The organism is Xanthomonas sp. NCPPB 3200, from assembly GCF_056393585.1.
In genome coordinates, this window is the sequence record NZ_CM150785.1 from 2,233,319 (window position 1) to 2,348,661 (window position 115,343).

The 115,343-nt window shown below is 65.5% G+C and carries 91 protein-coding genes and 3 pseudogenes (2 of these 94 running past the window's edge); 14 read left to right on the forward strand and 80 right to left on the reverse strand.

Going from position 1 to position 115,343, the window contains the following annotated elements:
- The 4 genes from AC06DU_RS09795 to AC06DU_RS09810 all read right to left on the reverse strand — a co-directional run.
- On the reverse strand, positions 1-1,258 hold the 5' portion of the coding sequence (locus tag AC06DU_RS09795; protein WP_104608483.1) for a methyl-accepting chemotaxis protein. Its footprint begins 1,007 nt before the window's first position; the window shows 1,258 of its 2,265 coding nt (coding positions 1-1,258); it begins with the start codon at positions 1,256-1,258; the stop codon falls past the left edge of the window.
- 518 nt (positions 1,259-1,776) lie between these two features.
- Entirely contained in the window at positions 1,777-4,035 is a 2,259-nt protein-coding gene (locus AC06DU_RS09800; protein ID WP_104576823.1) for a methyl-accepting chemotaxis protein, read from the reverse strand.
- A 674-nt stretch (positions 4,036-4,709) separates the two neighbouring features.
- The gene (locus AC06DU_RS09805) at positions 4,710-7,184 is read right to left on the reverse strand and encodes a methyl-accepting chemotaxis protein (protein ID WP_478204259.1); all 2,475 of its coding nucleotides are present in this window, start codon (positions 7,182-7,184) and stop codon (positions 4,710-4,712) included.
- Between the two features lie 108 nt (positions 7,185-7,292).
- Positions 7,293-9,542, reverse strand: coding sequence for a methyl-accepting chemotaxis protein (locus tag AC06DU_RS09810; RefSeq protein ID WP_184578263.1), 2,250 nt, complete (start codon positions 9,540-9,542; stop codon positions 7,293-7,295).
- Between AC06DU_RS09810 and AC06DU_RS09815 the strand changes: the two genes are divergently transcribed.
- Positions 9,541-9,936, forward strand: a complete 396-nt coding sequence (locus AC06DU_RS09815) for a hypothetical protein (protein WP_126966331.1) — start codon at positions 9,541-9,543, stop codon at positions 9,934-9,936. The two genes, AC06DU_RS09810 and AC06DU_RS09815, sit on opposite strands and share 2 nt — an antisense overlap.
- Here the strand turns inward: AC06DU_RS09815 and AC06DU_RS09820 are convergent.
- The 14 genes and pseudogenes from AC06DU_RS09820 to AC06DU_RS09885 all read right to left on the reverse strand — a co-directional run bounded on the left by AC06DU_RS09820 (position 9,933) and on the right by AC06DU_RS09885 (position 31,080).
- Positions 9,933-12,236: a methyl-accepting chemotaxis protein gene (locus AC06DU_RS09820; protein WP_478204261.1), complete on the reverse strand. Its 2,304-nt coding sequence runs from the start codon at positions 12,234-12,236 to the stop codon at positions 9,933-9,935. The two genes, AC06DU_RS09815 and AC06DU_RS09820, sit on opposite strands and share 4 nt — an antisense overlap.
- Positions 12,237-12,451: 215 nt before the next feature.
- On the reverse strand, positions 12,452-14,806 hold the full coding sequence (locus tag AC06DU_RS09825; protein ID WP_478204263.1) for a methyl-accepting chemotaxis protein: 2,355 nt from the start codon (positions 14,804-14,806) through the stop codon (positions 12,452-12,454).
- Positions 14,807-14,819: 13 nt separating this feature from the next.
- The gene (locus AC06DU_RS09830; RefSeq protein ID WP_102257021.1) at positions 14,820-15,581 is read right to left on the reverse strand and encodes a transporter; all 762 of its coding nucleotides are present in this window, start codon (positions 15,579-15,581) and stop codon (positions 14,820-14,822) included.
- A gap of 266 nt (positions 15,582-15,847) precedes the next feature.
- Positions 15,848-18,640 carry a methyl-accepting chemotaxis protein gene (locus tag AC06DU_RS09835; RefSeq protein WP_478204265.1) on the reverse strand — a complete coding sequence of 931 codons (2,793 nt, stop codon included), beginning with the start codon at positions 18,638-18,640 and terminating at the stop codon, positions 15,848-15,850.
- 50 nt (positions 18,641-18,690) lie between these two features.
- Positions 18,691-20,868: a methyl-accepting chemotaxis protein gene (locus AC06DU_RS09840; protein WP_065032229.1), complete on the reverse strand. Its 2,178-nt coding sequence runs from the start codon at positions 20,866-20,868 to the stop codon at positions 18,691-18,693.
- 327 nt (positions 20,869-21,195) lie between these two features.
- A complete protein-coding gene (locus AC06DU_RS09845) occupies positions 21,196-21,729 on the reverse strand; it encodes a hypothetical protein (protein WP_046342506.1) in 534 nt (177 codons plus the stop codon).
- 296 nt (positions 21,730-22,025) lie between these two features.
- Positions 22,026-24,170, reverse strand: a pseudogene (locus AC06DU_RS09850) (methyl-accepting chemotaxis protein); the annotation flags it as partial.
- A 249-nt stretch (positions 24,171-24,419) separates the two neighbouring features.
- Entirely contained in the window at positions 24,420-26,429 is a 2,010-nt protein-coding gene (locus AC06DU_RS09855; protein ID WP_102257017.1) for a chemotaxis protein CheA, read from the reverse strand.
- A gap of 33 nt (positions 26,430-26,462) precedes the next feature.
- Positions 26,463-26,828 carry a response regulator gene (locus tag AC06DU_RS09860; protein ID WP_002806565.1) on the reverse strand — a complete coding sequence of 122 codons (366 nt, stop codon included), beginning with the start codon at positions 26,826-26,828 and terminating at the stop codon, positions 26,463-26,465.
- Positions 26,825-27,133: an STAS domain-containing protein gene (locus AC06DU_RS09865; RefSeq protein WP_024937684.1), complete on the reverse strand. Its 309-nt coding sequence runs from the start codon at positions 27,131-27,133 to the stop codon at positions 26,825-26,827. Before AC06DU_RS09865 ends, AC06DU_RS09860 begins: the two co-directional genes overlap by 4 nt.
- Before the next feature lie 103 nt (positions 27,134-27,236).
- The gene (locus AC06DU_RS09870; protein WP_478204267.1) at positions 27,237-28,577 is read right to left on the reverse strand and encodes a chemotaxis protein CheW; all 1,341 of its coding nucleotides are present in this window, start codon (positions 28,575-28,577) and stop codon (positions 27,237-27,239) included.
- On the reverse strand, positions 28,574-29,356 hold the full coding sequence (locus tag AC06DU_RS09875; RefSeq protein WP_024937682.1) for a ParA family protein: 783 nt from the start codon (positions 29,354-29,356) through the stop codon (positions 28,574-28,576). The genes AC06DU_RS09870 and AC06DU_RS09875 overlap by 4 nt, the downstream gene beginning before the upstream one ends.
- A gap of 1 nt (position 29,357) precedes the next feature.
- Positions 29,358-30,332, reverse strand: coding sequence for a flagellar motor protein MotD (gene motD, locus AC06DU_RS09880; protein ID WP_039515497.1), 975 nt, complete (start codon positions 30,330-30,332; stop codon positions 29,358-29,360).
- 7 nt (positions 30,333-30,339) lie between these two features.
- Positions 30,340-31,080, reverse strand: coding sequence for a flagellar motor protein (locus AC06DU_RS09885; protein ID WP_026064871.1), 741 nt, complete (start codon positions 31,078-31,080; stop codon positions 30,340-30,342).
- A 588-nt stretch (positions 31,081-31,668) separates the two neighbouring features.
- On the opposite strand from AC06DU_RS09885, the gene AC06DU_RS09890 reads away from it, so the two are divergent.
- From AC06DU_RS09890 to AC06DU_RS09900, 3 genes and pseudogenes are all read left to right on the forward strand, one after another.
- Complete coding sequence (locus AC06DU_RS09890; protein ID WP_478204269.1) at positions 31,669-34,824, forward strand: TonB-dependent receptor; 3,156 nt, start codon at positions 31,669-31,671, stop codon at positions 34,822-34,824.
- A gap of 446 nt (positions 34,825-35,270) precedes the next feature.
- Positions 35,271-36,182 carry a CPBP family intramembrane glutamic endopeptidase gene (locus AC06DU_RS09895; RefSeq protein WP_478204271.1) on the forward strand — a complete coding sequence of 304 codons (912 nt, stop codon included), beginning with the start codon at positions 35,271-35,273 and terminating at the stop codon, positions 36,180-36,182.
- 274 nt (positions 36,183-36,456) lie between these two features.
- Positions 36,457-36,948, forward strand: a pseudogene (locus tag AC06DU_RS09900) (TonB-dependent receptor domain-containing protein); the annotation flags it as partial.
- A gap of 249 nt (positions 36,949-37,197) precedes the next feature.
- Here the strand turns inward: AC06DU_RS09900 and AC06DU_RS09905 are convergent.
- Together AC06DU_RS09905 and AC06DU_RS09910 are read right to left on the reverse strand one after the other, a co-directional pair.
- On the reverse strand, positions 37,198-38,997 hold the full coding sequence (locus tag AC06DU_RS09905) for a hypothetical protein (RefSeq protein WP_478204273.1): 1,800 nt from the start codon (positions 38,995-38,997) through the stop codon (positions 37,198-37,200).
- On the reverse strand, positions 38,945-40,993 hold the full coding sequence (locus AC06DU_RS09910) for an SIR2 family protein (protein WP_478204275.1): 2,049 nt from the start codon (positions 40,991-40,993) through the stop codon (positions 38,945-38,947). Before AC06DU_RS09910 ends, AC06DU_RS09905 begins: the two co-directional genes overlap by 53 nt.
- 137 nt (positions 40,994-41,130) lie before the next feature.
- On the opposite strand from AC06DU_RS09910, the gene AC06DU_RS09915 reads away from it, so the two are divergent.
- The 6 genes from AC06DU_RS09915 to AC06DU_RS09940 all read left to right on the forward strand — a co-directional run bounded on the left by AC06DU_RS09915 (position 41,131) and on the right by AC06DU_RS09940 (position 46,018).
- A complete protein-coding gene (locus AC06DU_RS09915; protein WP_478204276.1) occupies positions 41,131-42,051 on the forward strand; it encodes a hypothetical protein in 921 nt (306 codons plus the stop codon).
- A 770-nt stretch (positions 42,052-42,821) separates the two neighbouring features.
- Positions 42,822-43,091 carry a hypothetical protein gene (locus AC06DU_RS09920; protein WP_478204277.1) on the forward strand — a complete coding sequence of 90 codons (270 nt, stop codon included), beginning with the start codon at positions 42,822-42,824 and terminating at the stop codon, positions 43,089-43,091.
- A complete protein-coding gene (locus tag AC06DU_RS09925; RefSeq protein WP_076038903.1) occupies positions 43,088-43,504 on the forward strand; it encodes a SymE family type I addiction module toxin in 417 nt (138 codons plus the stop codon). The genes AC06DU_RS09920 and AC06DU_RS09925 overlap by 4 nt, the downstream gene beginning before the upstream one ends.
- An 85-nt stretch (positions 43,505-43,589) precedes the next feature.
- Complete coding sequence (locus AC06DU_RS09930; RefSeq protein WP_386344338.1) at positions 43,590-44,207, forward strand: hypothetical protein; 618 nt, start codon at positions 43,590-43,592, stop codon at positions 44,205-44,207.
- A gap of 255 nt (positions 44,208-44,462) precedes the next feature.
- The gene (locus AC06DU_RS09935; protein ID WP_211915314.1) at positions 44,463-45,011 is read left to right on the forward strand and encodes a hypothetical protein; all 549 of its coding nucleotides are present in this window, start codon (positions 44,463-44,465) and stop codon (positions 45,009-45,011) included.
- A 104-nt stretch (positions 45,012-45,115) separates the two neighbouring features.
- Positions 45,116-46,018 carry an XVIPCD domain-containing protein gene (locus AC06DU_RS09940; protein ID WP_478204404.1) on the forward strand — a complete coding sequence of 301 codons (903 nt, stop codon included), beginning with the start codon at positions 45,116-45,118 and terminating at the stop codon, positions 46,016-46,018.
- Between the two features lie 198 nt (positions 46,019-46,216).
- Here the strand turns inward: AC06DU_RS09940 and AC06DU_RS09945 are convergent, their stop codons facing one another.
- From AC06DU_RS09945 to AC06DU_RS10235, 59 genes and pseudogenes are all read right to left on the reverse strand, one after another.
- Entirely contained in the window at positions 46,217-47,875 is a 1,659-nt protein-coding gene (locus tag AC06DU_RS09945; RefSeq protein WP_478204278.1) for a chemotaxis protein CheA, read from the reverse strand.
- A gap of 2 nt (positions 47,876-47,877) precedes the next feature.
- Complete coding sequence (locus AC06DU_RS09950) at positions 47,878-48,504, reverse strand: protein phosphatase CheZ (RefSeq protein ID WP_016904946.1); 627 nt, start codon at positions 48,502-48,504, stop codon at positions 47,878-47,880.
- Positions 48,504-48,896: a chemotaxis response regulator CheY gene (gene cheY / locus AC06DU_RS09955; protein ID WP_002813536.1), complete on the reverse strand. Its 393-nt coding sequence runs from the start codon at positions 48,894-48,896 to the stop codon at positions 48,504-48,506. The genes AC06DU_RS09950 and cheY overlap by 1 nt, the downstream gene beginning before the upstream one ends.
- A 35-nt stretch (positions 48,897-48,931) precedes the next feature.
- The gene (locus AC06DU_RS09960; RefSeq protein WP_024937674.1) at positions 48,932-49,699 is read right to left on the reverse strand and encodes an RNA polymerase sigma factor FliA; all 768 of its coding nucleotides are present in this window, start codon (positions 49,697-49,699) and stop codon (positions 48,932-48,934) included.
- Positions 49,696-50,580, reverse strand: coding sequence for a MinD/ParA family protein (locus AC06DU_RS09965; RefSeq protein ID WP_010374294.1), 885 nt, complete (start codon positions 50,578-50,580; stop codon positions 49,696-49,698). The genes AC06DU_RS09960 and AC06DU_RS09965 overlap by 4 nt, the downstream gene beginning before the upstream one ends.
- Positions 50,567-52,249, reverse strand: coding sequence for a flagellar biosynthesis protein FlhF (flhF, locus tag AC06DU_RS09970; RefSeq protein WP_478204279.1), 1,683 nt, complete (start codon positions 52,247-52,249; stop codon positions 50,567-50,569). The genes AC06DU_RS09965 and flhF overlap by 14 nt, the downstream gene beginning before the upstream one ends.
- Positions 52,250-53,356: 1,107 nt before the next feature.
- Complete coding sequence (gene flhA / locus AC06DU_RS09975) at positions 53,357-55,429, reverse strand: flagellar biosynthesis protein FlhA (protein ID WP_478204406.1); 2,073 nt, start codon at positions 55,427-55,429, stop codon at positions 53,357-53,359.
- Between the two features lie 17 nt (positions 55,430-55,446).
- Positions 55,447-56,577: a flagellar biosynthesis protein FlhB gene (flhB, locus tag AC06DU_RS09980; protein WP_046342540.1), complete on the reverse strand. Its 1,131-nt coding sequence runs from the start codon at positions 56,575-56,577 to the stop codon at positions 55,447-55,449.
- A 193-nt stretch (positions 56,578-56,770) separates the two neighbouring features.
- The gene (locus AC06DU_RS09985) at positions 56,771-59,692 is read right to left on the reverse strand and encodes a ligand-binding sensor domain-containing diguanylate cyclase (RefSeq protein ID WP_478204281.1); all 2,922 of its coding nucleotides are present in this window, start codon (positions 59,690-59,692) and stop codon (positions 56,771-56,773) included.
- Positions 59,693-60,090: 398 nt separating this feature from the next.
- The gene (locus tag AC06DU_RS09990) at positions 60,091-63,042 is read right to left on the reverse strand and encodes a diguanylate cyclase (protein ID WP_478204282.1); all 2,952 of its coding nucleotides are present in this window, start codon (positions 63,040-63,042) and stop codon (positions 60,091-60,093) included.
- A 118-nt stretch (positions 63,043-63,160) separates the two neighbouring features.
- Complete coding sequence (gene fliR / locus AC06DU_RS09995; protein WP_024937668.1) at positions 63,161-63,952, reverse strand: flagellar biosynthetic protein FliR; 792 nt, start codon at positions 63,950-63,952, stop codon at positions 63,161-63,163.
- A 13-nt stretch (positions 63,953-63,965) separates the two neighbouring features.
- Positions 63,966-64,235 carry a flagellar biosynthetic protein FliQ gene (locus AC06DU_RS10000; RefSeq protein ID WP_005917968.1) on the reverse strand — a complete coding sequence of 90 codons (270 nt, stop codon included), beginning with the start codon at positions 64,233-64,235 and terminating at the stop codon, positions 63,966-63,968.
- 528 nt (positions 64,236-64,763) lie between these two features.
- Entirely contained in the window at positions 64,764-65,609 is an 846-nt protein-coding gene (fliP, locus tag AC06DU_RS10005; RefSeq protein WP_104533352.1) for a flagellar type III secretion system pore protein FliP, read from the reverse strand.
- Between the two features lies 1 nt (position 65,610).
- Positions 65,611-66,018, reverse strand: a complete 408-nt coding sequence (fliO, locus tag AC06DU_RS10010; protein WP_104555046.1) for a flagellar biosynthetic protein FliO — start codon at positions 66,016-66,018, stop codon at positions 65,611-65,613.
- Positions 66,015-66,353 (reverse strand): flagellar motor switch protein FliN, encoded by a 339-nt coding sequence (gene fliN / locus AC06DU_RS10015; protein WP_016904992.1) that lies wholly within the window; start codon positions 66,351-66,353, stop codon positions 66,015-66,017. Before fliN ends, fliO begins: the two co-directional genes overlap by 4 nt.
- On the reverse strand, positions 66,350-67,363 hold the full coding sequence (gene fliM, locus AC06DU_RS10020; RefSeq protein ID WP_016904991.1) for a flagellar motor switch protein FliM: 1,014 nt from the start codon (positions 67,361-67,363) through the stop codon (positions 66,350-66,352). Before fliM ends, fliN begins: the two co-directional genes overlap by 4 nt.
- A 10-nt stretch (positions 67,364-67,373) precedes the next feature.
- Positions 67,374-67,898 (reverse strand): flagellar basal body-associated FliL family protein, encoded by a 525-nt coding sequence (locus tag AC06DU_RS10025; protein WP_016904990.1) that lies wholly within the window; start codon positions 67,896-67,898, stop codon positions 67,374-67,376.
- A gap of 190 nt (positions 67,899-68,088) precedes the next feature.
- Positions 68,089-69,381 (reverse strand): flagellar hook-length control protein FliK, encoded by a 1,293-nt coding sequence (locus tag AC06DU_RS10030; protein WP_478204283.1) that lies wholly within the window; start codon positions 69,379-69,381, stop codon positions 68,089-68,091.
- Positions 69,378-69,833, reverse strand: coding sequence for a flagellar export protein FliJ (gene fliJ, locus AC06DU_RS10035; protein ID WP_104622651.1), 456 nt, complete (start codon positions 69,831-69,833; stop codon positions 69,378-69,380). Before fliJ ends, AC06DU_RS10030 begins: the two co-directional genes overlap by 4 nt.
- 3 nt (positions 69,834-69,836) lie before the next feature.
- A complete protein-coding gene (gene fliI, locus AC06DU_RS10040; protein WP_046342558.1) occupies positions 69,837-71,213 on the reverse strand; it encodes a flagellar protein export ATPase FliI in 1,377 nt (458 codons plus the stop codon).
- Positions 71,210-71,830, reverse strand: a complete 621-nt coding sequence (locus tag AC06DU_RS10045; RefSeq protein WP_478204285.1) for a FliH/SctL family protein — start codon at positions 71,828-71,830, stop codon at positions 71,210-71,212. The genes fliI and AC06DU_RS10045 overlap by 4 nt, the downstream gene beginning before the upstream one ends.
- Positions 71,827-72,816 (reverse strand): flagellar motor switch protein FliG, encoded by a 990-nt coding sequence (gene fliG, locus AC06DU_RS10050; protein ID WP_024939590.1) that lies wholly within the window; start codon positions 72,814-72,816, stop codon positions 71,827-71,829. Before fliG ends, AC06DU_RS10045 begins: the two co-directional genes overlap by 4 nt.
- Positions 72,817-72,826: 10 nt before the next feature.
- Complete coding sequence (gene fliF / locus AC06DU_RS10055; protein ID WP_478204286.1) at positions 72,827-74,557, reverse strand: flagellar basal-body MS-ring/collar protein FliF; 1,731 nt, start codon at positions 74,555-74,557, stop codon at positions 72,827-72,829.
- Positions 74,558-74,570: 13 nt separating this feature from the next.
- Complete coding sequence (gene fliE, locus AC06DU_RS10060) at positions 74,571-74,942, reverse strand: flagellar hook-basal body complex protein FliE (RefSeq protein WP_006449786.1); 372 nt, start codon at positions 74,940-74,942, stop codon at positions 74,571-74,573.
- 316 nt (positions 74,943-75,258) lie between these two features.
- On the reverse strand, positions 75,259-78,768 hold the full coding sequence (locus AC06DU_RS10065) for a glycosyltransferase (RefSeq protein ID WP_478204408.1): 3,510 nt from the start codon (positions 78,766-78,768) through the stop codon (positions 75,259-75,261).
- A 235-nt stretch (positions 78,769-79,003) separates the two neighbouring features.
- A complete protein-coding gene (locus AC06DU_RS10070) occupies positions 79,004-79,747 on the reverse strand; it encodes an FkbM family methyltransferase (protein WP_478204288.1) in 744 nt (247 codons plus the stop codon).
- Positions 79,744-80,493, reverse strand: coding sequence for a 3-deoxy-manno-octulosonate cytidylyltransferase (locus AC06DU_RS10075; protein WP_478204290.1), 750 nt, complete (start codon positions 80,491-80,493; stop codon positions 79,744-79,746). Before AC06DU_RS10075 ends, AC06DU_RS10070 begins: the two co-directional genes overlap by 4 nt.
- A 43-nt stretch (positions 80,494-80,536) precedes the next feature.
- Positions 80,537-81,811 carry a hypothetical protein gene (locus AC06DU_RS10080; protein ID WP_478204291.1) on the reverse strand — a complete coding sequence of 425 codons (1,275 nt, stop codon included), beginning with the start codon at positions 81,809-81,811 and terminating at the stop codon, positions 80,537-80,539.
- Positions 81,812-82,038: 227 nt separating this feature from the next.
- Positions 82,039-82,239: pseudogene (locus AC06DU_RS10085) on the reverse strand (transposase); the annotation flags it as partial.
- 58 nt (positions 82,240-82,297) lie between these two features.
- Positions 82,298-83,821, reverse strand: coding sequence for an FkbM family methyltransferase (locus tag AC06DU_RS10090; protein WP_478204293.1), 1,524 nt, complete (start codon positions 83,819-83,821; stop codon positions 82,298-82,300).
- Positions 83,818-84,441 (reverse strand): LbetaH domain-containing protein, encoded by a 624-nt coding sequence (locus AC06DU_RS10095; protein ID WP_047128666.1) that lies wholly within the window; start codon positions 84,439-84,441, stop codon positions 83,818-83,820. Before AC06DU_RS10095 ends, AC06DU_RS10090 begins: the two co-directional genes overlap by 4 nt.
- A complete protein-coding gene (locus tag AC06DU_RS10100) occupies positions 84,431-85,576 on the reverse strand; it encodes an aromatic ring-hydroxylating oxygenase subunit alpha (protein WP_478204295.1) in 1,146 nt (381 codons plus the stop codon). Before AC06DU_RS10100 ends, AC06DU_RS10095 begins: the two co-directional genes overlap by 11 nt.
- 13 nt (positions 85,577-85,589) lie before the next feature.
- The gene (locus tag AC06DU_RS10105) at positions 85,590-86,255 is read right to left on the reverse strand and encodes a PglD-related sugar-binding protein (protein ID WP_167708919.1); all 666 of its coding nucleotides are present in this window, start codon (positions 86,253-86,255) and stop codon (positions 85,590-85,592) included.
- Positions 86,252-87,031: an SDR family NAD(P)-dependent oxidoreductase gene (locus AC06DU_RS10110; RefSeq protein ID WP_167708920.1), complete on the reverse strand. Its 780-nt coding sequence runs from the start codon at positions 87,029-87,031 to the stop codon at positions 86,252-86,254. The genes AC06DU_RS10105 and AC06DU_RS10110 overlap by 4 nt, the downstream gene beginning before the upstream one ends.
- Entirely contained in the window at positions 87,028-87,795 is a 768-nt protein-coding gene (locus tag AC06DU_RS10115; protein ID WP_014090117.1) for an SDR family NAD(P)-dependent oxidoreductase, read from the reverse strand. The genes AC06DU_RS10110 and AC06DU_RS10115 overlap by 4 nt, the downstream gene beginning before the upstream one ends.
- Positions 87,792-88,832, reverse strand: coding sequence for a ketoacyl-ACP synthase III (locus AC06DU_RS10120; RefSeq protein ID WP_102252094.1), 1,041 nt, complete (start codon positions 88,830-88,832; stop codon positions 87,792-87,794). Before AC06DU_RS10120 ends, AC06DU_RS10115 begins: the two co-directional genes overlap by 4 nt.
- A 1-nt stretch (position 88,833) precedes the next feature.
- Complete coding sequence (locus AC06DU_RS10125; RefSeq protein WP_024939600.1) at positions 88,834-89,058, reverse strand: acyl carrier protein; 225 nt, start codon at positions 89,056-89,058, stop codon at positions 88,834-88,836.
- Positions 89,059-89,122: 64 nt separating this feature from the next.
- On the reverse strand, positions 89,123-90,232 hold the full coding sequence (locus AC06DU_RS10130) for a DegT/DnrJ/EryC1/StrS family aminotransferase (protein ID WP_024939601.1): 1,110 nt from the start codon (positions 90,230-90,232) through the stop codon (positions 89,123-89,125).
- 118 nt (positions 90,233-90,350) lie between these two features.
- Positions 90,351-91,835 (reverse strand): sigma-54 dependent transcriptional regulator, encoded by a 1,485-nt coding sequence (locus tag AC06DU_RS10135; protein ID WP_024939602.1) that lies wholly within the window; start codon positions 91,833-91,835, stop codon positions 90,351-90,353.
- A complete protein-coding gene (locus tag AC06DU_RS10140; RefSeq protein ID WP_016904817.1) occupies positions 91,828-92,211 on the reverse strand; it encodes a response regulator in 384 nt (127 codons plus the stop codon). Before AC06DU_RS10140 ends, AC06DU_RS10135 begins: the two co-directional genes overlap by 8 nt.
- An 8-nt stretch (positions 92,212-92,219) precedes the next feature.
- The gene (gene rpoN / locus AC06DU_RS10145) at positions 92,220-93,620 is read right to left on the reverse strand and encodes an RNA polymerase factor sigma-54 (RefSeq protein WP_478204297.1); all 1,401 of its coding nucleotides are present in this window, start codon (positions 93,618-93,620) and stop codon (positions 92,220-92,222) included.
- 220 nt (positions 93,621-93,840) lie between these two features.
- Positions 93,841-94,473 carry a response regulator transcription factor gene (locus tag AC06DU_RS10150; RefSeq protein ID WP_003482986.1) on the reverse strand — a complete coding sequence of 211 codons (633 nt, stop codon included), beginning with the start codon at positions 94,471-94,473 and terminating at the stop codon, positions 93,841-93,843.
- Positions 94,474-94,543: 70 nt separating this feature from the next.
- On the reverse strand, positions 94,544-95,110 hold the full coding sequence (locus tag AC06DU_RS10155) for a PilZ domain-containing protein (RefSeq protein WP_478204299.1): 567 nt from the start codon (positions 95,108-95,110) through the stop codon (positions 94,544-94,546).
- Positions 95,110-95,403 (reverse strand): hypothetical protein, encoded by a 294-nt coding sequence (locus AC06DU_RS10160; protein WP_039407718.1) that lies wholly within the window; start codon positions 95,401-95,403, stop codon positions 95,110-95,112. Before AC06DU_RS10160 ends, AC06DU_RS10155 begins: the two co-directional genes overlap by 1 nt.
- Before the next feature lie 8 nt (positions 95,404-95,411).
- The gene (gene fliS, locus AC06DU_RS10165) at positions 95,412-95,825 is read right to left on the reverse strand and encodes a flagellar export chaperone FliS (RefSeq protein WP_024939606.1); all 414 of its coding nucleotides are present in this window, start codon (positions 95,823-95,825) and stop codon (positions 95,412-95,414) included.
- Between the two features lie 150 nt (positions 95,826-95,975).
- Positions 95,976-97,301: a flagellar filament capping protein FliD gene (gene fliD / locus AC06DU_RS10170; protein ID WP_126966706.1), complete on the reverse strand. Its 1,326-nt coding sequence runs from the start codon at positions 97,299-97,301 to the stop codon at positions 95,976-95,978.
- Between the two features lie 270 nt (positions 97,302-97,571).
- Positions 97,572-98,771: a flagellin gene (locus tag AC06DU_RS10175; RefSeq protein WP_478204300.1), complete on the reverse strand. Its 1,200-nt coding sequence runs from the start codon at positions 98,769-98,771 to the stop codon at positions 97,572-97,574.
- Between the two features lie 317 nt (positions 98,772-99,088).
- A complete protein-coding gene (flgL, locus tag AC06DU_RS10180) occupies positions 99,089-100,294 on the reverse strand; it encodes a flagellar hook-associated protein FlgL (protein WP_024939609.1) in 1,206 nt (401 codons plus the stop codon).
- A complete protein-coding gene (gene flgK / locus AC06DU_RS10185; protein ID WP_047128676.1) occupies positions 100,294-102,168 on the reverse strand; it encodes a flagellar hook-associated protein FlgK in 1,875 nt (624 codons plus the stop codon). The genes flgL and flgK overlap by 1 nt, the downstream gene beginning before the upstream one ends.
- 11 nt (positions 102,169-102,179) lie before the next feature.
- Entirely contained in the window at positions 102,180-103,358 is a 1,179-nt protein-coding gene (gene flgJ / locus AC06DU_RS10190) for a flagellar assembly peptidoglycan hydrolase FlgJ (RefSeq protein ID WP_102252098.1), read from the reverse strand.
- A 1-nt stretch (position 103,359) separates the two neighbouring features.
- Positions 103,360-104,478: a flagellar basal body P-ring protein FlgI gene (locus AC06DU_RS10195; RefSeq protein ID WP_039521506.1), complete on the reverse strand. Its 1,119-nt coding sequence runs from the start codon at positions 104,476-104,478 to the stop codon at positions 103,360-103,362.
- A 10-nt stretch (positions 104,479-104,488) separates the two neighbouring features.
- Positions 104,489-105,181: a flagellar basal body L-ring protein FlgH gene (gene flgH / locus AC06DU_RS10200; RefSeq protein WP_016901722.1), complete on the reverse strand. Its 693-nt coding sequence runs from the start codon at positions 105,179-105,181 to the stop codon at positions 104,489-104,491.
- A 38-nt stretch (positions 105,182-105,219) separates the two neighbouring features.
- A complete protein-coding gene (gene flgG / locus AC06DU_RS10205; RefSeq protein WP_016901723.1) occupies positions 105,220-106,005 on the reverse strand; it encodes a flagellar basal-body rod protein FlgG in 786 nt (261 codons plus the stop codon).
- Between the two features lie 787 nt (positions 106,006-106,792).
- The gene (gene flgF / locus AC06DU_RS10210) at positions 106,793-107,548 is read right to left on the reverse strand and encodes a flagellar basal-body rod protein FlgF (RefSeq protein ID WP_005921307.1); all 756 of its coding nucleotides are present in this window, start codon (positions 107,546-107,548) and stop codon (positions 106,793-106,795) included.
- 150 nt (positions 107,549-107,698) lie between these two features.
- Complete coding sequence (flgE, locus tag AC06DU_RS10215; RefSeq protein WP_016901724.1) at positions 107,699-108,922, reverse strand: flagellar hook protein FlgE; 1,224 nt, start codon at positions 108,920-108,922, stop codon at positions 107,699-107,701.
- Between the two features lie 31 nt (positions 108,923-108,953).
- Complete coding sequence (locus tag AC06DU_RS10220; protein WP_016901725.1) at positions 108,954-109,625, reverse strand: flagellar hook assembly protein FlgD; 672 nt, start codon at positions 109,623-109,625, stop codon at positions 108,954-108,956.
- Between the two features lie 37 nt (positions 109,626-109,662).
- Complete coding sequence (flgC, locus tag AC06DU_RS10225; RefSeq protein WP_005914451.1) at positions 109,663-110,070, reverse strand: flagellar basal body rod protein FlgC; 408 nt, start codon at positions 110,068-110,070, stop codon at positions 109,663-109,665.
- A gap of 3 nt (positions 110,071-110,073) precedes the next feature.
- Positions 110,074-110,475, reverse strand: a complete 402-nt coding sequence (gene flgB, locus AC06DU_RS10230) for a flagellar basal body rod protein FlgB (RefSeq protein WP_024939612.1) — start codon at positions 110,473-110,475, stop codon at positions 110,074-110,076.
- A gap of 349 nt (positions 110,476-110,824) precedes the next feature.
- On the reverse strand, positions 110,825-111,769 hold the full coding sequence (locus tag AC06DU_RS10235) for a chemotaxis protein CheV (RefSeq protein WP_016901727.1): 945 nt from the start codon (positions 111,767-111,769) through the stop codon (positions 110,825-110,827).
- 332 nt (positions 111,770-112,101) lie between these two features.
- Between AC06DU_RS10235 and flgA the strand changes: the two genes are divergently transcribed.
- The 4 genes from flgA (at position 112,102) to AC06DU_RS10255 (ending at position 114,847) form a co-directional block, all read left to right on the forward strand.
- Positions 112,102-112,746, forward strand: a complete 645-nt coding sequence (flgA, locus tag AC06DU_RS10240) for a flagellar basal body P-ring formation chaperone FlgA (protein ID WP_024939613.1) — start codon at positions 112,102-112,104, stop codon at positions 112,744-112,746.
- 66 nt (positions 112,747-112,812) lie between these two features.
- The gene (gene flgM, locus AC06DU_RS10245; protein WP_016901729.1) at positions 112,813-113,124 is read left to right on the forward strand and encodes a flagellar biosynthesis anti-sigma factor FlgM; all 312 of its coding nucleotides are present in this window, start codon (positions 112,813-112,815) and stop codon (positions 113,122-113,124) included.
- A 15-nt stretch (positions 113,125-113,139) separates the two neighbouring features.
- The gene (locus tag AC06DU_RS10250) at positions 113,140-113,472 is read left to right on the forward strand and encodes a hypothetical protein (protein ID WP_024939614.1); all 333 of its coding nucleotides are present in this window, start codon (positions 113,140-113,142) and stop codon (positions 113,470-113,472) included.
- A gap of 148 nt (positions 113,473-113,620) precedes the next feature.
- Positions 113,621-114,847, forward strand: coding sequence for an ATP-binding protein (locus AC06DU_RS10255; protein WP_102581687.1), 1,227 nt, complete (start codon positions 113,621-113,623; stop codon positions 114,845-114,847).
- A 156-nt stretch (positions 114,848-115,003) separates the two neighbouring features.
- Here AC06DU_RS10255 and AC06DU_RS10260 read toward each other — a convergent pair whose 3' ends face one another.
- Positions 115,004-115,343: the end of an EAL domain-containing protein gene (locus AC06DU_RS10260; RefSeq protein WP_016901733.1), read on the reverse strand. It continues 1,382 nt past the right edge of the window; the window shows 340 of its 1,722 coding nt (coding positions 1,383-1,722); its start codon lies off the right edge, out of view; its stop codon occupies positions 115,004-115,006.

The window sequence follows — 115,343 nt, forward strand, 5'->3', positions numbered from 1 at the left end:
TGCGTGCGGTCAGGTCGCCCGCCGCAATCGCGCGCAGGATGCCCGACAGCGACTGCAGGCTGCCGTCGGCGGTAGCCATCAACTGGTTGAGGCTCTCGACCATGACGCGGAAATCGAACTGGAACTGCGCTGCATCGCCGCGTGCACCGAAGTTGCCGTCGGCAGCGGACTGGGCCAGCTGCTTGATCTGCTGATTCATCGAGGCCAGGTTGGTTTTCACCTGCGCCATGGTGTCGGTCAGCCTGGCCTTTTCGCCGGGCAGCGCGTCCATGTCCTCGCTGAGGTCGCCGATGGCGTAGCGGCCCATGATCTGCGCCAGACGCAGCGTCACCTGCACGTGGCTGTCGACCAGTGCGTTGGTATCGCCGGCCATGCGGCCATAGTCGCCCGGGAACGCGTCGGCATCCATGCGGAAGCTGATCTGGCCGTTGTCGTGGCGCTTGGCCATGTCCAGCTGCGCGGTGATCAGGTTGCGCACCTGCGACTGCATCTTGTCCATTGCCTGCAGCAGGCGGCCGGTTTCGTCGCTGGCCTCGCTGTGCACTTGGTTGTCGAGCCGGCCGTCGGCGATCGCTTCGGCGGCGCGGGTGGCGCGGTTCAACGGGCCGGTGAGGCTGCGGGTGATGGTCCAGGCCAGCAGGGCGCTCAGCAGCACCACGGCCAGGCCGCCGCCGATCAGCATGCTGCGACCACGTGCCATGGCGTCATTGGCCTGCGTGTAGGCGACCTGGCTGCTCTTGCGTTGCGCTTCGGAGTAGGTGCGGATCGCATCCTGCCAGCGCTGGGTAGCTGGGGCGGCACGCTGGATCAGGATCGGCATGGCCTGGTCGACCTTGCCGGCCGTGCCCAGTTCGCGTACCTGCTGGTTGTGTGATAGCGCCTGTTCGCGCGCCAGATCCAGCGCATCGCGCATGCGCTGCCCTTGGGCATCGGTGGGGAAGGCATACAGCTTGTCACGCACTTCCTTGTAGCGAATCCGCTGCGCATCGATCGCATCACCGAACTGGCGATTCTGCTCGGCAGTGGTCGGCAGCACGATGTTGCGCAGGTTCAACGAGATGGTGGCATTGGCGTCCAGCATGTCGGTGGCGTACTGGATCATCGCCATGTTGCGGTTGACGATGGTGTCCAGGCGCTCACGCGCCTGGCTGAGCGTGTACAGGCCGGCGGCCACCAGCGCGCAGGACAGAAGGATCAGCACGCCGAAGGCCAGGGAGAGGCGCTTGCCGACGTTGAAGCGGTGCAGAAAGGAATTCATGAAGTGATCCGAGCGAATGTGCAGTTAGGTGGACTGGCATGCGATGCAGTGCTGGAGCAGTGCGTCGCACGTCATGCCTTGTGTGATGCGTCGGTCAGATAACGGCGTTAGAACTGCTGTATTGAGGCAAGCCGGGCTGGCCGGTAAAGCCGGGTCTCAGGCACGTGACTGCCATGTGTACAAGGGGTAGGGAATTGGTGGGGGTGTGTCAGGAATTCCCCTAGAAAACACCCGTTGAACGTGGTTTTGGAGGCAACGCGATAGAGCCCGGCTTGCACGATGTGAAGTGCGTTTTCACGCCGGACGCGGTGTATGCGGGCCTGCGGACAGTTGGCATGGCGCGCACAACGCAAAACGGCACCGCGTGTGCGGTGCCGTTGTGAACCTGCTGCAGATGCGGATTGCAGGGCCGGGTGCTCGAGCGTGGTGTCGAGCGTGTGTATCCCGCGCACCATGCACGCCGGTTGCAACAACTGGCGTGCACTGCTGTCGATGTGCTGACAGCACCTGTTGGCGGTTTAGAACTCCTGCCAGTCGCCCACGTCGTTTGCCGTTGCCGATGCACCCGCGGTGCTGCGGCGCACGGGCGCGGCCGTGCTGGCGCGGGCGATCGGGCGCGGTGTGCTGCGGGCATTGGCGGGCGCATTGGCAATGGCCGACAACTGGCGCGCCACCGGTGCGTGTTCGGCAACCTTGAACACGGCGACCGCTTCGGTGAGTTGCTGGGCCTGTTCTTCCATCGCCCGCGCGGCGGCGGTGGCTTCTTCCACCAGCGCGGCATTCTGCTGGGTGGTTTCGTCCATCTGGGTCACGGTCTGGTTGACCTGCTCGATGCCGGAGTACTGCTCCTGCGATGCAGAGGAAATCTCGCCCATGATGTTGGTGACGCGTTGCACGCTGGCAACGATTTCGGCCATGGTGGTGCCGGCCTGGTCGACCAGGGTGGCCCCCTGGGTGACCTTGTCGACCGAGTCGTCGATCAGGTGCTTGATCTCCTTGGCGGCACCGGCCGAGCGCTGTGCCAGTGTGCGTACTTCGCTGGCGACCACTGCAAAGCCGCGCCCCTGTTCGCCGGCACGCGCCGCTTCCACTGCGGCATTCAAGGCCAGGATATTGGTCTGGAAGGCGATGCCGTCGATGACGCTGATGATCTCGGCGATCTTCTTCGACGAGCTCTGGATGTCGGACATGGTGGTGACCACCTTGGCCACCACATCGCCGCCCTGCGACGCCACTGCTGCCGCGCCGATGGCGAGCTGGTTGGCCTGGCTGGCGTGTTCGGCATTCTGCTTGACGGTGGAGGTGAGCTCTTCCATCGAGGCGGCGGTTTCTTCCAGGTTCGCCGCCTGCTGCTCGGTGCGCTGCGACAGATCCTGGTTGCCGGAGGCGATTTCGCCCGAGGCCAGGCCGATCGCATCGGCAGCGGTCTGGATGCGGCCCACGATGCCGGCCAGCTGTTCGGCGGTGGCGTTGGCGTCGTCGCGCATCTGCGCAAACACACCCTGGTACTGGCCACTCATGCGTGCGGTGAGATCGCCGGCGGCGATCGACTGCAGCAGGCCGGACAGCGACTGCAGGTTGCCGTCGGCGGTGGCCATCAAGGTGTTGAGGCTTTCCACCATGATGCGGAAGTCGAACTGGAACTGCTCGGCATTGCCACGCGCGGTGAAGTCGCCGTTGGCGGCGGCCTGTGCCAGCTGCTTGATCTCGGCGTTCATCGTCGACAGGTTCAATTTGACCTGATTCATTGCCGTGGTGATGGCGGCTTTTTCGCCCGGCAGCTGCGGCATGTCTTCGCTCAGGTCACCGATCGCATAGCGCTCCACCAGGTGGATGGTCTGCATCTTGACCTTGATGTGCGCGGCGACCAGCTCGTTGGTGTCCTTGGCCATGCGGCCGAAGTCGCCCGGGAAGGCGCCGGCATCCATGCGGAAGCTGATCTGGCCGTCATCGTGGCGCTTGGCCATGTCCAGCTGTGCGGTGATGAGGTTGCGCACCTGGCCCTGCATGCGATCCATGGCCTGCAACAGGCGGCCGGTTTCGTCGTTGGACTGCGTGCGCACGTCGTTGTCGAGATTGCCGTTGGCGATCGCTTCGGCGGCGCGGGTGGCCTGGGTCAACGGGCGCACCAGGCTGCGGGTGATCAGGAAGCCGAGCAGGGTACTGAACAGCACCACCGCCAGGCCGCCGCTGATCAACATCGCGCGGCCGCGGGCCATTTCTGCCGTCGTGGCCACATAGGCTTCCTGGGTGCGCTGACGCTGCAGATCCGAATACTCCGTCAACGCGTCCTGCCAGTTCTGCGTGTTCGGTGCGGCCTTTTCCAGCAATAGCTTGAGTGCCTCATCAGCCTTGCCGGTCAGGCCCAGCTGCACGACGGTGTCCCTGGTCTCGCGGGCCTGCTCGCTGGCAAGGTCGATCCGCTCGCGGATCTGGGTGGCCTGGGGCGAGGCCGAAAACGCATACAGCTTGCGGCGCGTGTCTTCGTAGCTCTTCAGCTGGTTCTTGATGATGGCGTAGAAGCGCAGATTGTCTTCTTGCGAGGTCGGCAACACGATGTTGCGCAGCTGCACGGCGATGACCGAGGTGGCGTTGGTCATGTCCTGTGCGTACTGCATGATCGTGATGTTGCGGTTGACCACCGTGTCCATGCGATCGCGGGCCTGCGCCAATGTATGCAGGCCGGCGGCGACAAGTGCGCACGACAACAGGATCAGCGTGCCAAAGGCGAAGCTCAGGCGCTTGCCGACGTTGTACCGTTGAAGAAGAGCGATCATTTGGGGGATCTCAAGGCAGTGGGACAAGAAGGAACAAGACGCGTCGGGTTGACGCGTGGGCGATGCGCAGTGACGGCGCAGCAGGCAGGCATCCAGCCGATCCATCACCCGGGCCACCGCGTGGTGACCCCGGCAATTGCAAGGCAGGTATGCGTGCGTGGTAGGTAACGGCCGGTACCTGGACGACTGAACGCGTGCCCACCGCTACGTATGGGTGGCCGTCACTGAAGTGACGCGCATGTGCACAAATGGACCGGAAACGTCGATGGGAGCGCTATCAACACCGGTGCATCCATCGGCGGATTCACATCTGTCTCACCATTTTGGGCGCGGTGCGACGTTGCCGTTGCGAGATGGCCGGGTGAAAATCCCTGGCCGATGCAGCGATGGGGCCGGCTATGTGACGTTATCGTAGCGGCGTGCGAGAGCAGGTCATTGCCTGCGCCAGGCATCAAACGGGTGCCGGGCAAGTTGAAGTGGGATCCGCAGCTGCGATGTCATACCGCTTGCATTGGTTTCGGTCGGGATGCAGCGCTCGATTGCGCGGCTCAGGCGGTGTTGCTCGGCCGCGATCGGTCAGCACACCGGCGCCGGCGACCCTGTTGCATGAGGGCCCTGTGCGCTGGCCCACATGTGTGCGGCTTGGCGCGCATGCAGCTGCGCGCGCAACCGCCTTACGCGGCGCGCACCAGCCTGGCCGGCCTGGCAGCGGCTTGCAGCTGGAACACCGACACCGCATCGCGCAACTGCTGCGCCTGTGCTTCCATCGCACGCGCGGCGGCAGTGGCTTCTTCCACCAGCGCGGCGTTCTGCTGGGTGGACTGGTCCATCTGCGCGATGGTCTGGCCGACCAGTTCGATACCTTGCGACTGCTGCTGCGAGGCTTCGCTGATCTCGTGCATGATCTCGGTAACGCCGCGCACCGAATCGACGATGTCCTGCATGGTGCGGCCGGCCTGGCTGACCAGCACGTTGCCTTGCTCGACCCGGTTCACCGAATCGTCGATCAGCTGCTTGATCTCCTTGGCCGCGCCGGCCGAGCGCTGCGCCAGGGTACGTACCTCGGAGGCGACCACCGCAAAGCCGCGCCCCTGTTCGCCGGCGCGTGCAGCTTCCACCGCCGCATTCAAGGCCAGGATATTGGTCTGGAACGCGATGCCGTCGATGACCGAGATGATGTCGGCGATCTTGCGCGAAGCGGCCTGGATGCCGGCCATGGTGCCGACGACTTCGCCGACCACCGTGCCACCTTGCGCGGCCACCGCGGCGGCACCGACCACCAGCTGGTTGGCGCGCCGCGCATGCTCGGCGTTGTTGCGCACGGTGGAGGTGAGTTCCTCCATCGAGGCGGCGGTTTCTTCCAGGTTGGCGGCCTGCTGCTCGGTGCGCTGCGACAGGTCCTGGTTGCCGGCGGCAATCTCGCTGGCGGCATCGTTGATCGCGTCGGTGGACTGCTGGATGCGTCCGACGATATCGGCCAGTTGCACCACGGTGGCATTGGCATCGTCGCGCATCTGCGCGAATACGCCGTGGAAGTCGCCATGCATGCGGGTGGTGAGGTCGCCGGCGGCGATGGCCCGCAGCACGCTGGATAGCGCGCCCAGATTGCCATCGGCGGTGGCCATCAGCTGGTTGAGACTCTCCACCATGGCCAGGAAGTCGTGCTGGAAGCGCTGGGTATCGCCACGCACGCTGAAATCGCCGTTGGCCGCAGCCTGCGCCAGCAGCTTGATCTCGCTGTTCATCGCAGACAGGTTGCGCTTGACCGCGTCCATGGTGTCGCTGAACACGGCTTTTTCGCCGGGAAGGCGGTCCATGTCCTGGCTCAGGTCGCCGATGGCATAACGCGACATGATCTGGGCGAGTTTCATCTTCACCGCGATATGCGAGCCGACCAGCGCGTTGGTGTCGCGCACCATGGTGGCGTACGCGCCCGGGAAGGTCTCGGCGTCCATGCGATAACTGATCTGGCCGGCGTCGTGGCGCTGGGCCATCTCGCTCTGCGCGGCCAGCACCCGCTGCAGCTGCTCCTGCATCCGGCGCATGTTGTCGAGCAGCTGGCCGGTTTCATCGCGGCTGGGCGCGGCGATGCGCTCGCCGAGCTGGCCTTGCGCGATATTGGCGGCCACCACAGCGGCGCGGCGCACATTGCGGGTCAGCCGCGACAAGGTGTACCAGCCCAGCGCTGCGATCAGCACCGCCAGCAGCGTCAACCCGGCGATGGCCTGCCACATCGCGTTGCGGGCATCGGCCAGGTGGCGTTCGGACTGGCGCTGCAGGGCCTGCAGCGAGACGCTGCTGAGCGCCTGCATGGCTTGGCCGAGATTATCGAGCGCAGCGTTCCATTGGGTGTCGGCGTTGGCGTCGCTGCCGTCCAGCGCGGTGCCGAGCGCGGCCAGCGCCGCGGTTGCACGCGTGGTTTCGGTCCTGGCGGCATCGGCCAGGGCGGGGTCGGGTTGTTCCAGCAGGCCCATCGCCTTGTCCAGCTCATGCCGGAAGCGCGCATGGCTGCGCGCCAACTGGCCGAGCTGTTCGCGCAGCATGGCGCGGCTGTCGGCCGCCTGCGACGGATCGCTGGCCGCATCCAGGCGGGTCAGCGATTCGGTGGCATCGGGACTGTAGATCAGGGTGGCCACCACCAGGTGGTAGCTCTCGATATAGGGGGTATAGACCAGCTGGCTGTCGTCGCGCAAGGCGTCGAGCGCAGCAAACGCCTGCTCGCTGACCGCGGCGTAGCCGTCTGCCGCGGCGCTGGCGACGTGGCGCTGCTGCAGGCCCAGCAAGGCCTTCTGGCTGCGTTCGAAGCCCGGCATCGTGGCGGTGGTGGCCAGCAGGTGTTGCAGATCGCGATCGGCGCGCGCGGCCGCGGCTGCAGCGGCGTCACCGCTGTCGACGTGGGCGGCGTGCAGGTCGGTGATCAGGCCCAGCATCTGCCCAAGCGGCGCATAGCTGCGCAACTCGTTGCTGCTGATGGCCACACTTTCGTTGAGCTTGCCGCTGTACAGCAGTACCGGAATGACCAGGCCGGCCAAGGCCAGGATGCCGATGATGCCGAGTTTCTTGGCGATCGCCAGATCATCCCAGCGGCTGCTCCAGCGCTGGTGAGGGGGTGGGGCGGTCTGCGGCGACAGCGCGGGCGAAGTGGTCATGGAAGATTCTCGTAGGCGTACGCAGCCTATCGGCCGATAACAGTTATGCCTTGAGCCGGTCGGCATCGATGCCGACCGGCTCCATTCAGACTGTTGTGCTCGCTTGGCTCAGAACTCCTGCCAGCTGGCGTCGTTGCTCGGCGCGGTGACCACGGGGCGCGGCTTGGACGCGGCGGTGCGTCCGGCCGCGACCACCTTGGCCTTCAGCGCGGGAGTCACCACCGGCCGCGGCGCAGCGGTGCGCACCGGCGCCAGGGCATGGCCGGCATCGGTCTTGAACACCGCCACCGCGTCGGTGAGCTGGGTGGCCTGGTCTTCCAGCGCACGTGCGGCGGCGGTGGCTTCTTCCACCAGCGCGGCGTTCTGCTGGGTGGTCTCGTCCATCTGGGTGACGGTCTGGTTGACCTGCTCGATGCCGGAGGATTGCTCCTGCGAGGCCGCGGAGATCTCGCCCATGATGTCGGTGACCCGCTGCACGCTGGACACGATCTCGCCCATGGTCTTGCCGGCGCTGTGCACCAGCACCGATCCTTCGGAAACACGCTGCACCGAGTCGTCGATCAGCCCCTTGATCTCCCTGGCCGCCGCGGACGAGCGCTGCGCCAGCGTGCGCACTTCCGAGGCGACCACGGCAAAGCCGCGTCCCTGCTCGCCGGCGCGGGCGGCTTCCACCGCCGCGTTCAAGGCCAGGATGTTGGTCTGGAACGAGATGCCGTCGATGACCGAGATGATGTCGGCGATCTTCTTGGACGAGGCTTCGATGCCGCTCATCGTCTCGACCACCTTGCTGACGATCTCGCCGCCCTGCGAGGCCACGCCGGCCGCGCCGATGGCGAGCTGGTTGGCCTGGCGCGCGCTCTCGGCGTTCTGCTTGACGGTGGAGGTGAGCTCTTCCATCGAGGCGGCGGTTTCTTCCAGGTTGGCGGCCTGCTGCTCGGTGCGCTGCGACAGATCCTGGTTACCGGCCGCGATCTCGCTGGCAGCGCCCTTGATCGACACCGCCGAGGCCTTGATGCCGCTGACGATTTCGGCCAGCTGCGTGGCGGTGGCATTGGCGTCGTCACGCATCTGCGCGAACACGCCGCGGAAGTCGCCGCTCATGCGTGCGGTGAGGTCGCCGGCGGCGATGGACTGCAGCAGGGTGGAGAGCGACTGCAGGTTGCCGTCGGCGGTGGACATCAGGTTGTTGAGGCTTTCCACCATCAGGCGGAAGTCGTACTGGAAGCGCTCGGCATCGCCGCGGGCGCTGAAGTCGCCGTTGGCCGCCGACAGTGCCAGATGCTTGATCTCGGTATTCATTGCACCGAGATTGACCTTGACCTGCGCCATGGTCTCGCTGAGCACGGCCTTTTCGCCGGGCAGTTTTTCCATATCCTCGGACAGGTCGCCGATCGCGTAGCGGCCCATGATCTGCGCCAGGCGCATCTTCACCGCGATGTGCGAGCCCACCAACATGTTGGTGTCGTGCGCCATGCGGCCGTACTCGCCGGGGAAGGCAGCGGCATCGATGCGGAAGCTGATCTGGCCATCGTCGTGGCGCTTGGCCATGTCGGTCTGCGCGCTGAGCAGGTTGCGCAGCTGCAGCTGCATCTTGCTCATGGCCTTGAGCAGGCGGCCGGCTTCGTCATTGGCCTGCGTATTGACGTCGTTGTCCAGGTTGCCGCCGGCAATCGCTTCTGCGGCGCGGGTGGCGCGGCTCAACGGCTGGGTGAGGCTGCGGGTGATCAGCAGGCCCAGCGTAGCGCTCAGCAACACCACCAGCAGCGAACCACCGACCAGCAGCTTGCGCGAGCCGTCCATGGATTGCAGCGCTGCTGCCGAGGCTTCGCTGGCCAGCTTGTCTTGCAGTGTGATGTTTTCGCCAATCTTGTCCTGCCATTGCTGCATTGCAGGTGCCGCCTTGGTCAGCAGCAAGGGCAGTGCCTCGTCTCTGCGACCGGTCATCACCATATCCATGACTTTGTCGTTCAAGACTTTAACTTCGGCGCGGCGGGCATCGATCTCCGCGCGCAGGATCTTGCCTTTTTCGGACGGCGGCAATGCATACAATTCGTCGCGTGCCTTGGTGTAGTCGGCACGTGCAGACTGGATCTTCGCAATGAAGTCGCGATTTTCCGCATCGGTAGTGGGCAGCACCACATTGCGCAACTGCAGGCCGATAATGAAATTGGCATTGATCATGTCGTTGGACAGACGGATCTTTGTCATGTTCTCGTGCACCAGCTGGTCCACCAGCGAGCGGGCCGAACTCAGGCCGCGGTAGCCGATAAAGGCGATGACGCCAGACAACAGGATCAGCACGGCAAAGGCCGCCGCCAAGCGAGGGCCGACGTTGTAGCGTTGGAGAAGTGCAGTCATGACAGATCCTGGAAGGCGTTATGCGATTGAAGGGAAGCGACCGAGTAGCGCCGACCACATGCTGTATGCCGCGTCGCTATGCGCAGTAACGGCGCGCAATGCCTATTACTTAATACCTCCATATCAAAAATATATAAGTCGAGTCATGCTTGTGAAATCGACGTTGCGGAGTAAATCGCGGCGCGCTCCGAATTTAAGTCTTCCAGAGATACATAATGCCGGGCTCAAGTGCTGGTTTATTGATACACAAGTAAAATATTATTATCTATATGCGTTTATTCTTGCCTCATGGCTGAGACTGCTTCCGGAACATTGCGGCAATAAAAAAGCCGCGCTCCCGAAAGAGCGCGGCCTGGACTGCAGCGACTTGTATGTCGACGATCTGCGCGTTTAGAACTCCGCCCAATCCGACTCGTTGGACGGCGCTGCTGCAGCGGCAGTACGTGCGGTCGACCGTGCGGCAGCCGGCTTGGAGGCAGCCAGCGTGGACACCGATGACCTGGCAGCGGGCGTCTTGGCAGCAGGCGCAGTGCTGGCGGCCGGGCGCTTGGCGGTGATGTGGCGCACCACCGGGGTGGCGCGTGTCACTGCTTCCAGCTCGGCCGACAGCCGGAACAGCGCGACCGCTTCGGTGAGCTGCTGCGCCTGTTCTTCCATCGAACGCGCGGCGGCGGTGGCTTCTTCCACCAGCGCGGCGTTTTGCTGGGTGGCTTCGTCCATGTGGGTGACGGTCTGGTTGACCTGCTCGATGCCGGCCGACTGCTCCTGGGAGGCGGCGGAAATCTCGCTCATGATGTCGGTGACGCGCTGCACCGAAGAGACGATCTCGCTCATGGTGCTGCCGGCCTGATTCACCAGCGCCGAGCCTTCGGCCACCTTGCTCACCGAGTCGTCGATCAGGCTCTTGATCTCCTTCGCTGCGGCGGCCGAACGCTGTGCCAGCGTGCGCACTTCCGAGGCGACCACGGCAAATCCACGGCCCTGCTCACCGGCACGCGCCGCTTCCACCGCCGCGTTCAACGCCAGGATGTTGGTCTGGAAGGCGATGCCGTCGATCACCGAGATGATCTCGGCGATCTTCTTGGACGAGGTCTGGATACCGGACATGGTGGTGACCACCTGGCCGACCACGCTGCCGCCGTGCGAGGCGACATCGGCGGCACCGATCGCCAGCTGGTTGGCCTGGCGCGCGTGTTCGGCATTCTGCTTGACGGTGGAGGTGAGCTCTTCCATCGAGGCGGCGGTTTCTTCCAGGTTGGCGGCCTGTTGTTCGGTGCGCTGCGACAGGTCCTGGTTGCCGGCGGCGATTTCGCCTGCGGCGGTGTTGATGGCCAGGGTGGAGTGCTTGATGCGGCCGACGATGTCGGTCAGGCGCTGGGTGGTGGCATTGGCATCGTCGCGCAGACGCGCGAACACGCCGTGGAACTCGCCATCCATACGCGCGGTGAGATCGCCCTCGGCAACGGCGCCGAGCAACTGCGAGAGCTTGCCCAGATTGCGGTCGCTGACTTCCATCATCGAGTTCAGATCCGACACCATCACCGCGAAGTCGTACTTGAAACGTGCTGCGTCGCCACGTGCGCTGAAGTCGCCGGCCGCTGCGGCTTGCGCCAGCTGCTTGATCTCGGTGTTGATCGACAATAGGCTGGCCTTGGCCGCATCCATCGCCTCATGCAGGATGGCGCGGCTTGCCGGCAGACGGCGTGCGTCCTGGGTCAAATCGCCCTGTGCGTACTGGTTGAGAATGCGCACCGCGTCGGTGATGGCATCCAGATGCTCGAAGATCATCGTGTTGATGCCAGTGGCCAGGGTGCCGTACACGCCGGGGAAATCCTCCGGCATGCGGTGGGTGATGTCTTCGGCCGCATGCAGGTGCGACATGCGCGCGGTTTCGTCGCTGAAGCGGCGCAGCATCTGCGTCATGCCGCCGGTGGCTTCGAGCATCTGGCCAATTTCATCGTTGCTGGTCTTGTTGACCTGCACACTCAGATCGCCGCGCGAGACCGCCTTGATGGCGCCCAGCGCCTTGGACAGCGGATTGGTGATGCTGCGTGCGATCAGCCAGCCAAAGGTCACCGACAGCGCGGCCATCAGCAGTGTGCCGATCAGCAGCACCGCGCTGGTCAGCTTGAACGAGGCGTCGCTGGCCGCGACCATGTCGCTCAGGGCCTTGGACTGCTGTGCATACAGCTTGTCGACCGAGGCGAACAGTTCCTTGCGGATCTCGCCGGACTGCTTGCGCGAAAATTCCATCGCCGCAGCGCGGTCGGGTTCTGCATAGAGCTTGCGCAGCTGCTGGTTGGCGGCAAAGTAACGCGTGCTGGCATCGCTCAGCTTCGCGTATTCGGCCTGCAGCGGCGAGCCGGCGCCGATCTTGGCGTCCAGCAGCTTTTGCGTTTCGACGTACTTGGCCTGGATCTCGTCCATGCGTTTGAAGAACATCGCATAGCGTTCCGGATCGTCCAGATTGACGAACTGGCCCACTTCATAGACGCGGAATTCGCCGGCAAAGCCACGCAGCTCGGATAGACGGCTCAGCACCGGCACCACGTCCTGGTTGATCAGGGTGGTCTGCCGCTGCATCTGCTGCATGCGCGAAAAACCGAGCCCACCAAGCAGGGCGGTCAACACGGCACTCAGGCAAAAGGCAAACATCAATTTGCGGCGGATCGGCCAATCGTTGAACTTGTTCATCAGTAACTCCGGGGCATTGCGCAGGAACGCTCTCCAGCACGCTAGCGGCTGCCCGGCATGATTCTTTATCTTTGAAGGATGAACGGTGCCGTGGCCAGCCCGCGGATGCCGCAATCAGGCCGCCGGCAACGCAGCCGCGGCGGGCAAGGCGGGCACGCCGGTGGCGCGGCCGCTACGCGGGTGCGGCCCAGGCTTGGGCCGCCTGCACGCGTGGCTCAGAAGTCCTGCCACTGCCCGTCGTTGCCGCTGGCAAGCACCGGCGTGGTTGCCGGTTTGCGTGCAGCCGCTGCGCCGGGGCTGCGCTTGGGCGCAGCCACTGCCGCTGTGGCGGCTGGCGCTGCCGCCATCGGTGCCGGCGCATCGGCAAGGGTGAAGCGCGACACCGCCTGGGCCAGCTGGCCGGCCTGGTCTTCCATGGTGCGCGCGGCGGCGGTGGCTTCTTCCACCAGCGCAGCGTTCTGCTGGGTGGCCTCGTCCATCTGGGTGATGGTGAGGTTGACCTGCTCGATGCCGGCCGACTGCTCCTGCGAGGCGGCGGCGATCTCGCCCATGATGTCGGTGACACGCTGCACGCTGGCCACGATGTCGGCCATGGTGGTGCCGGCCTGCTGCACCAGCACCGAGCCTTCGGCGACCTTGCTCACCGAGTCGTCGATCAGGTGCTTGATCTCCTTGGCGGCGCCGGCCGAGCGCTGCGCCAGCGTGCGTACTTCCGAGGCGACCACCGCAAAGCCGCGCCCCTGTTCGCCGGCACGCGCCGCCTCCACTGCTGCATTCAGGGCCAGGATATTGGTCTGGAAGGCGATGCCGTCGATGACGCTGATGATCTCGGCGATCTTCTTCGACGAGACCTCGATGCCGGACATGGTGGTGACCACCTTGGCCACCACCGCACCGCCTTGGGAGGCGACGCCGGCCGCGCCGATCACCAGCTGGTTGGCCTGGCGCGCGCTTTCGGCATTCTGCTTGACGGTGGAGGTCAGCTCCTCCATCGAGGCGGCGGTTTCTTCCAGATTGGCGGCCTGTTGTTCGGTGCGCTGCGACAGGTCGTTGTTGCCGGCGGCGATCTCGCTGGAAGCGGTGTGGATGCTGCCGGCGGCTTGCTGGATGCGTCCGATCACCAGTGCCAGCTGCTCGGCGGTGGTGTTGGCGTCGTCGCGCATGCGGGCAAACACGCCGTGGAAATCACCCTGCATGCGCGCGCTCAGGTCGCCATCGGCCAGTGCGCTGAGCAGGCGCGAGACCTCGGCGATGCTGACCGCGTTGGCATCGAGCAGCGCATTGAGCTGCTGCGCCAACTGCAGGAAGAAGCCTTGCTTGCCGGTGCTGTCGATACGCCTGGACAGGTCGCCGGCCGCGGCGCTGCGCACCACATCGGCCACGTCGATTTCCACGCGCGCCTCGGCGGTGCGGTCGCGCCATTCGCAGACAAAGCCCAGATGCGCACCGGCCGAGTCGCGGATCGCCGAGACATCCTGGGTGATGCATGCCGCGCGGTACTGCACCTGGCGTTGCGCCGAATCCTGGCGATCCAGACGTTGATAGATCTCCGCATCCTGCGCATTGCCCACTTCCAGCATGGACACCGATTGACCGATCAGGTTGCTGGAGCGGTCGAATGCCGGCGCGCAGGCGTGGATGTCGTCGGCATAGGTCTGCAGCAAGGTCCGCAGCGCGGTGTTGGCGTAGATGATGGTCAGGTCCGGGTCGGCGATGTACATGCCGGTGGAGGCGTTGTCGAGCGCGGTGCGGATGCGCAGGTTTTCCGCAGCGATGCTGCGCTCGCGCTCCAGGCGTTCGCGCAGGTCGCGCTGCATGCGCGCCAATGCGGCCATCAGGCTGCGTGCGTGATGTGCGGCCACCGGAATGGGTTGGTCCAGGCGACCTTCGGCGATGTGCTGCGCGGCGCTCATGGCCAGCTGCGGCTCGCCGCCGAGCAGGCCGAACACCGAGCGCAGGATCCAGCCGGCGGCCAGTGCCAGGCAGACGAAGGCGAGCACCACCGCGCCGCCTTGCTGCCACATCACCCGGTGGCTGTCCTGTTCGGCCTTGAGCCGATTGGCCTTGTTCAAGGCCAGGATGCGCTCGCTGATCGCGCCCATGCGGGTCTCCAGCTCGGCGAACTTGGCGGTGAAGTCGGCGTAGGCCGCGCCGCTGTCGGCCTGCGTCTCGGCCAGGGTCATGACCTGGTCGGCCGCGCCGATATAGGCCTGCAATGCCGGTGCCGCCGCGTCCAGATCGCTGCGCAGTACCGGGTCCAGTGGCAGTTTGCGGTTGGCCTGCAGCGCCTGACGAAATTCCGTGGCGTGTCCGCCGAGCGCGCTGCGTGCTTCCGCGATCGCGGCGGCGTCCTGGCGCGAGGCGGCCAGCAGGGCGGCAGTGACGTCGCCACGCAGGGCGTCGTGCATCATGTCGGCCTGCATGTGGTTGCGCAGCGCATCGGAGGAGATGACCTGTGCGGCGATCGCGTCGAGCAGGCCGCGCTGGCCGTTGTAGCCGACGCCGCCCAGCGCGAGCAGCGCCAACGCTGCCACCAGCACCAGGATCCCCAGCATATGCATGATTTTCATTGTGCGGCCTGTTTCAGAAGCGGAAAGACAGACCCACGCCGAGCGCGTGATCCGGTGAGCGATCGTTGAGGCCGCGGCTGTACACCGCATCCAGTTGCACATCGTTGCTCAGCAGCCAGGCCGAGCCGACGTCGAGCAGTGCCACGGTGCCGCCGTCCTCGCTGTTGGCGACCTGCGGCAATGCCACTTCCACGAAGGAGCGCACGCGCTCGTTCCAGGCCTTGCCCAGCACCGCACCGAAGATGCCGGCGGTGTAGCGGTTGCCTTGCCCATCGTCGTCCCACACCACGCCGGGCATCACCCCGGCCGAGAGGCTGTCGCTGAGCTCCCATTCGGCCACCAGCCGCAACGATGGCCGTGCACCGTGCCCACGCAGGGCGCGGGCGCCGCTGGGCAGGTCCACATGCAGCAGCCAGGCCAGCGAGGCCTTGCCGTCGTCGGACCCGGCAAGATGGTGCTTGACCCCGAGCGCCACATCGGACATGCCGCTCACCTTGGCCTCGCCGGGTGCGTCGATGCGCTGCCAACCGTCGGTTTCCAGCCGCAGTTCCCAGCTCTGGCCGAGGCCGTAGCGAAACAGCGTGGGCGTGGAATATCCGTCGACCGAGGCATCGCGCTCCCAGGCGACGCTGGTTTCCACCTGCAGCCGGCGGTCGCCGACGGTGAGGCTGGACTCGACGAAATCAGGACGGTCGGTGGCGATCGGATCTTCGGCGCGGGCATGGCCGACGACGCAACACAGCACAATACAGCTGGCAACAAGGCATGGCTTCATGGCAACCCCTGGAACGCGCGAATCTCCGGGCGCATGCGCGGGTCTGGCGACCGGGCACATGCGCTGCTGGACCGGCTGCTACGGTGGGGGCGCAGGCAGTCGATGTCTTCCTCGCTAACGGCAACGGCGGCTGAATCTTTAAGCGTGGCCGATGGCAGGAGCCGGGCAGGGGAACGCGGTCGAGTGTCAGGTCCGCGATAGGACGATGTGGGTGTGCTTCATCCTGTGTCGGCAGCTGCGCGCGTGCGCAGCTGCCGACACCGCACTCAAAAATCCTGCCACTGGCTGTCGTTGCCGGCGACACTGCCGGGCGACTTGCGGGTGGGGTGACGCGGCGGTACTGCCGCACGCTTTTTGTCGGTCGGCGCCCGTGTGGATGGCGCAACCGCGCTGACCACCGGTCTGGCGGCAGGGGCAATCGCCGCCGGCCTGCCGGCATGGCTGAGCTTGAACACCGCCACCGCCTCGGTCAGCTGGCCGGCCTGTTCTTCCATCGCGCGTGCAGCGGCAGTGGCTTCTTCCACCAATGCCGCGTTTTGCTGGGTGGCCTCGTCCATCTGGGTCACGGTCAGGTTGACCTGCTCGATGCCGCTGGACTGCTCCTGCGAGGCGGCGGAGATCTCGCCCATGATGTCGGTGACGCGCTGCACGCTGGCGACGATCTCGGCCATGGTGGTGCCGGCCTGCTGCACCAGCGACGAGCCCTGCGCCACCTTGCCGACCGAATCGTCGATCAGGTGCTTGATCTCTTTCGCCGCACCGGCCGAGCGCTGCGCCAAGGTGCGCACTTCGCTGGCGACCACGGCGAAGCCGCGGCCCTGTTCGCCGGCACGCGCCGCTTCCACTGCCGCGTTCAGGGCCAGGATATTGGTCTGGAAGGCGATGCCGTCGATGACCGAGATGATCTCGGCGATCTTTTTCGACGAGACCTCGATGCCCGACATGGTGGTGACCACCTGCGCCACCACCGCGCCGCCATGCGAGGCGACATCGGCCGCGCCGATCGCCAGCTGGTTGGCCTGGCGTGCGTGCTCGGCGTTCTGCTTGACGGTGGAGGTCAGCTCTTCCATCGAGGCGGCGGTTTCTTCCAGGTTGGCGGCCTGTTGTTCGGTGCGTTGCGACAGGTCGCTGTTGCCGGCGGCGATCTCGCTGGCGGCCGCGTTGATCTGCGTGGCCGAGGTCTGGATGCCCGAGACGATGCCGGTGAGTTGCGCCACGGTGGCATTGGCATCGTCGCGCATGCGTGCGAACACGCCCTGGAACTGCCCGTCCATGCGCACGGTGAGGTCGCCCTCGGCCAGCGCGCTGAGCAGGCGGGAAATACGCTCGAGGCCTTGCGAGGTGGTTTCCAGCAAGCCGTTGAGCTGACGGCCGAACTCCAGATAGAAGCCGCGCTTGTCGTCCAGCGCCAGACGCTGGCCGAAGTCGCCCATCAGGGCCGACTGCACCAGCGCGGCGACCTCTGCCTGCGTGCTGACTTCGGCACTGACATTGCGCCACAGCAGCATGCTGCCGCTGCGATGGCCGTCGGCGGCGTAGAGCGGGGTCATGGTCAGATCCAGCGTCACCGGGCCGAAGGTGTAGCGCTCCAGCGTGGTGGACTGCAGTTGCTGCAGGCGCTGCAACCGCGCCTTGCCTTCGGCATCGGTGCCGAACACGTAGTCCAGCGGTTTGCCGACCACCGCATCGGCGCTGAAGCCCTGCTGGCCCTTGGCATGAAATGCCGCTTCGCCACCCTTGAACGAGGTGTGCAGTGCCTCGGTGATGAACACGGCAGTGTGCTGCTCGTCGGCCAGCAGCACTTCCATTTCCGAATGTTCCAGCGCGGTGCGGATGCGCAGGTTTTCGTTGGCGATCTGTGCGTCGCGTTCGATGCGCTGGCGCAGGTCGGTCTGCATGCGCTGCATGGCGCCCATCAGGCGGCCCACTTCGTCCTGGCGCTGCGCGGCAATCTGGTTGTCCAGCTTGCCGGAGGCAATCGCACCGGCCACCTTGGCCGCGGCATCCAGCGGACCCACCACCTGCCGCCGCAACAGTACGAACAGCGCCAGGCTGAGCACCAGTGCCGAGCCCAGGCCGACCGCCAGAATGGTCCACAACAGGCGATGTGCCTGCTGCATGATCGCCGCATACGGCACCACCACGCCCAGCGCAAAACGCTCCTGCGCCTGGCCGATCTGCAACGGCACATAGGCGCTGACCGTGCCGGCGGCATCCGGCGTGAAGTCCAGATAGTCCTTGCCGGCCCTGGTGGCCGCCAGCATCGCGCGATAGTCGGCGCCGTCGGCCGGCTTGCCGATCCGCGCGGCGTCGCGCGAGGCCAGAATCACCCCGGCGGGCGAGATCAGCTCGACATAGCCATCGTCCATCGGACGCAAGGCGCTCAGGCGCTTCTGCAACGCGGCCAGGGCGAAATCCACCGATACCACGCCCACATACTTGCCCTGATCCAGGATGGGCGTGGACAAGGTGGTCATCAGCACCGGCTTGCCGCCGATCTGGTAATCGTAGGGGCCGGCCACGATCTGCCGGCCCAGCTCGCGCGGTTTGAGGTTCCAGTCGCCGTCGCCGGGTTTTTCGTAACCGACCAGGGGTTCGCGGATCAGCGATTGCCCGTTGTAGGCCCAGTAGGTCATGAAACGGCCGGTGTTGTCGTGACCCTCGGCATCGACATAGTCGCTGTCCTTGCCGTCGAAGGCCTGCGGCTCCCACAACGTGCCCATGCCCACCCATTCGGGATGGTTCTGCAACTGGTCGTGCACGATCGCCGACGCCGCCTCGCGGCTCACCCCGCCATGCGCACGCTGCGCCAGCAGGGCGCTGGCGACCGACTGGCCGGTGGTGAACGCCTGTCCCAGCTCGCTGCCGATCTGTTCGGCCTGATAGCGCGCCGCGTTCTGCATCGTGGTCTGGGCCGAGGCGATCAGTGCGCGACTGCTTTGCCAGTAGCTGATCGCTGCGGTCAGGCCGAAGCACAGCAACGCAGCAACGGCGGTGCCGAGCATCAGGCGATACGCAAGACTGCCGCCGGAGCGGGGTTGCGTGGGGGACGAGGGCATGGGCGTGGCTTCGAAGTGAGGGAGGGAGTGCGGGAACGATCTGGCAGTCATCAGCTGGCGACGCGCAAGGCCTCCGCGCGCGCGGCACCGCGGCCGCTGCCGCGCTGCGCCGACGAGGCAGCGCTCACGCGGAAGCTGGACACCGCCTCGTCAAGCTGCTGCGCCTGCTGCTGCATGGCGTTGGCGGCGGCGGTGGCTTCTTCCACCAGCGCGGCGTTCTGCTGGGTGCTCTCGTCCATCTGGGTGACGGTGAGGTTGACCTGCTCGATGCCGGCCGATTGTTCCTGTGAGGCGGCGGAGATCTCGCTCATGATGTCGGTCACGCGCTGCACCGAGGACACGATGTCGGCCATGGTCTTGCCGGCCTGATCCACCAGCGCCGAGCCCTGCGCCACCTTGCCGACCGAGTCGTCGATCAGGTGCTTGATCTCCTTGGCCGCGCCGGCCGAACGCTGTGCCAGCGTGCGCACTTCGCTGGCGACCACCGCAAAGCCGCGGCCCTGTTCGCCGGCACGCGCCGCTTCCACCGCTGCGTTCAAGGCCAGGATGTTGGTCTGGAAGGCGATGCCGTCGATGACCGAGATGATCTCGGCGATCTTCCTGGACGAGGTCTGGATGCCGGACATGGTGTCCACCACCTGGCTGACCACCTGGCCGCCCTGCGAGGCCACCGAGGCGGCACCGATCGCCAGCTGGTTGGCCTGGCGCGCGTGCTCGGCGTTCTGCTTGACGGTGGCGGTGAGCTCCTCCATCGAGGCGGCGGTTTCTTCCAGGTTGGCGGCCTGCTGCTCGGTACGCTGCGACAAGTCGTTGTTGCCGGCGGCGATCTCGCCGGCCGACCCGGTGATGGCACCGGCGGCCTGCTGGATGCGCCCGACGATGCCGGCCAGCTGCGTGGCCGTGGTGTTGGCGTCATCGCGCATGCGTGCGAACACGCCGTGGAACTGACCATCCATGCGCGCGGTGAGGTCGCCTTCGGCCAGCGCGGCCAGCAGCTCGGACAGCTTGCCCAGGTTGCGGTCGCTGACTTCCATCATCGCGTTGAGGTCGTTGATCATGCGCGCCGAGTCGTGCCTGAAGCGCGTGGCATCGCCGCGCTGGCTGAAGTCGCCATTGGCCGCGGCCTGGGCCAGGCGCTTGATCTCGGTGTTGATCGCCAGCAGGCTGGCCTTGGCCGCATCCATCGCTTCGTGCAGCACCGCGCGCGTGCCCGGCAGGCGCGCGGCGTCGCGCGACAGGTCGCCTTGCGCGTACTCGTTGAGGATGCCGATCGCATCGATGATGGCGTCCAGGTGTTCGAAGATCATCGTATTGATGCCGCCGGCCAGTTCGCCGTAGACACCGGGGAAATCGGTGGGCATGCGGTGGCCGACGTCTTCGCCGGCGTGCATGTGCACCATCACCTTGGTCTGCGCGGAGAAGCGCTCCAGCGTGTGCACCATGTCGTCGGTGGCCTTGAGCATCTGTCCGATTTCATCGCTGCCGTGCTGTGCGGTGCGCACGCTCAGGTCGCCACGCGCCACGCCCTTGATGGCGGCGAGCGCACGCGAGACCGGCTCCAGGATCGAATTGCCGATCAGCCAGCCCACCAGCAGGTTGAGCAGCACCAGCACGCCGCCGGCCAGGGTGACGACGCCGGTGAAGGCCAGCGCCTGCGACTGGGTGTCGTCCAGATACACGCCGGTGCCGATCACCCAGCCCCACGGCTTGTACAGCGCGGCGTACGAGGTCTTCTGCACCGGCTCTTTTTCACCCGGCTTGGCCCAGGCGTAATCGACGTAGCCGCCGCCGGCCTGCGCCGCAGCGACGAAGGCCGGGAAAATCCGTTTGCCGTCCGGGCTCAGCACATCGTTGAGCGGCTTGCCGTTGAGATCCGGGCGGATGGGGTGCATCAGCATCACCGGCGTCTGGTCGGTGACGTAGATGTAATCCACGCCGCCACGTGCGCGCATGGTGGACAAGGTATGCAGCGCGGCTTTCTTGGCACTGTCCACATCCATCTCGCCCTTCTCGGCGCGCTCGGCGTAGCCATTGACCACCGCAATCGCCATCTCGATCTGGCTCTTGAGCCCGTCGCGGCGCGTATCGGTGAGATCCACGTATTGCATGCGGGCGGCGATCACTGCCAGCGCGATGATGCCCAGCGCCACCAGTGCGGTCTGCGCCAGAAACTTGCGCTTCAGCGGAACGTTGGCCAGCGTGTTTGCAATCGTGGTCTTGAAGGTCATGGCAGGTATCCAGCAAAGGAATGTGACCGGGATAAGTCGAATAGCGACCTGATCCCCAAAAGGTTGAGTGCCGCGCGATAGCCGGTCTGATGGCGGTTTTTCAGCGTGTTTGCGGCTGTAGCCGCACGCCGAGCGCGCCTGAGCCGGTTGCCGGCGCTGCGCGGCGGCAGCGCGCAACCGTGCGGGCAGGGCAGGCGGCATTGGGATCAGTCGGGGCAGGGCGCACGCTTACCTGCACGGCAGGCCGCGTGGTTTGGCGCAGCGGGCTGGCTAACCGGGAATGCTGCAACGCCGCTGCGACCGCTGAGGTCGCAGTGCGGACAATGCTCAGTTGCGTTGCGTGGTGCGCACGCTGGCGACCGATTGTTGCAGGGCCTGCAGTTCGGTCCACAGCACATGGCGCGTGTCGCCGGCATGGCCCAGCGACAGGGCCTGCGCGTATTGCAGGTCGCCCTCGTGCAGGGCGCGGTTGGCCTGCCGATGCTGCGCCAGGTAGTGGCCCAACTGCTGCTGCACCAGCGCAAACTGGCGCGCCTGCTCGCCCTGCGGCGCGCTGGCCTGGAAGTAGCCCGCATGTCGTGCAATGCGTTGACGCAGCTGACCCAGGCGCTCGTCGTAGGCCTCGATGCGGGCGGGATCGTGCGCGGCGGCAAGCTGCGCACGCTGGTCGTCGCGCAACTGCACCAGGTCGATGGCGAGCGACTGCAACGCGCTCATCGGGATGTTGTCCAGCAGGACCGAAACCGGCGCGGCCGGCGCTGCGAAGGAGGGCGGTAACCAGACGCTGGCAGCCAGCAGCGCGACGGCGAACACCGAGCCCAGCATGTGGCGGGCAGAGCGGGGTGAGTTGACGGTAGGCATGCGGACTTCCTTGGACGTAGCGCGGGCCAGACAGCCCCCATTGCTCCTGGTATCGGCCGCCGAAGCTTGTGCTTGATCACCTTTCGACCAACGGCAGCATTGCCAGGCGATCGCAGGGATGGTGTGGTGCGTCTGTGAGTCGCTGCCGGATGGCAAGACGCCCCGACAGGATCGGGGCGTTGCGGGTGCCGATGTAGAGGTGCCAGACCCGACAGCGCGGTTGCCTGTTCCCGCGCAAGACAGTGGCGTGCAGCCCTGGGGAGGGGACGAGGGCAGCCTCGTTTGGCTTAAACCACGGCCAGATGCCGCGGGGCGGATTGGCGGCTTGCCGGCGACAGCGCAGCATGCGGCTGGATCTTGAAGATCGCCACCGCATCGGACAGCTGGCCAGCCTGTGCTTCCATCGTACGCGCAGCGGCGGTGGCTTCCTCCACCAATGCCGCGTTCTGCTGGGTGGCCTCGTCCATCTGGGTCACGGTCAGGTTGACCTGTTCGATGCCGGCCGACTGCTCCTGCGAGGCGGCGGAGATTTCGCCCATGATGTCGGTCACGCGCTGCACCGAAGACACGATGTCGGCCATGGTTTTGCCGGCCTGATCCACCAAGGCCGAGCCCTGCGCCACCTTGCCGACCGAATCGTCGATCAGCTGCTTGATTTCCTTGGCCGCACCGGCCGAGCGCTGCGCCAGCGTGCGTACTTCCGAGGCGACCACGGCGAACCCGCGCCCCTGTTCGCCGGCACGCGCCGCCTCCACTGCGGCGTTCAAGGCCAGGATATTGGTCTGGAACGCGATACCGTCGATGACGCTGATGATGTCGGCGATCTTCTTGGAAGACACCTCGATCCCGGACATGGTGGTGACCACCTGTGCGACCACGCTGCCGCCTTGCGAGGCCACTGCGGCGGCGCCGATCGCCAGCTGGTTGGCCTGGCGCGCATGCTCGGCGTTCTGCCGCACGGTGGAGGTGAGCTCTTCCATCGAGGCGGCGGTTTCTTCCAGGTTGGCTGCCTGCTGCTCGGTGCGCTGCGACAGGTCCTGGTTGCCGGCGGCGATGTCGCTGGCGGCCGAATTGATCGAGCCGGCGGCCTGCTGGATGCGCCCGACGATGCTGGCCAGTTGCTCGGTGGTGGCGTTGGCATCGTCGCGCATCTGCGCGAAGACGCCGTTGAACTGGCCGTGCATGCGTGCGGTCAGGTCGCCGGCGGCAATCGCCTGCAACAGCGTCGACAGGGAGCGCAGGTTGGCATCGGCGGTGGCCATCAGCTGATTGAGGCTGTCCACCATCGCGTGGAAATCGTACTGGAAACGCTGCGCATCGCCGCGCACGCTGAAGTCGCCGTTGGCAGCGGCCTGTGCGAGCAGCCTGATCTCGCTGTTCATCGCCGACAGGTTGTGCTTGACCGTATCCATGGTCTGACTGAGCACGGCTTTTTCGCCGGGCAGGCGGTCCATGTCCTGGCTCAGATCGCCGACTGCATAGCGCGACATGATCTGCGCCAGCTTCATCTTCACCGCGATATGCGAGCCGACCAGAGTATTGGTGTCGTGCACCATGGTGCCGTAATCGCCCGGAAATGCGCTTTGATCCATGCGGTAGCTGATCTCGCCGGCCTCGTGGCGTTGCGCCATTTCCGATTGCGCCGCCAACACTGCCTGCAGTTGTCGCTGCATGTCCTGCATGCTGCGCAGCAGCTGGCCCGCTTCGTCGCGGCTGTCGACATGGATGGCGTTATCCAGCTTGCCTTGGGCGATGGCGCCGGCCACCCGCGTGGCGCGACCGAGCGGCCCGGCGATGCTGCGGGCGATGAACCAGCCTGCGGACGCGGCCAGCAGCACCGCCAGCGTCATCGCTGCGAGCATGATGCGCACCGAGGTTTGATACGCCGCTTCGGCCATGGCGATTTCGGCATTCATCTGCGCGGTATTGAACTTGGTCAGCTCCACCAGCTTGGCGAACAGATCCCGACGTGCGGGGCGCGACTGCTCGTCGGACACGGTGTTGGCGGTGACCAGGTCGCCGGCACGCACGGCTGCGCCAAGCGCCGCGTTGGCCTTGTAGTAGTCGGCGAGCTTCTGCTTGACCGCCTCGTACAGCTCGGCCTCCTTGCCCGGCTGCGTGGTCCTGGCATACGCAGTCTGCGCGATCTCGACCTCGCTGCGGGCCTTGTCCATGCGCTCGAAGTAGTTCTGCACCGCCTTCGGATCGTCTGCGTGCGCAAGTTGCGCGAGCTCGTAGGTGCGGAATTCGCCAAGCAGCGCGCGCATTTCGCTGAGCTGTTGCACCGCCGGTGCCCAGGTATAGCCGATCTCGCGCAGCAGATGCGCACTGGATTGCATGCGTGTCAGCGCGAATACGCCAAGGCTGAGCGTGATCAGGACGGTAATGGAAAAGGCAACGGCGAGCTTGCGGGCAACGGCGAGATTGCGGAACCAGTTCATCGAAGTCATCTCGTGCGTACAGAGATCAATGGGCAGCGTTGGCGTCTGCAAGCGGGCAGACGCGCCAGGACGGTCGCTGAGTTGGACATGGCCGCGGGCCAGGACACCCCGCGGGTCGTGCCATGCCGCGCGGGTTCGGCGCTGCCGGCGGGCCCCAGACCGCCGGAAACATCACACCATGGTGTTGGATGTGTTGCAGGTGTTACAGGTGTTGCGATGCGGCGTCCGTGCCGCGGTTGTTGTACTGACTCAGGCGGCCTGCGGCACGCGCAGCGAGCGCACCAGCCCACCGATGTCCACGATCAGCGAGACCCGTCCATCGCCCAGGATGGTGGCGCCGGACACGCCCGGGATGCGGCGGTAGTTGTTCTCGATGTTCTTGACCACCACCTGTTGCTGGCCGAGCAGTTCGTCCACTTCCAGCGCGATCTTCTGGCCATCGCCTTCGACCACCACCACCAGCGGTTCCTGCGAGGACTGCTGCCCGCCGAAGCCGTAGTAATCGGTGAGCGACAGGATCGGCAGGTACTCGCCGCGCACCCGCAGCACCCGGCCGTCGCCGGCCATCGAGCGGATGTCTTCCGGTGCCGGCTGCAGGGCCTCGAGCACATAGGCCAGCGGCAGGATCAGGGTTTCGCCGGCCACCGACACGGTCATGCCGTCGAGGATGGCCAGGGTCAGCGGCAGGCGTATCAGCACGCGGGTACCGCTGCCGGCGTTGCTTTCCAGCTGCACTTCGCCACCCAGGCCCTGGATGTTGCGGCGGACCACGTCCATGCCCACGCCACGGCCGGACAGGTCGGTGACGGCATCGGCGGTGGAGAAGCCCGGTGCGAAGATCAGGTCCCACACCTGCGCATCGGTCGGGTTGTCCGGCACGGCGATACCGCGTTCGGCCGCCTTTTCCAGGATCTTGGCGCGATTGAGGCCACGGCCGTCGTCGCTGACTTCGATCACGATATGACCACCCTGGTGCGAGGCCGCCAAGGTGATCGTGCCGGTCTCGTCCTTGCCGGAGGCGCGACGCGCATCGGGCATTTCCAGACCGTGGTCGATCGAGTTGCGCACCAGGTGCACCAACGGATCGGCAATCTTTTCGATCAGGCCCTTGTCCAGCTCGGTGCCTTCGCCGATGGTGCGCAGGCGCACCTGCTTGCCGAGGCGGCTGGAGAGGTCGCGGACCAGGCGCGGGAAGCGGCGGAACACCGCATCCACCGGCAGCATGCGCACGCCGATGACCGCTTCCTGCAGGTCGCGGGTATTGCGTTCGAGCAGATCCAGGCCGGCGAACAACTGTTCGGCGTGCGCCGGGTCCAGGCCGGTGGAGACCTGCTTGAGCATGGCCTGGGTGATGACCAGCTCGCCAACCAGATTGATCAACGCATCGACCTTGTCGACGCTGACGCGGATCGAGGTTTCCGCTTCGGCCGCGGCGGCCTTGGCCGGCGTGGCAGCAGCAGCGGCGGCAGGTTCGGCAGCAGCAGCGGGCGCCGCAGCGACGGCGACCGGCGCCGCGACAGCGGCTTCGACGGCCAGGCTCGGCGGCGGGCCGGGCACCGCCATCGGGCGGATGTCCAGCTCGCAATCGTCCACCACCCAGGCGAAGGTGTCTTCGATCTTGCTGCGCGGAATCTTGCCGATCAGGCCCAGATCCCAGGCCAGGTAGGCTTCCAGCGGGTCGATGTTCTCAAAGCCGGGCATGCGCTCCAGGCGTGCGGCAATCTGCAGCGGGCCCAGGTGCTCGAGCTCGCGGATGATGCGCAGCGGGTCGTTGCCGCTCATGAACAGCGACGGCGCCGGGGTGAACCCGATATGCCAGGCTTCGGGTTCTTCTTCCTTCGGCTTGGCGACCGCCGCAGCGGCCGGCGCTTCGCCGGCCAGCACGGCGTTCAAACGGGTATGCACGGCCTTGACCGCGGCCGGGTCGGCCGGGGTGCCGTGTTCGGCTTCGCGCAGCAGGGCGCGCAGCACGTCGACCGAGCCGAGCATGGCATCGACCGCATTGGGTTCGAGCTGGCGCTTGTTGGAGCGCAGCTCGTCCAGCAGCGTCTCCAGCACGTGGGTCAGGCCGGCGACGGCTTCGAAACCGAAGGTGGCCGCGCCGCCCTTGATCGAGTGCGCGGCGCGGAACACCGAGTTGATGATTTCCGGGTCGCGGTTGCCCTCTTCAAGGGACAACAGCCCGGCCTCCATCGCGTCCAGCCCTTCGCGGCTTTCCTCGAAAAAGGTGGCGTGGAAACGTTGCAGGTCCATGCTCATGGGCGTGAGATCCGATGGTGAAGCGAGTAAGGATTAACCCAGAACTTTCTGGACGGTGGCGATCAGCTGTTCCGGATTGAACGGCTTGACCAGCCAGCCGGTGGCACCGGCGGCCTTGCCTTCGGACTTCTTGTCGGCCGCCGACTCGGTGGTGAGCATCAGCATCGGGGTGAACTTGTAGTCCGGCAGCTGGCGCAGCTCGCGGATCAGCGAGATGCCGTCCATGTTGGGCATGTTCACGTCGGTCACCACCGCATTGAAGCGTTGGCCCTTCGCGCGGCCCAGCGCAACGGCGCCGTCCTCGGCTTCTTCGACGGCAAAGCCGGCAGAGGTGAGGGCGAAAGAGACCATCTGGCGCATTGACGCCGAATCGTCCACCACCAAGATACGTGCGCTCATGCGGCGTTCTCCACAGATTTCAGGTTGTCATTGGATGCGGAAAGTCCGAGCGCGTCGGTGACGCCGAGCAGACGGGCCGCATCTCTAAAAGTGTCGTTGCAGCCATCGAATTCGGTATGCAAGCCCGCCTGGCGGCGGCTCTGCACAAAGGCGCAGAGCAACTGCACGCTGGCGGTATGGATGCGCCGGACGTCGCCGGCATTGAGCACCAGGTCGCCGTCCTGGGTCAGGAACGCGGCAAGCTTCTGCTTGAGGTCGGCGCTGGTCTCGATGCCGAGATCCTCACCCAATGTCACTGTGCTCATTGTTGCTCCGAACGGATGGTTCTATGCGTACTAACGGCGGGGGGCGGGAAAGCTTTAACGCTGAATCGTTGCGTGTGCAGGTGCGCGTCAGCTGCGCGCTGGATCAATGCAGCAGATGGCTGGCATCGAGCAGGATCATCGGTTGATGGCCCAGCCGCGCGACGCCGCGGAACAGGTTGTTGGAAATGCGGCACAGGCGGGCGTTGTCCGGCGGCTCGATCTGCTGATCGGTCAGGCTGGTCACATCCTCCACCGCCGACACGCGCAGGCCCATGGTTTCGCCATTTTCTTCCAGCACCACCACACGCGTCTGCAGATCCATGTCGATCGGTGCCGAGCCCAGATGCATGCCCAGGTCGATCACCGGCACCACCTGGCCACGCAGGTTCATGATGCCGAGCATTGCGCTGGCGGTGCCGCGCAACGGCAGCAGCGGCACCGGCAGCACCACTTCCTGCACCTTGAGCAATTCCAGCGCGTAGGTCTGCTCGCCGCAGCGCAGGCGCAGCCAGCGCGTACTGCGTTCGCTGGCGCGCCGCTCGGCCTGGATGTGCTCGGCCTGGCCGGGCGCCAGCAGCGCCTGCAGGCCTTGCGGATAGATCGGCGACGGCGGTGCGCGGTGCGGTGCCGGTGCAGGGCGCGGCGGTGCCGGAGCGGGTGCCGGCGGGGCGGGTGCGGCATCGGCGAAGGCCGGGTCGGCATCCATCTCCGACAACAGATCGGCCGCCAGCAGGTCCGCGCCGGCGGCAGCGGTGGCAAACGCCGGGTCGGCGTCCATTTCGGCCATCAGGTCGGCGGTGCTCATGAACGGGCTGGGTGCAGCGGTGGCAAAGGCCGGGTCGGCATCCATTTCGGCCAGGAAATCGGCAGCGATATCCGCGGCGCTGGGCGCGGCAACCACCGGCGGCCCGAAAGCCGGGTCGGCATCCATTTCGGCGAGGAAATCGGCAGCGATGTCCGCGGCGCTGGGCGCGGCGACCACCGGCGGCCCGAAGGCCGGGTCGGCATCCATTTCGGCCAAGAAGTCGGCAGCGATGTCCGCGGCGCTGGGTGCGGCAACCACCGGCGGCCCGAAGGCCGGGTCGGCATCCATTTCGGCCAGGAAGTCTGCAGCGATATCCGCGGCGCTGGGTGCGGCAACCACCGCCGGCGGCCCGAAGGCCGGGTCGGCATCCATTTCGGCGAGGAAATCTGCAGCGATCGCGTCGGCGCTCGCCACCGCGGCAACCGCGTGGGAGGTGGCCGCTTCCGACACGGCGGCCGCTTCGGGAGCCGCGGCAGCCTGCACCGGCGGCTCGGCCAGCGCAACGTCTGCGTCCGCAGGCGCCGGAGCCTCGCTGGCAGCAGGGGCGGCAGCGGTGGCAGCGGGGATCTCGACGCCGGCATCGTGCAACAGGCCTTCCAGATAGTCGTCCAGCTCACCGTTGGCGGTGTGGTTGCTCATGCAGCTTGCTCCATACGCATCGCGTCATCGGCCAGCACCCATTCCAGCGCGCGGCGATAGGCGGACAGGCCGCGGCCCTGGTAGTCGCCGCCGGTGGCGGGGACGGTCAGTGCGGCGGCATTGCAGATTCGGGTATCCACCGGCACCGCGTCTTCCCAGACGACGGCGCCATAGGTGTCCTGCATCTCCTTGAGCGTCTCGGTACCGGCGCGGGTGCGACGGTCGAACAGGGTCGGCAGGATCGACACCGGCAGTGCGCGGCGACGCGAGCGCTGCACCATGTCGGCAGTCCGCACCATGCTGGCCAGGCCATGCAGCGCCAGCGGCTCGGCCTGGGTCGGCACCACCACGCGGTCGCAGGCGGCCAGGGCGTTGATCATCAGCAGGCCGAGCGTGGGTGGGCAGTCGAGCAGGATGTAGTCGTGCTGGCCGGCATGCCGGGTCATCGCGTTCTGCAGCGCCAGGCCCAGGCCGGGCTGGTTGGCACTGCGGCGTTCCAGCGTGGCCAGTGCGGCTTGTGCGCACACGTAGGACAGGCCGGGGATGGCGCTTTCATGGGCCAGGCTGGCCAGGTCGCTCGGCGGGGTGCCGAACAGGTCCAGCACACCGCGCGGCGGCGGGTCGATCGCCACACCGAACGCGCGGGTGAGGGAGGAGTGCGGATCGAGGTCGATCAACAATACCCGGTGGCCGAGCGCGGCCAGGCCGCGACCCAATGCCAGCGTCGTGGTGGTCTTGCCGACGCCGCCCTTTTGGTTGGCGATTGCCCAGATACGCATCTCACTGCACTCCTTGAATTACGGCGGGGACGGAACTTGTGCCGCTTTCGGTGGTGACGGCCGTTTGGCCGCCGTCAGACTTGGGAAGCTTGGGCGCCCCGGCGGCGGTCGCATGCATCTGCGATGGCGGATCGGGTGCGAGTGAGCCAGCCGAGTCAGCGAGGATGATCAACACCACACGCCGGTTCGCATTCCGTCCCGCCTCAGTGCTGTTATCGGCACGTGCGCGGAATTCTCCATAGCCCACCATCGCCAATCGTTGCGGGGCGACGCCGTCGTCGGCAAACAGGTGCACCACGCTGGCGGCGCGCGCGGCCGACAGCTCCCAGTTGGAGGGGAACTGTGCGGTGGCGATCGGCTGGTTGTCGGTATACCCCTCCACGCGCACGCCATTGGGCGCATCGCGCAGCACCGCGGCCAGCGCCGACAGGGTGCCGCGGGCGCTGCCGGCCAGCGAGGCCGAGCCGGTGCCAAACAGGATGTCGCTGTTGATCTCCACCTCGATCCACAGGTCGTTGCGGCGGATGGTGATGAGTTTCTGCTCGATCAGCGGCGCCAGCGTCTTGCTCAGCTGCTGGGCCACCGCATCCATCTGCCGCTGCGCGCGCGCCAGCTGCGCCTGGTTGCGCAGCGACACCGGCATGCGCATCTGCGCGGCCATCGACGGCAGCAGGGTGGGGTCGGTCGGCCCGCTGGAGGCGGCCATCGGGGCGCCGGCCTTGATCACCGAGGGGCGGTCGTAATCGGCGCCCAGGGTCTGGGTCTTGCCGATCTGCACCGGGCTGGCGGCAGTGGACGAGCCGCCGAAAGCGGTGGTCAGCGCCTGCGCCATGACCTTGTACTTGCCCTCGTTGAGCGAGGAGATTGCGTACATCACCACGAAGAACGCCAGCAGCAGCGTCATCAGGTCGGCATACGGGATCGCCCACGCTTCGTGGTTGCCATGGTCTTCGTGATGTTTGCGACGGCGGGCCATGACGGGACTAATGCAAGTATCCGGCCAATTTCGACTCGATGTTGCGCGGGTTCTCGCCCTGGGCGATCGCGATCAGGCCTTCGATCGCCATTTCGCGCTCGTTGGTGCTGCAGTGGATGACGCTCTTGAGCTTGGCGGCGACCGGCAGGAACAGCAGATTGGCCGAGGCGATGCCGTAGATGGTGGCGGTGAACGCCGCGGCGATGCCATGGCCGAGCATGGCCGGGTCGGCCAGGTTCTTCATCACCGCCATCAGCCCCAGCACCGCGCCGATGATGCCCAGCGTGGGCGCATAGATGCCCATGCCTTCGAACACCTTGGCCGCGGCAAGATCCTGACGCTCCTGGTTGTCCATTTCGATCTCGAGCATGTGCCGCATGGATTCGGGCTCCACGCCATCGACCAGCATCTGCAGGCCCTTGCGCAGGAATGCGTCGTCCTGGCGCGGGAGCTGGTCTTCCAAGCCCAGCAGGCCCTGGCGGCGGGCGATGTTGCTCCATTCGACGATGCGCGCCAGCAACTGCGGGCGGTCGCTGGCCGGCGGCTGGATCACCCAGCGCAGGATCTTGAAGGCGCGCCGGAAAACCGCCGGCGAGGTGTGCAGCAGGATCGCCGCCACGGTGCCGACGATCACGATCACGAAGGCAGCCGGCGACCACAGCGACGAAATGCCGGCGCCTTTCAACACGCTGCCGCCCACGATCGCCACGATCGCGAGCACCAGTCCGATGATGCTGAGTCTGTCCATGGAGGCGATATCGGCGCGAGCCCGGCGGACTTGATAGACGCACTCGGTCGATGCGCCAGAAAGTTGTCGTTTTGCGGCATGGGCCGCTTCCACGCTGGCGGCGATGCAGGGTTGACAGGTCATCGGCGCATGCCAAGGCGTGTCATCGATGCCGCCGCAGGCCCCGCCGCGCTTGCGCGTGTACGCAGGCAACAAACGCGCGCATGTTCGGTGTGGCGATCGCGTTGGCGATGGCCGCCAAGCGGCGTGTGGTGGGCGATGCCCCCACGTCGATCCAGCCTATTGCTGAGCTCGGTTTTAAACAAGGTGTGTGCTGGCGCGTCGGCAAACCGCTTGCGTCCGGTTGCGGGCAAGGGTGTGTTGCTTGCTGCGATCACGCTGCTGCGGCCGGCCGGCCATCGTGGATGCCCTGCAATGCCGCGGGCCTGTTGCGGGGCAGAATGCGCTGCCGCATGGGCTGTGCTACTTAGCTTTCCACGGCATTAGAACGATCTAATTGCATCTGCGTGGAAGCGGACGCAAGAGGAGGGGGGGCGCAACGGCGCCGGATATTTTTGTGTCACTTCGCGCAGCGTTCTTGGCGGATCGTTGGATCGACAGGAATCGGCCGAAGCCAATCACTATTGGGAGAGCATGATCGAAATGAACTGCATGCCATTCGCACGCAACCGCAGCACGCTGTCCGCCGGTATCGCCATCGTCTTGTTCGCGAGCGCCGCCTCTACCACCGCTGCCGCCCAGCAGGCCGATGCCACGCCGGCGCCCACCGGCCAGGCCGAAGTGCAGGCCACGGACCTGGATGCGGTGACGGTGACCGGCTACCGCTACGCGATCGAAAAAAGTCTGGAGCAGAAGCGCAACGCCAACGCCGTGGTCGATGTGATCACCGCCGAGGACGTGGGCAAGTTCCCCGACAAGAACGTGGCCGATGCGCTGCAGCGCGTGCCCGGCGTGGTCATCAGCCGCGACGGCGGCGAAGGCAAGAACGTCAGTGTGCGCGGCCTGTCCTCGGAGCTGGTGCTGACCGAATTGAACGGCAACTACATCGCCACCGCCGAATCCAACGGCGACCCGACGCGCTCGTTCAACTACACGCTGCTGCCGTCGAACCTGCTGGGCAGCGCGGAGCTGTACAAGACCCCGGAAGCACGCATCGACGAAGGCGGCATCGGCGGCACGGTGATCCTGCAGACGCGGCGCCCGCTGGAACTGGAGCCACATTCCGGCTTCGTCTCGGCCGAGGGCACCTGGTCGGATACCAGCAAGAAGACCGACGGCCAGTTCTCCGGTTCGTACTCGTGGCACGACAAGGACAACCGCTTCGGCGTGTTCGTTGGCTACACGCAGCAGAAGCGCACCGCGCGCACGCTCAATGCCAGTACCGAGAGCTGGCAGTGGTACGGCCGCGACGAAGTCGGCCCGGCGGTCGACGTGAATGGAAATCCGTCGGACTTCAACGCCAACTGGTGGGGCGGTACCGGTTTCTGGAACCAGGACGGCAATTACTCCACCGGTTTCATGATGCCGACGGCGGTCAGCCTGGAGGCCAAACGCGAGGAGCGCGAGCGCAAGGGTGGGCAACTGACCTTGCAGTTCAAGCCGACCGACGACCTGACGCTGACCGCGAACTACTTCCGCTTCGACCTGTCGCAGGACTCGCAGACCAATACCATCAAGATTCCCGAGTGGAACATTGCCCGCTATAACGGCGACGGCAACTGGCGCGGCGGCCGTCTGCTCGACGGGCTGCAGTTCGATCCCAGCGGCACCATCGTCACTGGCGCCGCCTACAGCCTGCGTCCGGGCAAGACCTATTATTGCAGCGAGGCGCAGGCCGCCGCGGCCGGCCTGCCGCCGGGCGGCTGGGGCTCGGACGATTGCACCGTGCCGACGCCGCAGATCACCGGCAGCTACAACATCGAGAAATCGCAGTCGCAGACGGTGGACCTGGGCGGCGAATGGCGTGGCGAGCAGGTGGACGTGGCGTTCAAGGTCGGCCGCACCTGGGCCAAGGGCGGGCCGGAGCTGCAGTTCTCCCTGCCGATCAAGCCGCGCCTGCAGAACGCCGACGGCAGCTGGACCAACGGCAACTTCGCCAGCGCCTGGGACCTGACCGGCACGCCGAGCATGACATTCTCGCCGCAGCTGATGCAGAACCTGCGCGACGGCATCCTGCAGGTCGACCTGGGCTCGACCGGCTCGTCCTGGACCCGTAACACCAATCAGCAGCAGTACGCGCAGATCGATACCACCTGGCATTTCGATGGCGAGGTCGTCGACTCGCTGCAGTTCGGCCTCAAGCGTCGCGACGGCGGCATCCACCGCAGTACCGGCAACAACTACTGGGTGTGCCCGGGCACCGATCCGGGCGACTACGACAACCGCTACTGGAACGGGCGCTGCAATGCCATCGCCACCCAGTTCTCGCCTGGCCTGCTGTTCGCGCAGGACAATCTGGCCGGTGGCGTCAACGCCAGCGCGTTCCCGGCGATCAACTTCCCGGGCTACATCGGCTACTTGAACCAGACCTACGGCGCGATGCAGACCCGCAGCGAAGACAACTTCGTCTACAACGTCGACGAGGAGATCTATTCCACCTACCTACAACTCAACTTCCACACCGAGCGGTTGCGAGGCAACGTCGGCGTGCGGGTGGCGCGCACCGGCCAGCGTGCCGATTCCACCGACAAGGTGACCGCCTACAACGACTACTTCTTCGATGGCGCCGACGGCAATCCGCTGGCCTGCCAGCAGGGCGCCGCCATGCCCAGCGGCGCCCCGGCCGACACCTATTGCGGGACCGAAGGCTACTGGCGTTTGTCCGACAGCGTGCAACGCACCGAGTCGTTCGTGGTCAGCGGGCTGGACCGCAACTACACCGACGTGCTGCCGAGTTTCAACCTGGCCTACGACCTGACCGAGAACCTGCTGCTGCGCGCGGCAGCCGCCAAGGTGATCGCACGTCCCAGCTACAACGACATCGCCGCGCCCGGCAGCCTGGAGTTTTACAGTCCCGAGTACGTGGCCGACCGGCGCCTGACCGGCGGTGCCAGCGAGCAGGGCTGGTACGGCTCGGGCAGCAACAAGAACCTGGAGCCGTACAAGGCCAACCAGTTCGACCTGGGGCTGGAATGGTATTTCCAGCCGGGCTCGGTGGCAGGTGTGGGACTGTTCCGCAAGAACGTGGAGAACTTTGCGGTCGACGTCATCAGCGACGTCAACATGATGGTCGACGGGCAACCGGTCACCGTGCAGAACTACAGCACCCAGGCCGGCGGCCAGGACGCGGTCTCGCAGGGTGTGGAGCTCTACGCGCAGCACACGCTGCCATTCGGTCTTGGTGTGCAGTTCAACTACACCTACAACGATGCCAGCAAGGCGGCGGTGCGGCTGGAGGATGGCACCGAGGTCGGCAAGACCTCCATGCCAGGCAGCGCCAAGAACCAGACCAACCTCACCGTGTTCTACGAGACCGACAGCCTGCTGCTGCGCGCCTCGTACAACCGTCGCGGCGAGCTGGTGCAAGGCCTGGTCAACGGGCTGAACGTCTTTGAGGAGCCGTACTACCAGGTCGATCTGAACGCGGCGTACAACATCACCCCGGCGCTTAGCCTCACCGCCTCGGTGCTGAACCTGACCAAGCAGGAGTCACGCTCGCACCTGGGCGAGGACACCCGCGCCCGCTTCTACACCGGCGGCTACGCCGGCCGGCTGGCGTACCTCGGGCTGACCTACAAGTTCTAGCGCCAACGTGTCGCGCCCATGCCTGCCGCGTGGCGGTATGGGCGCGATGGTTCGCTGACGGCCGGACTGCAGTGTTCGCTGTCCGCGACGACATCGTCGCGTGTGCGCGGTCATTCACCGCAGGATCTCATCGCATGGGGTCTTTGCTGGTGCGAATGCTCTCCCTGTCCCCGGTGCAGTTGCTGGCCACGCCGACGCTGGCTGCCGCACTGCGGTCAAACCGTCGAGCGATGCGGCGATCTAATCGGGCCTTGCTGAAAAGAAACGGACCTGGGCCCGTTATTTCGACCCGTTATTTCGACACCACGGGCGACGACTCAGCGCCATTTCGTCGGCGATCCGGGTGATTCATCGGCGGCTTCTGTGGCTTGGTCGCAAACGGATTGCCACGCCCCCGCGCGGATGGCAACTTGCAGCGGCGATCACGTCGACCTGGAGCCCCCCGCATGACCCCCGTTGCCCTGTATTCGCCCGATCCAGCCCGCGGCTGGCTGCCCTGGGCCTGGGTGACGCCGATCCTGATGATCCTGTTCAACGCGGCACCAGCGATCGCGCTGGACGGGTGGATGCAGTCGCAGCATTGGTCGACGCCGCACGGCGATCCGATCGGCCTCGCTGGCTTGTATGCGCTGTTGTGGATCGGCTTCGCGCCGACGCTGGCGGCCGTGCTCGTCTGGGTACGCTTCGTCGAAGGGCGCTCGCTGGCGAGTATCGGGCTGACCGGTCCGGCGCCGCTGAAAACCTTCCTTCGCGGACTGGCCGTTGGATTCGGCACGATCGCGCTGGTCGTAGTCGCGATCTGGATGGCCGGCGGCATGCAGGCGGCGGGCTTGGGGCAGGCCTGGCGGTCGCCCGTCAGTCTGCTGCACATCAGTCTGCTGCTATTGAGTTTCATGTTCCAGGCAAGCGTGGAGGAAGTCATCTTCCGCGGCTGGATGCTGTCGGTGGTGGCGCGCAAGACCAATGTCGCGGTGGCAGTGCTGCTGGTGTCGCTCGTTTTCTGCTTCCTGCATTTCAGTCCGCACCAGCCGCCCCGGGTCATGCTCGGCACGTTCCTGTTCTCGCTGTTCGCCTGCGCCTGGGCGCTGCGGACCGGCAATATCTGGGGCGTGATGGGCTGGCACGCGGGGTGGAACTGGTTGCTCGCGACCGGCTTCGAACTGCCCGTCACCGGCATCGATGCGCACTTGCCGGCGCTGCTGGTGGCGCTACGCCAGCAAGGCCTCGACGCTCTGACCGGTGGCGCGCAAGGGCCGGAAGGCAGTTACCTGTGCAGCGTCTTCTTCGTCGCCGCGATCGCGTGGATCCAGTGGCGAAAGACGCGCGGAGCTCAGAACTTCTCGCCGACCAGCAGGTAACGCCACTGCCCGGGCGGCATCGCCCCGTCCGAGCCCTTGCCGATCGGATGCTGGTTCGCGCCGTACCGGCGACGACCACGCAATGGAGCGTCTGCTAGCGCTCGGTGGGCCGATCGACGCTCCGCTACGGGACTTCTCGGTAGGGTAGGGGAACTGCTATCCAACATTAGAATTAGGGATGTTTATCGGGGGTAGGGCAGCTCCCGACCCTAAGCGGTCACTCAAAAGAACGGGCTCAGATTCACTTAAGGAAGTCGACCTGACCCTCAGGTTTCAGAACTACGGCACCCAGGCCGGCGGCCACGACGCAGTTTCGCAAAGCGTGGAGCTGTATGCGCAGCACACGCTGCCGTTCGGCCTTGGTGTGCAGTTCAACCACACCTACAACGATGCCAGCAAGGCGGCGGTGCGGCTGGAGGATGGCACCGAGGTCGGCAAGACCTCCATGCCCGGCAGCGCCAGGAACCAGACCAACCTCACCGTGTTCTACGAGACCGATAGCCTGCTGCTACGCGCGTCGTACAACCGTCGCGGTGAGCTGGTGCAAGGCCTGGTCAACGGGTTGAACGTCTACGAGGAGCCGTACTACCAGGTCGATCTGAACGCGGCGTACAACATCACCCCGGCGCTCAGCCTCACCGCCTCGGTGTTGAACCTGACCAAGCAGGAGTCCCGCTCGCACCTGGGCGAGGACACCCGCGCCCGCTTTTACATCGGCGGATACGCAGGCCGGCTGGCGTACCTGGGACTGACCTACAAGTTTTAGCTCCCAATCGTTTCGCGCCCATGCCTGCCGCGTGGCGGTATGGGCGCGATGGTTTGGCGATGGCCGGGCTGCGGTGGAAGTGACCTGGAATCGTTATTTCTCATGGGCGCTCCTATATTAACTCCACGCAATGCGCCAACGCCTTCTGGGCCTGGCTGCATCACTACAACTGGCATCGACTACACGCCAACCTCGCTACAAGCCTCCCATCTCCCGAATTCCAATCAACAATGTGGTGGGTTTACACCCCTAGGCGCGCGCCCGCTCAAAGCCATCCCATCGAGCAAAAGCGGGGTCATCGCGAAGGGTGAAGTCCGAAGCCAGGACGCTGTCGAGCACGCGTCTTAGATCATCGAAAGCCCAGAACTGAGCATTCGGCGATAGGAACGCATCCATAAGTCTCAGCGCTGACCGGGGGTGCGCGTTCAGATGTCCGGAGTTCGCCAGCTCTCCGAGCACGAAATCGTTCTCGCCCGGGCGAATGAACTGTGACACCGTCGCGACGGCATCCTCGAATGCTTCGTTCGTCGCAAGCGCCATCTCCACCCATGGGCGGGCTTCTGTCGTACTCCTGATCTGCGGGTCGCGGGGCCAGAACTTCTGGATCCAGGGCTTTACCTTCTCAGCCCACACCGCGTCCGGATCAACCGCCCGGTCGTCCCCGCGGGTAAGCGCACCTACAATCCAGTGCAGCATGCCTGCGCGCGTCTCCGGACCCATCCGGCGGATAGCGCTCTGTGTGGCTTGGCGCGGCAAATCGTCAAGTCCGATGTGGAGCCCAGCGGCAGTCAAGGCTTGGGCCAGAGGGCCAACGGTCTCGCCCAGCTGATTGATCCGATCCTCTTGAAAGCAGGCGAGGAAGTCGGTCTTGATCTCGTTCCATAGCAGTGGATCGAGGTGAGGTTGCCAACCGAAGCCCTGCCAGACTGCGAGCGCTTCGGTCTCGTCACGCTCCCACCGGAAATAAGGAAGCAAGTGCAAGCGCGTGAGGTCGGGATCGATCGCGAAGAGGTAGGAAAGACGCGAGGCGAAGACGACGCGGGCAGGACGATGGCGTGCCTCTCCGGCGCCGATTAGACGAACAAACCGTTCCGTCAGATCCGCAGGGACGCCTCCACCCACTGCCAGACGGCTTGCGAACAAAGCGTTGAGAAAGGCGAGCGCCAAGTTCCCCATGGACGTGTTGATGGCAACAGCGACCCAGTCGTGGTCATCAGGACGGCGTGAATTGGTGTCGTCCTGAGCAACGCCTGGCACCACGGTATCAAACGCTCGCCAGAAGTCCTCTGTCGACATTTCTCGGAACTGCGCGGAGGATGCCGCTGACTCCAATAGATAAGCAGCCGCAGAGGAAACACTGGGATCACGTGCCAGCACGTCGTCCATACCGGCGACCAACATAAGCACATCTTCGCCAGGCGTGGGGGTCGCGGCCTTGGTGCGGAGACCCCAGAGCGTCGCAGTCCAGAGTTCGGCGTCGGGCCCTGTCCGGTCCGCCACATCGCGGAGCACCGCCATCATCTTCTCCCAATCACTCGCTACCATCTCCCGCCAGCCGGCCAGCGTATCTTCTCGCTGTTCGGCGGCTAGTTCTTCGACAATCTCGGCCGGAGTCATCGCTTGCAGTCGGCGCTTGTCGTCCACAGCGTCTAGGGCGCGCCATCCCGACTGGCTGTAAAACGAGAAGTGTGCCTGCTCGCCCGGAGCGATATCCCACTGCGGATAGCGCTCCCGCAAGCGAGCAAGCTCCGCCTCCATCGCTGCGTGTGGCCGCTCGGGATCCGACCGTTGCATGATCCGCAGCCGCTCGAATACTCGCCGCGCGCGGAGCTGATCGCGATCAGCCTCGGGCAGGTGGTCAGACATCCATGCGGGTGGACCCGCCGCGATCCGCTCAACCAAGGCGTTACGGGCGTCTTCTTCCAGCTGGGGCCATAGCGCAACCAAGAGGTCATAGACCTCCTTCCTCGCCGAGATATCCCAGAGCGCGGGCACGTTAGCCATCGAGGAGATGCTCCATTTTTTGGTGCCAGGTAAATCCTTGGGCATGGTTGAGTGCAGCAAGCCCGAGCCTGCGAAGCACGATTGCTTCACTGGCGAGCCACTCACCGACGATTCGACAGCTTGCGACCGGATCAATTTGGTCGAGGTGCTGCCAGCCGTGCCAGATCAGCGTGATTATCAGCGTCCATTTCTCGTAGCCGCGGTTCTGCGCGTGCGGGACGATAGATGGGCGATGAAAGACTGAGATGTCGGTCCCAGCGGATGCTTGCTCTGTCAGCGTGAATAGATCGACGGTCCGCCTAAGCAACGTTGTGAGTTCCGGCAGGAGTGATGCCAGGAACGCAGCGGATTCGTCGCGCGCCAGGATGCGCTCAACGAGGAGCCCCACCTGCGCGTCCCCCGGAATTACTACCTTCGCGTTAACGACTTCGGACAATCGTAATCCCCTTGCCTGCTCTTCCTCTCCCTCGGCATTCGGATTGAAGTCTGGAAGTCGCGTATCGAAAGGTTGCGCGAGGGAAACGGACGGGCGTAGTGCCGAGAGCAGATCGACCTTGAATGCCAGGGCGTCGTCCCCTGCGGCGAGCGTTTCGGGCACCTTCAACTCGAAAGGGAATAGCCGCCCCAACGCCAAAGTGTCGTCAGAGGTGGACGTGATCAGTTTCCAGAGCTTCGCCAACCCGGGCTTCACGTCGCCCCCTTCTCGAAGAGATTGGCGAATCCGGTCCATTAGAAAGGGATGCAAGAACCTCTGGTTGGCGAGCTTTTGGATCACGCGTGTCGCGAGGCCGTAGTCGTCAATGTGCTGGGCGAGCCAGCGCGCCAGGTGCACCGACTGCGGTGGCAGTTGCGCGAGGCGGGCGTCATGCGCCCTGGGGAACAGCGGCTCGATGACGAGTTGCGGGTAGGGAGGCAGGTCGTCGCCTTCGACTTGCGCGGCTTCCACCGCCTTCTTGTGGGCCGCCAGAATATCCACCTCACGTCGCTCGAACTCGTCAAACCACTCGATTGGTGGGCGCTTCTTCATATCCGCGAACGCCTTGGCGCCGTGGCCGGCGTCCGTCGGTCGCCCACATACAGCCCATACGAGGTTCGCCATGTCGCTCGGGTTGATGGTGGAGGGGCGCTTCGGGGCGATTCGAGCGATCAGACCCAGAGTACTTTTTAGATAGTCTTCTCGCGCATCGGCCCACGCGACGATCGTATTGCGAAGATGCCGATGGTCTTTCGTTTGCCGGTAGAAGATCGGCCTGAGATTGCGGTGACGATAGGGCGATTCATCGGCGACGCCCTTGCCCTTATGAGGCACAAAGATGTAGGCCGGAGAGCGCTTGGACGCCACACGCGACGATGAGTTCTCAGCGGCGAAAGCATCAGTCATGTAACGAAGCACGGGATCGTTGAGGCTGTACCCGATGAAAAGCACGGTGAAGTCGCTAAACAGCCTGGCGACAAAGCGCGCGGCCCATGCATCGGTCAGATAGGAGCGCCCGAAATCCGCACTCGTCAAGACGAGATGCTCGTTGGCACCCACTTCGTCCAGTCGGCCATGCAGGTAGACCACGCTGCGCCAAGTCACTGCCTTGTCGTTGCGCGGAATAGGCAGGATTGGTCCAGAGTGCAGATCCTTGCCGAACTGCCATTCGGTTCTTGCTTGCTCGAATAGTGTGTCGAAGTTCGTCGTAACGAGCCTAACCCCAGGTTCGCCGCGTAGCTTCGCGAGCCTAAGAATGGCTTTATGCATGTCGAGCGAAGTTGGCGCTGCGGAGAGACACCTGTGGACAGCGTCTCGCACCTGCGCCCTTCCGAACTTACCCTCAAGGCTGCCCAGCATGCGATCGGGCCAGAGCCATTCAGGCGCCTTCTTCAAGGGGAGCGTCTCTGCAAGCTCGTCATAGCAGTACTTGACTAAGCCCACATAGCTCGGGAGCCCAGCTCCCATCGAGATGCCCGCACCGCAGAAGATCACTACACGATCATCTTCGAGCGACTGCACTAGCTCGTCCGGAACGACGGGTCCGGCTTTTGCGAACTTAGGCATATCTAGTCTCCTGCCGCGTTAAGGCACATCTTAAGACGCTCAAACCAGCTCTTCGGGCTGCAAGGTCGGTAACGCCTCGAAATCCTTGACGCGGGTTTGCCAGGCCCCTTGGACGCACCGAGTAGGCAGGCCTTATCATGCCCGTGGAAATCCGTGGGGGGGATAGGGTGGGCTACTTCTTGCGCGGGTCGCACATCGGACCCCAGACGATTATCGAGATAAGTGATGTGCGCTATCGCCTTTTGGCCAATGCGCGAAGAACACTCGTGGACGCCGGCGCCTTTGAGCAGCGTTATGAGTTGTTACTCGGCAACTTCACGGCCTTTGAGATGTTCTGTGCCGAAGTTTCTTTGCGAGGAACACTTGAGCTTGAATTCCGCTATGAGAAGTGGGCAGAGGTCCTCTCAGAGGCCAATCGTCATGCCATCAATTTTCTAACCACCGCGCGGCTGTTTGCCGACCATGTGGTGCGTGACTTCAAGCATCTAGCGTTACCCGAACCTTTTGCTAATGTGGCCAAGAAACTCCTTTCAGAGGCCTATGACGCAACGCTCGGGTACCAGTTCGTCTGCGAGTTGCGAAACCACGTTCAGCATCGTGCCGTGGCTGTTCACGGCATAAAAGAGCGCTCTAAGAGCGCTCCATGGTCAGAATCTACCTTGATCTACTGCAAGAAGAAAGTCATCTTGGAGGATCGGGGCGATTTCAAAATGCGGGTTCTGGACCAGCTTGATGACCATATCGACTTGTTGTCTATGTTTCGCGCTTACATGGCCTCAATCAGTCTTGTTCAGCTGGCCTTGCGAAAACTTACTCGTCAAGACTGTATCGAATCAAGAGCAGCCATAGAGCTAGCGATGAAGGACTACGCGTCCGCTCAGAATGAAGAGAAAGCCGGGGGTGGTCGGGTGATTGGCCTGACGGCTGTTAAAGGTGAAGCCGGAAATTTCAGTAAACCCGTTCTGCTTATTCTGGAATGGGATGACGCCCGCGTAGCATGGGGAGATAAGAATTCACGCGCCATCGTTCTCCCAAAACCAGATGCGAAGGCGGTATAATCAGGCAGTTACGAATAACCGCACATAGCCGAAAACGGCCGGTCTGATCGGACGGACTTAAGAATTCGCGCGGGACGCCTGCTGCGATGCAAAAATCCTTGTCCCATGCCTTCTCAATCTCGTCTGGAACGTCCAGTGCTGCATCGCCATCAAACGTCACGGTCGGCGGCAATTCGCGCCAGAATGACTCGATGGCCGCTGCGAACCCTGCGACGTGTTCGTTCGTCACTTCCATGTCCGTGTCATCGTAAACGTTCCAATGGTGGGATCTTTCGCGCAAGAACTCGGGATAAAGCTTGCGAAGGTCATCCAATGACCTTCCTTCCCCGTGCTTGAACACGTTCACCATTAGGCGCATGGCTTCAATCCTCGGATAGTAGGTGAGCTGGCGAACGTCAGGACCGCGATGGGTTCAGGTGCACTTATCAGGCGGCTGCGCTCGGCTTGCGTGGCTCTTATGGAACTGCGCCAGCGGCGCACACAGCCGCGCGAGACTCGCCAGCGTGTATTGACACGCCAGACCGCGTACTTGCAATCTAGGCCCAAGGAGCGTCGAAACTCCCCACGTAGCGGTACCCACCTCCGTCAAACCGGTGGGTTTTTTGTGCCTGCATCCTGCAGGTGCAAGCCGACGCAATGCCTGCGTCGGGAGGGCGGCTAATACAACACCCGCAAGGGGAATATGCCCGCCGGCTACGTGCGGTTTCGAACCTCCCGACATCCCGTCGCCGTTGGCGGCGGTTCTTGGGTTGTTCCAGGAGGGCGTTGCCATGTCTACCGCACCATCCATGCCGGCCTCTGTGTCGGTTGATCTATTGCCAGCCTCTACCCGCCGCCTGCGGTGGAATATGGGCGATGTGCTGCGCCGGCTCGACGCGCGCGCGGCTGTTGAGCAGGCGAGCGACCATACCGCGCATCCGCTGAGTCGCCAGCTTGGTGTATTGCCGCACACCTCGTGCCGCCTATCGGCAAGCAGGGCCGTGCCGTTGCAGCAGTGCGTCGCCGCATCCATCACCCGCCATCACCTGGAGGCGCCATGACACGCCGCCGCCCACCCACTGCATCTGCCAGCGCACGGCCCACCCGCACGCGTACGCGCCCCGCGCCACCCAAGCGGGTGCAGTGGGTTGTTGTAGAACCCGACCGCACCAAGCTGCCGCCGATGCTGCCGCCCGACCCGGACGCCTCACCGCAAGGTCCCGGCACGCTACGCGCACCCCGCCGCGCCCGCCGCCCGCGCCAATGCACCGTCAGCTACACCCATTACCCCGGCGCCCACGACCACGCCGGCGACCAGCACGTGCCCCACGTCCGCCTCAGCGGCCTATGGCTGGAACAACTGGGCTTTGCCATCGGCACCAAGCTGCGCATCACCGCCAGCGAAGGGCAGCTGCTGATGGAGGTGTTGCCGCCGGTGGAGGTGCCGGCCAAGGCGCGTAGCGTGCGGCGATGATGGTGCGGGTGACAGAGACCTGCGATTGACCTCAGTGCCGCATGCCACTAGCGTCGCAGCGACATCAGCGCACTACGGACGCTTCATGATCGCGCGCCCCCTCTACGCCTTGCTCGCCACCCTGGCTCTGGGAGCTTGCGCCCACGCGGCGGGCGGCGCAGCTCCGGCAACCGTCACGGAGACATCCGCCCTGAGTTCATCCAGCCCTGCCACTGTGCCGCCTGACAAGCCCACTGCGGAGGGTTTGCTTGGCCACCTGCTTGCGTTGATCAAAGGCAGCCAGACCATTTCCGACTTCACTCCCGAGCGTCTGAAGTCGGCAATGGGGCAGGTCGTTCAATTCGTAAAAAACGATGAACGCCTATACCGTGCTTTTGGCCGGCTCACCAAAGAGTGGAGCTACGGCTTTGGTGTTGACGAAACCAAACTCGATGGACGCTGGTTTGAATTCCGTTTTGATCGCAATGTGGCCGGTGCATCGCCTTCAATGACCGAGATCTGTCGTCTGGACTTCGACCGCTTCACCCAGCAGCTTGAGCTAATGGGATTTGCGCGCGAGCGCAACATCGTCGAGGACGGTCGCTGGATGAGTGATCTCTACACGCGCCCAGGGATGCGTGTAGAGGTTTTCCCGAGAGGCGAAGCTGCGGAACCGCAAGAGTTGGTAGCGCACAAATGCGTCGAATGGGTCTACATCCGATAAGCTGAGGTAGCGGACATGTCACTCAGCCCTGGAGTTGTCAGGCCTCATAAAGCAATGCGTGCATAGGGCATTGGGGGTACTTGAGAGGCGTGCATGACACGATGACATTGAAAAAACTGTCAAAATTCCCCCCTGCAGCACCAACACTTATTGGAGAAAGCCGTGCCCCTTGCAAACGATCCAATGCGCTTTGCACTCACGGCATTGATTACCTGCCTGATTGCTGGCTGCAGCCTGCAACCGCCGCCTGCAAACGTGCCTATCGCAAAGGAGCAGATAGAGATGAGAACGGTCGTCCCGTTGGTACGGAGTTTGACCCCACATGATCGTGGGCCTACAGAGCTGGAATTCGATGTACCCGCACTGCCCGACGACGCGACTCCTCCCGTTTTCATCGGTGTGCGGATCACCGGTGTCGATCCAACTGCCGTCTCCCAAAGTGCTGACAGGCTGATTAGCGCTGGTGTTTCGGCTGAGCTCCACTTGGAGCGTATTGAACCATCCGGTCCGGTCTCCGTGGAATTGCAGCGTAGTCAGCGTGTGGGAGTAGGTCAGCAGGCGTCCATTCCCTTGTCAGCTGATGGTATGGCTCCTGGTCTGTTCGCTTTTGATGCGGACGGTACGACGCTGCAAGACGCCGGTTTGTCTACTGAACAGACCGCGTCCAGGGAGTTGGCGTTCGGCTATAGCAATGCTGTCCAGCCAGGCCATTATCGGCTCAAACTGCGCTTTGATCAGAACGCCGAGGCGCTGGTTGCGGCTAATGCGCAACTTCTTGTCGCTTACACCTATAAAGGAAAGTAAGGGGAGTGAGCATGGATGATCGTGAAAAGCGCTATGCAGTCACTGTCTACGTCGCTGCCGCAGGTACGCCGTTGATGGCCGGAGGCACATCCTTCGGTGGCCATATGTACTACTCGATTGACGACGGAACGACTGTCAAAAGTTATGGGTTCTCGCCCATCAAGCATGGCGAGGCTAGCGGGCCAGGAAAAGTTTCGTTCAATGACGTCGATACCTACCAAAAACCATATTACTCACGCACGATGGAGATCGATAAGGCGCAGTATGAAAAGCTGGAGGCCTTCGGCGCGGCCCCTGCTAAGCACGGGTTCAATATGGAATATCACGGTGCTAAAAACAGTTGTATCGACTTCACGTGGGATGCGCTCAATCACGCTGGACTGCACCGGAAGACAAAAGATGGAGTTGATAAAGGCTTTGAGGGGGATATCAGACCCGTAGAAAACGTAGATGATATCAAGAGCATTTCTGCTCCTGTGCCTAAAAGTGAGTTGAATAAGGAGCACAACAATCCGAAGCCCAAGCAGGAACTTTGGCAGAAGGTGATTGGTGAGGCGCAGCCGCCCGGTGAGCAGGTATCTCCACTACAGGAAGTAACACAGCTCGCGAGAGTGCTGCCAACAGATCCGCTGCATCACCAAGCAAAAGAAGCCGTTCGCCGCCTTGAGCAAGGTCTCGGCCGCGAGTACGACGACAACAGCGCACGGCTGGCAGCAAGCAGCGCGTATTTAGCCAAAGAGAACGGGCTGTCGCGAATCGATCATGTCGTGCTGAGCGAGAACACCAAGTCCGTGCGGCAGGGCGAGAACGTCTTCGTTGTGGAAGGTGCGTTGAACGATCCCGCTCACAAGATGGCGCATATGAAGACGAGTGATGCGATTGCGCAGCCCGTCGAGCAATCCTTGGCGCAATTACAGGCCTTGGGCGAAACTCAGCGCCAACAGCAATCCCAGCAGCAGGAGCAACAGCGAGAGCAGTCGATTTCGCCTCAACACCGGATGGTGTGAGGGCTAGTGAAATAGCGGTTTCAGGTTCACTTCCACGGCAGCCTGACCGTCGCCAAACCGTCGCGCCCATGCCCGCGCGCGTAGCAGCGTAGATCGGCAGCGATGCTGGTAGTGAAACGACAACGGCCGCAGTACGCGGCCGTTAGATCAGGCAACCAGGATCGTCTTGACGATTCCCGATTCCCGATTCCCGAAACATCAATGATCGCTGGAACGCAATCCATCCACATCCAGAATCAGCGCCATGCGGCCGTCGCCGATCAGGGTGGCGCCGGCGTAGCCGGGCAGGCCGCGCAGGGCGCGGGGCAGGGGCTTGATCACCACTTCCTCGCGGCCGCGGACCTGGTCCACCACCAGGCCGAAGCGGGTTTCGCCGGCCTGCAGCAGCACCACCGTCAATAGCGGCGGCTGTTCGGCAGGCACGCCCAGCCAGCGGCGCAGGTCGATCAGCGGCAGGGTGTGCGAGCGGCGGTCCAGCACGGCGCGGCCGTCGAACCAGCCCAGCGAGGTCTGCGGGGCGTGCAGTACTTCGACCACGCGCGCCAGCGGCAGGGCATAGACCGCTTCGCCGGCCTGCACCAGCAGCGTGGGCAGGATCGCCAGGGTCAGCGGCACGCGGATCATGAAGCGGCTGCCGCGGCCCAGTTCGGACTGGATCTGGATCTGTCCGCTGAGTTCGCGGATGCGCGATTGCACCACGTCCATGCCGACGCCGCGGCCGGAGATGTCGGTGACTTCGGCCTTGGTCGAAAAGCCCGGCATGAAGATCAGGTGCAGGCACTCGTCGGTGCTCAGGCGGGCGGCGGCTTCGGCATCGATCAGGCCCTTGTTGCGGGCGATCTCGCGCAGGCGTTCGGGGTCGATGCCGGCGCCGTCGTCCTGGATCTCGATGCTGACGTAGTCGCCTTCCTGCTGCGCCGACAGGCGCACATGGCCGCTGCGCGGTTTGCCGGTGGCTTCGCGCAGGGCCGGCGATTCGATGCCGTGGTCGATCGCGTTGCGCACCAGGTGCACCAGCGGGTCGGCCAGGGCTTCGACCAGGTTGCGATCCAGTTCCGTCTCGGCGCCGATCAGTTCCAGTTCCACTTCCTTGGACAGCGTGCGCGCGACATCGCGGGCCACCTTGGGGAAGCGCGCGAACACCTTGCTCACCGGTTGCATGCGGGTGCGCATCACCGCGGTCTGCAGGCGCGCGGTGGCGATGTCCAGGGTGCTGACCGCGCGGTCGAGTTCTTCGTCGCGCAGGCGGGTACGCAGGGTCTTGAGGCGGTTGCGCGACAGCACCAGTTCGCCGATCAGGTTGACGATGGCGTCCAGGCGCTTGGTGTCCACGCGCACGGTCTGCTCGGCGTCGGCCGCCTTGGCCGCCGCCTTGGGCGCGGCCTTGGCGCCCGGCGCAGCAGCGCCGTGTGCGTCATCGTGTGCAGGTGCAGGTGCAGCGGCAGCGGCCTTGGGCGCGGCCTTGACCGCCGGCGGGCCGCTCTTGGCGTCGAACTGCGCAATCAGCGAGGCCGGTGCATGCGGCACGGTTTCGCCCGAGCCCATCGCATCCAGCATGGCCTGCAGATAATCCAGCGACTGCTGCGCGGCATCGAAGTGATGCGCCTGCAACACCGCCTGGCCGGAGCGCGCCATGCCCAGGGTTTCCTCGGCGGCGTGGCAGAGCTCCACCATCGGCTTGATCGCCAGGAAGCCGGCGCCGCCCTTGAGCGTGTGGAAGCCGCGGAACACCGCGTTGAGCTGGTCGGCTTCGTCCGGTGCCTGTTCCAGCGACACCAGCTGTTCGCCGAGGCGATCCAGGATCTCCTGGGCCTCGACAATGAAATCGGCAGCAATATCGTCTGGAACAGCACTCATGGTTACAGCCCCAATCCGGACAGCAGGTCGTCGGCGTCGTCCTGCGACACCGCGTGACGGTCCAGGCCCTTGACTGCAGGACCGGCAAGACCGCCGTCGTCTTTCTTCGGCTCGGGATTCTTCGGCGGCAGGCCGAGTGCACCGAAGCCCTCGTGCACGCGCCGCACGATGCCGGCCACGCGACGGATGATCTGGCCGCTCAGGTCCTGGTAGCTCTGCGCCAGTGACAGCTCGGTCAGGTTATGGCGCATCTTGTCCATCAGCGCGCCCTGGTCCTGGTTCAGGCCACCGTCGCGCAGCTGGTTGGCCAGCTCGCGGCATTCCTCGACCAGGTCCAGCGTGCGATGGCTGGCTTTCTCGGTCATTTCCACCACGTGGTCCAGGCGCGAGCAGGCATCGTCCAGTTCGCCTGCTTCCTCGGGCACGGTGGGCAACTCGCCCAGCGCCTGCCCGAGTTCGCGCGCGAGCCGGCTCAGGCTCTGCATCATCGGGCGCGTGCGCAGCGCGGCGAGGTGGTCCACCTCGCGCCGCCAGGCGACCTGGTCACCGCTTTCCAGTGCATCGAGCGCGTGCTGCAGGCGCTCGATCAGGGCGGCACGTTCGGCATCGGCTTCCACGGTGGCGTTCATCAGGCGGTCGCCGCCAGACGTTCGAACACCTTGCCCAGCTTCTCTTCCAGCGTCTGTGCGGTGAACGGCTTGATGATGTAGCCGTTCACGCCGCACTGGGCCGCTTCGATGATCTGCTCGCGCTTGGCTTCGGCGGTCACCATCATCACCGGCAGGTGCTTGAGCTTGGCGTCGGCGCGGATGTTGCGCAGCAGGTCGATGCCGGTCATGCCGGGCATGTTCCAGTCGGTGACCACGAAATCGAACGGGCCGGCCCGCAACGCCGCCAATGCGCTGTTGCCGTCTTCGGCCTCTGCGGTATTGGTGAAGCCCAGATCGCCCAACAGATTCTTGACGATACGTCGCATCGTCGAGAAGTCGTCCACGATCAAAATCCGCATGTTCTTGTTCACATCAAGCTCCTAACACTAAAAAATGCGCGAAAAAATCATTCGTCAATTTCGACACCGGCATCGGCCAGTTCGAAGACCTTGAGGCGGCCGCGCAGACGCACCACCGCCTGGCCATGGATCTGGCAGACGCGCGATTCGCTGACACCGAGCACGGCGCCGATTTCTTTCAGGTTCAATTCCTGTTCGTAGTACAGCGACAGCACCAGCTGCTCGCGCTCGGGCAACTGGCCGATGGCCTTGCCCAGCTCGCGGCCGAATTCGCCACGCTCCATCATCTGCTGCGGATTGGGGCCGCCCTTGGCGGTGGTGTCCAGCTCGCCGTGATCCTCGATCCGCGACTCCAGGCTCAGCACCTGGCCGCGGGCGGCATCTTCCATCAGACGCAGGTAGTCGGGCAGCGGCATCTCCATCGCGGCGGCCACTTCGGTGGCGGCGGCGGCGCGGCCGGTGTGCTGTTCGATCTTGCGCACGGCGGCGGCAGCGTCGCGTGCGCGGCGGTGCACCGAGCGCGGCACCCAGTCACCCCGCCGGATTTCGTCGATCATCGAGCCGCGGATGCGGATCGAGGCATAGGTCTCGAACGAGGCGCCCTGTTCGGAGTCGTAACTGCGCGAGGCTTCGATCAGGCCGATCATGCCGGCCTGGATCAGATCGTCCACTTCCACGCTCGCCGGCAGGCGCGCGGCCAGATGGTGGGCGATACGGCGCACCAGGTCGGCGTGCTGGGTGACGATGTCGTTGGCGTTGTTGCGCTGCACGGCGCGGTACTGCGCGCTGGCCGTGGTTGCGGTAGCGGTGCTCATGCGGCCACTCCCCGTTGGATGATGCGTTCGACGAAGAACTCGACATTGCCGCGCGGCACGGTGGGGGCCTGCCAGCGCGAGGTACGGCGAGCGATTTCTGCAATGGCCTGCGCCGACGGACTGGCGGGGTAGGCCTTGATGACCGGCTGCTGGCGCTGCACCGACAGGCGCAACCAGTCGTCCTGCGGCACGTGGCCGAGGTAGTTCAGCGACACGTCGCCGAGAAACTTTTCGCAGACCCGCGACAGCTTGTCGTACAGCAGGCGGCCTTCGTTGGGGTCGCGCACCATGTTGGCGATGATCTGCAGGCGGTCTACGCCGCGTTCGCGCGAGAGCACCTTGATCAGCGCGTAGGCGTCGGTGATCGAGGCCGGCTCGTCGCAGACCACCACCACGGTGTCCTGGGCGGCCTGGCAGAAGGTCAGCACGCTGTCGGTGATGCCGGCGGCGGTGTCGATGACCATCACGTCCAGGTCGCGCTCCAGCTCGGAGAACACGTTGACCAGGCCGATGTGCTGGGCCGGGGCCAGTTCGGCCATGTGGCGGCGGCCGGAAGCGGCCGGGACCACCAGCACGCCGCCGGGGCCTTCGATGATCACTTCATCCAGCGTGCAGCGGCCGGCGATCAGGTCGGCCAGGGTGTACTTGGGCGACAGGCCCAGCACCACGTCCAGGTTGGCCAGGCCCAGGTCGGCGTCCAGCAGCAGGGTGCGCTTGCCCATGTCGGCCAGCGCCACCGCCAGGTTGGCGGAGATGTTGGTTTTACCCACGCCGCCCTTGCCACCGGTCACGGCAATGGTGCGCACCGGGCCCAGGGGCTCGGGACGGGTCGCCGACAGGGGGAAGGCGTTGGTCAGCTTGGCGTATTCACGCGACTGCATGGTTGTGCTCCGGAGTACAGGGCTTATCGGCAGCGCGCCGCAAATCTTCAAGGCGAAGAACGAGACTGGCGGCATTGGCGCGGTGCAGGTCGTCGGGGACCCGCTGTCCGTCAGTCACCCAGGTGATGGGCATTTGGTGATCGACGACGACCGACAGCGCACTACCGAAGCGGCCGGTCTCGTCAAGTTTGGTCAGCACCACGCCCTGGGGCTTGGCGTGGGCGAAGCGGCGCACGACCTCGTCGAGGTCGGAAAAGTGCGCGTTGGCAGGCAGCACCAGCAGCGAGGTGACCTGGTGCGCGGCGCGCAGCCAGTTCAGCTGGGCGGCCAGGGCGCGGTCGCGCTGGCCCATGCCGGCGGTGTCGATCAGCACCAGCTTGTAGTCGCGCAGGCGCTCGAGCAGTTCCAGCAGGCTTTCGGCGCTGTCGGCCTCGTGCACGGCGATGCCGAGCTGACGGCCGTAGCTGTGCAGCTGCTCGCGGCCGCCGACGCGCTGGGTGTCGGTGGTGACCAGGGCCACGTCGCGCGGGGCGTGCTGGGCGGCGAAGCGCTGGGCGAGCTTGGCGATGGTGGTGGTCTTGCCGGCGCCGGTCGGGCCGACCAGGGCGATCACGCCGCCGCGTTCCAGCGGGTCGACCGGGGCCACCGGCAGGCGCTTGGACAGCAGGCCCAGCATCAGCCCGCGGCCACGGTGCAATTCGGTATCGGCCGGGATCTGCAGTGCCACGTCGCGGATCAGGCCGGCGTCGAAGCCGTAGTCGTCCATCAGCTCCAGGGCCTGCGCGCGCACCGGCGAGCCACGCAGGCGCTCGTCGGTCAGGCGATTCATTTCGCGCTCGATCATCTGCCGCATCAGCGCCAGCTCGCCACGCAACTGCTTGAGTTCTTCATCGTTCTGCGGCGCCGGGGCGGCGGCGACCGGCACCGCGGCCAGCGCCGGCGGGGCAACCACCAGCGGCGGCAACGCGGCCGGCGGCAGGATCTGCGGCAGCGCGTCCAGGTCGAAGTCGGTGTCGTCGTCCAGCGCGTCCTCGTCCTGGTCGTAGCCGGCCTGCACGGGGGCAGCGGCGGCAGCCATGATCGGGGTCGGGGCCTGCACCGGGGCAGCCTGCACGGCGGCGCGCTGCACCGGCGCGGTGGTCAGGAAATCGGCGAACAGCTGTTCCGGCACGGCCGACAGCGCGTGTTCCTGGCGCGGCGCGGCGGTCACCGCGACGGCGTGCGCCAGGGCCTGGGCGGCGGGCGAGGGGGCGGCGGCGCTACGCACCGGTGCGGGCACCTGCGGCTGGCGCGGCACGTTGACCGGCTGGCGCAGCGCCATCGCGGCGATCATGTCTTCGGCGGCGCTGGCAACGCGCTGGCGCTGGCTCGTGCCGGCATCGGCGGCCGGCTTCAGCGGTGCGTGAACCGGTGCGGTGGCGACTTGCGGGGCCGGTGCCTGCGGGGCAGCTGCCGACGGGATCGGCGCGGCGGCAACGGCCGGCGTCTCGGAGCGCGCGGTTTCCAGGGCGCGCTGCACGAGTTCTTCGTCGTAGTTGCTGGCAGCGACGATCTCGATGCCTTCGGCGGTGCGGCGATTGGACAGGATCACTGCGTCCGGGCCGTGTTCTTCACGCACCATGCGGAATGCGGTGCGCATGTCCGGGGCAACGAAGCGTTTGATTTTCATGCGAAGTGCCTCCAGGAACGGGACCCGCCGGACGCCGGACGGGTGCGCGATGAATGTGGGTGTGTTGCCAGCGTCATGAGTTGCCTGTCCCGTTCGGTTGTTCCAAGTGCTGCTCTCGCCCCGCAGCGGTGGCGCTGGCTGCGGTCTCGGCAGAGCTAATGCACGCGGCGTGCCAAAACGGGGTGCCGGGGTTCCGGCGCGGGGAGCTGGTGTATCGGGACGGTGCGGGGCTGTGCGTGCGGCCGGGTCCGAGCGCTTTAAGTCAATGGCGTGATTGACTTTTTTCCAGGGCGGCGATGCGCTGGCGTCGTCGTGCGGGCGGATGCGCTGGCGGGTCGGAGGTCCAGTCTGAGGCGCTTGGGACGTCTGGAAACGGGCAGCGCCGTGCAATCGATTGGAGATCCGGACCAGTGGCGGCTTTCCGACGCCGGGTGCTGGTCGGCGTGGTGGGTAGGTTCGTAGGAGCGCACCCGGGCGCGACGGGCCGTGCCGGTAAAATCTGTCGCGCCCAGGTGCGCTCCTACGGTGGTGTCGGCGTCTGCGGTGTGTTGTCGGATTGCCTGGCCTGTCGTAGGAGCGCACCCGGGCGCGACGGGCCGTGCCGGTAAAACCTGTCGCGCCCAGGTGCGCTCCTACGGTGGTGTCGGCGTCTGCGGTGTGTTCCCGGGTTGCCTGGCCTGTCGTAGGAGCGCACCTGGGCGCGACGGGCTGTGCCGGTAACGCCTGTCGCGCCCAGGTGCGCTCCTACCGTGGTGTCGGCGTCCGCGATGTGTTGTCGGATTACCTGGCCTGTCGTAGGAGCGCACCCGGGCGCGACGGGCGGTGCCGGTAACGCCTGTCGCGCCCAGGTGCGCTCCTACGGTGGGGTCGGCGTCTGCGGTGCGTTGTCGGATTGCCTGGCCTGTCGTAGGAGCGCACCCGGGCGCGACGGGTGTGCCGGTAAAGCCTGTCGCGCCCGGGTGCGCTCCTACGGTGGTATCGGCGTCTGCGGTGTGTTCCCGGATTGCCTGACCTGTCGTAGGAGCGCACCCGGGCGCGACGGGGTGTGCCGGTAACGCCTGTCGCGCCCGGGTGCGCCCCACAGGGTGCGTTGGCCGGCGGCCGGTCTCAGCTGATCGTGCCGACCAGCTTCAGGCGCTTGTCTTCGGGCACTTCGCTGTAGGCCAGCACCGACAGGGACGGGACGCTGTGGCGGACCAGGCGGGCCAGGGCGGCGCGGACCTGGCCGGGCACCAGCACGACCGCCGGTTCGTTGCGGGCTTCCTGCTTGCCGACGCAGTCGGCCAGGCTCTGGTGCAGCCGCTCGGCCAGGCCGGGCTCCAGCGCCACGCCGTTGCCGTGGGTGGATTCCTGCAGCACGCGCTCCAGCTGCGGGGCCAGGGTGTAGACCGGCAGCTCGGCCGACATGCCGGCGATTTCCTGCACGATGAAGCGGCCCAGCGAGGTGCGTACCGCGGCGGTGAGGGTGGTCGGGTCCTGGCTGTGCGGGGCGTGTTCGACCAGCGCTTCGACGATCTTGCGCAGCTGGCGCACCGGGATGCGCTCGATCAGCAGGTTCTGCAGCACGCGCACCACCACCGACAACGGCAGCGCCTTCGGGGTGAGGTCTTCGACCATCTTCGGCGCGGTCTTGGCCAGGGTCGCCAGCAACTGCTGCACTTCCTCGTGGCCGAGCAGTTCCGGGGCGTGTTCGCGGATCAGGTGCGATAGATGGGTGGCGACCACGGTGGCCGGGTCGACCACCGTGTAGCCCATCGATTCGGCATAGGCGCGTTGGTGCGGCTGGATCCAGGTGGCGTCCAGGCCGAACGCCGGGTCCTTGCCGGGAATGCCGTCGAGCTGGCCGAGCGCACCGCCCGGGTCCAGCGCCAGTTCGCGATCGGGATAGATTTCCGCAGTGGCCACCGGCACTCCGTGCACCAGCAACCGGTAGGCGTTGGCCGACAGTTCCAGGTTGTCGCGGATATGCACCGGCGGCACCAGGAAGCCGATGTCCTGGGTGAGTTTGCGGCGCACGCCCTTGATGCGCGCCATCAGTTCGCCGCCCTGGTTCTTGTCCACCAGCGGAATCAGCCGGTAGCCCACTTCCAGGCCCAGCGGGTCGATCGGGCGCAGCTCGTCCCAGCTCAGCTCCGAGCTGGCCTGGGCGGCAGTGGCCGCGGCGGCGGCCTTGGGATCGGTGGCCGGGTCGCCGGTCGGCGGGTTGACCAGGCTGCGCTTGTACATTTTCCAGGCGATCACGCCCAGGATCAGGCCCAGCGTCAAAAACGCGACGTTGGGCATGCCCGGCACCAGGCCGACCAGGCCCAGGATGGCCGCAGCCACCGCGAGGGCGCGGTGCTGGCCGAACACCTGGCTGATCATGGCGCCGCGCATGTCCTGCGCGCGCGAGGCGCGGGTCACCAGCAAGGCGACCGAGGACGACACCAGAAGGGCTGGCAGCTGCGCCACCAAACCGTCGCCGATCGACAGCAGGGTGTAGGTGGAGGCGGCATCCACAAAGCTCATGCCGTGCTGGAACATGCCCACCGCCATGCCGCCGACCAGGTTGATGAACAGGATCAGGATGGCGGCGATGGCGTCGCCGCGGATGAACTTGTTGGCACCGTCCATCGCACCGTAGAAGTCGGCTTCCTCGCGGACTTCCTCGCGGCGGGCCTTGGCTTCCTCGCGCGTCAGCAAACCGGCGTTGAGGTCGGCGTCGATGGCCATCTGCTTGCCGGGCATGGCGTCCAGGATGAAGCGCGCGGTCACTTCCGACACGCGTCCGGCACCCTTGGTGATGACCACGAAGTTGATGATGGTCAGGATCGCGAACACCACGATACCCACGGCGTAGTTGCCGCCGATCACGAACTGGCCGAACGCCTCGATCACCTTGCCGGCTGCGGCATGGCCGTCCTGGCCGTTGATCAGGATCACGCGGCTGGAGGCGACGTTCAGCGCCAGCCGCAGCATCGTGGTCATCAGCAGCACGATCGGGAAAATGGTGAATTCCAGCGGGCGCTGCACGTACACCACCGCCAGCAGCACCATCAGCGAGATGGCGATGTTGAAGGTGAACAGCGCATCCAACACCGGCGCGGCCAGCGGCACCATCAGCATGGCCAGCATGGCCATCAGCGCCAGCGGCGCGCCCAGGCCGTTGCGCAGCAACTCCATGATGCGCCGGGCATTCATCGGGGCGGGTTGGGCGCTCATGCGCTGGCTCCCTTGCCAAACTCATCCACGTCCAGCGACGGCAATTCCGGCATCGGGCCGCCGTTCCAGCCACGCAGCTGGTAGACGTAGGACAGCACCTGGGCCACGACCGAATAGAGTCTCACGGGAATTTCCTTGCCGATTTGCGCTTCTCTATACAAGGCGCGTGCCAAAGGCGGGGCGGTGACGATCGCCACGCGGTGCTGTTCGCAGGCTTCGCGGATGCGGAAGGCCATTTCGTCCACGCCCTTGGCCACCACGATCGGGGCGCGCATCTTGCCGCCCTCGTACTTGAGCGCCACCGCGTAGTGGGTCGGATTCATCAGCACCACGTCGGCCTTGGGCACCGCTTCCATCATCTGGCGCTGCGACATCTGCATCTGCATCTGGCGGATGCGGCCCTTGACCTCCGGGCTGCCCTCGCTTTCCTTCATCTCGCGCTTGATCTCTTCGCGGGTCATCTTCAGCTTCCGCAGCCAGTTCCACTTCTGGTAGGGCGCGTCGATGGCGGCCAGCAGCACCAGCGCGCCGGCGGTGTAGAACAGCAGGCTCTTGGTGAAGTCCAGGCCGTTGCCTACCGCCTGTTCCAGCGGCTGGTTCACCAGCGAGCGCAGGCCGTGCAGGCCCTTGGAGATGCACAGGCTGGCGGCCAGGCCGACGAACAGCAGCCGCAGCACCGACTTGATCAGCTCGGCCAGGCTGTTGCTGCCCCACATGCGCTTGATCCCGTTCATCGGGTTGAGCTTGTTGAGGTCGGGCATGATCGCCTTGCCGGAAAAGCGCAGCCCGCTCATCAACAGCGGGCCGGCCAGGCCGGCGGCCAGGCAGATGCCGATCAGTGGCAGCATCACCCACAGCAGCTGCAGCAGCAGGTCGCCGAAATGGCCGAACAGCGCCATCGGGTTTTCACGCATCTTCGGGTCCGGGCTGAGCGCGGTCTTCATCCAGACGCTGGCGCCATCGCCGATGCCGCGGGCCAGGGCCATCAGCGCGAACACGCCGGCACCGAACACCGCGGCGGTGGACAACTCGCGCGATTGCGGGATGTTGCCCTGCTCGCGGGCTTCGCGCAGGCGTTTTTCGGTGGGAAGCTCTGTGCGTTCGCCGCCGTCTTCGGACTCGGACATGGAGGTGCCGGTGACTGGTCAGCCCTGTGTCATGCAAGTGGCGTTCCAGTCGGTGAGGCCGGGGGTGGGGAGTCGGGGTCGGGGGAGAGCTGGCCGAGAGGGGGCCGGCCTGAAAAAGTGGCTGATCGGGGCAGGCGGCGCTGTGGGGCCGCTGGGTTGGATGCGCCTGGCCTGCGCCCCGGGGCGCGGCTGCTCATGCCACCGAGGATTCGGGCTCTTCCGGTTCGATGCGATTGCGGCCATGCCGCTTGGCGCGGTACAGCGCCTCGTCGGCACGCGCCAGCAGCGTGGCGGCGTTGTCACCGTTCCGGAACCAGGCCACGCCGACCGAACAGGTCACCGGCAGGGGCCGGGCGGCACCCACCTCGTACGGTGCCAGGCTGAGCTTTTCGTGGATGGCGCGCAGCCGGTGCTGGCTATGCTGCGACATGCCCGGCAGCAGCAACAGCAGTTCCTCGCCGCCGTAGCGGCCCACCTTGTCCGAGTCGCGCAGGCAGGCGGTCAGGCGCGCGCCGACCTTGGCCAGCACCGCATCGCCGACCAGATGCCCGTGTTCGTCGTTGACCAGCTTGAAGTGGTCCAGATCGATCAGCACCACCGCCAGCGGATGCCCGCCGTGCGCACAGGCCTGCAGTTCTTCGGCCATGGCTTCGAGCACGCCGGAGCGGTTGAGCAGGCCGGTCAGGGCATCGTGGCTGGCCTTCAGGGCCAGTGCTGCGCGCGCGCTTTCCAGATCGCGTTTTTCGTGTTCCAGCTGATAGGTGCGCTCGGCCACCAGTTCGGCCAGCATGCGTTCGCGCGCAACCAGGTGGCGGTGCCGCCAGCGCCACAGGCCGGCCAGCAGCGCGCTGCCGATCAGCACATACAACGCGATCGCCGGCGGGCTGCGCCACCACAGCGGGGCCACCGCAAACGGCAGGTCGGCGATCGGCGAGGCGGTGCGGCGGTAGCGGTCCAGCACCTGCACCTGCAGGCGGAAATGCCCGGAGGGCAGCGGCGCCTGGTCGATCGACAGGTTGTCGCTCTGGATCCATTCGTTGTGCAGGCCGAGCAGGCGGTAACGCACGGTCAGGCGACTCGGGTCGTCGTACACCTCCATCGTGGACAGCTCGATATGCAGCGGCTGGTCGCTCCAGCCCAGCAACTGGCCGCGCTGCACCGGCACGCCGCCACGGCTGACGCTGTCGATGCGCACGCTGGGCTGGCGCGCATCGAACAGCCGCGCCGGGTCCAGCAGATGGCTCACCCCGCGCGAGGTACCGATCCAGATCGACCCATCCGGATCCTCGGCGAAGGCGGCTTCGGAGATGTCGTCCCACAGCAGGCCCTGCGATTGCGACAGATGCGCCCAACGCTCGCCGTCGTAGACCTCCACGCCGCGCGCATGGCCCACCCAGACCCGGCCGAGGCTGTCGCCGCGCATCAGGTAGACGCCGACATCGCGCAGGGCCTCGTCGCTGATCGCCTGCAGATCCAGCCGCTCGCCCAGCAACATGCCGTGCCAGAGACCGGGCCGATAGAACGCCAGCCACACCTCGCCGCTGTCGCTGATGTGGAACTTGCTGATCCACGGGTCCGAGGCGCCGCCATTGACCAGCACCTCGACCCTGGACCAGCGTGCGCCCTGCAGCCGGAACAAGCCGTTGGCGGTGGACACCCACAACGTGCCGTTGGCGGTCTGCTGGATGTCGGTATAGGCGATCGTGGGCATCTCCGGGACCGCTTCCATCGTGCCGCCCTCCAGCGGATGCCGGATCACGAACAGGCCGCCCGCGCTGAGCATCCACATCCGCCCCTGCCGATCGATCAGCAGGCGGCGTGCGGTGCGCGGCAGTTTGGCGATCTGCGCGCTGCGGCCATCGGGCCAGGTGCGGCGCAGTGAACCGGCCGAATTGAGCGTCCACAGGCTGCCATCGGCGCTGCGTTGCATGCCCACGATCTGGATCCCGGAGGCCTGCAGGGCCGGGACGAACCGGCCGCCCGGATCGACCTGGCGGCCGGTGCCGTGTTCGTTGCCGACCAGCAACGCGCCCTGCGCGTCGCGGGCGATCGACCAGGTAGGCGCGGCCGGCATGCCCTGCGAGGCGTCCCAGTTCTCGATCCATTCGTAGCCGGCCCAGCGCACCAGGCCTTCGCCATCGACGGTCATCCAGACATCGCCATCGCGGTCCACCAGGATCGCATCGCTGCTGCCGGGCGGCAGCCCGTTGTCGGCGCCGAAACTGCGCCAGCGGCCGTTCTCCCAGCGCGCCAGCCCGTCGTTGCGACGTACCAGCACGCGTCCTTCGCGGTCCAGCACCAACGGCGCCTGTCGCCCGATGGTTCTGCCATCGAGCAAGGGCAGCGGCCGCACGCTGAATTTGCTGGCGCCCGGCGCGCGATAGAGCAGGTTGCCGGTGCCGCGGACCCACAGTGCGCCGTCGTGATCACGCAATACGCTGTACCAGCGATCTTCCGGCACGCCTTGGTCCGGCCCGTACACCTGCACCTTGCGCTGCGCATCGATGGCGCACAGCCGCTTGGCGCAGCCGGCCCACAAGGTGTCGCCGTCCACCGACAGGCTCAGCACCTTGGACAGCTCGGGCACGCGCACCCGGGTGGCGGTATCCAGCAGCGGCTCGCTGTGCCAGTGGCCGTTGCCGCGTGCGCTCAATCGTTCCAGCGTGCCGCCATTGGCCAGCACCGTGCCCCAGGAGGGACTGGCCAGCAGCATGTCTTCCTGCAGGTGTTCGGCCTCGTCGGGGGCCAGTTTGCGGAAGCCGTGCTCGTCGCCGACGAACAGGGCCTGGAAGCCGGCCACCCACAGCCGCCCGTCGGCGGCTTCGGCCATCGAGGTGATCGGTTCGTTGCGCAGGCCATCCAGCATCACCTGCTGGAAGCTGCGCCCGTGGTAGCGATACAGGCCGCTTTCGGTACACACCCACAGCAGCGTGGCGCGGGTCTGCAGCAGGCAGGTGCCGGCCAGCCCGAGCAAGCCCTGGTCGTGGGCGTAGCGACGAATGCTCGCGCTCTGCGCGCCGGCCAGATCGGCTAGCGACAGCAAGACCAGCAGCAGCACCGCCAAAAACGGTGCACGCCGGCCTGACGACCTGCATTGACGGTACTCAACCCCCACGAGCGTTGCACTCTCCCACGCATCGGCGCGTGTGGTCCGCGCCCCTCGCGCGGGTGTCTCACGCTTGCCATGGGCGGCCCCCATAGCAGGCCGCAGTAAACCGACTAGCGGCTGTTCACGCGTGTTTCTTTAATGCTTAAGCAGGCATGGCGGCGTGAGTGCGCAGCGCGCACGGCCATTGCCGGGCGCGTGTTGTTCCCTGGGCCGGACCCTGTCGCTGCAGGCGCGATCACGCCGATGGCTTGATGCCGGTCGCGCAACGGCTGCATGGCTGCCCGCACGCAGGTGTCGCAGCGGATACGTCTTTCCCGGCGAGGCGTCCGTGGGAGGCTACGTGCCCGGCCGGTTGGCAGATCGCAGCAATGGCGCTGTCCTTCGGCCTGCGTCCAGACGCGGGTTCAGCCGCTGGACGCGGCGTCGTAGCGCACATGGTCGTAATCGATGCGGTTGCGTCCATTGCGCTTGGCGCGATAGAGCGCGGCGTCGGCACGCGCCAGCAGCTGTTCCAGGGTTTCGCCCGGCTGGAACCAGGCCACCCCGACCGAGCAGGTCACCGGCAGTACGCCACCATCGATCGGGTAGTTGCCGCAGATCCCGCGATGCAACGCCTGCAGGCGATGGGTGGACTGGGCACTGAGCCCCGGCAGCAGCGCCAGCAATTCCTCGCCGCCGTAGCGACCGATGCGGTCGTCGCCGCGCACCAGCGTATCCAGGCGCCGGCCGACTTCGGCCAGCACCGCGTCCCCGGCCAGGTGGCCGTGCTGATCGTTGACCAGCTTGAAGTGGTCCAGGTCGATCAACACCACCGCCAGCGGCCGCGCGCTGGTGTCGGCACGCGCCAGCATGCCGCGCAGCGCGTGCAGGATGCCGGCGCGATTGAGCAGCCCGGTCAACTCGTCGTGGGTGGCCTTGAGCGCGAGCTCGGCGCGTGCCGCCTCCAGCTCGCGCTTGTCCTGTTCCAGCTCGGCAGTGCGCTCGGCCACCAGTTGCTCCAGTTCGCGTTTGCGCCGCAGCAGCTTGCGCGTGCGCCAGCGCAGCAGCGCGATCACCGCGGCAATGCCCAGCAGCACGTAGCCGGCCACTGCCGGCACGCCGCGCCACCACGGCGGGCGCAGCACGAAACGCAGCCGTGCGACCGGGCTGGCGCTGCGCTGGTAGGCATCCAGCGCCTGGACTTCCAGCGTGTAGGTGCCGGGCGGCAACAGCGGGTAGGTGAGGTGACTGAGCGAGGTCTGGGTCCAGCGTGCCTGGTGGCCCTCCACCCGGTAGCGGAAGCTGATGCGGTCCGGGCCGCCTTCGGCGCCGGGCGCGCTGACGTCCACATCCAGCGGCACCTGCGACCAGTCGACCTGCGCCCCCGGCGTGATCGCCTGGTTGCCACGCCGCACGCGCAGGATGTCCACGCGCAAGGGCGGTGCGGCGAACACGCGCAACGGATCGATCAGATGGGTGGCACCGCGGCTGCTGCCGAGCCAGATGCTGCCATCCACGTCCTCGAAGAACGCATTGGCCGACATGTCGTCCCACAACAGGCCCTCGGTGCGCGTGGCCCGCGACCAATGGCCGTTTTGCAGCATGTCCAGGCCCTGGCTGCTGCCCAGCCACAGCCGGCCCTCGCGGTCGTGGCGCAGGATGAACGGCATCACCCGCGCCACCAGCGGATCGTCGACCGCGCGCAGCGCCAGCACGCCATCGGCCTGCAGGCGGCCATGCCACAGCCCGGTGTCGCGCAGCGAGATCCACAGCTCGCCATCGGGAGCAAAATCGATCAGGAAGAAATCCTGGCTGGGCAGCACGCCACGCACCTGCACGCGTTGCCAGGCACCGTCTGCCTGCCGCTTGTACAGCCCCTCGCGGGTGCTGGCCCAGAGCCGGCCCTGGGGATCGAGATCGACATCGCCCACGAACGCGGCCGGCACGCCCGGATCGCGGATGGCCTGGTATGGCGCGCCCGGCGGCATGCGATACAGGCCGCGCGGGGTGGTGATCCACAAGGTGCCGGCGGCGTCGAACAACAGCTTGTTGATCGGCAGGCCCAGCTGCAGCACGTCGACGGTCCGGCCGCTGCGCGGATCGCGCCGCGCCAATGCGCCGGACGAGCGTGCCACCCAGGCGGCGCCGTCCGCCGGCGAGAGCGCCAGGGAGATCGACTGCAGCAGCGGCTGGCCGTCGTCCAGCGTCCAGGGCTGCATGCGCCCGCTGCGCGGATCCAGCACATTGGAGCCGGCATCGCCGCCGACCAGCAGCTCGCCGCTGGGCAGGCGCTGGATCATCCAGGTCGGCGCTTCCGCCAGGCCCTGGCTCTCGTCCCAGTGTTCGATGTTGCCGTAGCCCAGCCAGCGCTGCACGCCCAGGCCACGGGTACCGATCCATAGCTGGCCGGTGCGCTGCATCAGCAACGGGCCGACCATCGGGCTGATCGGCAGCCCCTGGTCGTGGCCGAAGTAGCGCCAGTGATCGCCTTCCCAGCGCACCAGGCCGCGATCGGAGCGGGTCAGCAGGCGGCCCTGTGCATCTTCGGACAGGGTGGTGGCGGCCGAGAGCGTGTCGAAGCTGGTGCCTGCCGGCGCCGCATGGTTGCGGAATACACGCTCTCCCGGCGCGCGCGACAGCACCAGGCCGCCGCCGCGCAGCCACAGGGTGTTCTGGTGGTCGCGAAAGATCGCCCGCCACTGCCGCTCCGGCACTCCGTCGGCTTCGCCGAGCAGCTCGGTGCGTCCGTTCTCGTCGATCCTGCAGACGTGCGGCCCGCAGCTGCTCCAGAGTGCCGTGCCATCGGCAAGTAACGCCTTGCCGGCCGGCAAACTGGTGCCATCGGCCAGCTGCAACGGCAGCGGGTGCACCGACCAGCCGCCCGTGTGGTCCGGGGAAAAGCGCAGCAAGGCGTTCTCGCTGACCACCACCATGCCGCCGGCATAGGCAGCCAGCACATTGCCGCTGTCGGCGCGGATCGGTTTGCCGTCGCGCAGCAGCTGCACGAACGCACCGCCGTCGCGCACGAATACGCCGTTGGCGCTGGCTACCCATAACCGTCCTGCGGCATCCAGCGCCAGGGCGCGGATATAGCGCGCATCCAGGCCACTCTCCTGGCCAACCGGGGTGAAGCTCTCGCGCTCGAAGCGGTGCAGGGCCAGCTCGGTGCCCACCCAGACCACGCCCTGGCGGTCTTCGAGCAGGCTGTTGACGGTCATGCCCTGCAGGCCATCGGCCTGGGTGTAGTCGCGGAAGCTGTAGGTCTGCGCCCGCGCGTGGCCGCACGCCAGCAGCACGGCAATCCAAAGACAGCCCCAGGCCCACCAGTGGCCGCGTCGTGACGCAATCGGAGCGAACAGCGCAGACACGTTGGGCATCGGTTCCCGCCGACTTTGGCGTGGGTGAGTGATGGCGATTGGCGGTATCAATCGTCCTGTGGCGTTGACGGCTGACCAGCGAAAAACTTGAGGCAGTTCACAGTTATGGATGTGTCCGCTAGGCAGTCAAATCCCTGGCGGCGTCGAAGGCGGTATCGAACATGCGTTGCACGGGCGGCGCGAATTCGCTGGCGAAGCTGGACAGCAGGAACAGCCCCAGCAACACCGTCAGCGGCAGGCCCAGCTGCATCGGATTCAGCGCCGGCGCGGCCTTGGCCAGCGCGCCGAAGGCCAGGTTGACCGCCAGCATCGCCACCATCATCGGCAGTGCCAGGGTGAGTCCGCCGCGCAGGATCTGCAGGAACAGGGTCGGCGCCACCTCGGCGAAGGCGGCGGCATCGGGAAGCGCGGTGCCGATCGGCAGGGCCTTGTAGCTGTCCACCAACAATGCGATCACCGCCAGGTGTCCGTTGGCCGCGAAGAACAGCAAGCCGAACCCGAGATAAAACCACTGCGCGATCACTCCGGAGGTGACTCCGCGCAGCGGGTCGGACATCTGCGCAAACGACAGGCCGGTGGACTGCGACACCAGTTCGCCGGCCATCGCGCCGGCCTCGAAGATCAGCTTGAGCATGAAGCCCATGCTGGCGCCCACCGCCAGCTCGCGGGCGACGCTGAGCACCGCCTGCGCGGTGAAACCGTCCCAGTCCGGCACCGGCGGCAGCAGCGGCGCCAGCACCATCGACAATGTCCCGGCCAGCATCACCCGCACCCGTCCCGGCACCGCGCGCGTGCCGATCAACGGCATCGCGGTCAGCAGCGCACCGGTGCGCAGCATGGTCCACATGATCGCCCCGACCATCGCAAACGCGCGCTGGCCGTCGATCACCATCTGGGTGGCAGCATCCATCCGGCCGGGTCCGCTAACCGATCAGATGCGGTATGCGCTGGAACAGCGCAATGGTGAACTCCACCAGATGCCCCAGCAGCATGCTGCCGGTGGCAAACAGGGTGGCCGTCAACGCCACCGCCTTGGCCACGAAGGCGATGGTCGGCTCGTTCAACTGGGTGGCGGCCTGCACCACACCGATCACGACACCGACGACCAGCACCGCCAACAACATCGGGCCGGCAATCCACAGGACGGTGACCAGGCCACCACGCAATTCGGTCAGGGCGATTTCAGGGCTCATGGGTGTGGTGATGCAAGTGGGGTGCCAATGGATGGGATTGGGGATTGGGGATTGGGGATTGGGGATTGGGGATTGGGGATTGGGGATTGGGGAATCGGGAATCGGGAATCGGGAATCGGGAATCGGGAATCGGGAATCGGGAATCGGGAATCGGGAATCGGGAATCGGGAATCGGGAATCGGGAATCGGGAATCGGGAATCGGGAGGCTGAATAGGGGGATGAGGTCTGAAGCTGGTGCGACGGTGTGGGCGGACTAAGCTACGGTCTGCAGAAACTCGCCCCTCTCCAGCGGGAGAGGGGTTGGGGTGAGGGTGCGAGGCGAAGCCATGTGTGTTGGATGGTTCCGCTGGGGCATTGCTCAGCTGTGCGCTTCGGCCGCTATCGGCTGCATGGGCTGGCGCGCTTGCTGTCTGCTCTGCGTTTGCTGCCCGACGTCGGGCCCATGCCGAAGCGGCGGGCCGGGTCGGCACGCCGGCAGGGCGGCAGGGCGGCAGGGCGGCAGGGCGGCACGCATGCAGACCTTGCGGCTACGACGCGTTGAAGCTCGCGGCCAATGTGCCCACCACCAGCACCCAGCCATCCACCAGGATGAACAGCAGGATCTTGAACGGCGCCGAGATCAACATCGGCGACAGCATCATCATGCCCATCGACATCAGCACGCTGGCGACCACCAGATCGATGATCACGAACGGGATGAAGATCAGAAAGCCGATCTCGAACGCCGTCTTCAGCTCGCTGGTCACGAACGAGGCCACCAGCACCGGGAACGGCACCGCGTCCGGGCCGGCGTACTTGCCGTCGCCGGCCATGCCGGCGAAGGTCATCAGGTCGGTCTCGCGGATCTGCGCCAGCATGAAGGCACGCAGCGGCTGGGTGGTCAGCGTCCAGGCGGTCTGGAAATCGATCTGGTTGTTGAGGTACGGCGAGAGCCCGGCGCCCCACATCTTCTGCCACACCGGCATCATCACCAGCGCGGTCAAAAACATCGACAGCCCCAGCAGTACCTGGTTGGACGGGGTCTGGCCGGTGCCCAGCGCCTGGCGCAGCAGGCCCAGCACGATGGTGATGCGGGTGAAGGCGGTCAGCACCAGCAGCATCGACGGCAGCAGGGTGATCGCCGTCATCAGCAGCAAGGTCTGCAGCGGCAGGCTCACCGGCTGGTCGCCGATGCGGCCGACGCTGACATTAGGCAATGACGGCAGCTGATTGGCGCCGGCCGGCGCGCTCGCCGGCGCGGCGGCAGGAGCGGCGGCCTGGGCCATGGCCGGCAATGCGGCAGGCGTGGCAGCGGCCAGCAGCGGGCAGCTCATCACCAGCAGGATCAGCACCAGGCGGAGGCTGCGCCCCCAGCGATTCCAACGACTCAACATGTCACGGGTCCTTGCGCAGCTTCTGTGCCAGCAGCTGGGCGAAATTGGGAAGTTGCTTGAAGTTGGGCAGGGTGGGGGCGGGCGCGGGCGGCAGCGGTTCGGACAGGGTGTGCAAGGTGTTGATGCCGCCGGCGGTGACGCCGAGCAGCAACTGCTGGCCGTTCACCTCCACCACCACCACGCGTTCCTTGGCACCCACCGCCAGGCTGGTCACCACCCGCAGGCCCTCGGTACTGCGGAAACCGCTGCCGGGCATGCGCTTGAGCAACCAGCCCAGGCCGACGATCAGCGCCAGCACCAGCAGCAATGCAAACACCGCGCCAAACAGGCTGGGCGAGGACGGTGCCTGCGCGCCGACCTGGGTGGCCTTGGCCGCGACCGGCGCGGCAGCGGCCAGCAGGCCGATCACCGCAGCCTCCGGATCCGTTCGCTGGGGCTGACCACGTCGGTCAGGCGGATGCCGAAGCGGTCGTTGATGACGACCACTTCGCCATGCGCGATCAAGGTGCCGTTGACGTACACGTCCAGCGGCTCGCCGGCGCCGCGCTCCAGTTCCACCACCGAGCCCTGGTTGAGCTGCAGCAGGTTGCGGATCGGGATGCGCGCGCGGCCCACTTCCAGCGACAGCGTCACCGGCACGTCCAGGATGACGTCCAGGTTGAGGTCGGTGGCATTCTGGTCGTGCTCGGCCTGCAGGCTGTCGAAGGTGGCAGGCGCGGCGTCGAGGATGTCGGAGTTGATCATTTGCTGGAGTCCTGGGAGGGAACGGCGCGTGGGGCTTGCACGCCGGGCGGGCGTACGGCGGTGATCTTGACGGCGTTGTTGCCATTGGAAACGCCGAATTCGCCGGTGAACAACGGAATGTCTTCCACGCACAGCGGCACCTGTGCGGGCAGGTCGATCGGCAGGATGTCGCCGATCTTCAGGCCGGTGAGCTGGCGCAAGCTCATACGCTTGCTGGCCAGCACGCTGGACAGGGTCACCTCGGCGGTATCCAGCTGCTCGCGCAGCATCACGTTCCAGGAGTCGTCGCGGTCGTTGCGGTCGCTCTGGATGCCGGCATCGAGCAGTTCGCGGATCGGCTCCAGCATCGAATACGGCAGGGTGATGTGGATCTCGCCGCCGCCGCCTTCCAGTTCGACATGGAAGCGGCACACCACCACGTACTCGCGCGGGGTGACGATGTTGGCGAAGTGCGGGTTGATCTCCGAGTTGATGTACTCGAAATCCACTTCCATCACCGGCGCCCAGGCTTCCTTGAGGTCGGCGAAGGTCTGCTTGAGCATCAGCTGCACCACGCGCATCTCGGTGGCGGTGAATTCGCGACCTTCGATACGGGTGTGGTAGCGGCCGTCCCCACCGAAGAAGTTGTCCACCACGGTGAATACCAGCGTGGGTTCGAACACGATCAGGCCGGTGCCGCGCAGCGGCTTGAAGCGGATCAGGTTGAGGTTGGTGGGCACATACAGCGAGTGCATGTACTCGTTGAACTTGACCAGGTCGATGCCGCGCACCGACAGGTCGGCCGAGCGCCGGATCAGGTTGAACAGGCCGATGCGCCACAGCCGCGCGAAGCGCTCGTTGACCATCTCCAGGGTCGGCATGCGGCCACGGATGATGCGGTCCTGGCTGGACAGGTCGTACTGGCGCGCCTCGCCGGGCAGCGGCTCCGGCTCGGTGTTGACCGCACCCGAATCCACGCCATGCAGCAGGGCATCGATTTCGTCCTGGGAAAGCAGATCGCTGACGCTCATGGGGCAGGCCTTACTGGGTGACGAAACTGGTGAACAGCAGTTCTTCGACGCACTTCTTGCCGGTCTCGCTGGTCATGACCTTCTGCGCTTCGGCCAGGGCTGCCTTCTGCAGCTTCTGCTTGCCGACCAGGTCGGCCACATCGGTGGCCTTGACCTGCGACAGCAGCATCAGCAGATGCGCGCGGATGGCCGGGGCGTTTTCGGTGATCAGCTTGAGGTCTTCCGGGTCGCGGGTGACCAGCTGCACTTCGACCTGCAGGTACTGCGGGCCGTCGCCGGGGTCGGCCAGGTTGACCACGATCGCCGGATCCATCGGGAAGTACTGCGCCGGCTTGGGCACCTCGGCCACCTTGGGCGCGGCGTGCTTGCCGTCTTTCTCCTCGCCCTTGTGGCCGAAGAAGAACCAGGCGCCACCACCGGCAGCGGCCAGCACCACGACCCCGACGGCGATCAGCAGAAGTTTCTTGCCGCCCTTCTTCTTGTCGCCCTTGTCGTCTTTGTCTTCGGTCTTCTTGGGTTTTTCCGCGGCTGCCACAGTCTGCTCCAGGGGGAATGCTCACCCAGTGGATGCAATTGGCATGCCAATCCGGCGACGGTTTCCTGGCGCGCGTGCAGCTTCAACGGGAAAACCCCCGCAGGCCTTGCGCTGCGAGGGTCGTGGGGTGCCGCACGAGCTTGCCGGCACCCAGGTTTCGGCCGCGCCGGGGCGCGCCCGGCGCGCACGCTCAGGCGTAAGCGTCCAGCAATCCACGCTGGCGTAACACCACCGACGGAATTCCGACGGGCGGGCTGTCGTCCAGGCTGAGGCCAGTGCCGTCGCTGCTGCCGCCGTTGCGGTTGCCGGACTGGCTCTGCTGTTGCTGGCCGACATCGGCCTGGCCGAGCTGGAAGCCGTTCTGGCCGAGCATGTCGCGCAGGCGCGGCAGGCTCTGCTCCAGCGCCTGGCGCACGTCGGCATTGGCGGAGCTGAAGCTGGCATTGACCTTGTCGCCCTCCAGATGCAGCCGCACCTCGACCGGGCCCATCTCGTTCGGGGTCACCTTGATGTGGGCATGGCCGATCTTCTGGTCGGCCAGCCAGCTCAGGCGCGCGCCGATGGCGTCGTCGAAGGTGTCGCTGCCCATCTCCGGGGTCGGCGTGGGCGAGGCGCTGAACACCGGCGCCGGGTCCTGCAAGCGGCCGAGTGCGGCCGCCGTGGTGGTCGGCAGCACGAATGCCGGGGCGTCCGGCGCGGCCGGGCCGGCGCTGTCGTCGGTGCCCGGGTCCAGCGCCTTGGTCGCCATGCTCATCAGCGCGGCCGCCTGGGCGTCGCCGCTCAAGGCGGTGACGGAGGTGGGCTTGGCGCCTGCGGCGGCAGCCGGTGCCAACGCGCCCAACGAGGGCAGGGCGGTGCCGGCGGTCGCGGGTGCGGTGGGTGCGGCCGCGTCGGTCGGCAGCGCGGTTGCCGCCGGCGTGGCGCCGGCCGCAGCGGTCACCCCGGCAGCCAGTGCCGCAGCCGCGGCCGCCAGCACATCGCCGCCGGGCAGCGCCTGCGCCAGCAGGCCCATGCCGAAGCCGCCCAGGCCCGGCGGTGGCCAGCCGGTGTCGGTGGCGGTGGCTGCGTCGGCCGGCGCGTCTTCGCCGTTGCTCGCCGTCTTGCCGCCCTTGCCGGCCTTTGCGGTGGTGGCAGCACTACTACCGTCGGCGGCAGACGACTCCTTGGCGGTGCCGGACTTGGCAGCCTTGGCATCGCCATCCTGCGCGCGCGGGCGTGCGGTGGCATCGCCCGGCGCGTCGTCGCCGTGGTCGTCGTCGCTGCGCTGCCTGTCGGACTGGTTGGGCTTGGGCGCAGCCTGCTTGGCCGGCACGCGCTCGGGCGCCTGCGGCGGGGCCTGGTTCGGCGTGTTGGCCGGGTTGAGCATGCGCGCGAACTGGTCCTGGCCAGCGTCCGGCTCGGACGAGGGATCGCTGTAGCTGGATTTCTTGCCGGTGCCGGCGAGTGCGCCGAGGCCGGCGGCAAAAGCGGACAAGGGGTTCATGCGGATTCTCCGTGGGTATCTTCGCTGCGGGCCAGGCGCGAACGACGCGCGCCGAGGTCGTCCATCTCACGCTGGTCGCGGCGTTCGATCACCTTGTTCTCCTGCGCGCGGTAGCTGGCGGCCAGTTGCTCCAGTACCTGTTTCTCGCGGCTGGCCAGCAGCAGCCGGGTGCGCTCGGCTTCCACCTTGTTGCGGTTGGTTTCCACGGTCTGGGCCTGTTGCAGCACGGCGCTGTCGAGCCGGTCCAGGAAGGCGCGGCGGTTGCTCAGCGCCACGGCGCTGGTGCCGGCCATGTGGCTGTTGGCGTATTCCTCGGCGTAGCGGCGCAGTTCGTCCAGGCGTGACTGGTGGGTGTCCAGGGCGCGCTGACGCTCGGCCAGGTCGCGCGCGACCTTGTCTTCCTGTTCCTGGGCGCGGCGCAGAAGGGGGTCGATCCGTTTGGATTGCATCATGGATTAATTCTCCGGTTCCACCAGCTGCTGCAGCGCGGACAGGCTGTCGCTCAGAACCGACGCCTTGTGCACATCCTGGCCAAGGAATTCGACGATCTCCGGCCAGCGCGCCAGGGCTTCGTCGGTGGCCGGGTCGCTGCCGCGCTGGTAGGCGCCGATGGCGATCAGGTCGCGGTTGGCGGTGTAGGCGGACAGCAACCGCTTGAGTTTGCGGATGCGCAGGCGCCAGGTGTCGTCGGCGATGTCCTGCACCACGCGGCTGACCGAGGATTCCAGGTCGATGGCCGGATACAGGCCGCTGTCGGCAACCCGACGCGACAGCAGGATATGGCCGTCCAGGATGGCGCGTGCGGCGTCGGCGATGGGGTCCTGCGGGTCGTCGCCCTCGGTCAGCACGGTGTAGAAGGCGGTGATCGAGCCGCGTCCCTTGGCGCCGTTGCCGGCGCGTTCCACCAGCGCCGGCAATTTGGCGAACACCGACGGCGGGTAGCCGCGGGTGGTTGGCGGCTCGCCGACCGACAGGCCGATCTCGCGCTGCGCCTGGGCGAAACGGGTCAGCGAATCCATCAGCAACAACACGTTCAGGCCCTGGTCGCGGAACCATTCGGCGATGGCGGTGGCGCGGTAGGCGCCATGCAGGCGCGCCAACGGCGGCCGGTCGGCCGGGGCGGCCACCACCACGGCGCGACGCAGGCCTTCCTCGCCCAGCGTGGTTTCGACGAAGTCGCGCACTTCGCGGCCACGTTCGCCGATCAGCCCGACCACGATGACGTCGGCCGAGGTGAAGCGGGTCATCATGCCGAGCAGCGTCGATTTACCGACACCGGAGCCGGCGAACAGGCCCACACGCTGGCCGCGGCCGATCGGCAGCATGGCGTTGATGGCGCGCACGCCCACGTCCAGCGAGGTGGTGATGGGTTCGCGCGCCAGCGGGTTGATCGACACGCCGGCCATGCTGACGCTGCCTTCGCCGCGGATCGGGCCCTTGCCGTCGAGCGGGGTGCCGTCGCTGTCGATGACGCGGCCGAGCAGGCCTTCGCCCACTTCCACGCCGCCGCGACGCCGCGAGGGCACCACGCGGGCGTTCGGCAGCAGGCCATGCAGTTCGGCGCTGGGCATCAGGTAGGTGCGTTCGCCGGCGAAGCCGACCACTTCGGCATCGACCCAGCCGCCGTCGACTTCGACCTTGCAGGTGGCGCCCATCGGTGCCTCGCAGCCGGTGGCTTCCAGGGTCAGGCCGACTGCGCGGCGCAGGATGCCTTCGCGGATCAGGGTGCGGCCGGCGCTCGGTTCCAGCCCGAGCCCGCTCAGGCGGGTGGCCAGGCGCAGGTTGCGCGCGTCCAGCCAGTCGGCCGGGGTGGCGCCCAGCAGGGCGCTCACAGGCCCGCTCCGGATTTGCGCATGACCCTCTCCAGCGCGGCCCGCAGGCGCGCGTCCAAGGTGCCGTCCACGCGCACGCTCTCGGCGTGCACGCGCAGGTCGCCGCGGCTCAGGCTCAGGTCCGGGGCCACGCGGGTGGTGCTGCTGGGCGCCAGATGCGGCAGCAGCGCGGTGATGTCGTCCGGATGCAGGCGCACTTCCACCTCGCGGCCGGCGCCACCGACCGCATCGATGGCCTCCTGCACCAGCTCGGCCAGCAGCTGCGGGTCGGCCTGGTAGGCACGCCCGACCAGCGAGCCGGCGATGCGCACGGCCAGCTCGCCGAGCGCGCCGACCACTTCGTTCTCCAGCCGCGCCAGCGGGCGGGTAAAGTTGTCCAGGATGCCGTCGATCTGCGCGGTCAGGCGGCGCACTTCGGACTGGCCCTGGGCAAAGCCTTCGGCATGGCCGCGCGCGAAGCCTTCCTGCTGGGCGGCGTCTTCGATCGCCTGGATCTCTTCCAGGGTCGGCGGACGCAGCACCGGCTCGAGCACGGCCGGCTCGTCGTACTCCGGCGCCGGCGGGGCCGGCTCCAGGTGCAGGTCGGGGGCCAGCCAGCGGGTGACGATGTCGTTCATACCATCGCCTCCGCACCGGCGCCGCCGAGGCTGATGGCGCCTTCGTCAGCCAGGCGGCGGACGATGGTGAGGATTTCCTTCTGCGCCGCTTCCACGTCGGCCAGGCGCACCGGGCCGCGCGCTTCCATATCCTCGAGCAGGATCTCGGCGGCGCGCTGGGACATGTTGCGGGTGATCTTCTCGCGCACCTTGACGTCGGCACCGCGCAGGGCCAGGCCCAGGCGCTCGCCGGAGACCTCGCGCAGCAGCGTCTGCAGGCCGCGGTCGTCCAGGTCCACCAGGTTGTCGAACACGAACATCAGGTCCTGGATCTTGCCGGCCAGGTCGGCGTCGATCTTGCCGATCTCGCCCAGCACGCCCTGGTCGGCGCCGGTGTCGAGGAAGTTGAGGATGTTGGCGGCCACCTTGATGCCACCCACATTGGACGACTTGAGGTTCTGGTTGCCGGAAAACTGGCGCTCCATGATGTCGTTGAGCTCGCTCAGCGCATTGGGCGGGATGCCGTCCAGGGTGGCGATGCGCAGCAGCACGTCGGCGCGGGTGCGCTCGGGCAGCAGCTTCAGGGCCTCTGCAGCCTGGTCGCTGTCCAGATGCGCCATGACGATGGCGATGATCTGCGGGTGCTCGTTGCGCACCAGGTCGGCCACCGCGCGCGGGTCCATCCACTTCAGGGTGTCCAGGCCGGTGGTGTTGCGGCCGAGCAGGATGCGGTCGATCAGGCCACCGGCCTTGTCGGCGCCCAGTGCCTGGATCAGCACGTTGCGGATGTAGTCGTCGGCGCCCACGCCCAGCGAGGTCTTGCCGGCCAGTTCGCCGTTGAAGTCGTCCATCACCTTCTCGACCTGATCGCGCGAGATGCCGGTCATGGTGGCCATGGCGATGCCGATCTTCTGCACCTCCTTGGGGTCCATGTGCTTGAGCACTTCGGCGGCGTCGCTTTCCCCAAGCGACAGCAGCAGCACGGCGGCGCGCTGTACGCCGGTCATCGGTGGTGTATCAGGCTTCACTGGCGACCCATCCCTTCACGACTTGTGCGACACGTTTTGAATCGGCTTTGACTGCTTCGCGTGCAAGACGCATGCGTTCTTCGTAGGCGTCCGGCAGCGCGATCGGGTTCTTGCGGTCCTGACCGAGCTGGGCGGTGTCCTCTTCCAGGCGCGGCATCAGGTCGTCATCGTCGACCATCCGCACGTCGGCGCTCTGCGGAGTGCCATCGTTGCCGCCCTTGGCCTGCTTTTCCTTGATTGCGGTCACGCCGGTGAGCTGGCGCAGGGTGGGGCGCACCACGCCGAACAGCAGCGCCAGCACCACCACCGCACCGACCAGCAGGCGCAGACCGTTCTGCACGCGCGGGTCTTCCCACCACTTCGGACCTTCCTCGCCGGCCACCACTTCGCGCACGAACGGGGCATTCATCACCGACACCGTGTCACCGCGGGCCGCGTCGAAGCCCACCGCCTGCTTGACCAGGCCCTCGATGCGGGTGAGCTCGGCGGCCGTCAGCGGCTGCTCGACCATCTTGCCCTTGGCACCGGGGCGCGGGACGTTGTCCAGCAGCACCGCCACCGACACCCGCTTGATGCGGCCGGCCGGCTGGCGGGTGTGTTGCAAGGTCCGGTCCAATTCGTAATTGCGGGTGGCGCTCTTGGAACTTTCGGTCGGCGCGGCCGGTGCGGCGGCCTGGCCGTTGGCAGCGGCCGGGGTGCCCGGTGCGCCGGCAGTGGCGTTTGCGGCTGGCGCCGGCGGCTGGCCGGGGCTGTTGCTGGTGGCGCCCGGGGGGCCCTGCGGGCCGGTGGCGCTGGTGCTGGTGTCGCTGACCTGTTCGCTGCGCAGCTTGGCCGGTTCGCCGTTGTAGAGCTCGCGGGCTTCCTCGACCACCGAGAAGTCCATGTCCACGCTGACTTCCGGGTTGACCCGGCCCGGGCCGGTCATCGGCTCGAGCAGCTCGCGGATACGCTGGTTGTAGGAGCTTTCCTGGCGACGCACCTGTTCGAACTGGGCGGCATGCTGGGCGGCGTCGCTGTTGGGATCGGCGATGGAGAGCATGCGGCCGCTCTGGTCGACCACGGTGACGCGCTCGGGGGTCATGTCCGGGATGCTGGAGGCGACCAGGTTGACGATGGCATCGACCTGGTTGCGCTCCAGGCCCTGGCCGCCGCGCAGCTCCAGCACCACCGAGGCGCTGGCCACGTCACGCTGGCGGGTGAAGGCGCTGGGCTTGGGAATGGCCAGATGCACACGGGCCTCGCGCACCGGGCGCAGGGTGCCGATGGTGCGCGACAACTCGGTTTCCAGGGCGTGCTGGTAGCGGGCGTTTTCGACGAACTGGCTGACGCCGAAGCCGGGGTCCTTTTCCATCAGCTCGAAGCCGCCGCCGGTTTCCTTGCCGGTCAGGCCGGAGCCGGCCAGCTTCAGGCGGGCGTCGTACAGACGGTCCTGCGGCACCGAGATGGCGCCGGTGTCCTGGTCGATCTTGAACGGGATCTGCGCGGTGCGCAGCAGGTCGGCCGCTTCGGCATTGCCCTTGTCGTCCAGGCCGGTGTACAGCGACTGGTAACCGGGCTTCTGCGACCAGAAGAACACTGCCAGACCCGCCGCCACCGCCACGGCGATCATCGCCATCATGGTCAGCTTGCGGGTGATCTGCAGGCTGCGGACACGGTCGAACCATTGCCCCGCCTTTTCGGCGTTCTGGTTCATGTTTTCTTTGGTGATCGCGAGAGCCATGTGTCGTCAACCCTTACAGCGGCATGTTCATGACGTCCTGGTAAGCCTGGACGAGACGGTTGCGGACTTCCACGGTGGCGCGGAAAGCCACCTGGGACTGCTGGGAGGCGACCATGACCCGTGCCAGATCGGCACTGGGGTCGCCCATTTCAAAGGCCTTGGCCAGCGCGCCGGACTTCTGCTGGGCCTCGTTGACGCCGCCGATGGCGCCGCGCAAGGTCTCGCTGAAGCTCGGTGCCTGGGTGGCCGGTGTTCCCTGCGTGCCGGCCAGCCCCTGGATCTGATTGCCGCGCGCCGCATCGCCCACCGCGCCCATCGGGCCTTGGCCCATCTGCGTCTGGTAGCTGCGGATCTGCGAGAGGATGGAGGTAACGGAGTCGCTCATGGGTGCGGTCAGCCAGGGAGGCATCCACACCAATGCAAGCGGCGTGCCGAAACTGCGCCGGGATTCCGGCGCCGGGGGCGGGGAGGGGCTTTAAGTCAGCCGCGGATGGATCCGGCGCTGGGGGATGGCCCAGGAGTATTGGGTGCAGAGCGTCTGATCTGCGGCTTGGCTGCAGGGCCCTTGCCCGCCCACCATCGCAGGACACGCCGCAAGGACGTCCGCGTAGGCGCTTACGCGGCGCTGCGTAAGGTCTCGCGACGGTGGGCGGACAAGGACCAGGCGAGACGGCAGTGCATGCACCCGCGGCCTCGATCGACTAATCCGGCAACCACGCCTCACGCCAGCGATCAAAATTGCGTCCGGTGAGCATCCAGTCGCGGCGCACCACGTCACGCAACGCCGCGCCCTTTGCCGCCGAAGCGGCCGGGTCGGCCAGATGCTCGCGGATCGCGCCGATCCAGTCGCGGTAGCGGTTTTTCACCAGGGTCACCGGCAGGTTGCCCTGGTAGCAGCGCACATCGCTGGCGATCACCGGGTAGCCGCAGGCGCCGTATTCGAGCAGGCGCAGATTGCTCTTGCACTCGTTGAACAGGTTCTGTTCCACCGGCGCCAGCGCCAGGTCCAGATCCAGCGCCGCCAGTGCGGCCGGGTAATAATCGATCGGCACGCCAGGCTGGAACTGATGGATGTGCTGGCGCAACGCGAACGGGTACATCCCCATGAACACCCATTCGACCTCGTCGGCCAGCTCGCGCACCACATCGGCGATCAGTTCCAGGTCGCCGGTGTGACTGACGCCGCCGGCCCAGCCGATGCGTGGCTTGCCGCCCTGGCGTTGCTTGCGTTCGCTGCGTGCGGGCAGGTGCTCCCACCAATGCGGCGGCAGGCGGTTTTCGGCCACGCGGATGTCGCCATGCAGCCCGGCGAACGCCTCGGCCAGGGCGGGGGTGGACACCACGAAGCGGTCCACCATGCCCAGCCCGCGCCGCACTGTCTTGAGGATGTCCTTGGGCATGTGCTCGCGATGCGCGTTCTTCAGCGGCAGGTTGGGCAGGTAGTCGTCCAGCTCGTAGACCTTGAACGCACGCGACAGCGCCTGCATGCGCCGCATCGCTTCCAGTCGCGGCTCGCCGACCTGGCGTTGCAGGATCACCACGTCGGGATCCTGGCGCGCCAGCTCGCTGATCTCCAGATAGCCGTTGAACAGCACGCCTTCGACCATGCCGGCTTCGCGCAGGGCGCGCAGCGGCTGGATTACCCGGTAGTGGCCGCAGCCTTCGGTATCGGCGGGGAGGGCGATCATCGTCGGCAGCGGTCGCCACGACTGCAGTGGCCGCCAACTGGCGCGCGGGTCGGCCAGCTGGAAGCCGGCGCCGGGATCCAGCGAGAAGCCCGGGTTGTAGGCCGGGTCGTTGGCCATCACCGGCAGCCAACGCGCATACATCGCTTCTTCGTCGAGTGCAGTGGCGGGTGGCGCGTCGGGTGGGTCGATCAGCAGCTGCGCGCGTGCGGCGTAGACATTGAGATAGCCGGCCTGCTGCAGGCGCAGACACAGGTCGACGTCGCTCCATTGCGCCAATGCCGGTTCCTGCGCAAAGCCGCCGGCGTCCAGGAACAGCTGGCGCGGCAGCATCAGGCATTCGCCACTGAGCGCGCTGTAGTTCTGATCCAGCTGCAGGCGCTGCAGATAACCCGATTCGTCGAACGCCGCACCTGCGAAGGCGCGCGCCGCTGGTGCCCCCAGGCCCAGCAGCAGGCCGGCGTGATGCACGGTGCCGTCGCCGCGCAGCAGCTTGCCGGCCACCGCGCCGACCTCCGGGCGCAGCGCGTGGTTGAGCAACTGCGCCAGCCAATCGGCCTTGATCGCTGCGGCGCCGGCCGCCAACCACAGCAGCACCTCCCCACGTGCCTGTTCGGCTGCCGCATTGCAGGCTGCCTCGCGCGAGGGCGCACCGTCGAAGCGCAGCACGCGGATCTGCTGCAGGCCGAGGTTGTCGATGCCCGCCAGCCAGTCGCGCAACGCGGGCTCGGCGCTGTCGCCGCGATCCAGCAACAGCAGCTCGTAGTGCGGATAGCCGGTGTTGGCGAGCACGCTTTCCAGGCAGCGCTGCACCTGCGCCAGGCGTCCATCCACCAGCACCAGGATGCTGACCAATGGTTGCTGTGCATGACGGTAATCCACCGTGTGTCGGCCGGGGCCGTTGCTGCTCACCACCGCGTCCACGTACTCGCGCGCTGCAAGATGGCGGCTGATGGCGCGCTGCTCGTCTTCGTCGCCATGCCGCGTGGTGGCCGATGCCACCAGCAAGGGTTCGGCGATGCGCTGGATGCAAGCCAGGCCGTAACGCTCGACCAGCCCAAGCTGGTAATCCAGTTCGAAGGCGTCGCTCGTTTCGGTTGCAAAGCCGCCATCGGCCACTAGCGTCTGGTGCCGGAACAGCCAATGCCGCGACATCGTCGACGGTGAACTGAGCAACATGTCGAGATACAGCGCCGGCCGCATTGCCAGCCCCAGCTGACCGCCGTCCAGCGCGACCACTTCATCGGCGTAGATGGCCTGACACGTGTCCGGCAGCGCGAGCATCTCCAGTGCCAGCATCAGCAGGCCACTGGCGGTGAATAGGCTGCCGGCCTGGACCAGCAGCACCCAGTCGGTGGACTGTTGCGTGGCGATGGTCCGATTGAGCGCGGGCACCAAGCCGTCCGGACCGATCAGCACACCGCGCTCGCCGTGCTCGGCGGCCTGCTGCGGCGAACTGCTGATCACCCAGGTCTGCTGGTTCCGATAACAAGCCACTGCCGCCAGGCTGGCCTGGGTTGCGGCCACCGCCGCCGCATCGCCGTCGCTGTCGACCACTATCACTGCGATCCGCGGGCCGCCCGCATGCGCCTGCAAACGTGCATCGATCAAGGCGCGCTGCACGGTGCTGGGATGACGCACCCCCAACCAGGTGGCCGGCGACACGCGCTCGGCCATTCCTGAGCTCTGCATCAAGGCGTTGACCAGATCCACCGACTTGAACACCCGCGCCTTGTGCGGGCTAAGCGGGGCGACACGCACCTGGCGGTTGTCGCCGCCCTCGCGCCGCCAGCCGAGTTGGCGGATGCCCTGGCGCAGGTCGTCGTGACCTTGATCGCCGATACCGGGCTGATCGCGGCCGGCCTGACTGAACTGCGCGCTGGACACGCGGAACTGCGTGAGCGGGCTGGACAGCAAGGCCAGGTTACCGTGACGCAGCAGTTTGACGTAGATCGCCAGGTCGCCAACCCAGTGGATGGCCTTGCCGTTCAACATCATCAGCTCGCCACCCAGCGCCACCAGGTCGGCGCGCCGTGCAAGCACGCAACTCGGCTCGCCGATGAAGTTGATGGCGTGGTCGGCCAGGAACGACACCAGCTCCGGCCCGTCGATCAGCACATCCTCGGCAAACGGGAAGCTGGTGGCCAGGATGTCCGGCAACGGCGCACCGTCGTCGTCGATCCGCAGCCGGCGCGAGGACGCCAGCGCGGTGCCGGGGTTGCGCTCCATTGCGCCGACCAGCTGCGCGACGCAGTCCGGCTGCAGCACGTCGTCGTCGTGCAGGAACTTGACGTACTCGCCCTGCGCCAGGCCGATCCCCTTGACCGTGCTGCCGAGTTCGCCGAGGCGGGGGGTATTGCGGTGGTAGCGGATCGGAAATGGGGCGTCAGCCAGCCTCGACGCCAGCACGGCCTCGATGGCGCCATCGGCGTTGTCGTCGCAGATCACCAGCTCCAGCGCCGTGTAAGTCTGCGCCAGCACGCTGTCCAGCGCCTGCGCGAAATAGCGTGGCTTGTAGGTCGGCATGACGATGCTGACCAGGGCGTTGGACGTCATCGGCGATCGATTGTCTTGAACAGTCAAAGGTGCATCCACGGCGCAGCAGCGGGGGGAGGGAAGAGGGCCTCACAGTGCACCGGAAGACGGCGAACCTGGGCGCGCTCAGCCTAGCCGAAGATGCAACAAGCGTGCCGTGGTGCGTAAAGTGGGACGAGTCGGTTGGGGTGTGCCGCCGCACCCGGGACTGCGAGGAAGATCGCAGCTAGGCGGCGTCCTTGCGGTACACCACCTCGATCCAGTCGGTGCGCAGGCTCCTGGGGTTCTTGGACAGCTTGGCGATGTCCCATAGCGAAAAGCCGGCGGCCTGCATCAAGTTGACCACGTCGACGAAGCTGGTGGTCTTGCCGTAGAAGTCGTACAGCCCGATTTCGATCACTGCGCAGTCGGTGTGCTGCAGGATCGCTTTCGCACCCTCCAGGACCTGACGCTCGAAGCCCTGCACATCGATCTTGAGAATATGCGCATGGGAAATCCCCAGTTCCGCGCACGCGTTGTCTAGGGTGGTCTTGCGGACTGCAATCTGCTCGTTCGACGCCTGGCGCGCATATCCAAGAGAATCGATGGAATCCGCATTGATCGGCAGCAATCCACCCAGGTGCGAGATGCCTTGCCGGTAGTACGGACTGACCTCTTCCTTCTCGCCCAGCGCCAAGCACATGGCTTTGCTGCCGAACTGCGCGGCTACTTCTTCCAGCGCGGCGAAATTCTGCGGATCCGGCTCGAACGAATAAAGCTGGCAGTCCGGATAGATCGATTTGAAATACCGGATCGACTCACCGCGATGCGCGCCAACATCCAGCACAACCGGTGCATCCGTCGTCAGCAACTGGTCGAAGAACCTGCGAGGCGAGTACGCCTGAGCATGTTCCTCATTTCTGAGATCGGACGCGCCACAGATTGGCGAGTGCATACCGGGCTGTGCGTTGGCTGCCTTGTCCTGGTTCATGGGGAGTTCTGCTCACCATGCTGTAGCGCACGCAGCGCTGCTTCCACCCGCACGACATCAGCCGGCGTATCCACCGCGATCGATTGGTTGCTCATCTGCACCATACGCACTTCAAAGCCAAGTTCCAGAAAACGCAGGATCTCGATGTCCTCAATGTCTTCCAACGTGGTCTTGCAAGATACCGACGCAAACGCCTGCAAGGCCTGTTTGGGAAACGCGTACGCACACACCTGCCGCCAGGCACGCCGGAACTCGCCTTGCTTGGTGACCGGGATCGCCGCGCGCGACATGTACAGCAGACGCCCATCCGGGCGAACCACCACCTTGGGCACGCTCGGATTACGGAACTCGTCGATGTTGGCGACAGGGCAGTAACCGTTGATGACATCATTCGGTGAAGCTGCCGCAGCGTCGATCAGCAGACGCACGTCCTGCGGATTGAATAGCGGATCGTCACCTTGCACATTGATATAGGTGTCCACATCGAGCTGCTGCGCGACCTCGGCAACACGATCGGTGCCGGTCAGGCAGTCGCTGGAGGTCATCAAGGTGCGGATGCCGGCCTGCTCGCAGGTACGTTGAATCACATCGCAATCGGTGGCGACGAGAATGCGCTCGGCTGGCGCCGCCTTGGCGCATTGCTGATAGGTGCGCACGATCATGGGCACGCCGCTCAACTCGATCAGCGGTTTTCCGGGCAGGCGCGAAGAGTCGCGCCGCGCGGGGATGATGATGGCGTAAGTCATGGAAGCCTCCTGGCAACCGATGGCATTGAGTGGCGAGGACGGCTCAACCGACTTTGCCTTGCCAAAAATCTGTGGAGTTGAGATCCAGCCGGCTGACTGCCTCGGCAGCCTCCAGCACCGCATCGCTGTCGGTGAACATCCGGTTCCACAAATCCATCGAAAAACCGTAGCTGTTGTCGCGAGCCACATTGAACAACGGGACGAACTTCAACGATGACCAGCTCAGATGCGGCTCCAGTGCCAGCAGCCGCGATTGCGCAAACCTGTAGCTATCGACCAGGGTCTCGGCCGGGAATCCAAGCCGGCGTGCGTAGTCTTTCCACAACGACGATTCGAAGGCGTACTGGCTGAGTTCTTGAAAATGCCGATTTGGCGCAAGTTCGTTCATTGGAGAGAATTCGTCATCCGCATAGCTTGCCGGTCGCGGATCTTCTGGCATCGACCACAATGCCTTCATGTCCTGCGTCCTACCAAGCATGGCTTTCTCGGTGAAAAGGAACGGGATGTTTCGACACCCTCCCGACAAAGAAATTGCGATCTTTCCCTGATTGCGCTTGCCTCTAAAATGCACATTGATGGCGTCGTGGGTTGAGCCGGCCAGTACATTGTCGCTACGGCAACGCACCGCAAACTCGATACCTTGCTCAGCAAGATGTTCCACGCCCAGGCGTGCGGAGCGTAGCACCGCATTACGGTATTGCAGACCTAGGTTATCCGGCTGAGGTACCAAAATCAGCTTATCCAGCCAGGGCCTGCAGCGGTCCAGCAGCTCGCTTGGTTGGTGGTCCCAGGTCACCATGCACTGGTACGCCCAAGGGAAATGCAGGCGATTCCAGGCGAGTACCAAGGGAGTAAAGTCGAACGCGAGCCCCTGCACGAAGATGCCGGTATCCGCCTTAGTCAGTTGGCGCGAAAGTTGCAGTCCGGGCAACAAGCGCGAGAAACTCTGCAATTCCTGCAGTAGTGCAATGCTGCCCTGGTCGTAATCGACGGCACGTACCGTGCGGAAACGGCCATGTGCCTTTGCGATCTGGTTCATCACCTCTGCTGCGTGATTGGAGAAGATGACGATCAGTACATCATCGACCGATTCGTCCTCCAGCGCCGAAGGTGCTCTGACCGGCAAGCCATGGACAGTCGTTCCCTGATTCTCCGGCCGTGGGCAGATGGTGTACTGCAAGTTCAACTGCTGAGCGATGGCTGGATAGAAGTCGCGAAAAAATTGTCCCGCACCCCAGCCGATCAACTTAGTGTTGCGCGGATTCAGTCCTGGATATTTGATGGTGGCTCGCTCGATCGAGCCGATTGCTAACGCCATGACAGGGCTTCCTTGTGTGCTTTGCTCGTCTTGCTGTGTCATCGAATTCGGAAATGCGGTTATTTTCTATCGAATAGCTCTGCGCCGGTTGCGATGGCGATCATCCAGCGCCATGTCGCGATCGAGTCGGCGAAATGGCGCTGGACGCCTGACGGGTGCGTCGCATATGCGCTCATTTTCGGATAAGGCAGGTAGTGCGTATCGTGACAAGTTTTTTGATGCGTCCCGCGCGAACGTTCGGCCACCGGGAAGCCATAGGCCGCGATGCGGAGCGTGGCGTGATGGTGGAGTCCCCGCCAACTACGCCCGTCGTCGTGGTCCAGGCCGAAGTCCTGCTTCAACTCCTTGTGATCGTGTTCGATCCACCAGCGGGCCTTGATCGTGTTGCGCAGCGTGTCTGCAGGAAGGTTGGACGAGAAGTAGGAAGAAAAACTTTGCGGGCGTCAGTCATCGCTTTATCTCTCCAAGCCGTGAATTTCCCTGGGCTTACTCCGCCCAGGGCGGTGGTGCGGCACCGGCGACGGGCGATGCATACAAAACGAGGTCGTAGTAGTGGCCGGGAGAGTGCTGGCGTAGACGGAAGTGATAGCCATCCACCAACTTGTCCAGTTGTTCCACGATATCCAGTAAATCCTGGGCGTAGTGGTACACACAGATAGCCATGCGGGGGCGCTGGGTGCGGATGAGGTGAGATGCGCCTTCGAGTGCCCTGGCTTCGAACCCTTCGATGTCCAACTTCAGTAATGTCAGCTTTTCCAATTCATCGTCAAGACGAGTAGTAGCAACGGAGATTCCGCCATCCGGCGACACATGGCTGGAAACAGTGCCAGTCTCCTCGAAGCGCAACGTCGTGTGTTCGTTGGAGATCGCTTTTTTGATGGCCCTGAAATTGTGCGGGGGAAGTGGGAGGGCGCTTGCGACGCCCTCCAATTTCTGGAAGTTGATATTGTCGGGTTCGAAGGCGGTGATGCTTTCGTAGCGATGGCGGGATGCTTCTAGAAACTTGTGGACGATGGGACCTTGGAAGGCACCGCCATCGCAGAAATGTTCACGCGTGCCCAGCTGGAACGTGCTGGTATCGGCGTATTCTGAAAAGTACTCGTTGATCGGCGTCGCCCAGCAGCCCAGCAGGAGGCTGGAATCGTAGGTCAGGCGGAACAACAGGTTGCTATAGAGCGTAAAGATGCTGAATTCGTCGTCCAGTCGATCCGCAAAACGCAGAAATTCTTCCAGGCGCAGAAGCGTCCGCTGACGGTATACCTGGGCAGGCTCGTATACGGCGAGCAGCCCACAGTGGGCAACGGCCAGGCAGGCATCTACCCTTTCAATTCCTGCTTGCTCGCAGAGCTCGCGGGCCAAGCCCGATTCCCCCGGGCTATAAGAAAAGTCGATGGCCAATGCCTGGGGATGCTGGGCCGCTTGTTCGATGAACTGGCGAGAACTCCAGCGCGGCACCCCATGAACGGTGTCGCTGTCGCTTCGCTGATCATCAACGGCGGCGATTACATGGCTGGCGTGCTGGACGATCTTTGAGCCATAAATGTTGCCAATGCCCGAGCGTGGATGGAGCAGAAAGAGAGGGCGCTGCTCGAAGTGTGGGATCAGCGGATCCAGGGAAGGCGCAACGCTCAGTTGCTCAATACCCGCGCTGGTGCACAGGTCATTTGCAAACGCCCGTCCGCGCGGGCTGCAAGAGAAATCGATAGCGATTGCATCGGCATACTGCCCCGCCTTGGCAAGAAACTCCTGACCGCTCCAGCGCGGCGCGCCGTGAATGCGGTTCTGGTGGATGCTTTGATCATCAATTGCAGCAATAACATTGCGCAGGTGGGCAACGACCCTGGGACCATGCACCATGCCTGCATAGGACTCGGGAGCGACGAGGAAGACAGGGCGGTTGGCAATCGCGGGCAGGCGCGCAATGACATCCTCCAGCGCAGGGCGCTCCTGCTCTGCAATACGGAGAATCCGTTGGCGAAGCTGCTCATTTCTTGAGTTCATGAACGTCATCTCTCGTAGGTATGAATGGGTGCGTCGTAGCGGGCGTCGAAATAGGTCTTGGCCGGCACGTCCTCGCGGTAGATACGCGGCCAGCCAAGTTCGCAGCTTCGTCCCACCTTGACGCCCCCACTCACGATGGCGCCGGTGCGCAGGATGCTGTTGCCGCCGATCTCGACGCCCGTGCCGATTTGCACACCGTTCTCTATCCAGCATGACGATTTGACGCGGCATGCCGGCCCGAGGTGTGCGCCGGCGTGGATGACGGTGTTGTAGTCGATCCTGCACCCGTGCCCGACGACAGCATTGGCACCCACGAATGCGTTGAGCCCGATGACCGTGTCAGAGGCGATGGCTGCGCTGGAGTGGATGAAGGGCTCCAGCTTGAAGCCACGTTCCATCGCTGCCTGCATCAGTTCTAGGCGCTTGAAGTTGCCGAAGCGTTCGTCGAACGCCACGAACATGGCCCCAGCGGTCGGATCCAGTCCATCCAGCACGGCCAGATCGAATTCGTATTCCGCGTCTTGTGGCACATCGATCCTGATAACCGCCTCGTCCTGACGCGCCTGCTTCCAGGCGTGAAAGGCCAGGTCGAGGTATACGCTGCTGCCGATGATCCACCTAGATTTCATGTTCGGTCTCCATCAGCACCGTGTACCAGCGTTCGACCAGGCGATTCATGGATTCGTAGGCACCCTGGGTGGGTAGCGGAGCATCCGTGTGTAATGCCGCCTGCACCCGCTCCATGATGTCCACGTCTTCGCCCACCACCACCTTGCTGCCGTGCATCTGTGCCAGTAGCACTTGGCTGGAAGAACCGTAAGGCTGTTTCCTGCGTGCGCTAAACCAATAGATTTCCAGGTCGGTCCGGTCCGGTGCGACGGGGATGTGGTGTTCCAGCGTGAAGGAATAGCCGCCGTTGGGACTGGCGATATGCAAGTTCGGGAAGGCCAGCCAGTTGAAGTAGGCATCCTGCTTGCCCCAGCGTTCCACTTTCTCGTGCCAGCCGAAGTGCTGAAGCCTGGGGATGGGTGCTTCCGGGCCGCCGAAGCTGAAGCGACGCATTTCGCACCGCAAGGCTGCGGGCGATGTGTCCTGCAAGGCTCCCATGGACTCCTTGGCTTGTTCCTCGTTTACCTCGGGAACAAAGCTGACGCTCTTGGCCAGTGTCTTGGGGTGGACGAAGCGCGGGTGATTGGCATCCCGCAGATTTTCGTAAGCGAGTTTCCAGTTGTACCGGCCACGCCATGTGGTCACCATGACCTCGGTGTCATAGGCATTGGAACTGCTTTCCAGCAAGGCGATGAAGTCTGCCGAAAACTGTTCTTCGAGTGGCATCGGGTCGGGATCGAGGTTGACGAACAGCAGGTTGCCCACCTCGCGCAGCGCGAACTCGCGCAGCTTCAGACCGTGGCGTTCCTCATCGCCGAAGCCATAAAGGGCATCGCACTCGGGGATGTTCTCGACCTGGCCGTCGGCGTCGTATTTCCATGCATGGTAAGGGCAGACCAGCGGGCGCTTTCCCACCGCAGCGGTCTGTAGCAGCGCGCTGCGGTGCAGGCAGACGTTCTCGAACGCGCGCAGCCGGCCTTGGAAGTTCTGGATCAGCACCGGAATGCCGGCGAGCCTGCGGGTGATGAAGCAGTTGTTGTCGGGCAGCAGCATTTTCAGGCCGGCAAACAGCCAGGCCTTGCGGAAGATCTTGCGCTGTTCGCGGGCGAAGATGTCCGTGGACACGTAGTAGCTAGGGTGCATTCGCGATCGCATCGGCGCGGCTTCCTCACGAATCCTTGTAGTAGATGACCCGGGCCGGGTTGCCGAACACGCTGGCGCCCGCCGGCACGTCTTTCACCACGACAGTACCGGCGCCGACCACTGCGCCGTCGCCGATACGGATGCCGGGCAGGATGGTGGCGTGCGGGTGAATCGTCACTTCGTTGCCAACCACCGCGCCGCCGCCGATGAAAACGAAACTGCCGATCTGTACGTAATCGCCGATGCTGACTTCGTGCGCGATGATGGACGTAGAGAGTACGGTAACGAACTCGCCGAGCCGGCTACCCGACCCAATGGAAACGCGCGAATCGAATATACCTCCGCGCCCGATGTAGCCGGCAGCGGCCTCGCGCGACGGCGGCGGATGAAACACGATAAAATCCGCACCCTTGTCGATCAGCGCACGGGAATAGCGCCGCCGCGCTGCAGGGTCTCCGATCGCGCAGATGAAGATATCGCCTTCGACGGGGTGATAGGTGGAGGGGTCTCCTACGATCGGCCAACGCGATGTGCCATCCAGATGCGTGCGGCTATCCAGAAATCCCTTGATGTCCCACTCCACCCCGTAGGCTGGATCTTCGTGATACGCCAGCGATGCGATATCCCGCCCAAAGCCACCGGCGTTGACGATCAGCAGATGGTAGGGCGGGGCAGGTGTATCGGCGGTCATGCGAATTCCACGCCTCCATCCATGCTGAAGGCCTGTCCGGTCACCTTGCTGCTCGCATCGGAAAGGAAATACAGACAGGCCAGCGCCACGTCGTCGGGCCGTCCGATGCCCAGCGGATAGCGCTTGCGGCTTTCTTCGAACCAGGCCTTGTCCTCATTTATCAACGAGGTCTCGACCAGGCCGGGGCAGAGTGCGTTCGCGCGGATCTTGCGGCGCGCCAGTTCCAGCGCCAACGGCCGTAGCGTGCCGACCAGTGCAGCCTTGGAGCCGGCGTAGGGCCCCACACCCACCGTGCCGGTGAGTGCGGCGATGGATGAAAGGAAAATCACCGAACCTCCAGGCTTCAGCGATTGCCGCGCCAGCAGGTGCCGGGTCAGCATGACCGGTGCCAGATAGTTGATGTCCATGACCTCGCGCAGGAATTTTTCGCTGACTAGCTTCATCGGCGACAGCCCGCGAATGCCGGCGCTGTGCACCACACCGTCGACGGGCCCGCAATCGGCAGCGAGTTGTTGCACGACAGCCGCATCGCTCAGGTCGCCAGCAAACAGGCGATGGCCATCGCCGTGCAGCGATGCCAGCGTGGTTTGCAGACGTTCCGCATCGCGCCCGGTGACGATCAGGCGTGCCCCTGCGGCGGCGCATGCACGTGCGACCGCTTCACCGATGCCTTTGGATGCGCCGGTCACCAATACGGTCTTGCCGTGCAGGCCATATAGGTCGCGCAGCAGCGCGGAAACAGGATCTTCTGCTGCCATGGTAGTGTCAATGCTCATAGGCGGATGGGCAGGGAAATCCCGCCATCGATGGTCAAGGCGCTGCGGGTAATCCAGCGGCTGGCCCCCGACAGCAGATACACCGCGCCTTTGGCGATGTCGTCCGGGTCGATGCGCCCCAGCGGCGTCAGTCCGATCTTGTCGTCCAGGTCTGCTGCGGCGCCCAATTTCTTCAGCATGGGCGTGTCCACGTAGCCTGGCGCGATGCAGTTGGCGCGGATGCCGTGTTTGGCCTGTTCGAGCGCCAGCGTGCGGACCGCAGCTTCCAGCGCTGCCTTGGATGCCGCGTAGCCGGCGGCGGCCTGAGGCGCCGCGCGTGCGGACAGTGCCGAGATATAGACCAGCGATGCGCCTTCGCTCAGGCGGCGCTTGACCAGTAACTGCTGCGTCAGCGCGATCGGTGCCAGATAGTTCACCGACAGCATTTGTTGCAGATGCTTTTCTGCGGCCATGCGGAACGGCACCAGCGCCGCGATGCCTGCGCAGGAAACCAGCCCGTGATACCGTTCTGCAGCGTTGATCAGACGTGTACGGGTGTCTTCTTCGGTCAGATCGCCGGCCACCACCGCATGCCCATTGCCCTGCAACGCGACCGCAACCGCATCCAGTCGCGCAATATCGCGGCCGGTGAGCACCACCCTCGCGCCCAGACGCGCGCACAACGTGGCGACTGCAGCGCCAATGCCCGACGACGCGCCGGTCACTAGAACGGTCTTGTTTTGCAGCCCGAACGCATCAGTGGTTGCTGCAGGTGTGGCCGTCATGACTCAATCAAATCAGGAAACACCGCGCCCTCGATATCCACCAGGCAGGTGCCCCACGACAGCCCGATGCCGAAGCCACATAGCAGCACGCGCTTGCGGCCGGATTCCAGTTCCTTGTTAATGCGCGCGGTCATGGTCACCGGCAGCGAGGCGCCGCTGGTGTTGCCGAAGTCGCGCAGTGTCGAAGGCACCTTTTCCACCGGCAGGCCGAGCTTTTTGCGAATGGTCTCGTTGATCATGCGGTTGGCCTGGTGAAACACGAAGTAATCGATGTCTTCCTTGGCCACGCCAGTGTACTCAAGCAGTTTCTGCACGGCAGGTGGAATGCGCTGGGTAGAGAAGCTCAGCACCGCAACGCCATCCAGAATCAGGTCCACGCCACGCTTCCAGGCACCATCCGCCTCATCGCGATACGGCACCAAGTGCTGGATGCCGACCGGTTCGCGGTGACCACCCACCGGCAGGATGATGGCTTTGTAGCCGCTGCCATCGCTGTTGAGGTCGAAATACATCGGCGGCGCGTCGGCGCTGAATTCCAGCGCCGTGGCGGTGCCGGAATCGGAGAAGATCGGGTCTTCCAGATTGGCGCTGCGGTCGCCGACCAGCAGCAAGCCTTTCTTGACGCCGCCGGCGGCGATCATCGAGCCGAGCAGGTTGATGCCGAACGGGTAGGCCGAGCAGCCCAGGTTGACGTCGAAGGCGACCGTGGCATGCGATAGCCCCAGTCGGTCCTGCAGGATGATTGCGGTGGCCGGGATCGGGTAATCCGGCGATTGGGTCACCACGATCAATGCATCGATCTCCTCACGCTTCCACTGCAGACGCTCCAGCAGCACTTCGGTCGCATCGAAGGCCAGGTCGGAAAAGCACTGCCAATCCGAGGCCATGCGGCGTGTCTCGATGCCGATGTTGCGCACCAGGCGCTCGCGTTCGGAGCGGATCTGCGGCCGGCAGTCGGTGAGATTGGACACCACCCGCTTCGGCACGCAGGTCGCCATGCCGGCAAAGCGGACGTTGTGCAGCGTGGAGGTCGGCATGTTACGCCTCGGTCAGTTTGTAGAGATCGCCCACAGTGGTTGCGGCGGTGAGATCTTCGCCGGTAATGGTCTTGCCGTACTCCATGTCGAACATGACGATCACACCCAGCGCGGCCAGCGAATCCCACTCCGGCAATTCCAGCAGCACGGTGTCCAGCGTGACCTCCACCGGTTCCTGGAAGTCGGTGGCGGAGAGGAAGTTCTCGATAAATGTTGCCTGGGTCATGCGAGCTCGCCTGGTTGCCTGTTGAAGAGATGGGAGTCTGGAATGCAGCTGCAGCGTGTTGCGATCATGTTGCGTGTGCGCCGGCGATCAGATCGGCAATGGTATCGACCTGGTCGCGGGTCAGGCCAGGAAAGATTGGCAGGCACAATACCTGTGCGGCCACCGAGCGCGCGACCGGCAGCCATGCCGGCGCCGAGGAGGGCAGGGCGCGATACATCGGGAAATCGCTGATCAACGGATAGAAGTACCGCCGCACCAGGATGCCGTGCTCGCGCATCACTTGGTACAGCGCATCGCGCGACAGCGGGTAGTCGTCCTGCACCAGGATCGGAAAGTACGCGTAGTTGGCACTGGCGTGATCGGGCCGCGCCACGCAGCGCACGCCGCGAACATCGCTCAATCGCTGCCGATATTGCGCATCGATGGCGCTGCGCTGGGCGATGGCGTGATCGATGTGCTTGAGCTGCAGCAGGCCGAAGGCTGCGCTGATCTCATTCATCTTTCCGTTGATGCCCGGTGCCACCACCGTGGTCTCATCGACGAAGCCGAAATTCTTCAAATGCCCGATGCGCTGATAGGTTCTTTCGTCCGGGCAGACGATGGCGCCACCTTCGAAGGTGTTGAACACCTTGGTGGCATGGAAGCTCAACACGCTGAGGTCGCCATGACGCAGGATCGAGCCACCCTCATCGCGCACGCCGAAGGCATGCGCCGCGTCGTAGATCACCTTGAGGTTGTAGATGTCGGCGATGCGCGTGATCGCAGCGGTATCGCAGGCGGTGCCGTAGCAGTGCACCGGCATGATGGCGGTGGTCTGCGGGGTAATGGCCGCCTCGATCTTGGACGGATCCATGTTGAGCGTCACCGGGTCGATATCCACAAACACTGGGGTGATGCTTTTCCACAGCAGCGAATGCGCAGTGGCCACGAACGAGTAGGGCGTGGTGATGACCTCCCCGGTGATGCGCAGCGCCTGCAGCGCGGTGATCAACGCGGTGGTGCCGTTGGTGAGCAAGGCCAGGTGCGGCACGCCCAGGTACTCGCACAACGCGCGTTCGAACGCGTGATGCATGTCACCGCCATTGCTGAGAATGCGGCTGGACCAGATCTGCTCCAGATAGGGCAGAAATTCTTCCAGCGGCGGCAGCAGCGGACTGGTGACAGGGATGGGCATCAATGCCTCGGCAGGTGCTGGTGAATGTCGGGATTCCGCCGCAGCCGACGGCTGCGGACGGGGCAATCCTGCTGAAGCAAGCGCTATGCCAGCGAGCCGGGCGGGGAGGCCGGCCCGCTCAGTTCGCCAGCTCGGTCTGCTCGCGATCGATGCCGTACTTGCGCAGCTTTTCCACCAGCGTGGTGCGGCGCAGGCCCAGCAGTTGCGCCGCATGCGCCACCACGCCCTGGGTACGTTCCAGCGCCTCGTTGATCAGCGCCAGCTCGATGTTGGCCATGTGGCCCCGCAGGTCGATGCCATCGTCGGGCAGGCTGGAGCTGGTCGCCGGCTCGGCATCGGCTGACGTGGATGGCAGGGTCACCACGTTGCCCGGCAGCGCGATGTCTTCGACGGGGGCGGCAACCAGCGCCGGTTCGGGCGCAAGCTCGACCGGCACGGCCGCGGCAAAATCACCGCGGTAGCGCGCCGGCAGGTCCTGCACGCGTACCAGTCCGCCCGGATGCAGCACCGCCAGGCGCTCCACCAGGTTGGTCAGCTCGCGCACGTTGCCCGGCCAGTCGTAGCTGCGCAGCGCCTGCAGTGCTTCGTCGGCAAAGCGCACTTCGCCGCGTCCGGTGCGTGCCAGTTGCCCGGCGATGGTCTGCACCAGCATGGCCAGGTCGTCGACACGTTCGCGCAGCGCCGGCATCTCGATCGGGAACACGTTGAGGCGATAGAACAGGTCCTCGCGGAACTGGCCGTCGCTGATGCGGGTTTCCAGGTTGCGGTGGGTCGCGGCGATCACGCGCACGTTGCAACGGATGGTTTGTCCACCACCGACACGCTCGAAGCTGCGCTCCTGCAGCACGCGCAGCAGCTTGACCTGCATCGGCAGGCTCATGTCGCCGATTTCGTCCAGCAGCAGGGTGCCGCCCTCGGCCATTTCGAAGCGGCCCTTGCGGGTGCTCAGCGCGCCTGTGAAGGCGCCTTTTTCGTGACCGAACAGCTCGCTTTCCAGCAGATCCGGCGGGATCGCGCCGCAGTTGATCGCCACGAACGGCCCGTCGCGCCGCGGCGAATGCTGGTGGATGGCACGTGCGACGACTTCCTTGCCGGTGCCCGATTCGCCCAGCACCAGCACCGTGGTGTCGAAGGCCGCCACCTGGTCGATCAAGCGACGCAAGCGGGTCACCGCCTCGCTGTTGCCGGTCGGGCCAGTGTCCTGCTGCACGCCGGCCTGGTGTTCGGCGTCCAGGCGCTTGAGGCTGGCACGGCGCAGCAAGGCTTCCAGCTGCGTGTGCCGCAGCGGCGTGTCCAGCGTCCAGACATTGGCTTCGTGCAGGCCATGGGCCTGTGCGAACGCGCTCGGGCTGCCTTCCATCAGCAGCACCGGTGGCGGCAGCTTGGCATCGGCCAGCCAGTCGAAGAACTTGTCGGCCTGTGCAGCGTCCTGCGCCGAGCCCACCATCACCGCCATCCATTCGTCGTGGCGATGGCGGCCGGGATTGATGTCGGCGCCGTCGGTGACCCAGCGGGGATTGAAGTCCATGAACTCGAGCAGCGAGACCGTGCGCTCGGCGCGCACGGCATCGCTGTCGATCAACAGAATGCGGGACTCACTCATTCCTGGCTCCTTCCGTCAGGCCCTCCAGGATTGGCATGACTTCCTGGATATAGGACAGCTTGCTAACAAAATTGTCAGCACCCGCGCGAAGAGCATGTTCACGATGCTCTGCATCGTCGAAGTGGCTCGCGATGACAATATACGGCGGATCGTCCTGCGTCTTGATCAGACGCGTTGCCTGCAGCCCGCCCATCTCCGGCATGGCCAGGTCCATCAGCACGACATTGGGGCGCAGCGACTCAGAGCGCTCGATCGCTTCCAGTCCATTGGCGGCACTGCCCACGATATCGAGCCACTCCACTTTGCGAAAATGACGCATCGCAGCGTTGATGAAGCCCTCGTGGTCGTCGACCAGCAGCACGGTGAGTTTGCTCATAGTAGTCCTTATCCTGCCCGGGCAAGCAGCGGTTTGTTGGTGCGGCGGCGCTCGCGTGCCGGGGCGATGTCGAGTTGTTCGCGGTACTTGGCCACAGTGCGACGGGCAATATTAACGCCCTGGCGCGACAACAGCCCGGCGATGGCTTCGTCGGCCAGCGGCCGCCCGGCCGGCTCGCTTTCGATCAGTCGCCGCACCATCGCCTTGACCGCCTGGCCGGAGACGCTGGCGCCTTCCAGGCGCACCGCAAAGAAGTGCTTGAGCTCGAAGGTGCCGCGCGGGGTCTGGATGTATTTGCCGGTGGTAATGCGCGAAATCGTCGACTCGTGCATGCCGATCTCATCGGCGATTTCCTTCAGCGTCAGCGGTGCCATCGCTTCTTCGCCGCGCACCAGAAAGGCGGCCTGGCGTTCGACGATGGCGCGGGTGGCGCGCAGCAGGGTCTCGTAGCGCATCGACAGGCCGCGGGTCAGCCAGCGCGCTTCCTGCAGCATGTCACGCAGCGGCTGGGCGGCATCGCCGGCCTCGGCCAGTGCGCGCTCATGCACGGGGTTGATGCTCACCCGATGCGTGGTGGCCGGGTTCAAGGCCACCCGCCAGCTGCCATCGGCATGCCAGGCGAGCACGTCCGGAATCACGTTGGCGTTGCTTTCCTGCGACAGGTCATCGCCGGGGCGTGGCTGCAACGACAGGATCAGCCGTACCGCTTCGCGCACATCGTCCAGCTCGGCATCGTGTGCGCGCGCCAGCACCGGATAGTCGTGGCTGGCCAGCAGGTCCAGGTCGCCGGCAAGGATGCGCGCGGCCAGATGGCGCGCCGGCACGCGGCCGGGCAGGGCGCCCAGCTGGGCCTGCAGGCACTCGCGCAGGTCGCAGGCGGCCAGGCCGGCCGGGTCGCCGTGCAGCAGGCGCTGACGGACCGCTTCCACTGCCTGCACGGTCATACCAAGACGGGTGGTACCGAGCTGCTGCAGCGTCGCCAGGGCCTCGCTCAGATAGCCGGCGTCGTCGGTCTGCTCCAGCCAGAACGCGGCGGCCCCCAATGCAGCCTCGTCCAGGTCCAGCGCCAGATCGCGCAGAATGCGCACGTGCGGGTCGGTGGATTCGCCGGCTGCCACGCGCTGCATGCGGTCATCGTCGTCGCCGTTCCAACTGCTGCTCTGCACGTCCCACATCGTGCTTTCCGGCAGTTCATCGAAGGCGGCGACATCGGATGCGCCATCGTCGCTGGTTGCGACAGCGTCGCTGTCGGCCAGTTCTTCCAGTTCCAGCAGCGGATTGGTTTCCAGCGCGCGACGGATTTCCAGTTCCAACTGCATGCCGTCCAATTGCAACAGACGGATCGACTGCAGCAACTGCGGGGTCAGGTGCAGTTGCTGGCCAAGCTGGGCGGAAATGGTCGTCTTCATCGAAGCGCTTCCGGAAGGCGCCGCACGTGGCAGCGATGGAACGCATCTTGCAGGACAAGGCGACGGGTTTCTAATCAGGGAATCGCGTGAGGCAATTCGTGATTTTCCTGACAGGGCGTGGGGAATTCCCTGACGTTCAATGCGGACTCAAGCGTGCCCGCCGGAATCCCGTCACTGTTTTCGTCGCTGGCGGCCGTTTCCGGTCGGCGCAGCGGTTTGCTCAGACCAGTTCGTTGTGATGCTTGGCGGCCAGCAACACCAGGTCGTTGGCACGCCGGCAACCGAGCGATTCCATCATGCGCGCGCGATGGGTCTCCACCGTCTTGACGCTGATGCCGAGGTCGGCAGCGATTTCCTTGTTGCTCTGGCCGCGGCCGATCTCGCGCAGGATCTCGCGCTGGCGCGGCGACAAGGCAGCGATACCGACCGGTTTTTCCCGGCCCAGCATCGGCGCGATCATCTTGGACGAAATCTGCGGGCTCAGGAACACCTGCCCAGCTGCCGCTGCACGCAAGGCCAATTCCAGCTCGAGCGGCGCCGCATCCTTGACCACGAAGCCCACCGCGCCGCGATCGAGCGCATCGCGCACGTGCACCGGGTCGTCGTGCATCGACATCATCACCACATGCGTGCGCGGCGCGGCGCGCAACACATCGGTCATGGCATCCAGGCCGCTGCGGCCAGGCAGGGACAGATCCATCAACACCAGATCAGGCCGGTGCAGGGATGTCATGTCCAGGGCTTGCTGTGCGTTGCTGGCCTCACCCACGACATCGATGCCGGCGAAGGTTTGCAGCAGCCTGGACAGGCCGGCACGGACAAGGGTGTGATCGTCGACGATGATGACTCGCACGGCGCAGAAGAGACCTTTTTTCAGTAAAGGGCACCTTAGCCGACCCGGCGCCCCGCGCCAACAGGCGCTATCAGCGCTGGCGGCGGGCGTCGGCGATCTGACGGCGATGCAGACGGAACAGATGACGTTCCAGCGCCTCCTGCAAGCCTGGGGAAAGCGGCGCAAACCGCAGCCATAGCCAGTGATCGTGGCCATCGCTTGCGCTTGCCAGGACCTCGGCAGGAAGCTGTACCAGTTCAGGAAGCCAGTCGGAGGGTTGCAGGCAAACGCTGCCCAGGGTGCCCGGCGGGTGGCTGCTTGCGCAGCTCAGGCGGATTCCGCGCACCGACCAGTGCACGTTCGCCTGGATCAGTCCGCTGTCGCCCTGTTGCACCAGGCGGCCGATCAGGGCCAGCATCAGGTCGAGCTTGGCGTCCATGCGCTGCACCAGCAGGGGCAGCTCGTCACGGTCTTCGCTGCTGTCTTCGCTGCGCAGGTCTTCCACCTGGCCCAGGCTGCGCAGCAGGGTTTCTGCGGCACTGTGCGAGCCGGCGTCGCTGCCGGCACGGAAGCCGGCCGGCAGGCGCACTTCGCAGCTGAGCGTGTCGGCGAACAGCGCGGCATCGGCCGATGGCGCGAGTGTGCCGAGCGCGGACATCAGATCCGTCCGACCCGTGCGTAGGCGCGGCTGGCCGTAGAGGACGTGCGCTGCGCGCGGATCAGATCCAGCAGCTTGCGTCGACGCTCGAGCATCATCCGCATCAGGTCCTGCTGCATCACCTGCAACGTCTGCAACGCGTCGCGGTCCTGACTCAGGTCCGCCTGCTGCGCGTACTCGCGCAGGTGCAGATCGTGGGCATCCAGCATGAACGGCATCACCTCGAATTCCTCCTGCGCCATGGCCAGGCGGATGTCGGCAATTTCGGCTTGAAGGCTCTGCGCGCTATGCATGGTATGACTCACGAAGCGGCGGAAAGGCCGCGTTGGTCCAGGGGGATGGAATTCCACGCCGAATCGATTTCGCTGAGCAGATCCAGCGCTTCGGTCAACGCGGTTTCGTCGTTGTGCAGGTTGGCGGCAGTCAGCCGCTGCATCACGTAGTCGTAGAGCGCCGACAGGTTACCAGCGATCTCGCCACCGGCTTCGTGATCGAGCGATCCGTTCAAGTGGCCGACGATCGCGCAGGCTTCGCCGATGGCCTTGCCCTTGCGCGCCTGGTCGCCCTGCGCCAGGCAGGCCTGGGCCAGACGGATGCGCTGGCAGGCGCCGGCGAACAGCAGCGACACCAGCTTGTGCGGGTCGGCTTCGGTCACGCTGGTGGACACGCCGACCTTGCGGTATTGCTCGGCATACTGACGATTGGAACCGTACATGGATGACTCCTCAATGGGCTGACCTTCGTTGGTCCCGGAGCGCTGCGCTCCTGCGACGACGCTCCTGCCGGAAGGCAAGGCCGAAATCACGATAGGCCCTTCTTGTATCGGCAAGACCATTGCGGGACTTGAGGATCCTCATCACGGAAATCAGCTCGTCAGCAGGCTGCTGAGCGAACTGGTGCTGCTCTGCAGCTTGCTGATCATGGTTTCCATCGCGGTGAACTGCGCGGTGTAGCGATCGCTGAGCTTGGTCATGCGCGCGTCGAGGTCATCCAGGTCATCCTCGTAGCCCTTGATCTGCTTGTTCAAGCTGTCCGAACGCAGGGTCAGGGTGCCGTTGTTGGCGTTGACGTTGCTGTCGAGCAGCTTGGTCATGGCCGAGCCGAACTTGCTGTCCTTGCCGAGCACCTCGGCGGCGGCACCGCCGTCGGCGGCGATGGCGGTGTCGAACTTGCCGCCATCGAAGCTCATCACCCCATCCTTGTCGATGGTCAGGCCGAGCGACTTGAGTTCGGTGAGGTTGCCGCTGACCTGGCCGCGCAACTGCTGCTGCAGGCCGCGCACCAGCGAGTCGCCGGTCAACGCCGCGGCGGTCTTGGTGGTGGGGTCGTAGGCGCTGCTCTTGGCCAGCAGGGTGTTGGCGGTGTTGTAGGCGGCCGCGTACGCGGTCAGATTGGCCTTGAGGCCGCTGGTGTCGGCCGCAACGCCCAACGTGACCTTGGTGCCTTCGGCGGCCTTGGTGAGGTTGAGCACCACGCCCGGCACGATATCGGTGACGGTGTTGGAGCTGGAGGTGCGTTCGAAGCCGTCCACGCGCACCAGCGCATCGGTCGCGGCCACGGACTGGGTCAGGCCGCCGCTGACGCCGGGGCCATAGGTGAGGCTGCTCAGGCTGGGGTCGCTGGCGCTGACGGTCAGCGCGCCCTTGGTACCGGTGTCGACCGCGTTGAACACCAGGTGCTGGCCGTCGTTGGCAGTCACCACGCTGGCGGTGACGCCCTTGCCACCGGCCGCCTTGTTGATGGCGGCGGCGATGTCGGTGAGCTTGTCGGTGCCGCTGATGTCCACGGTGATTTTTTTCTCGCCATACCCGATCGTCAGCGTGCCGCTGCCGACAGTGGCATCGGCGACGAACGCGCCGGAGGCGAGCTTTTGCGCGCTGGCCAGCGAGACCACTTCCACCGAATAGTTGCCCGGCGCGGCCGAGCTGGTGGTGGTGGCGGTGAAGCCGGCATCGGTCGGCACCGTCGCCTTGTAGGCGTTGGTGTCGGCGCTGCTGATGACCTTGTCCAGCGCAGACTTGAGCGTGGTCATGCTGCTCTTGATCTGGCTGATCGCCGACAGCTGCGTGGTCGCGGCGGTCCCGGCCTTGTTGATGCGCGCCTGCTCCGGGTCTTTCTGCCGGGAAACCAGGGTGGACACCACAGTTGGGATGTCCAGACCGGAGCCGGAAGTGCTGATCACCGATGCCATGTTGCATTCCTCGTCTGGGCGTCCAAGCAAGGATGGACGCATGGGATTACGAGACGGGTATCGGCCGCATCCGCCAGGACTTTAGCGGCAGCGACCCCGTTTCGCTCACGAGTGTGGGTAGTGCAATTTCCATGCCGGCGGGATGCGTCAAAAAACCCGCGCCAGCAAACCGTGCTGCGCATTCGCCCTCAAATCTCGGGCGAAGCAATCGGCGGCCACAAAAAAGCCCCTCCGAAGAGGGGCTCTTGACTTGGTGCGAAGCGCTGCCGATTACTGCAGCAGGCTCAGCACGTTCTGCGGAACCGACTTGGCCTGGGCCAGCATCGCGGTACCGGCCTGCTGCAGGATCTGCGTGCGGGTCAGCTCGGCGGTTTCCTTGGCGTAGTCGGTGTCGCGGATACGGCTACGCGAGGCCGACAGGTTTTCCGAGGTTGCGCTCAGGTTGGCGATGGTGGAGGTGAAGCGGTTCTGCACCGCACCCATGTCGGCGCGCGAGGAGTTGACCGCGGTCAGCGCCTTGTCGACGATTTCCAGGGCCTTCTGTGCGCCAGAGAACGTGGAGATGTCCAGGGTGCTCAGGGTCGAGGCGGTGGAGCCGGAAGCGGCCGAGGCGGTGGTGATGCCGGCGCCGACGGTGATGCCTGCGGCGCTGGAAGTACCGGCGGTCAGCGAGGTGAAGTCCTGGCCAGCCTTCAGCGATTCGATCTGCACCGTACCGTCGGTCTTGATCGAGGCGTACATGCCGGTCTGGTCGAGCTTGTCATTGATCGCCGCAGCCACCTTCTTGTTAACGTCGGCAGCGCTCTCGCCGACGCCGATCTTGACGTCCGCGATGGTGACGCTCTTGGATGCACCGCTGGCGTCCTTGAACGACAGGCTCATGCCGCTGATCGAGCCCGATGCGGTGGAGGTGCCGGTCACGCCAGCGCCGGAAACGGCGGCAGCGAAGTTGGCCTTGCCCAGCGAATCGACGTTGGCGTCGACGATGCTGTTGATGCCGATGGTCTGGCCGGCGTCGGCGCCGACCTGGAACAGCGCGCCGGAGAAGTCGCCGTTCAACAGCTTGGTGCCGTTGAAGTTGGTCTGGTTGGCGACGCGGTCGATTTCGGCGGTGAGCTGCTTGACTTCGGAGTTCAGCGCGTCACGGTCGGTCGGCGAGTTGGTGGCGTTGGACGACTGCACCGACAGCTCGCGGATACGCTGCAGGTTGCTGCCGATTTCGACCATCGCGCCTTCGGCGGTCTGGGCCAGCGAGATACCGTCGTTGGCGTTGCGCGAGGCAACGTCCAGACCGCGGATCTGCGTGGTGAAGCGCTCGGAGATCGCCAGACCTGCGGCGTCGTCCTTGGCGCTGTTGATGCGCAGACCCGAGGACAGACGCTGGATGCTCGTCGACATGCTCGCGCTGCTGGTGTTGAGGTTCCGCTGAGCGTTCAGCGACATTACGTTGGTGTTGATTACCTGTGCCATTTTGATTTCTCCTAAGCGATTTTTCCGGCAAGGGGGACTTGCCCGGAGCCTCCGCAGGGGGGCCATCAAGTTGGCCGTTGCCGCTGCTGAGATGAATAACGGCGTTGCGTCGGGAACCTTTAGCGAAATCCAGTGTTTTTTTACTGTCTTTCTGCTGCGGGACGAAATACGGAAGCGTTGTGTATCAAGGGGTTTGGTTTATTCGGCAGCACCCCGTAGATCTTTAGCGTTGGTATAACTTTCGACGAATAAACTCCGTCGGCCTGCGCAAGTGCTCGCGCGCAGGAGTGCAGAAAACGCGGGTTTTCTGCTGCAAATCAGCGGATCAGGTTGAACAACGACGACGACTGCATCTGCTGAAAAATCGTTTGAGCGGCCTGCAACGAGGCCTTCTCCAGTTCGTACTGACCAAGCGCCGAGGCGTAGTCCAGATCGCGGATCGACGACAGCGTGGTCTTGAGGGTGACCTCGTTGGATTCGAGCAATGAGTTGGCGTTGTCGATCGCCGACAGCTGCGCACCGCCGGAGGCGCGCGCATCGATCATCTTCGACGAGGCCTGTGCGATGTCGCGCATCGACGACTGCAGCGTGTTGATCATCGCCGCCTTCTGCGGCTGGGTCAGCGTGTCGGAGTTGAGCGCGCCGACCAGGTCGTCGATGGTGGAGAACACGTCCTTGGTGGTGGAGGCGCCGATCTGGAAACTGTCGCCCACCGCCGGTGCGCCGCTGATGCGCATGCGCACGCCGGCCGCGTTGATGTCCTCGCCATCCTTGTAGGTGCCGGTGCCGACCACCGTATTGGTGCTGTCGCGCACCTCGTAGGTGTCGGCGGCGGTGAACTGCACGCTGTAGCTGCCGCCGTTCCAGCTGCCGGTGCTGGAGTCGCGGCTGAAGTCCAGCAGCAATCCGGTGCCGGTGTTGGCAGTGTTGGGGTGCGCATCCACGGTGCCGTCGCCGGTGCGGATACGCATGAAGATTTCGCTGCCGGGCAGGGTGTCGCTGACGAAGGTGTCCGGCGCCACTTCGACCTGTTTCTGGGTCTGGTCGCCGTTGTAGGTGACGCCGCCACTGCTCTTGATGAACGGTGCGCTGCCATCGGCGGTGCCGCCGAACAGGTAGCGCCCGGTGCCGTCGGTGCTGTTGGCCAGGCTGACCATGCTGTCGCGCAGGGCGGTCAGTTCCGAGGCGATCGCCTTGCGGTCGTCGGGGCTGAGCGAGGAGTTGTTGGCCTGCACCGCCAATTCGGTGACGCGCGCCATTTTGTCGCCGGCCTGGGACAGGGCGTTTTCCTGCAGGCCAAGGCGGTTCTGCACGTTGTTGGCGTTCTCGCCAAAGCGGGTGATCGCGGCCAGTGCGCGATCCAGGCCGACCGCAGTGCCGGCGGCGACCGGATCGTCCTTGGCGGTGACCAGGCGCTGCCCGCTGGCGAGCTGGGACTGGATCTGGTTCAGCCGGGACTGCTTGGCCGTCATCGACGACACCGACTGGCTGTACATCATGCTGGTGGAGATACGGTCGGTCATCAGCGTACGGCACCCAGGATGGCTTGGAAGATGGTGTCGGCGGTGGAGATCATCTGTGCGGCGGCCTGGTAGGCCTGCTGCAGCTTCAGCATGTTGGCGGCTTCCTCATCGAGGTTGACGCCGGAAATCGAGTCGCGGCTGGCCTGCGCCTGGTCGTTGATGACCTTCTGCGCGTCCGAGGCATAACTGGCCGCGCGCGCGGCCGAGCCGACCGAGGTGGTCAGGCCCGACAGCGCGCCGTTGAGCGTGACCGTGCCGCCGCTGAGCGCCTTGGCATCGTCGAGATTGGCCAGCAACTTGGCGTTGCCGTTGTCGCTGGAGCCGGCACCGGTAGGGCCGACGCCGAAGGTGTCGCCGGCCTTGGGCGCGCCGTCCAGCGCAAAGCTCCAGCCGTTGGCGCTGATGGTCTGGCCGGCGGTGTAGGCGAACGGGCCGGTACCGTCGATGGTGTACTGGTTGGCGTCGATGAACTCCACCGACGCCGGGGTCAGCAGCGCCGGGTTCTGCGCATTGGTGACCTTGACGTCGCTGATCTTGCCGGTGCCCAGGTTGGCGACCGTGGCGGTGGCCTTGACCGGGGTGGCCGCGGCAATCCGCGAGGGGTCGGTGATGGCCACCGACAGGGTGCCGGCCAGCCCGGCGGTGGGCTGCAGCAGGAACTTGTCGCCGTTGGCCGGCGTGCCGCCGACCACCAGGCTGACGCCGTTGAGCACCAGCGGATTGGCCGGGGTGCCGGTGCCGCTGAGCGGCACCGCCGAGCCGGTGCTGGCATTGGTGGCCTTCCACGCAGTGCCGTCGAAGCTGAGCGTGACGTTCTGCCCATCCACCGCCGCCATGTTGCTGAAGCTGGCGCTCAGCGACGCGCTGCCGGTGTTGGCGGGGTTGGCGGCGGTGGTGGGCGAGCCGATGTTGAAGAAGTTGCCGCCCATCGCGCCGTACAGGTCCATGCCTTGCGCGTGACCGGCGTTGAAGGTGCTGGCCATGCCCACGGCCAGGCGGCCGAGTTCGGCCTGGGTCGGTTCCAGCACGCTGCTGCGGAACTCCAGCAGCCCGCCGATCTGCCCGCCCAGCGAGCTGGCGCTGAGGCTGACATTCTGGCCCTGGGTCTGCATTGCCACCTGCAGTTTGCTCGGCTGATACGGGTCGGCGACGGTGGTCAGCTTGGACGAGGTGGTTCCCACCACCAGGGCCTGGCCGCCGGAGGTGAAAACGTTCATGAAGCCGCCGTCCTGCATCACCGCGGTGCCGCCGGTGTAGCCGACCAGCTTGGACACCAGCGCGTCGCGCTGGTCGAGCATGTCCGGCGAGGCGCTGTCGATGCTGTTGCCGATGGTGCCGTTGATCTTGGCGATCTGCTGGGTCAGGCGATTGACCTCGTCCACCGCGGAGGTCAGGCCGCTGTTGACCTCGTTGCTCAGGCTGTCCATCTGCCCGTTGAGCTGCTTGAAGCGCGTGGCCAGCGAGTTGCCGCTGTCGAGCATGCTCTGCCGCTCGGCGGTGGACGAGGCATTGGACGAGACCGCGCTGGTGGAGTCGAAGAAGTTCGACCACAGCCCGGCCACGTTGGTGGCGGTGTTGGAGTACAGGCTGTCGACGCGGTTGGACAGCGAGGACAGCTGCTGCAGCCGCGACAGCTCGCCGCCGCTGTCGAGCAGGCGCGAGGTGGCCAGCTGGTCGGCCACCCGGCTCACGTCGGTGATCTTGGCGCCATTGCCCACGAACGCGTAGCCCATGTCGGTGGGCGTGCGCGTTGCAAATTCCACACGTTGGCGGCTGTAGCCTTCGGTATTGATGTTGGCGACGTTATGGCTAACGGTCGACAACGCCCGTTGGAAGGCGATCAGCGCACTGGTCCCGGTGGACATGATGGACATGGGCGTTTACCTCAACGACGAATGGTGCCGAGCCCAGCAGGCTCGGCGGTGCTGGCATAGCGGTTGGACAGGTCGGCCGCCGCGTTGCCGATCGCGGCCACCGCACGGTCGATGGTCGGACCGTTGGCGATCGCCGCGATCTTGGCTGCGTAGCCCGGATCGGTGGCGTATCCGGCCTGTTGCAAGCCGCGTGCAAAACCCTTGATATCGGTGCCGGCCTGCAGCGCGGGCTGGTAACGACTGTTGTTCTTCAGCAGCCGCACGTAGTCGGCAAAACTCTCCTCGGCCGAGCCGTAGGCGCGGAAATCGGCGGTTTCGGTGGTTTTGACGCCATTGACGTATTCGTGGGTGCCGGTGGTGACCTTGTCGCCGCTCCAGCCGGTGGCCTTGATGCCGAACAGGTTGTTGGAGTCGCCGCCATTGCCGATGCCACGCCGGCCCCAGCCGGTCTCCAGCGCGGCCTGCGCGACCAATGCACGCGGATCCACGCCCAGTTCGCGCGCGGCCTTCTGCGCATGCGTCCAGATCTTGGCGACGAAGCCTTCCGGGGTACGCTCGCCCAGGCTGGCGGCGGCGCTGCTCGCCGCGCTCGCATTGACCGCGGCGTTGGCATCGGCGGCATCGCTGGCCGCCACATCGCTCCAGCGATCGTTGGCCGAGGGCCAGCTCAGCGCGGCCGCATCGTCGCTGCCGGCATCGCTGCTGCCGGTGCGCCCGGCGATCAGATCCAGCACCTGGCTCATGCCGATGCCGCCCAGGCCGCCTGCGCCGATGCCTGCAGCGGTGCCGGTGCTTGCGCCGACGCCGGTCGCCGCGCCATCGCGGCTCGGCAACGGCAACGAGGCGTCGCGCTTGCCGGCTACCAGCGAATAGGCCTTGGCGGCATCGGCGGTGCTCAGCGAGGTATTCAACGCCGGGCCGCCGGTGTCGCCGCTCAGCTGCTTGGAGATCATCGCCGACAGGCCCAGCCCCTTGCCGTCGGTCAGCGCCTTGGCCATCTGCTGGTCGTACATCTCGCGGAACATCTGGTTTTCGCCCGGAAACATCGGGTCGCCAGAGCTCGCATCGCGCATGCTCTTGACCAGCATCTGCGCGAACTGTCCTTCGAGCTGACGTGAGACCTTGTCGATCTTGGCGGGATCGGCCTTGGTGCTCGGGTTGAGATCAATGGGCGAGGCTGCGATACGCATGTCAGATCACCTCCAGCTCCGCCGTGAGCGCACCGGCTTGCTTGAGCGCTTCCAGGATGGCCACCAGGTCGCCGGGAGCGGCGCCCACTTCGTTGACCGCACGCACGATCTGATCGAGCGTGGTGCCGCCTTCGAACTTGAACATGCGGCTGCCTTCGGAGGTGGCCGTGATCGTCGACTGCGGGGTCACCGCGGTGCGGCCGCCACTGAAGGCACCCGGCTGGCTGACGTTGGTGTTCTCGCTGATGGTCACGGTGAGCGAACCATGCGCGATCGCCGCCGGCATCACCCGCACCAGCTGGCCGATCACCACCGTGCCGGTGCGTGCGTTGACCACCACCTTGGCCGGGGCATCGCCCGGAGACAGTTCGACATTTTCCAGCCGCGACAGCAGGCCGATACGTGCGCCGGGATCGGTCGGCGAGCGCACTGCCACGGTCACGCCGTCCACCGCACGCGCGGTGCCGGCGCCGAAGCTGCTGTCGATCGCCGCGACCATGCGCGAGACGGTGGTGAAGTCGTTCTGGTGCAGGTTGAGGGTGATCTCGCCGCTGCCGGCAAACACGTCCGGCAATGCGCGTTCGACGGTGGCGCCGTTGGGAATGCGGCCGACGCTGGGAATGTTGACCGACACCCGCGAGCCGTCCTTGCCCTGCGCGCCGAAGCCACCGACCACCAGGTTGCCCTGCGCCATCGCATAGACCTGGCCGTCGGCGCCTTTCAGCGGTGCCATCAGCAGCGAGCCGCCACGCAGCGACACCGCGTTGGCGATCGAGGACACGGTGATGTCGATCGGCTGGCCGGGCTTGGCGAACGGCGGCAGTTCGGCATGGATGGCCACGGCCGCGACGTTTTTCAGCTGCGGATTGACGTTCGCCGGAACATTGACGCCCAGCTCGCCGAGCAGGTTCTTCAGGCTCTGCACGGTGAAGGGCGCCTGGCTGGTGCGGTCGCCGCTGCCGTCCAGGCCGACCACCAGGCCGTAACCGACCAGCGCGTTGCCGCGCACGCCGCCGACCTGGGCAAGATCCTTGATGCGCTCGGCCGAGGCCGGCGCGGCGATCGCGCAGACCGCCACAGCGGCAGCCAACAGACGGAAGGGCAGGGAAGACAGGTTCATGGTCGCAGGCTCAGTAGGGCGACAGACGGGAATTGAAGAAGCGGCTCAGCCAACCCATCGCATTGGACTGCGCGATCGCGCCGCGGCCGCCGTAAGCGATGCGGGCGTCGGCCACCTTGCTCGAGGGCACGGTGTTGTCCGGGGCGATGTCGGCGGCGCGCACGATCCCTTGTACCTGCACCAGTTCGTCGCCCTGGGTCAGGCGCAGGTTCTTCTGCCCCTGGATCACCAGATTGCCGTTGGGCAGGCGCTGCATCACGGTGACCGTGACGCTGCCCTGCATGCGGTTGCTTTGCGCGGTGTTGCCCTTGCCGTCGAAGCTGCGATCGCCGCTCAACGAGTTCTGCAGCACGTTCAAGCCACCGACGGTGAGCGGCGCTCCCAGCAGCGTCGGCGCGGCCATGGTGGTCGCGTCCTTCTTGCTGATGCTGGTATTGGCGGTGGACGAGGCGGTGGTGCTTTCCACCAGGTTCACCGTCAGCAGATCGCCGACATCGCGGGCGCGGCGGTCGCCGTACAGGTTCAGGCTCGGGCCGGCGGCGTAGATCGCACCGGCGGTGGGCTGCGCCACCGGCGCGACCACCGGCACGATCGGCGCCAGTTCGGCGAACGGCCGCACATCGCCGGCCGCCACGCAGCCGCCCAGCAGCGCGCTGCAGGCAATGGCGAGGCACAGGGAGGAGAGAGAAGGCAGGCGGGACATGGCGTGGATTCCTGAGAGGGCAGTGACCGGCGGGCCGATCAGACGTTGTTGTTCAAGTAACCGAGCATCGAGTCGGTGGTGGAGATCGCCTTGGCATTCATTTCGTAGGCGCGCTGCGTTTCGATCATGCTCACCAGCTCTTCCACCGTGTTGACGTTGCTGCCTTCCAGCGCGCCCTGCACGGTGTTGCCCAGGCCGTTGAGGCCGGGGGTGCCGTTCTGCGCGGGGCCGGAGGCGGTGGTTTCGACGAACAGGTTCTCGCCCTTGGACTGCAGGCCCGAGGGGTTGATGAAGTCGGTCAGCGTCAACGCGCCGATTTCCTGCGCGGCGGCCTGGCCGGCCAGCGTCACGCTGATGGTGCCGTCGTTGCCGATGGTCAGCGACTGCGCGCCTTCGGGGATCTGGATGCCCGGCTGCAGCGGGTAGCCACTGTTGGTGACCAGCTCGCCCTGCGCATTGATCTGGAAGGTGCCGTCGCGGGTATAGGCCGAGGTGCCGTCGGGCATCTGCACTTCGAAAAAGCCGCGGCCGTTGACCATCACGTCGAGCGCGCGGCCGGTCTGCTGCTGGCTGCCCTGGTCGAAGCCCTTGAAGGTGGAGACCACCCGCACGCCGGTACCCAGCTGCAGGCCGGTCGGCAGCTGCGTCTGCGCGGAGGTGGAACCGCCCGGCGCACGCACCTGTTGGTACAACAGGTCTTCGAACGCCGCACGATCGCGCTTGAAGCCGGTGGTATTGGTATTGGCCAGGTTGTTGGAAATGACCGACATGCGCGTCTGCTGCGCATCCAGTCCGGTTTTGGCGACCCACAAAGCCTGATTCATGACCCGATTCCTCGTTAGACCCGGGGATGTGTTCCGGGTACGGGTGGGGATATGCACGTGCCGTGCCAAACCCGCGTCGGATTTTTGCCGGCTGTGCACTGGATCACGCGCAGCGGCTGCGGTGGCCTGCGCGGGGCAGGGGTGGCGGCGGACAGGCAGCGGCTAGGCCGAAGCGGTGGACACCTGCGCGGCAGATCAGGCGCGGCAGATCGGTCGCCGGTCAGCGATGTGTTCGGCGACGTGTGAACCCTTAGCGCTGCGTGCGGAAGGGTTCTCGGGATTTGCCGGCTGGCATTGCGACGCAGTCAACAGGCTGGTTGGTCGAGCGCGCGGTGGCCTCACCGCTCGCGGGACACGCCGTGAACCCATCCCTGGGGGCTCGGTGGCGGCATCCATGCCGCCACACGGTCCCGCAATCGGCGAGGCCACCGCACCTGGGAGTGAAGCGGTGATCGTGTGAAAAGCTGCTTGTTGCTCGGGTTGAATCGGGAAGCGGATCGGAAGCGATGCGATCCAAGCAACACACCGCATGCTCTGCTCGCAACCCTGCGTACCGACCATCTCGACAGGTCCTTGCCCGCCCACCGTCGCGGGACCTTACGCGGCATGGATGCCGCGTAAGAGCCTACATGGACGTACTTGCGGCGTGTCCTGCGAGGGTGGGCGGGCAAGGGCCCTGCAGCCAAGTCACAAACCAGCCGCTCTGCAGCAAACGGGGTGGCCGCCATCCAGGTGCTCGACAGCGCGGCAAGCCAACCAGCGGTGCGTCAATGGGCGCCAGTGGCGCTTAGCCGCTGACCCGCAGCAGCGAATTGGCCGACTGCGCGTTGTCGTCGCCGTTCTTGATGATCTTGACCTGCATTTCGAACTGCCGCTGCAGCTGGATCATCTCCACCAGCGCGCCGGCGGCGTCCACGTTGCTGCCCTCCAGCATGCCGCTGTTGATGGTCTTGCCGGTGGCCACCGCAAACGCCTGCGCCGGGTCGGTGCTGGTGTTACGCATCAGCCCGTCCGGGCGCCGCGTCAAACGGTCGGCGGGGGCATCGACCACCTTCATCTTGCCGACGATGGCCATGGTCTGCGGGCCTTCGCCCTGCGGAATGATCGAGATGCTGCCGTCACTGCCGATCTCCATCGCCTGGTGCGGCGGGATCGTCATCGGATTGCCGCCCTCATCCAGCACCGCATGCCCATTGGCGGTGACCAGCTGGCCATTGGCGGTGAGTGCCAGCTCGCCGTTGCGGGTGTAGGCCTCGCTGCCGTCGGGCGACTGCACCGCCAGCCAGCGGTCCTGCTGCAGCGACACGTCCAGCGGGTTGCCGGTGACCTTCTGGTGGCCCTGGCTGCGGTCGAAACCCTGGTCCACATGCAGCGCATCGATCCGCGACGGATAGCCCTTGCCCTGGATCTTGAACGCCTCGGTATTGGCCAACGCAGCCTTGAACCCCACCGTATCGACGTTGGCGAGATTGTGCGACACGGTGCCCTGCGCCTGCAGGGAGGCGCGGGCACCGGTCATCGCAACGTAGAGAGCTTTGTCCATGAGGCACCGGGATTGGGGAATGGAGAGTCGGGAATCGGGAATCGCAAAGGCGGGATTGCTGGAGACTGGAAGAGGGAAGCAAGGCCGGCATCCGATGCACGCAATGCCAGCTCTTACGATTCCCTATTCCCCAATCCCGATTCCCAGCCGTTAACGAATATTGATGATCGTCTGCGTGACCTGATCCTGGGTCGAGATCATCTGGGAGTTGGCCTGGAAGTTGCGCTGGGCCACGATCATGTTCACCAGCTGCTCGGTCAGGTCCACCGTGGAGGATTCCAGCGAGCCGGATTCGATCTGGCCCAGGTCCGAGGTGTCCGGCGCGCCGGTGCGGGCGGCACCGGAGGTGTAGCTTTCGGCCCACATGTTGTTGCCCTGCGACTGCAGGCCCTGCGGGTTGACGAAGGTGCTCAGCGCGACCTGGCCCAGCGGCTTGTCGGCGCCGTTGGAGTAGCGCGCGAACACCACGCCGCTGGTATCGATGCTGATCTCGTTGAGCTTGCCGCTGGCATAACCGTCCTGGCGGGTGTCACGCAGCGCGAAGGCTTCGCCGTACTGGGTCGAGCCGCTGACGTTGAGCTGCATGTTCAGCACGCCGGCGCCGGTGCTCGGGGTGAACGGGTCCATCGTGATGATGCCGTTGGCCGGGGTGGTCAACGCGCCGGTATCGGAGAACTGCAGCGTGGTGGGCGCGCCGACCGCGGCACCGTCCACGTAGTTGTGCACCTGCCATTCGTTCGGGTTGGCGGTCTTGACGAAGTAGGAGGTCTGCACATGGCTGACGCCCAGCGAATCGTAGACGTTGATGCCGCCGGTGGAGTGGCTGTAGGTCTTGTCGTCGGCCGGGCTGAAAGGTGTCACCGACGGGGCGGTGGCATTGCCGGGCAGGGTAAAGGCCAGGTTGACCGTGGAGGTCGACTTGGGCGGGCTGTCGGTGGTCAGCAGCTGCAGGTCCGACAGGCGGCCGACGTCGAAGCCGTTGCCGCTCGGGTTGGGGGCGAAGACCTGCAGGCGCGCGCCTTGCGGATTGATCACGTAGCCATTGGCATCGGTCTGGAAGTTGCCGGCGCGGGTGTACATCTTGGCGCCGTTGGAGGTCACGGTGAAGAAGCCTTCGCCGGAGACCGCCAGGTCCAGGCTGCGCCCGGTCGGGTCGATATTGCCCTGCGAGAACTGCTGCGCCACATTGCTGACGCGCACGCCCGAACCCACCGCGTTGCGCGACAGGCCGTAGCTGGTGCTCTGGAACATGTCGGCAAACTCGGCACGCGATTCCTTGAAACCGGTCGTGTTGACGTTGGCGATGTTGTTGGAGGTGACGTTCAGATCGGCATTGGCTGCGTTGATGCCGGACAACGAGGTATTGAAAGCCATGGATGAGGTCCTTTAAGTGTCGGTTTCCGGCTCAGCTGACGCGGAGCACGTTGGCGAGCGGGGAAGTGCCTAGCCCGGTCAGGTTGAGATACAGGCCGTCCGAGCCGATCGTGACGCTGTCCACCGGCGCGTCGACATAGGTGGACAACTTGCTTTTGGAACCGGCGGTGTCGGTCTGGGTGGCGGTCACGCCGTACTTGCCGGCGGCCATGCGGTTGCCGTTGGCATCGGTGCCGTCCCAGGCAAACGACACTTCACCGGCGGCGCTGGCCGGCACGCTGAGCTGTTTGACGAAGGCGCCGTTGGCATCGGTGATTTCGAAATTGACGGTGCCGGCCGAGGTCGCGGCGACCACGCCCTTGGCCGAATTGGTGGCATCGATGGCGAGCTGTGCGGAGGGCACCAGCACGTTGTGCCCGACCAGCGAGGCGCCCTTGAGCACCTGATCGCTGCTCTGCGCCGCCGAGAAGCTGCTGACTTTGGTATTGAGGTCGCCGATGCCCTGCACGGTGGAGAACTGCGCCAGCTGGCCCAGAAACGCGCTGTTTTCCATCGGTTTGAGCGGGTCCTGGTGCTGCAGCTGCTCGGTCATCAACTTGAGGAAGTCGGCCTGGCCGAGCGATTCCTCCTTCTTCTTGGTCGCTGTGGCGCTGCTGGAGGTCAGCCCGAGGCTGGTGTAGAGGTCACTACCGATCGTGCTCATGTGAAAGGGTCCGTAAGGGAAGGGTCAGCTAGGAGGGTCAGCGACCCATGGTCAGGGTGGCGAGCGCCAGTTCCTTGGCGGTGTTGAGCATTTCCACGCCGGCCTGGTAGTTGCGCGAGGCCGAGATCATGTTGACCATCTGCGAGACCGGGTCCACGTCCGGCGAGAACACGTAGCCATCGGCATCGGCCAGCGGATGGCCGGGTTCGTAGCGACGGATCGGCGGCGCGTTGGTGGTGGTGATCTCCTTGACGTTCACCGAGGTCAGGCTGGGGTCCTGGCGACTTTGCTGGGCCTGGAAGATCGGCTCGATCGGCTTGTAGGTCGCCTCGGCCGAGCCAGCGACGGAGTCGGCATTGGCCAGGTTGGAGGCGATGGTGCTCAGGCGGACCGACTGCGCGTGCAGCGCCGAGCCGGCCACATCGAAGATGGGTAGATTGCTCATGACTTATTGGCCGGTGATCGCGGTGAGCATCGAGCGCACCTTGGATTCGAGGAAGCTCAGCGAGGCGCGGTATTCCAGCGCGGCGCGGCCGTAGGCAGCACGTTCGGCATCGGGATCGACGGTATTGCCGTCCAGGCTGGGCTGGTCGGATTCGCGGGTGATCTGGAAGGGGTTGAGTCCGGCACTGCTGCCGATCTCGTAATGCTTGGCGTCGGTGGTCTGCAGCAGGGTGCCGTCGCGCACGCCTTCGGCCGATTTGAGCGCCGCCTCGAAATTCAGATCCTTTGCCTTGTAGCCAGGGGTATCCACATTGCTCAGATTGCTGGCAATGAGCTTCATGCGCTGCTCGCGTAGCGGCAGAGCATCGCCGTGGATGCCTAGAAAGGACGAGATGGAATTGGACACGGTGCTCTCCCGCGAAGTGTTACCAGGGAGAAAGCAATGTTTGTGCCAATCGAGGTGGTGCGGGCCGCGGAACGCCGAGAACAATCGGAGCTGCCGACGAACGGCGGCTTGGCCGTCCGGGGAACGCGATGGACATCGTATCCGTCGCGGCGCTGCTTCACTCAGGCGTGCCAGGCCGGAAGGTTCGGCATGACGACAGGGCTGCCCGGCGACGTCCGGCCTTCGCAGATGTCAGTTTAAAAGCGGGCTGACGCACACCGCCCCAACTTCAATGCTGCCGGGCTCTTGGAAGCCCGGCGCAGCGCCTTGTCGCTGCCATCGGCTCCGACCCGGCAGCCGCCTGGCCTGCTCAGGCCGCTTCGGCGACCACTTTCAGGCGCGCCAGCACGTAGTCGGCCAGCTCGTGGGCACTGTACTTGGCCACGAAGGCATTGGCGCCCACCTGTTCGACCATGGCGTTGTTGAACACGCCCGACAGCGAGGTGTGCAGCAGCACGTACAGGCCTTGCAGGCCCGGCGTGCGCCGGATTTCCGTCGTCAGCGTGTAGCCGTCCATGGCCGGCATTTCGATGTCGGAGATGACCATCGCATAGCGGTCGGCCGGATTCTCGCCTGATGCGGCCACCTGCAAGAGGTGGTCCAGCGCCTGGCGGCCGTCGGACAACAAGGTCGCCGAGACGCCGAGCTGGTCGAGCACGCTGCGGATCTGCTGGCGCGCCACGCGCGAGTCGTCCACCACCAACACCTGGAACTGCCGGTCGTAGGCGACCAACTGCAGCGAGGGATCCAGCTGCACGTCCTTGCTGACCTTGGCGATGTCGGCGAGCACGCTCTCCACGTCGATGACCTGGATCAACTCGCCCTGGAAGCGCGTCACCGCCGTCAAATAAGTGGCTTCGGCGCCCAGTTCCGGTGGCGGGTGGATATCTTCCACCGCAATATTGACGATGCGCTCCACGCCGCTGACCAGAAACCCCTGGACCGAGCGGTTGAATTCGGCCACCACCAGATAGCCGGGGCCGTTTTCCGAGTGCGCGTCGCGCTCCGGGTGGCCGATCGCCAGGCCCAGGTCCAGCACCGGCACCGAGCGCCCGCGCACGTCGGCCACGCCGGCGAACTCGGTCGGCAGGCCGGGCACCTGGAACAGCTCCGGGCGGCGCAGCACCTCCTGCACCTTGAACACGTTGACGCCAAAAAGCTGGCGCCCGCCCAGCCGGAACAGCAGCAGGGCCAGTCGGTTGTGGCCAGCCAGACGCGTGCGCTGGTCGATGCGGTTGAGCAGATCGTGGGTCATGGGGCAGATATCGACAGCGCCCTCGGAAAACTTGAGCGGTTTTAGCCTGGCGTGGGGCGCTGTCGGGAATTGGGAGTCGGGAATGGGGAATCGCAAAAGCGGAGGGCTTTTTGCAGCAAGCCCGAGGCGAAGGCCCCTGCTGTGACGTACCTACGGTGTCACTAAACAAATCGCACATCATCAACGAAGACCGACAAGGGCTCGGCCCCCCGGCCGATTCCCCATTCCCGAATCCCGAATCCCGAATCCCGAATCCCGAATCCCGAATCCCGATTCAAAAAACAGGCACGCCTCTTGCACTGTCTGTTCCGTCTCCCTCCGGATCTGGTCCCATGCGCCTGCTCCTGCTTGTCATCTTGTTGGCTGCCGCTCCGGCCTGGGCCCAGAGCTATCAGTCTGTCGATTCCATCCGCGCTGCGGCGCTGGCCACCGTTGGCCCGGATGCCGAGGCCGAGGCCACGCTCGATCCGGGCTTGCGCATGCCGGCCTGCCCGATCGCGCTGCAGGCGCAGCCGACCGGCACCAATACGGTGGAAGTGGCCTGCCCGCAGCCGGCCGGCTGGCGCCTGTTCGTGCCGCTGAAGGTGCGCCGCAACCAGGATGTGCTGGTGCTGCGCCGCGGCATCAGTGCTGGAGAAACCATCTCGCTGGCCGATATCAGTATCGAGAAGCGTGACGCCGCCCGCATCGTCGGTGCGGTGCTGGCCGATCCGGTGGCGGCGGTGGGCAAGACCGCCCGGCGCATCCTGCCGGCCGGCTCGCTGCTGTCGGCCAACGATCTGGTCACCCAGCGGCTGGTCCGGCGCGGCGATACCGTGCCGCTGGTGGCGCGCAATGGCGGGCTGGAGGTGCGCATGAGCGGTCGCGCGCTGTCCGATGCCGGCGAGAACGAGCGGGTTTCGGTGGAGAATTCCTCTTCGCGCAGGGTGGTGCAGGGGATCGTCGAAGCGAGCGGGACCGTTGTGGTGTCCAGATAGAAAATCGCTATAAAGTTTTTTTTGGGCATGCCGTTATCCCCTACGACCTGTAGAGGAGTTCCCGACATGAGCCAGAAAATCGAAGGCAATCTACCGACCGCTGCAACCCTTCGTACCGCGGCCACGAGCAGCAAGATCGCCTCGGCTGGTGAAGATCGCGCGTCCCCGATCGCCGCATTGCCGCCGACCGACAGCGTCAAGCTGACCGGTGAGGCGACCAACCTGCAGAACCTGCAGCGCACGCTGTCGCAGTCCTCGGCGATCGACACCGGTCGCGTCCAGGCAGTGAAGGATGCGTTGCAGAACGGCAGCTACTCCATCAACCCGGATGCCATCGCCAGCCGCATGATGGATCTGAATCAGCAACTGGCGGGCTAATCCCCGACCCAAAGGATGAACGTGAACGAGTTCCTGCAACGTCTCAGCGATGCGCTGGCCGGCGAACGCCAGGCATTACTCGAGAACGACATCGATGGGTTGATGCGCCATACGCAGGACAAGCTGTCGGCACTGCGCGCGCTGGAAGCGGCAATGCCCCAGGGCGAAGAAGAGCGGCTGCGCGAACTGGCCGAAGCCAATCGCGCCAATGGCGCGCTGCTGGCACGCCGGCGCCGCGAAGTGAACTGGGCACTGCGTCATCTGGGCCGCACCGAGAGTGCGCCGTCCTACGACGCCAAGGGCCAATCGAGCGTGTTGCGCGGCGGTCGTTCGCTGGCAGTGGCCTGAAGCACCGTAGCGTGCCCGAGCGCACGCAGGCTGGACGAGGCAAGTGATACAGCTTTGAGCTGCCCGGCGTGCAAGAGCGTGGCCCCGCGCAATACGAGGCCTGGACGGTTCGGCGTATATTGAAGCGTCCTCTACGCCGCCCTGTCCCGTGACTGCCAAGTTTTTTCTCAATCAAACCCTGTTACCGTCCTCGACCATGCTGCGCGCCTTCGGCGACCAGATGCTCGAGGGCGTGCTGCTGTTCCGCGCCGACGGACAGCTGATCCTGGCCAACGCCATCGCCCGCCAGAGCCTGTGCAAGGAAGATCCTGACGACGACCGCAATCTCGGCGAACGGATCTCGCAGGTGCTGCCGTCGGATGCGCTCAATCAGGCGCGCAGCAAGGGCAGCTGGACCGGCAGCCTGCCGGTGGCCGATCGCGTGGTCATCGCGCATCTGTACTACAACGAAGAGCAGGGCGTCGGGCACTTCCTGGCGCTGTTCCACAACATCGAAGGCCAGCAGGACTACGAGCGCGAGCTGCAGCAGCGCCACGCCGAACTTCGCCAGGCCTATCTGCGTTTGAACGGCGCGCAGGACAAGCTGCTGCAGTCGGAAAAGATGGCCTCCATCGGACAGCTGGCCGCCGGCGTGGCGCATGAAATCAACAATCCGATCGGTTACGTGCACTCCAATCTTGGCAGCCTGCAGGAATACCTGCGCAGCCTGTTCACGCTGATCGAAGCCTATGAGCGCGCACTGCAGGCGCCGGATCCGAAGGCGCTGATTCCGGAGATCGACGAGATCCGCAACCGCGCCGACATCGACTTCATCAGCCGCGACCTGCCGCAGTTGATGGCCGAATCGCGCGAGGGCATCGAGCGGGTCACCCGCATCGTGCGCGACCTCAAGGACTTCTCGTACTCGGACCGGTCCGAGTCGTGGAAGATGGTCGACCTGCATGCCGGTCTCGAATCCACGATCAACATCATCTGGAACGAGCTCAAGTACAAGGTCACGCTGGAGCGCAATTACGCCGAGCTGCCGTTGGTGGAGTGCCTGCCGTCCGAGCTCAACCAGGTCTACATGAACATGCTGCTCAACGCCGGTCAGGCGATCGTCGAGCGCGGCACGATCACCGTCACCACCGGCCGCGACGAGACCGAGAATGTCTGGATCCAGTTCCAGGACAGCGGCGCGGGCATCGCCCCGGACCTGCTGCAACGCATCTTCGACCCGTTCTTCACCACCAAGCCGGTCGGCAGCGGCACCGGCCTGGGCCTGTCGATCTCCTACGGCATCATCAACAAGCACCACGGCCGCATCGACGTCGAAAGCGTCCCGGGGCAGGGCGCCAGTTTCCGGATCGTGCTACCGGTGCGGCAGCCGCGGTAGCGCTGGCGCGCTGGGAATGGGGAATCGGGAGTAGGGAATCGGGAGAGCGGCATGCGCTGGTGCTTTGGTTTTGAGGCACGAGTTGGCACCCGGAGAATCAAGCGGTAGAGATCTGCTCCACCAATTCCCTATTCCCTATTCCCTATTCCCTATTCCCTATTCCCTGCCGTTACGCAGCTCATCATGCGTGCGAAATGCCTGACGAATGTGCTCGCGCAGCTCGTCGTCGTTCCAGGGCTTGGTCAGGAAGCGGTAGATTGCGCCGCGGTTGATCGCTTCGGTGACCGTGGCAAGGTCGGTGTAGCCGGACAGCACCAGGCGCACCGTGTCGGGGTAGAGCATCTTGACCCGGCCCAGAAACTCGGTGCCGCTCATGTCGCTCATGCGCTGGTCCGACAGGATCACTTGCACGTCGTTGGTGGCGAGCAGGTCGAAGGCGTCGCGCACGTTGCCGGCGGCCAGGATGCGGTAGCCATCGCGGCGGAACAGGCGCACC

Coding starts and splice junctions, on each gene's coding strand:
- AC06DU_RS09800 (WP_104576823.1), bottom strand. CDS start 4,035: ATGATCGCTCTTCTTCAACGGTACAACGTCGGCAAGCGCCTGAGCTTC.
- AC06DU_RS09805 (WP_478204259.1), bottom strand. CDS start 7,184: ATGACCACTTCGCCCGCGCTGTCGCCGCAGACCGCCCCACCCCCTCAC.
- AC06DU_RS09815 (WP_126966331.1), top strand. CDS start 9,541: ATGACAGATCCTGGAAGGCGTTATGCGATTGAAGGGAAGCGACCGAGT.
- AC06DU_RS09810 (WP_184578263.1), bottom strand. CDS start 9,542: ATGACTGCACTTCTCCAACGCTACAACGTCGGCCCTCGCTTGGCGGCG.
- AC06DU_RS09820 (WP_478204261.1), bottom strand. CDS start 12,236: ATGAACAAGTTCAACGATTGGCCGATCCGCCGCAAATTGATGTTTGCC.
- AC06DU_RS09825 (WP_478204263.1), bottom strand. CDS start 14,806: ATGAAAATCATGCATATGCTGGGGATCCTGGTGCTGGTGGCAGCGTTG.
- AC06DU_RS09830 (WP_102257021.1), bottom strand. CDS start 15,581: ATGAAGCCATGCCTTGTTGCCAGCTGTATTGTGCTGTGTTGCGTCGTC.
- AC06DU_RS09835 (WP_478204265.1), bottom strand. CDS start 18,640: ATGCCCTCGTCCCCCACGCAACCCCGCTCCGGCGGCAGTCTTGCGTAT.
- AC06DU_RS09840 (WP_065032229.1), bottom strand. CDS start 20,868: ATGACCTTCAAGACCACGATTGCAAACACGCTGGCCAACGTTCCGCTG.
- AC06DU_RS09845 (WP_046342506.1), bottom strand. CDS start 21,729: ATGCCTACCGTCAACTCACCCCGCTCTGCCCGCCACATGCTGGGCTCG.
- AC06DU_RS09855 (WP_102257017.1), bottom strand. CDS start 26,429: ATGAGCATGGACCTGCAACGTTTCCACGCCACCTTTTTCGAGGAAAGC.
- AC06DU_RS09860 (WP_002806565.1), bottom strand. CDS start 26,828: ATGAGCGCACGTATCTTGGTGGTGGACGATTCGGCGTCAATGCGCCAG.
- AC06DU_RS09865 (WP_024937684.1), bottom strand. CDS start 27,133: ATGAGCACAGTGACATTGGGTGAGGATCTCGGCATCGAGACCAGCGCC.
- AC06DU_RS09870 (WP_478204267.1), bottom strand. CDS start 28,577: ATGAGCAACCACACCGCCAACGGTGAGCTGGACGACTATCTGGAAGGC.
- AC06DU_RS09875 (WP_024937682.1), bottom strand. CDS start 29,356: ATGCGTATCTGGGCAATCGCCAACCAAAAGGGCGGCGTCGGCAAGACC.
- motD (WP_039515497.1), bottom strand. CDS start 30,332: ATGGCCCGCCGTCGCAAACATCACGAAGACCATGGCAACCACGAAGCG.
- AC06DU_RS09885 (WP_026064871.1), bottom strand. CDS start 31,080: ATGGACAGACTCAGCATCATCGGACTGGTGCTCGCGATCGTGGCGATC.
- AC06DU_RS09895 (WP_478204271.1), top strand. CDS start 35,271: ATGACCCCCGTTGCCCTGTATTCGCCCGATCCAGCCCGCGGCTGGCTG.
- AC06DU_RS09905 (WP_478204273.1), bottom strand. CDS start 38,997: ATGCCCAAGGATTTACCTGGCACCAAAAAATGGAGCATCTCCTCGATG.
- AC06DU_RS09910 (WP_478204275.1), bottom strand. CDS start 40,993: ATGCCTAAGTTCGCAAAAGCCGGACCCGTCGTTCCGGACGAGCTAGTG.
- AC06DU_RS09915 (WP_478204276.1), top strand. CDS start 41,131: ATGCCCGTGGAAATCCGTGGGGGGGATAGGGTGGGCTACTTCTTGCGC.
- AC06DU_RS09920 (WP_478204277.1), top strand. CDS start 42,822: ATGTCTACCGCACCATCCATGCCGGCCTCTGTGTCGGTTGATCTATTG.
- AC06DU_RS09925 (WP_076038903.1), top strand. CDS start 43,088: ATGACACGCCGCCGCCCACCCACTGCATCTGCCAGCGCACGGCCCACC.
- AC06DU_RS09930 (WP_386344338.1), top strand. CDS start 43,590: ATGATCGCGCGCCCCCTCTACGCCTTGCTCGCCACCCTGGCTCTGGGA.
- AC06DU_RS09940 (WP_478204404.1), top strand. CDS start 45,116: ATGTACTACTCGATTGACGACGGAACGACTGTCAAAAGTTATGGGTTC.
- AC06DU_RS09945 (WP_478204278.1), bottom strand. CDS start 47,875: ATGAGTGCTGTTCCAGACGATATTGCTGCCGATTTCATTGTCGAGGCC.
- AC06DU_RS09950 (WP_016904946.1), bottom strand. CDS start 48,504: ATGAACGCCACCGTGGAAGCCGATGCCGAACGTGCCGCCCTGATCGAG.
- AC06DU_RS09960 (WP_024937674.1), bottom strand. CDS start 49,699: ATGAGCACCGCTACCGCAACCACGGCCAGCGCGCAGTACCGCGCCGTG.
- AC06DU_RS09965 (WP_010374294.1), bottom strand. CDS start 50,580: ATGCAGTCGCGTGAATACGCCAAGCTGACCAACGCCTTCCCCCTGTCG.
- flhF (WP_478204279.1), bottom strand. CDS start 52,249: ATGAAAATCAAACGCTTCGTTGCCCCGGACATGCGCACCGCATTCCGC.
- flhA (WP_478204406.1), bottom strand. CDS start 55,429: ATGAATGCCCGGCGCATCATGGAGTTGCTGCGCAACGGCCTGGGCGCG.
- flhB (WP_046342540.1), bottom strand. CDS start 56,577: ATGTCCGAGTCCGAAGACGGCGGCGAACGCACAGAGCTTCCCACCGAA.
- AC06DU_RS09990 (WP_478204282.1), bottom strand. CDS start 63,042: ATGCCCAACGTGTCTGCGCTGTTCGCTCCGATTGCGTCACGACGCGGC.
- fliR (WP_024937668.1), bottom strand. CDS start 63,952: ATGGATGCTGCCACCCAGATGGTGATCGACGGCCAGCGCGCGTTTGCG.
- AC06DU_RS10000 (WP_005917968.1), bottom strand. CDS start 64,235: ATGAGCCCTGAAATCGCCCTGACCGAATTGCGTGGTGGCCTGGTCACC.
- fliP (WP_104533352.1), bottom strand. CDS start 65,609: ATGTTGAGTCGTTGGAATCGCTGGGGGCGCAGCCTCCGCCTGGTGCTG.
- fliN (WP_016904992.1), bottom strand. CDS start 66,353: ATGATCAACTCCGACATCCTCGACGCCGCGCCTGCCACCTTCGACAGC.
- fliM (WP_016904991.1), bottom strand. CDS start 67,363: ATGAGCGTCAGCGATCTGCTTTCCCAGGACGAAATCGATGCCCTGCTG.
- AC06DU_RS10030 (WP_478204283.1), bottom strand. CDS start 69,381: ATGAACCCCTTGTCCGCTTTTGCCGCCGGCCTCGGCGCACTCGCCGGC.
- fliJ (WP_104622651.1), bottom strand. CDS start 69,833: ATGATGCAATCCAAACGGATCGACCCCCTTCTGCGCCGCGCCCAGGAA.
- AC06DU_RS10045 (WP_478204285.1), bottom strand. CDS start 71,830: ATGAACGACATCGTCACCCGCTGGCTGGCCCCCGACCTGCACCTGGAG.
- fliG (WP_024939590.1), bottom strand. CDS start 72,816: ATGACCGGCGTACAGCGCGCCGCCGTGCTGCTGCTGTCGCTTGGGGAA.
- fliF (WP_478204286.1), bottom strand. CDS start 74,557: ATGGCTCTCGCGATCACCAAAGAAAACATGAACCAGAACGCCGAAAAG.
- fliE (WP_006449786.1), bottom strand. CDS start 74,942: ATGAGCGACTCCGTTACCTCCATCCTCTCGCAGATCCGCAGCTACCAG.
- AC06DU_RS10065 (WP_478204408.1), bottom strand. CDS start 78,768: ATGCCGACCTACAAGCCACGCTATTTCGCGCAGGCGCTGGACAGCGTG.
- AC06DU_RS10070 (WP_478204288.1), bottom strand. CDS start 79,747: ATGAACCAGGACAAGGCAGCCAACGCACAGCCCGGTATGCACTCGCCA.
- AC06DU_RS10075 (WP_478204290.1), bottom strand. CDS start 80,493: ATGACTTACGCCATCATCATCCCCGCGCGGCGCGACTCTTCGCGCCTG.
- AC06DU_RS10080 (WP_478204291.1), bottom strand. CDS start 81,811: ATGGCGTTAGCAATCGGCTCGATCGAGCGAGCCACCATCAAATATCCA.
- AC06DU_RS10090 (WP_478204293.1), bottom strand. CDS start 83,821: ATGACGTTCATGAACTCAAGAAATGAGCAGCTTCGCCAACGGATTCTC.
- AC06DU_RS10095 (WP_047128666.1), bottom strand. CDS start 84,441: ATGAAATCTAGGTGGATCATCGGCAGCAGCGTATACCTCGACCTGGCC.
- AC06DU_RS10100 (WP_478204295.1), bottom strand. CDS start 85,576: ATGCGATCGCGAATGCACCCTAGCTACTACGTGTCCACGGACATCTTC.
- AC06DU_RS10105 (WP_167708919.1), bottom strand. CDS start 86,255: ATGACCGCCGATACACCTGCCCCGCCCTACCATCTGCTGATCGTCAAC.
- AC06DU_RS10110 (WP_167708920.1), bottom strand. CDS start 87,031: ATGAGCATTGACACTACCATGGCAGCAGAAGATCCTGTTTCCGCGCTG.
- AC06DU_RS10115 (WP_014090117.1), bottom strand. CDS start 87,795: ATGACGGCCACACCTGCAGCAACCACTGATGCGTTCGGGCTGCAAAAC.
- AC06DU_RS10120 (WP_102252094.1), bottom strand. CDS start 88,832: ATGCCGACCTCCACGCTGCACAACGTCCGCTTTGCCGGCATGGCGACC.
- AC06DU_RS10125 (WP_024939600.1), bottom strand. CDS start 89,058: ATGACCCAGGCAACATTTATCGAGAACTTCCTCTCCGCCACCGACTTC.
- AC06DU_RS10130 (WP_024939601.1), bottom strand. CDS start 90,232: ATGCCCATCCCTGTCACCAGTCCGCTGCTGCCGCCGCTGGAAGAATTT.
- AC06DU_RS10135 (WP_024939602.1), bottom strand. CDS start 91,835: ATGAGTGAGTCCCGCATTCTGTTGATCGACAGCGATGCCGTGCGCGCC.
- AC06DU_RS10140 (WP_016904817.1), bottom strand. CDS start 92,211: ATGAGCAAACTCACCGTGCTGCTGGTCGACGACCACGAGGGCTTCATC.
- rpoN (WP_478204297.1), bottom strand. CDS start 93,620: ATGAAGACGACCATTTCCGCCCAGCTTGGCCAGCAACTGCACCTGACC.
- AC06DU_RS10155 (WP_478204299.1), bottom strand. CDS start 95,110: ATGTCCGCGCTCGGCACACTCGCGCCATCGGCCGATGCCGCGCTGTTC.
- AC06DU_RS10160 (WP_039407718.1), bottom strand. CDS start 95,403: ATGCATAGCGCGCAGAGCCTTCAAGCCGAAATTGCCGACATCCGCCTG.
- fliS (WP_024939606.1), bottom strand. CDS start 95,825: ATGTACGGTTCCAATCGTCAGTATGCCGAGCAATACCGCAAGGTCGGC.
- fliD (WP_126966706.1), bottom strand. CDS start 97,301: ATGGCATCGGTGATCAGCACTTCCGGCTCCGGTCTGGACATCCCAACT.
- AC06DU_RS10175 (WP_478204300.1), bottom strand. CDS start 98,771: ATGGCACAGGTAATCAACACCAACGTAATGTCGCTGAACGCTCAGCGG.
- flgL (WP_024939609.1), bottom strand. CDS start 100,294: ATGACCGACCGTATCTCCACCAGCATGATGTACAGCCAGTCGGTGTCG.
- flgK (WP_047128676.1), bottom strand. CDS start 102,168: ATGTCCATCATGTCCACCGGGACCAGTGCGCTGATCGCCTTCCAACGG.
- flgJ (WP_102252098.1), bottom strand. CDS start 103,358: ATGCGTATCGCAGCCTCGCCCATTGATCTCAACCCGAGCACCAAGGCC.
- AC06DU_RS10195 (WP_039521506.1), bottom strand. CDS start 104,478: ATGAACCTGTCTTCCCTGCCCTTCCGTCTGTTGGCTGCCGCTGTGGCG.
- flgH (WP_016901722.1), bottom strand. CDS start 105,181: ATGTCCCGCCTGCCTTCTCTCTCCTCCCTGTGCCTCGCCATTGCCTGC.
- flgG (WP_016901723.1), bottom strand. CDS start 106,005: ATGAATCAGGCTTTGTGGGTCGCCAAAACCGGACTGGATGCGCAGCAG.
- flgF (WP_005921307.1), bottom strand. CDS start 107,548: ATGGACAAAGCTCTCTACGTTGCGATGACCGGTGCCCGCGCCTCCCTG.
- flgE (WP_016901724.1), bottom strand. CDS start 108,922: ATGGCTTTCAATACCTCGTTGTCCGGCATCAACGCAGCCAATGCCGAT.
- AC06DU_RS10220 (WP_016901725.1), bottom strand. CDS start 109,625: ATGAGCACGATCGGTAGTGACCTCTACACCAGCCTCGGGCTGACCTCC.
- flgC (WP_005914451.1), bottom strand. CDS start 110,070: ATGAGCAATCTACCCATCTTCGATGTGGCCGGCTCGGCGCTGCACGCG.
- AC06DU_RS10235 (WP_016901727.1), bottom strand. CDS start 111,769: ATGACCCACGATCTGCTCAACCGCATCGACCAGCGCACGCGTCTGGCT.
- flgA (WP_024939613.1), top strand. CDS start 112,102: ATGCGCCTGCTCCTGCTTGTCATCTTGTTGGCTGCCGCTCCGGCCTGG.
- flgM (WP_016901729.1), top strand. CDS start 112,813: ATGAGCCAGAAAATCGAAGGCAATCTACCGACCGCTGCAACCCTTCGT.
- AC06DU_RS10250 (WP_024939614.1), top strand. CDS start 113,140: ATGAACGTGAACGAGTTCCTGCAACGTCTCAGCGATGCGCTGGCCGGC.